At 40.4% G+C, this 115,343-nt stretch carries 92 protein-coding genes and 4 pseudogenes (2 of these 96 running past the window's edge); 38 read left to right on the forward strand and 58 right to left on the reverse strand.

Annotation, left to right across the window (positions count from 1 at the left end; translation table 11 throughout):
* The 4 genes from hemN to DRF63_RS05335 form a co-directional block, all read right to left on the reverse strand.
* Window positions 1-1,038: the 5' portion of an oxygen-independent coproporphyrinogen III oxidase gene (gene hemN, locus DRF63_RS05320; protein WP_005597665.1), read on the reverse strand. It extends 330 nt beyond the left edge of the window; only the first 1,038 of its 1,368 coding nucleotides appear in the window; it begins with the start codon at window positions 1,036-1,038; the stop codon falls past the left edge of the window.
* Between the two features lie 29 nt (window positions 1,039-1,067).
* Window positions 1,068-1,535 carry a DUF2489 domain-containing protein gene (locus DRF63_RS05325; protein ID WP_005597667.1) on the reverse strand — a complete coding sequence of 156 codons (468 nt, stop codon included), beginning with the start codon at window positions 1,533-1,535 and terminating at the stop codon, window positions 1,068-1,070.
* A gap of 15 nt (window positions 1,536-1,550) precedes the next feature.
* Window positions 1,551-2,129, reverse strand: coding sequence for a Der GTPase-activating protein YihI (yihI, locus tag DRF63_RS05330; RefSeq protein WP_005597670.1), 579 nt, complete (start codon window positions 2,127-2,129; stop codon window positions 1,551-1,553).
* A gap of 148 nt (window positions 2,130-2,277) precedes the next feature.
* Window positions 2,278-3,936, reverse strand: a complete 1,659-nt coding sequence (locus tag DRF63_RS05335) for a putative transporter (protein WP_043991832.1) — start codon at window positions 3,934-3,936, stop codon at window positions 2,278-2,280.
* Between the two features lie 262 nt (window positions 3,937-4,198).
* Here DRF63_RS05335 and gltS point away from each other — a divergent pair, with 262 nt between their 5' ends.
* The gene (gene gltS, locus DRF63_RS05340; RefSeq protein WP_043991833.1) at window positions 4,199-5,416 is read left to right on the forward strand and encodes a sodium/glutamate symporter; all 1,218 of its coding nucleotides are present in this window, start codon (window positions 4,199-4,201) and stop codon (window positions 5,414-5,416) included.
* A gap of 67 nt (window positions 5,417-5,483) precedes the next feature.
* Here gltS and DRF63_RS05345 read toward each other — a convergent pair whose 3' ends face one another.
* The 6 genes from DRF63_RS05345 to DRF63_RS05370 form a co-directional block, all read right to left on the reverse strand.
* On the reverse strand, window positions 5,484-5,861 hold the full coding sequence (locus DRF63_RS05345) for a YacL family protein (protein ID WP_005597676.1): 378 nt from the start codon (window positions 5,859-5,861) through the stop codon (window positions 5,484-5,486).
* Between the two features lie 96 nt (window positions 5,862-5,957).
* Window positions 5,958-8,837, reverse strand: a complete 2,880-nt coding sequence (gene glnE, locus DRF63_RS05350) for a bifunctional [glutamate--ammonia ligase]-adenylyl-L-tyrosine phosphorylase/[glutamate--ammonia-ligase] adenylyltransferase (RefSeq protein ID WP_005597677.1) — start codon at window positions 8,835-8,837, stop codon at window positions 5,958-5,960.
* Window positions 8,838-8,911: 74 nt separating this feature from the next.
* Window positions 8,912-9,193: a YciI family protein gene (locus DRF63_RS05355; protein ID WP_005597678.1), complete on the reverse strand. Its 282-nt coding sequence runs from the start codon at window positions 9,191-9,193 to the stop codon at window positions 8,912-8,914.
* 10 nt (window positions 9,194-9,203) lie between these two features.
* Window positions 9,204-9,695 (reverse strand): acyl-CoA thioester hydrolase YciA, encoded by a 492-nt coding sequence (yciA, locus tag DRF63_RS05360; protein WP_005597679.1) that lies wholly within the window; start codon window positions 9,693-9,695, stop codon window positions 9,204-9,206.
* The gene (locus DRF63_RS05365; protein WP_005597680.1) at window positions 9,682-10,233 is read right to left on the reverse strand and encodes a septation protein A; all 552 of its coding nucleotides are present in this window, start codon (window positions 10,231-10,233) and stop codon (window positions 9,682-9,684) included. Before DRF63_RS05365 ends, yciA begins: the two co-directional genes overlap by 14 nt.
* Before the next feature lies 1 nt (window position 10,234).
* The gene (locus DRF63_RS05370) at window positions 10,235-10,972 is read right to left on the reverse strand and encodes a hypothetical protein (RefSeq protein ID WP_012263042.1); all 738 of its coding nucleotides are present in this window, start codon (window positions 10,970-10,972) and stop codon (window positions 10,235-10,237) included.
* Window positions 10,973-11,130: 158 nt separating this feature from the next.
* Between DRF63_RS05370 and yfbV the strand changes: the two genes are divergently transcribed.
* The 4 genes from yfbV (at window position 11,131) to xthA (ending at window position 15,166) form a co-directional block, all read left to right on the forward strand.
* Window positions 11,131-11,565 carry a terminus macrodomain insulation protein YfbV gene (gene yfbV / locus DRF63_RS05375; protein WP_005597682.1) on the forward strand — a complete coding sequence of 145 codons (435 nt, stop codon included), beginning with the start codon at window positions 11,131-11,133 and terminating at the stop codon, window positions 11,563-11,565.
* 167 nt (window positions 11,566-11,732) lie between these two features.
* On the forward strand, window positions 11,733-12,689 hold the full coding sequence (ttcA, locus tag DRF63_RS05380) for a tRNA 2-thiocytidine(32) synthetase TtcA (RefSeq protein WP_005597684.1): 957 nt from the start codon (window positions 11,733-11,735) through the stop codon (window positions 12,687-12,689).
* A 206-nt stretch (window positions 12,690-12,895) separates the two neighbouring features.
* The gene (locus DRF63_RS05385) at window positions 12,896-14,272 is read left to right on the forward strand and encodes a Na+/H+ antiporter family protein (RefSeq protein WP_005597685.1); all 1,377 of its coding nucleotides are present in this window, start codon (window positions 12,896-12,898) and stop codon (window positions 14,270-14,272) included.
* A gap of 90 nt (window positions 14,273-14,362) precedes the next feature.
* Window positions 14,363-15,166 carry an exodeoxyribonuclease III gene (xthA, locus tag DRF63_RS05390; RefSeq protein ID WP_005619715.1) on the forward strand — a complete coding sequence of 268 codons (804 nt, stop codon included), beginning with the start codon at window positions 14,363-14,365 and terminating at the stop codon, window positions 15,164-15,166.
* A gap of 63 nt (window positions 15,167-15,229) precedes the next feature.
* Here xthA and ilvY read toward each other — a convergent pair whose 3' ends face one another.
* The 6 genes from ilvY to rpmE are packed head-to-tail and all read right to left on the reverse strand — an operon-like array spanning window position 15,230 to window position 20,445.
* Complete coding sequence (gene ilvY, locus DRF63_RS05395) at window positions 15,230-16,114, reverse strand: HTH-type transcriptional activator IlvY (protein WP_005597688.1); 885 nt, start codon at window positions 16,112-16,114, stop codon at window positions 15,230-15,232.
* Complete coding sequence (locus tag DRF63_RS05400) at window positions 16,115-17,149, reverse strand: glycosyltransferase family 9 protein (RefSeq protein ID WP_005597690.1); 1,035 nt, start codon at window positions 17,147-17,149, stop codon at window positions 16,115-16,117.
* Complete coding sequence (locus DRF63_RS05405) at window positions 17,142-17,816, reverse strand: glycosyltransferase family 25 protein (protein ID WP_005597692.1); 675 nt, start codon at window positions 17,814-17,816, stop codon at window positions 17,142-17,144. The genes DRF63_RS05400 and DRF63_RS05405 overlap by 8 nt, the downstream gene beginning before the upstream one ends.
* Before the next feature lie 52 nt (window positions 17,817-17,868).
* Window positions 17,869-19,023 (reverse strand): glycosyltransferase family 4 protein, encoded by a 1,155-nt coding sequence (locus DRF63_RS05410; RefSeq protein ID WP_005597694.1) that lies wholly within the window; start codon window positions 19,021-19,023, stop codon window positions 17,869-17,871.
* Window positions 19,024-19,025: 2 nt separating this feature from the next.
* Entirely contained in the window at window positions 19,026-20,177 is a 1,152-nt protein-coding gene (locus DRF63_RS05415) for a glycosyltransferase (RefSeq protein ID WP_005597696.1), read from the reverse strand.
* Between the two features lie 55 nt (window positions 20,178-20,232).
* Window positions 20,233-20,445, reverse strand: coding sequence for a 50S ribosomal protein L31 (gene rpmE, locus DRF63_RS05420; protein ID WP_005597698.1), 213 nt, complete (start codon window positions 20,443-20,445; stop codon window positions 20,233-20,235).
* A gap of 379 nt (window positions 20,446-20,824) precedes the next feature.
* Between rpmE and tkt the strand changes: the two genes are divergently transcribed.
* On the forward strand, window positions 20,825-22,831 hold the full coding sequence (gene tkt, locus DRF63_RS05425; RefSeq protein ID WP_005597700.1) for a transketolase: 2,007 nt from the start codon (window positions 20,825-20,827) through the stop codon (window positions 22,829-22,831).
* A gap of 133 nt (window positions 22,832-22,964) precedes the next feature.
* Here the strand turns inward: tkt and htpG are convergent, their stop codons facing one another.
* Window positions 22,965-24,842 (reverse strand): molecular chaperone HtpG, encoded by a 1,878-nt coding sequence (gene htpG / locus DRF63_RS05430; protein WP_005597702.1) that lies wholly within the window; start codon window positions 24,840-24,842, stop codon window positions 22,965-22,967.
* A gap of 228 nt (window positions 24,843-25,070) precedes the next feature.
* Between htpG and DRF63_RS05435 the strand changes: the two genes are divergently transcribed.
* From DRF63_RS05435 to DRF63_RS05475, 10 genes and pseudogenes are all read left to right on the forward strand, one after another.
* On the forward strand, window positions 25,071-26,597 hold the full coding sequence (locus tag DRF63_RS05435; protein ID WP_043991834.1) for a catalase: 1,527 nt from the start codon (window positions 25,071-25,073) through the stop codon (window positions 26,595-26,597).
* A gap of 166 nt (window positions 26,598-26,763) precedes the next feature.
* A complete protein-coding gene (locus DRF63_RS11275) occupies window positions 26,764-26,943 on the forward strand; it encodes a helix-turn-helix domain-containing protein (RefSeq protein ID WP_005597706.1) in 180 nt (59 codons plus the stop codon).
* Window positions 26,933-27,301, forward strand: a pseudogene (locus DRF63_RS05440) (transposase); the annotation flags it as partial. The gene DRF63_RS11275 and the pseudogene DRF63_RS05440, both read left to right, overlap by 11 nt.
* Window positions 27,302-27,413: 112 nt before the next feature.
* Window positions 27,414-28,493 (forward strand): metallophosphoesterase, encoded by a 1,080-nt coding sequence (locus DRF63_RS05445; RefSeq protein ID WP_005608205.1) that lies wholly within the window; start codon window positions 27,414-27,416, stop codon window positions 28,491-28,493.
* 213 nt (window positions 28,494-28,706) lie between these two features.
* Entirely contained in the window at window positions 28,707-30,977 is a 2,271-nt protein-coding gene (gene nrdA / locus DRF63_RS05450; protein WP_005597712.1) for a class 1a ribonucleoside-diphosphate reductase subunit alpha, read from the forward strand.
* 296 nt (window positions 30,978-31,273) lie between these two features.
* Window positions 31,274-32,404 carry a class Ia ribonucleoside-diphosphate reductase subunit beta gene (nrdB, locus tag DRF63_RS05455; RefSeq protein ID WP_005597716.1) on the forward strand — a complete coding sequence of 377 codons (1,131 nt, stop codon included), beginning with the start codon at window positions 31,274-31,276 and terminating at the stop codon, window positions 32,402-32,404.
* 261 nt (window positions 32,405-32,665) lie between these two features.
* A complete protein-coding gene (gene galT, locus DRF63_RS05460; protein WP_005597718.1) occupies window positions 32,666-33,715 on the forward strand; it encodes a galactose-1-phosphate uridylyltransferase in 1,050 nt (349 codons plus the stop codon).
* A 27-nt stretch (window positions 33,716-33,742) separates the two neighbouring features.
* Complete coding sequence (gene galK / locus DRF63_RS05465) at window positions 33,743-34,897, forward strand: galactokinase (RefSeq protein ID WP_005597720.1); 1,155 nt, start codon at window positions 33,743-33,745, stop codon at window positions 34,895-34,897.
* 57 nt (window positions 34,898-34,954) lie between these two features.
* Window positions 34,955-35,923 (forward strand): galactose-1-epimerase, encoded by a 969-nt coding sequence (locus DRF63_RS05470; RefSeq protein WP_005597721.1) that lies wholly within the window; start codon window positions 34,955-34,957, stop codon window positions 35,921-35,923.
* 24 nt (window positions 35,924-35,947) lie between these two features.
* Window positions 35,948-38,968, forward strand: a complete 3,021-nt coding sequence (locus tag DRF63_RS05475) for a glycoside hydrolase family 2 TIM barrel-domain containing protein (RefSeq protein WP_005597722.1) — start codon at window positions 35,948-35,950, stop codon at window positions 38,966-38,968.
* Window positions 38,969-39,085: 117 nt separating this feature from the next.
* On the opposite strand, the gene DRF63_RS05480 is transcribed toward DRF63_RS05475, so the two are convergent.
* From DRF63_RS05480 to DRF63_RS05505, 6 genes are all read right to left on the reverse strand, one after another.
* A complete protein-coding gene (locus DRF63_RS05480; RefSeq protein ID WP_108744154.1) occupies window positions 39,086-44,503 on the reverse strand; it encodes a calcium-binding protein in 5,418 nt (1,805 codons plus the stop codon).
* Between the two features lie 19 nt (window positions 44,504-44,522).
* Entirely contained in the window at window positions 44,523-44,996 is a 474-nt protein-coding gene (locus DRF63_RS05485; RefSeq protein WP_005604711.1) for a hypothetical protein, read from the reverse strand.
* A gap of 185 nt (window positions 44,997-45,181) precedes the next feature.
* A complete protein-coding gene (gene apbC, locus DRF63_RS05490; RefSeq protein ID WP_005597746.1) occupies window positions 45,182-46,279 on the reverse strand; it encodes an iron-sulfur cluster carrier protein ApbC in 1,098 nt (365 codons plus the stop codon).
* Window positions 46,280-46,282: 3 nt separating this feature from the next.
* Entirely contained in the window at window positions 46,283-47,833 is a 1,551-nt protein-coding gene (locus DRF63_RS05495) for a peptide ABC transporter substrate-binding protein (protein WP_005597748.1), read from the reverse strand.
* Window positions 47,834-47,847: 14 nt separating this feature from the next.
* On the reverse strand, window positions 47,848-48,501 hold the full coding sequence (locus tag DRF63_RS05500) for a YchE family NAAT transporter (protein ID WP_005597750.1): 654 nt from the start codon (window positions 48,499-48,501) through the stop codon (window positions 47,848-47,850).
* Window positions 48,502-48,622: 121 nt separating this feature from the next.
* The gene (locus DRF63_RS05505) at window positions 48,623-50,500 is read right to left on the reverse strand and encodes a SurA N-terminal domain-containing protein (RefSeq protein ID WP_005597752.1); all 1,878 of its coding nucleotides are present in this window, start codon (window positions 50,498-50,500) and stop codon (window positions 48,623-48,625) included.
* A 228-nt stretch (window positions 50,501-50,728) separates the two neighbouring features.
* Here DRF63_RS05505 and DRF63_RS05510 point away from each other — a divergent pair, with 228 nt between their 5' ends.
* From DRF63_RS05510 to DRF63_RS05520, 3 genes are all read left to right on the forward strand, one after another.
* On the forward strand, window positions 50,729-52,042 hold the full coding sequence (locus tag DRF63_RS05510; RefSeq protein ID WP_005617492.1) for a cation:proton antiporter: 1,314 nt from the start codon (window positions 50,729-50,731) through the stop codon (window positions 52,040-52,042).
* 121 nt (window positions 52,043-52,163) lie between these two features.
* Window positions 52,164-52,433 carry a 30S ribosomal protein S15 gene (rpsO, locus tag DRF63_RS05515; RefSeq protein WP_005597777.1) on the forward strand — a complete coding sequence of 90 codons (270 nt, stop codon included), beginning with the start codon at window positions 52,164-52,166 and terminating at the stop codon, window positions 52,431-52,433.
* A 77-nt stretch (window positions 52,434-52,510) separates the two neighbouring features.
* On the forward strand, window positions 52,511-53,380 hold the full coding sequence (locus tag DRF63_RS05520; protein ID WP_005597779.1) for a DUF808 domain-containing protein: 870 nt from the start codon (window positions 52,511-52,513) through the stop codon (window positions 53,378-53,380).
* Between the two features lie 56 nt (window positions 53,381-53,436).
* Here DRF63_RS05520 and DRF63_RS05525 read toward each other — a convergent pair whose 3' ends face one another.
* From DRF63_RS05525 to hemC, 4 genes are read right to left on the reverse strand one after another with little or no spacing between them, the layout of a single operon-like run.
* On the reverse strand, window positions 53,437-54,687 hold the full coding sequence (locus DRF63_RS05525) for a heme biosynthesis protein HemY (protein ID WP_043991844.1): 1,251 nt from the start codon (window positions 54,685-54,687) through the stop codon (window positions 53,437-53,439).
* 11 nt (window positions 54,688-54,698) lie between these two features.
* A complete protein-coding gene (locus DRF63_RS05530) occupies window positions 54,699-56,039 on the reverse strand; it encodes a uroporphyrinogen-III C-methyltransferase (RefSeq protein WP_005597783.1) in 1,341 nt (446 codons plus the stop codon).
* Window positions 56,040-56,048: 9 nt separating this feature from the next.
* A complete protein-coding gene (locus DRF63_RS05535) occupies window positions 56,049-56,813 on the reverse strand; it encodes a uroporphyrinogen-III synthase (RefSeq protein ID WP_005597785.1) in 765 nt (254 codons plus the stop codon).
* Window positions 56,814-56,821: 8 nt separating this feature from the next.
* Window positions 56,822-57,751 carry a hydroxymethylbilane synthase gene (gene hemC, locus DRF63_RS05540; protein WP_043877980.1) on the reverse strand — a complete coding sequence of 310 codons (930 nt, stop codon included), beginning with the start codon at window positions 57,749-57,751 and terminating at the stop codon, window positions 56,822-56,824.
* Between the two features lie 268 nt (window positions 57,752-58,019).
* On the opposite strand from hemC, the gene adhE reads away from it, so the two are divergent.
* Window positions 58,020-60,635, forward strand: coding sequence for a bifunctional acetaldehyde-CoA/alcohol dehydrogenase (gene adhE, locus DRF63_RS05545; RefSeq protein WP_005597789.1), 2,616 nt, complete (start codon window positions 58,020-58,022; stop codon window positions 60,633-60,635).
* Window positions 60,636-60,808: 173 nt separating this feature from the next.
* Here adhE and groL read toward each other — a convergent pair whose 3' ends face one another.
* The 5 genes from groL to DRF63_RS05570 form a co-directional block, all read right to left on the reverse strand.
* Window positions 60,809-62,452 (reverse strand): chaperonin GroEL, encoded by a 1,644-nt coding sequence (groL, locus tag DRF63_RS05550; protein WP_005597791.1) that lies wholly within the window; start codon window positions 62,450-62,452, stop codon window positions 60,809-60,811.
* A 59-nt stretch (window positions 62,453-62,511) separates the two neighbouring features.
* Window positions 62,512-62,802, reverse strand: coding sequence for a co-chaperone GroES (locus DRF63_RS05555; RefSeq protein ID WP_005597793.1), 291 nt, complete (start codon window positions 62,800-62,802; stop codon window positions 62,512-62,514).
* Between the two features lie 211 nt (window positions 62,803-63,013).
* Entirely contained in the window at window positions 63,014-63,736 is a 723-nt protein-coding gene (gene deoD, locus DRF63_RS05560; RefSeq protein WP_005597795.1) for a purine-nucleoside phosphorylase, read from the reverse strand.
* Window positions 63,737-63,794: 58 nt separating this feature from the next.
* Window positions 63,795-64,571: a deoxyribose-phosphate aldolase gene (gene deoC / locus DRF63_RS05565; RefSeq protein WP_005597797.1), complete on the reverse strand. Its 777-nt coding sequence runs from the start codon at window positions 64,569-64,571 to the stop codon at window positions 63,795-63,797.
* A 136-nt stretch (window positions 64,572-64,707) separates the two neighbouring features.
* Window positions 64,708-65,976 carry a NupC/NupG family nucleoside CNT transporter gene (locus DRF63_RS05570; protein WP_005597798.1) on the reverse strand — a complete coding sequence of 423 codons (1,269 nt, stop codon included), beginning with the start codon at window positions 65,974-65,976 and terminating at the stop codon, window positions 64,708-64,710.
* 212 nt (window positions 65,977-66,188) lie between these two features.
* On the opposite strand from DRF63_RS05570, the gene yczE reads away from it, so the two are divergent.
* Entirely contained in the window at window positions 66,189-66,833 is a 645-nt protein-coding gene (yczE, locus tag DRF63_RS05575) for a membrane protein YczE (RefSeq protein WP_005597799.1), read from the forward strand.
* A gap of 51 nt (window positions 66,834-66,884) precedes the next feature.
* Here the strand turns inward: yczE and DRF63_RS05580 are convergent, their stop codons facing one another.
* The 3 genes and pseudogenes from DRF63_RS05580 to DRF63_RS05590 form a co-directional block, all read right to left on the reverse strand.
* Window positions 66,885-67,526 carry a bifunctional 4-hydroxy-2-oxoglutarate aldolase/2-dehydro-3-deoxy-phosphogluconate aldolase gene (locus DRF63_RS05580; protein ID WP_005619747.1) on the reverse strand — a complete coding sequence of 214 codons (642 nt, stop codon included), beginning with the start codon at window positions 67,524-67,526 and terminating at the stop codon, window positions 66,885-66,887.
* 14 nt (window positions 67,527-67,540) lie between these two features.
* Window positions 67,541-68,485, reverse strand: a complete 945-nt coding sequence (locus tag DRF63_RS05585; protein ID WP_080551178.1) for a sugar kinase — start codon at window positions 68,483-68,485, stop codon at window positions 67,541-67,543.
* Between the two features lie 12 nt (window positions 68,486-68,497).
* Window positions 68,498-69,073, reverse strand: a pseudogene (locus DRF63_RS05590) (glucuronate isomerase); the annotation flags it as partial.
* Window positions 69,074-69,084: 11 nt separating this feature from the next.
* Here DRF63_RS05590 and DRF63_RS05595 point away from each other — a divergent pair.
* The 4 genes and pseudogenes from DRF63_RS05595 to msrA all read left to right on the forward strand — a co-directional run.
* A pseudogene (locus DRF63_RS05595) lies at window positions 69,085-70,869 on the forward strand (glycoside hydrolase family 31 protein); the annotation flags it as partial.
* Between the two features lie 3 nt (window positions 70,870-70,872).
* Window positions 70,873-71,121, forward strand: coding sequence for a GntR family transcriptional regulator (locus DRF63_RS05600; RefSeq protein WP_005597804.1), 249 nt, complete (start codon window positions 70,873-70,875; stop codon window positions 71,119-71,121).
* Window positions 71,084-71,524: an EamA family transporter gene (locus tag DRF63_RS05605; protein WP_005597805.1), complete on the forward strand. Its 441-nt coding sequence runs from the start codon at window positions 71,084-71,086 to the stop codon at window positions 71,522-71,524. The genes DRF63_RS05600 and DRF63_RS05605 overlap by 38 nt, the downstream gene beginning before the upstream one ends.
* A 243-nt stretch (window positions 71,525-71,767) precedes the next feature.
* Window positions 71,768-72,274 (forward strand): peptide-methionine (S)-S-oxide reductase MsrA, encoded by a 507-nt coding sequence (gene msrA / locus DRF63_RS05610; protein ID WP_005619749.1) that lies wholly within the window; start codon window positions 71,768-71,770, stop codon window positions 72,272-72,274.
* A gap of 35 nt (window positions 72,275-72,309) precedes the next feature.
* Here the strand turns inward: msrA and DRF63_RS05615 are convergent, their stop codons facing one another.
* Genes DRF63_RS05615 through DRF63_RS05640 form a run of 6 tightly spaced genes read right to left on the reverse strand, consistent with a single transcriptional unit; the run spans window position 72,310 to window position 78,102 of the window.
* Window positions 72,310-73,110, reverse strand: coding sequence for a glycosyltransferase family 2 protein (locus DRF63_RS05615; RefSeq protein ID WP_005597807.1), 801 nt, complete (start codon window positions 73,108-73,110; stop codon window positions 72,310-72,312).
* Window positions 73,110-73,991 (reverse strand): glycosyltransferase family 2 protein, encoded by an 882-nt coding sequence (locus DRF63_RS05620; protein WP_005597809.1) that lies wholly within the window; start codon window positions 73,989-73,991, stop codon window positions 73,110-73,112. Before DRF63_RS05620 ends, DRF63_RS05615 begins: the two co-directional genes overlap by 1 nt.
* On the reverse strand, window positions 73,984-75,183 hold the full coding sequence (locus DRF63_RS05625; protein WP_043991846.1) for a hypothetical protein: 1,200 nt from the start codon (window positions 75,181-75,183) through the stop codon (window positions 73,984-73,986). Before DRF63_RS05625 ends, DRF63_RS05620 begins: the two co-directional genes overlap by 8 nt.
* Window positions 75,184-75,954: a glycosyltransferase family 25 protein gene (locus DRF63_RS05630; protein WP_005597814.1), complete on the reverse strand. Its 771-nt coding sequence runs from the start codon at window positions 75,952-75,954 to the stop codon at window positions 75,184-75,186.
* A complete protein-coding gene (locus DRF63_RS05635; protein ID WP_005597816.1) occupies window positions 75,951-77,159 on the reverse strand; it encodes a lipopolysaccharide biosynthesis protein in 1,209 nt (402 codons plus the stop codon). Before DRF63_RS05635 ends, DRF63_RS05630 begins: the two co-directional genes overlap by 4 nt.
* Window positions 77,137-78,102 carry a polysaccharide pyruvyl transferase family protein gene (locus tag DRF63_RS05640; RefSeq protein ID WP_005597818.1) on the reverse strand — a complete coding sequence of 322 codons (966 nt, stop codon included), beginning with the start codon at window positions 78,100-78,102 and terminating at the stop codon, window positions 77,137-77,139. The genes DRF63_RS05635 and DRF63_RS05640 overlap by 23 nt, the downstream gene beginning before the upstream one ends.
* Before the next feature lie 155 nt (window positions 78,103-78,257).
* On the opposite strand from DRF63_RS05640, the gene DRF63_RS05645 reads away from it, so the two are divergent.
* Complete coding sequence (locus DRF63_RS05645) at window positions 78,258-78,998, forward strand: YdcF family protein (RefSeq protein WP_005597819.1); 741 nt, start codon at window positions 78,258-78,260, stop codon at window positions 78,996-78,998.
* A 98-nt stretch (window positions 78,999-79,096) separates the two neighbouring features.
* On the opposite strand, the gene priA is transcribed toward DRF63_RS05645, so the two are convergent.
* The 6 genes from priA to focA form a co-directional block, all read right to left on the reverse strand.
* On the reverse strand, window positions 79,097-81,313 hold the full coding sequence (priA, locus tag DRF63_RS05650) for a primosomal protein N' (RefSeq protein ID WP_233432356.1): 2,217 nt from the start codon (window positions 81,311-81,313) through the stop codon (window positions 79,097-79,099).
* 84 nt (window positions 81,314-81,397) lie between these two features.
* Window positions 81,398-82,555, reverse strand: a complete 1,158-nt coding sequence (locus DRF63_RS05655; RefSeq protein WP_005597823.1) for a chorismate mutase — start codon at window positions 82,553-82,555, stop codon at window positions 81,398-81,400.
* Window positions 82,556-82,677: 122 nt separating this feature from the next.
* Window positions 82,678-84,711, reverse strand: a complete 2,034-nt coding sequence (prlC, locus tag DRF63_RS05660; protein WP_005597825.1) for an oligopeptidase A — start codon at window positions 84,709-84,711, stop codon at window positions 82,678-82,680.
* Between the two features lie 142 nt (window positions 84,712-84,853).
* Window positions 84,854-85,591, reverse strand: coding sequence for a pyruvate formate lyase 1-activating protein (gene pflA / locus DRF63_RS05665; RefSeq protein WP_005597829.1), 738 nt, complete (start codon window positions 85,589-85,591; stop codon window positions 84,854-84,856).
* A gap of 126 nt (window positions 85,592-85,717) precedes the next feature.
* The gene (gene pflB / locus DRF63_RS05670) at window positions 85,718-88,030 is read right to left on the reverse strand and encodes a formate C-acetyltransferase (protein WP_005597831.1); all 2,313 of its coding nucleotides are present in this window, start codon (window positions 88,028-88,030) and stop codon (window positions 85,718-85,720) included.
* Window positions 88,031-88,122: 92 nt separating this feature from the next.
* Window positions 88,123-88,947, reverse strand: a complete 825-nt coding sequence (gene focA / locus DRF63_RS05675; protein ID WP_005597832.1) for a formate transporter FocA — start codon at window positions 88,945-88,947, stop codon at window positions 88,123-88,125.
* A gap of 205 nt (window positions 88,948-89,152) precedes the next feature.
* On the opposite strand from focA, the gene DRF63_RS05680 reads away from it, so the two are divergent.
* Window positions 89,153-89,635, forward strand: coding sequence for a YqaA family protein (locus DRF63_RS05680; RefSeq protein WP_005597835.1), 483 nt, complete (start codon window positions 89,153-89,155; stop codon window positions 89,633-89,635).
* Window positions 89,636-89,694: 59 nt separating this feature from the next.
* Here the strand turns inward: DRF63_RS05680 and htpX are convergent, their stop codons facing one another.
* Window positions 89,695-90,564: a protease HtpX gene (htpX, locus tag DRF63_RS05685; RefSeq protein ID WP_005604779.1), complete on the reverse strand. Its 870-nt coding sequence runs from the start codon at window positions 90,562-90,564 to the stop codon at window positions 89,695-89,697.
* Window positions 90,565-90,650: 86 nt separating this feature from the next.
* Window positions 90,651-91,721 carry a DNA polymerase IV gene (gene dinB, locus DRF63_RS05690; protein ID WP_005597839.1) on the reverse strand — a complete coding sequence of 357 codons (1,071 nt, stop codon included), beginning with the start codon at window positions 91,719-91,721 and terminating at the stop codon, window positions 90,651-90,653.
* 107 nt (window positions 91,722-91,828) lie between these two features.
* Here dinB and DRF63_RS05695 point away from each other — a divergent pair, with 107 nt between their 5' ends.
* Window positions 91,829-92,737, forward strand: a complete 909-nt coding sequence (locus tag DRF63_RS05695; protein WP_005597841.1) for a LysO family transporter — start codon at window positions 91,829-91,831, stop codon at window positions 92,735-92,737.
* A gap of 38 nt (window positions 92,738-92,775) precedes the next feature.
* On the opposite strand, the gene DRF63_RS05700 is transcribed toward DRF63_RS05695, so the two are convergent.
* A complete protein-coding gene (locus tag DRF63_RS05700) occupies window positions 92,776-94,056 on the reverse strand; it encodes an isochorismate synthase (RefSeq protein ID WP_005597842.1) in 1,281 nt (426 codons plus the stop codon).
* A gap of 163 nt (window positions 94,057-94,219) precedes the next feature.
* On the opposite strand from DRF63_RS05700, the gene DRF63_RS05705 reads away from it, so the two are divergent.
* The 4 genes and pseudogenes from DRF63_RS05705 to DRF63_RS05720 all read left to right on the forward strand — a co-directional run bounded on the left by DRF63_RS05705 (window position 94,220) and on the right by DRF63_RS05720 (window position 97,854).
* A complete protein-coding gene (locus tag DRF63_RS05705) occupies window positions 94,220-95,437 on the forward strand; it encodes a pyridoxal phosphate-dependent aminotransferase (protein WP_005597844.1) in 1,218 nt (405 codons plus the stop codon).
* A 43-nt stretch (window positions 95,438-95,480) separates the two neighbouring features.
* Complete coding sequence (rarD, locus tag DRF63_RS05710) at window positions 95,481-96,374, forward strand: EamA family transporter RarD (RefSeq protein WP_005597846.1); 894 nt, start codon at window positions 95,481-95,483, stop codon at window positions 96,372-96,374.
* Window positions 96,375-97,241 carry an EamA family transporter RarD gene (rarD, locus tag DRF63_RS05715; protein ID WP_080551179.1) on the forward strand — a complete coding sequence of 289 codons (867 nt, stop codon included), beginning with the start codon at window positions 96,375-96,377 and terminating at the stop codon, window positions 97,239-97,241.
* Window positions 97,238-97,854 (forward strand): annotated as a pseudogene (locus DRF63_RS05720) (LysE family translocator). The gene rarD (DRF63_RS05715) and the pseudogene DRF63_RS05720 overlap by 4 nt, the downstream one beginning before the upstream one ends.
* Window positions 97,855-97,934: 80 nt before the next feature.
* Here DRF63_RS05720 and DRF63_RS05725 read toward each other — a convergent pair.
* The 8 genes from DRF63_RS05725 to DRF63_RS05760 all read right to left on the reverse strand — a co-directional run bounded on the left by DRF63_RS05725 (window position 97,935) and on the right by DRF63_RS05760 (window position 109,825).
* Window positions 97,935-100,781, reverse strand: coding sequence for a TonB-dependent hemoglobin/transferrin/lactoferrin family receptor (locus DRF63_RS05725; protein ID WP_005597854.1), 2,847 nt, complete (start codon window positions 100,779-100,781; stop codon window positions 97,935-97,937).
* Window positions 100,782-100,840: 59 nt separating this feature from the next.
* Window positions 100,841-101,362, reverse strand: coding sequence for a heme utilization protein HutZ (gene hutZ / locus DRF63_RS05730; protein WP_005597856.1), 522 nt, complete (start codon window positions 101,360-101,362; stop codon window positions 100,841-100,843).
* A 203-nt stretch (window positions 101,363-101,565) separates the two neighbouring features.
* Window positions 101,566-102,312 carry a TPR domain-containing protein gene (locus DRF63_RS05735; RefSeq protein WP_005597858.1) on the reverse strand — a complete coding sequence of 249 codons (747 nt, stop codon included), beginning with the start codon at window positions 102,310-102,312 and terminating at the stop codon, window positions 101,566-101,568.
* The gene (nrfF, locus tag DRF63_RS05740) at window positions 102,290-102,724 is read right to left on the reverse strand and encodes a heme lyase NrfEFG subunit NrfF (RefSeq protein WP_005597860.1); all 435 of its coding nucleotides are present in this window, start codon (window positions 102,722-102,724) and stop codon (window positions 102,290-102,292) included. The genes DRF63_RS05735 and nrfF overlap by 23 nt, the downstream gene beginning before the upstream one ends.
* Entirely contained in the window at window positions 102,724-103,257 is a 534-nt protein-coding gene (locus DRF63_RS05745; RefSeq protein ID WP_005597863.1) for a redoxin family protein, read from the reverse strand. Before DRF63_RS05745 ends, nrfF begins: the two co-directional genes overlap by 1 nt.
* A gap of 1 nt (window position 103,258) precedes the next feature.
* Window positions 103,259-105,175 (reverse strand): heme lyase NrfEFG subunit NrfE, encoded by a 1,917-nt coding sequence (gene nrfE / locus DRF63_RS05750; protein WP_005597865.1) that lies wholly within the window; start codon window positions 105,173-105,175, stop codon window positions 103,259-103,261.
* Window positions 105,176-105,345: 170 nt separating this feature from the next.
* Window positions 105,346-107,208 (reverse strand): monovalent cation:proton antiporter-2 (CPA2) family protein, encoded by a 1,863-nt coding sequence (locus tag DRF63_RS05755; RefSeq protein WP_005597867.1) that lies wholly within the window; start codon window positions 107,206-107,208, stop codon window positions 105,346-105,348.
* 88 nt (window positions 107,209-107,296) lie between these two features.
* The gene (locus DRF63_RS05760; RefSeq protein ID WP_005597870.1) at window positions 107,297-109,825 is read right to left on the reverse strand and encodes a class I adenylate cyclase; all 2,529 of its coding nucleotides are present in this window, start codon (window positions 109,823-109,825) and stop codon (window positions 107,297-107,299) included.
* 254 nt (window positions 109,826-110,079) lie between these two features.
* On the opposite strand from DRF63_RS05760, the gene fabB reads away from it, so the two are divergent.
* The 6 genes from fabB to DRF63_RS05790 form a co-directional block, all read left to right on the forward strand.
* A complete protein-coding gene (gene fabB / locus DRF63_RS05765) occupies window positions 110,080-111,297 on the forward strand; it encodes a beta-ketoacyl-ACP synthase I (protein ID WP_005597872.1) in 1,218 nt (405 codons plus the stop codon).
* Between the two features lie 191 nt (window positions 111,298-111,488).
* Window positions 111,489-112,822 (forward strand): IS3 family transposase gene (locus DRF63_RS05770; protein ID WP_108744155.1). Its coding sequence is split into 2 segments (ribosomal slippage): window positions 111,489-111,942 and window positions 111,942-112,822, totalling 1,335 coding nucleotides; the frame shifts between segments, so codons are not numbered across the junction.
* Between the two features lie 148 nt (window positions 112,823-112,970).
* A complete protein-coding gene (locus DRF63_RS05775; RefSeq protein ID WP_418910102.1) occupies window positions 112,971-113,864 on the forward strand; it encodes an IS256 family transposase, variant Zn-binding type in 894 nt (297 codons plus the stop codon).
* 179 nt (window positions 113,865-114,043) lie between these two features.
* Window positions 114,044-114,391 (forward strand): YgiW/YdeI family stress tolerance OB fold protein, encoded by a 348-nt coding sequence (locus DRF63_RS05780; protein WP_005597890.1) that lies wholly within the window; start codon window positions 114,044-114,046, stop codon window positions 114,389-114,391.
* Between the two features lie 55 nt (window positions 114,392-114,446).
* Window positions 114,447-115,043 (forward strand): NirD/YgiW/YdeI family stress tolerance protein, encoded by a 597-nt coding sequence (locus tag DRF63_RS05785; RefSeq protein ID WP_005597892.1) that lies wholly within the window; start codon window positions 114,447-114,449, stop codon window positions 115,041-115,043.
* Window positions 115,044-115,092: 49 nt separating this feature from the next.
* A protein-coding gene (locus DRF63_RS05790) for a YgiW/YdeI family stress tolerance OB fold protein (RefSeq protein ID WP_117374030.1) crosses the window boundary here: on the forward strand, window positions 115,093-115,343 show its 5' portion. Its footprint extends 115 nt past the window's final position; the window shows 251 of its 366 coding nt (coding positions 1-251); its start codon is at window positions 115,093-115,095; its stop codon lies off the right edge, out of view.

Genomic DNA, 115,343 nt, shown 5'->3' on the forward strand with positions numbered 1-115,343 from the left:
GGCATAATACTGTTGTAATTCTTTATGGTTTTGTGCGTAGGTATCGCCAAGTAGGCTGATTGCCGACACGCCCATACCTAATAAATCGCATTCTTCTTGAGTGGTATAACCTTGGAAGTTGCGATGTAATACGCCCTGTTGCTGAGCAATCGCCAATTCGTCATCCGGTTTGGCAAAGTGATCCATACCAATAAATTTATAGCCGTTACCGCCTAAAAACTCGATAGTCTTCTGCAGAATGGTTAATTTAGTTTCCGGAGCCGGTAACATATCGTCTTTAATTTTAATTTGTGCGGCAAAGCGGCTTGGTAAATGCGCATAGTTAAACACACTCATCCGATCCGGATTCAATTCGATCACTCGTTCAAGCGTGTACATAAAACTTTCGACATTTTGTTTCGGTAAGCCGTAAATCAAATCGATATTGGTTGAAGTGAAACCGAGTTCCTTCGCGCGTTTCATCAAAGCAAAAATAAATTCTTCGTCTTGCTCGCGATTAACTAATTTTTGTACTTCTTTATTGAAGTCCTGAATCCCCATACTGATACGGTTAAAACCGATGGATTTAAGGTGATCCAACATATTTAATTCGATTTCGCGCGGATCCATTTCAATACTGATTTCCGCTTCTGCACTGACGTTAAAATGCTGACGCAACATACTCATTAAGCGTGCCGATTGCGCTTCATCCAAATAAGTCGGCGTACCACCGCCCCAGTGAATTTGAGTAACGACACGATTAGTGAACAGCGGTGCGCGCGTTTTGATTTCTTTTTCAAGATAATCCAAATAAATATCCACTTTATGACGGTGACGGGTAATGATTTTATTACACGCACAGAAATAACATAGTTTATGGCAAAACGGGATATGTACGTAAAGCGATAACGGGCGATTCGGATAACGTGCCGCCGCCGCTTTAAAATCGTCATCGTTGTAATTTTCGTTAAATTCTAATGCGGTAGGATAAGAAGTATAACGAGGACCGGATTGGTTATATTTTTGGATAAGGGCTAAATCCCAAATAATTTCTGACATTGACTTTCCTTCAAAATAGGCATTACTTACTATAATGTAAGTTTTAACTGTGCTATATCAATCAGTAGCTGATGGCACTCCGCTTTAATCTGCTCTTCCAACTCGACTTCTTTCGACTGTCGATGCAGATCCTGCTTCATTCGCTCATTACGTTTCAATGCCTTACGTTCGTCTAAAATCGGCATATCTTCTACAACTTGATACAATTCCCACATTGCCGAATATTGACTTAACGGTTTAGCTAACACATCAAGTAACGGTTTTAAACGAAGTACGCCTTCCGAAAAATCACATTGTTCGGAAAGCATTGCTCTTGTAATGACATCAATACTGTCAATAATACGTTCGAAACGTGCTTTCTTTACCTGTTCAACTTGTTCCAATAATGCTTTATTTTGGGCATTTTGTTTGCGTAATTTCAACATTAAATAGACAGCGTAACCCGCCATCGAAAGCACGACTAAGATCGCAAGGATAAGGAGAAAAAATCGAATCATAGTTTTTTAATCGTCTTATCTAAATTGATTAATGTCCATGGTTTCAAATTGGCGAAGCAACGCATCCCCGTTATCTTCGTCTTCATCTTGAATACCTAATTCGGTCATTAACTCATCGATACGATCCAAACATTCGTCTACGAATTTTTGATCTTTTGCCGATAAGGTTTTACCCGCTTCGATTTCGTCTAATAATTGGTTTAAGATCTCATTATTTTCCAACTGTTCCAGTTCTAATTCCGGCGATAAATGCGGTTTATATTCTTCCATGGCAACCGGTTTAATAATTTGTCCTTTTTCCGGTTTATTGACAAACTCCACCATTAAAGGAATTTTTTTACGGCTACCGATACGCGGATCTTTCACTTCTTTTACCGCCGCTTTTTTCTGCTCCGCCGGATCAACATTACGCGAACCGGTCGGCAAGCCTTTGTGTTTACGTTTTTTCTTTTCTTCACGGGCTTTTGCATCCAGTTCGTAACGGGTAGGCTTACGATTTTTACCGCCGCTTAATTTAGGCTGTTCCGGTTTTTTATCTGCTTTTCGCGCAGGCATAATGTCGGTAATACGACGTGTTTTTTTAGTGCGACTCATACTATCTATTCTTTGCTATAAAAAATTAAACGATTATTCTACAAGGAATCTGATTTGCTGAACAGAGAAGAAATGAAAATAGCGGTCGGATTCATTGAGAATTTTACAAAAATCTCGTTAAATTCGACCGCTATCGATGATGGCGGATTTAGCTTGCCGTCCAAAGCAAAATGGCAAGTAATTGCGGTAAGATGATACGTAAGAACATCACAAGCGGATAGACCGTTGCATAGGAAAGTGCCGCCGCACCGTGTCCGTCTTTAATTTCATTGGCAAAAGCCAATGCCGGCGGATCGGTCATCGCACCGGATAACAAACCGCATAGCGATAAATAATTCATTTTTCCGTAAATACGAGCAACAAATCCGGTCACAATCAATGGAATAAAGGTGATGATCGCACCATATCCCATCCATGCAAGCCCTTCCGGACTGAGTAAAGTATCGAGGAAATTCGCCCCGGCTTTTAAACCGACTACGGAAAGGAATAATACGATACCGATTTCTCGCAATGCCAAGTTGGCACTCGGCGGCATAAACCAATAAAGTTTACCGATACTGCCGATTCTCGCAAGAATTAAAGCTACCACCAACGGACCGCCGGCTAAACCTAATTTTAAGGCGACCGGAAATCCCGGAAGATAAAGCGGTAGAGAACCGAGTAATACACCTAAACCGATACCTAAAAAAATCGGTAACATTTGCACCTGTTGTAATTTTTGGTGAGCATCGCCGATAATCGCTCGTACCGTTTCAATATCTTCCTGACGTCCGACTAAATTCAGTACGTCCCCGAATTGTAATGCCATTTCACCGTTCGGAATTAATTCGACCCCCGCACGGTTTAAACGAGAAATCACAACTTCATATTTCCCTTTCAGCATTAAATGACGAATTTTTTTACCAAATACGTTTTCATTGGTAACTACCGCCCGCTCGGAACGGAAAATCGTACCTCTGGTCGAAACGGATACGTCCGCTTCTTCTCCTAAAATAAGCTGCATTTTACGTAACGTCGCTTTTTCTCCGACTAAGTGAAGCACATCTCCGACATTTAAGACTGTATCGACATTCGGCACAATCAGTTCGTCATTACGTTTTAATCGTGAATAGATAACCGTATGCGATTCAAAATCAGGTACTTCCTTTAATTTTAAACCGCCTAAATTAGGGTTGGTTAAACGTACGTTAAGCGTATCCAATCCTTCTTTCTGCTGATTTTGATTGTTATCGAACTCTTGCGCTTCTTTATCGATATTCACCTTAAAAATGATACGAATCAACCACATAGAAAGTAAAATACCGATAATTCCGAACGGATAAGCTATCGCATAACTCATCCCCATTACGGCAGTAATATTTTCACCGCCAAGCTCGGTTAATACCTGCTGACCGGCACCTAAAGACGGCGTATTGGTTACCGCACCGGAGAAAATCCCTAAAATAACCGGTAAAGGAACGTCGAATAACTTATGAATGAGCGCAACAAGTATTCCGCTTAGCCCGACAATCATCACCGCAAAGCCGTTCAGTTTTAAACCCGATTGACGCAATGACGCAAAAAAGCCCGGACCGACCTGAATACCGATTGAGTAAACAAACAGAATTAATCCGAACTCTTGAATAAAATGTAACGTGTGCGCATCCAATTCGATACCGTACAAATGAGTACAATGAGAAATAATGATCCCACCGAACAATACTCCGCCGATACCGAGACCGACCCCTTTGATTTTTATATGACCAATCCATAAACCTAATACCGCAACTAATGATAATAGGCTTACAATAATGGCTATATCGCTCATTTTCGCCTCCAATAAAAAAATTACTTCTTAAATTTTAACAAATGCATATTTAAAAAAATGAGAACTGATTCAAGAAATTCGCAATTGCGAAGCGGATAATATGATCTCCCTCAAAAAATTTTTAACTTATATGATAAGTTTTTCTAATTCTAATGATAAATTTATTTATACATACCTTTGACAAATGTTTTTTATTGGTCTAGTATCGAACAATCCTTATTTTTAAACATTCATTTAACATTTTTATTTTAGAGGAGCACCTATGGAACCAATAATACTGAACGGTTACCACACATTAATTGCTGCGACACTCGTTCTTTTGATCGGACGCTTTTTTGTAAGCAAAATTAAATTCTTACAGGATTTTAATATTCCCGAAGCGGTTGCCGGCGGTTTAGTGGCTGCAATCGTGATTCTCTGCTTATACCATTGGATGGGACTTTCTTTCCAATTCGAGAAAAGCTTACAAAATGCCTTTATGTTAGCCTTCTTCTCATCCGTCGGTTTATCCGCCGATTTTTCTCGCTTAAAACAGGGCGGTATGCCTTTAGTGATCTTCCTTGCCGTTGTCGGTATATTCATTATTATCCAAAACGGCGTCGGTGTCGGACTTGCCACAGCATTAGGTTTAGATCCTTTAGTCGGTTTAGTAACTGGTTCAATTACCTTAACCGGCGGTCACGGTACCGGTGCGGCATGGGCGAAAATCTTCTCCGAGCAATACGGCATTACCGGTATTATGGAAATGGCAATGGCGTCCGCTACATTCGGTTTAGTTGCCGGCGGTTTAATCGGTGGTCCAGTTGCACGCCGTTTAGTCAATAAAATGAAAAAAGACCGTAAACAATATAGCAAAAAAATGGATACTTCTGCCGAACAGTATGACGACAGCACTTTTGAATCGGCTGACAGCATTCGTTTCATTACGGCGAGTTCCACAATCGAAACGATGGCGTTATTCGCAGCCTGTTTAGCTTTCTCATCGGTAATGGCTAACGCATTCCCGGATTTAGGTTTACCGCAATTCGTATGGGCATTAGGTTTCGGTGTAATTTTACGTAACGTATTAACCAAAGTATTCAAATTCGATATGTTTGACCGCGCGATCGACGTATTCGGTAACGCATCATTAAGCTTATTCTTAGCAATGGCGTTAATGAGCATTAAATTATGGGAATTAGCAGGCTTAGCCGGTCCGATGTTAATTATTTTAGTCGTTCAAACTATCGTTATGATCTTATACGGTTACTTCTTGACTTTCCGTGTAATGGGTAAAGACTATGATGCGGCGATTTTAACCGCCGGTCACTGCGGTTTCGGCTTGGGTGCGACACCGACTGCGGTTGCCAATATGCAATCGGTCACCGAAACGTTCGGTCCGTCACATAAAGCGTTCTTAATCGTACCGTTAGTCGGCGCATTCTTCGTAGATATTTTAAACTTAGGTGTTATCACTTGGTTTGTTGAGTTCTTACGTTAATCGTTTAAACAAACAAAGAAGGGGCAACCGTTACGGTTGCCCCTTCTTTGTTTTATTACTTAAATCATTAGTGATAGGTTTTACTAAATTTCTGATAGGCTTTTAAGAAATTTTCAAAATCCTCTAAGCCGCAAAATGCGATACTTTCTTGATCATAAAACTGAAAACCGTCTTCCATTTGCGATTCGTCAAACGCATCGTCCAGATTATTCGCTTTCACCATCACTTCATCGCAATCAAGAAATAAACTGTATTCTTTTCCCTCGAAGACACATTCATAATGATTAGGATACGCCGCCCGACATTTTTCAATTTCAGCAAAGATATTGATCAACTCTTTAGGATTTTCCGTTATCTCGGTATTTAACCAACGGGCAAAAGCTTCGTGATCCATTGAACATTTAGCGACTACGCCGTGAATTGAATGTGTAAATTGATATTCCATTGCAAACTCCTTGAATGGGTAAATTTGCCTTATTATAGCGGAAAACAAGCGGTTAAATTGACAAAATTTTTTGCAAATTTAACCGCTTCTCTGATCTTAGCCGAAAATTCGTTGCCAAATTTGCGCCACAAAAGCACGTTCTTCAACAAATTCGTCTGCGCTCACCACACTCGGGCTACGCAATAAATTTAAATGGTGAATACGGTTGCGAATCGCCGTATAGCAATGTTTCAACATTTCTCCGTCAGTAAGCGATAAAATACCGCATTCTACCGCCGAATCGAAAATACGAACGTTATCCGACCAAATCGCCATTTGAGGATACTGATGAGCGTACTCCAATACCAAACATTGTGCGATAAATTCTATATCGGTAATACCGCCTTTATCTTTTTTCAAATCAAAATGCGTATGATCGCTTGTGCTTAAATGTTGATACATTTTGTAACGCATTTCACAAATTTCTCGGCGTAATTGACCGCTTGTTCGAGGCATTGCCAAAGTTGCTCGACGAATTTGCTCAAAGGCTTGCGCCAGATCGGGCGAACCATAAACGCAACGAGTACGAACTAACGCTTGTGATTCCCATGTCCACGCCTCATTTTGTTGATAAGTTTCATAAGCACTTACCGTGCTGACTAATAAACCGGCTTCGCCTGACGGTCGCAAGCGCATATCCACTTCGTAAAGCACACCAGCACTGGTATTTAAATTAAAAATCGAATTAATTTTTTGCGCTAATTTTAAATAGAACTGATGGCTTGAAATCGATTTTCTCGCACCGGTCGTTTCACTATCCTGCGGTGCGTTATGCAGAAAAACCAAATCTAAATCCGAGTTATAACCCAGTTCAATACCGCCCAATTTTCCATAAGCAATTACCGCAAAACCTTGTTCCGCATCCGCTAAATGATCCGGCATGCCAAAACGCTGCGACAATGATTTCCATGCCATATTGACCACCGCACCGATAATCGCTTCCGCCAAATAAGTAAGATGATCGCTAATTTTCATCACCGGCAATACGCCTAAAATATCCGCCGCCGCAATATGCAAAATTTGGCTCTGCTTAAATTGGCGCAAGGCATCAATCAATGCCTCCTCATCTTCTTCCGGAATCCGAATTAAATAGTCATTTAATGCCGTTTTATACTGATTTAATTCAATCACTTGCGTAAGACTATTTTGAATAATCAGTTCGTCTAACAACATCGGGTAACGAGCAATCCGCTCGGCAATCATAATCGACTGACTACACAAGGTAATCAGTAGCGGTAGAATTTGCTCTCTTTCTTGCAAAAGCTCCAAATAAGTGGTTCGCAAGGTAATTTTATCTACGATGTTAAGCAAACGAGGCAACACAACTAAATAATCTTCTCTATTGCACACCATATCTAAAATTTTCGGCATTAATCGTTGTAAGACATTTCGCCCCCGCACACCAATCGGACGTTTACTCCAATCCTGTAACGTATTGGAGAGCTGGCGGAAAATCTCATGATAATCGTTGCTATCTATCGGATAATCATTTAAAACCGCCGCTAAATCTTCTTCGCTGATTTGATAATGTAAAATATCCTGCCAAACCGCTAATTTCTCATTAAGCGGCGATGCTTCATCGTCCTCTTCTTCACCGATAATTTGGTTAAATACCGCTCGTACGTTTTGCTGATGTTGTTCCAATACCTGTAAAAAGTCTTGCCAAGTGTGAATGTTATTTTCTATGACAAGCGGTTGATTTTGTGCATTTTTTTGCAAATAAGACTGGCAAGCAAACATTATTCTCACTCGGTCTTGCTCATCGGTCGGCAACGTTTGCGTTTGTTTATCATCAATCGCTTGCAGCACGTTTTCAACCTGACGATGGAAGATATACGCATCATATAATTGCTGAATCTGCTGTTCGGTAAGTAACTTCAATTCGGCAAGGCGAGGCAGAACACGCAATAAGCTGCGTTCTTGTAGGATTTTATCCCGCCCGCCTCGCACCATTTGGAAAGTTTGTACAATAAATTCAATCTCTCGAATACCGCCGGCGCCTAATTTAATATTATCGGTCAAATTACGACGTAGCACTTCTCGGCTGATTTTCTGTTTCATCTCTCGCAACGATTGAATCGCACTGAAATCCAAATAACGGCGATACATAAACGGGCGTAGCATTTGGCGCAAATAACGATGGTTAATATTCTGCGGATTTTCGCCTAAAATTTTGGCTTTGATCATCGCATAGCGTTCCCAATCTCGCCCTTGTTCCTGATAGTAATCTTCCATTGCGGCAAAACTCAGCACTAACGCTCCGCTGTCGCCGAACGGGCGCAAACGCATATCGGTACGATACACAAAACCGTCCAACGTAATTTCATCTAACGCTTTAATTAAACGTTGCCCTAAACGAGTAAAGAATTTGCTGTTTTCAATCGGTTTACGACCGCCTACCGTTTCGCCGGCATCGGGATAAGTAAAAATCAAATCAATATCCGAGGAAAAATTCAGTTCTCGTCCGCCTAATTTCCCCATGCCTAAAATCAGTAATTCTTGTTGTTCGCCTAACGAGTTCATCGGTGTGCCGTACTCTTCACAGCAACGCTGAAACAACCAATCTCTAGCACCGATAATCAGTGTTTCCGCCAAATCGGATAAATGCTCGAACACAAACTCTACGCAGGCAACTTTATTCGATTGTAGAAAATTGAGGGTTGCCATTTCACGGTGACGAAACAAACGTAATTCCCGAGCTAACTGGGCTTCGTCTTTCACCTGTTCTAAAACGGTGGCTAAACGCATTGCGTAATTGCCGGTATTTTCAACAGAAGGATATTCCGCCAACCAACTCTGTAAAAGTTGCGGTTGTTTTTGTAGCGTTTGTTTCACAAAATTCGACATCCCCACCGCAATAGCAAGCGGTCGAATTTTATCGGAGTTTTGCAAATCTGATTCCTTCAGCAGCTCGGAAAGATCGGTTTGAGCGAACATATATGCCTCTTTCAAAAATCGGACGAGAAAAAGGCACAAACGGAATCGCTTGTGCCTGTTTTAACAAAATAAGATTAGAACACCTTTCTAAATGGCTTGATAATCACATCACCGTAAACGCCGGCTTCTACATAAGGATCTTCCGAAGCCCAGATTTGAGCATCGGCTAACGAATCGAATTCGGCAATCACGGTAGAACCGGTGATACTTGTGCCGTCTTCCGTCGGATTAGGACCGGACGTTAATAAGCGACCTTCCGCCTGCAATTTTTCTAAACGAGCCAAATGAGCCGGGCGTACTTCCAAACGCTTCTCAAGCATATTCGAATTATCTTGTGCAAAAATAACGTAATACATTTTTTACCTCTTACGCAGTTTGTTGTTGATTTGCAAGCTCCGCTTCAAATGCTAAAGCCTGCTCCATTAATGATAACGCTTCATCAAGCTCAGGATTATTTTCACGAGGAATTTCTCTCGGCCTACCTTCATTGTTTACTGCAACATAAGTAAACAGTGCTTCTGTTACACGAAAACGCTCTCTTGACCCCTGATAAACTTGTTTAATAAATACTTCCACTTTGACTTGCATTGAAGAGCGGCCGACTCTCACTAAAGTGCCGTAGCAACATACCACATCCCCGACCGAAATCGGCATATGGAAAACCATTTTATCTACGGTAACCGTCACGACTCTGCCTTTTGCCAATTCTTTGGCAAGAATCGCACCGCCTAAATCCATTTGCGACATAATCCAACCACCGAAAATATCACCGTTTGCATTGGTATCCGACGGCATCGCGAGCGTTCTTAATAATAATTTACCGTTAGGATTTCTGTCATAAGGTTTATGCTTGCTCATTGGTATTCTCCACGTTTTTAAGATGCGGATAGAGATAAACGCCGGTTGCAATCGCGGCGATTAAACTCAATCCGGTAAATCCGAAGGTTTTAAATGTTGCCCATACGTCATCCGAAAAATAATAGCTGATCACGATATTGAGTAACATACAGATAATAAAAAAGCCCGCCCAACCTAAATTGAGACGATTCCAGACATTGGTCGGTAATTTTAATTCCTTGCCTAACAACATTTGAATAATCGGCTTTTTGAAAACAAATTGGCTGACTAATAATACGGCGGCGAATAAACCGTTAATGATAGTCACTTTCCATTTTAAGAAATTTAAATCGTTAAAATAAGCGGTCAAAATCCCGAAGAAAACCACAAAAATGCCCATAATCCATTGGGATTTTTCGATCTTCTTATACAACACTTTTAAGACGATTAATTGTATGACGGTAGCGATCACTAAAGTAATTGCCGCTTGCTGTACGCCGTATAATTTATATACCGTAAAAAATAGAATGAGCGGAATAAATTCAAGTAACTGCTTCATACTACCCTCTTATTACGCTATTTTGGCTGTATGCCTGATAAAAACGGAAACTGAATACGGTAATAAACAATGAGAAAAACGAGCTGACTAATACGCTCACGATCAGACCGACAGTATTGCCGCTTAAACCGCTTAAAAAAGACATTAAAATCTGCGGTACAAAATAAGAAATCACGCAGAATAATACTAAAGCGATACCTCGACCGTGGCTTAATTGCCAAGTAAAACGAATCGCATCGTTCACGCTATTCAGCTCTTCGATTAAATAAGCGTAAACGGATAAACATAATTTAATAAACAAAAATGCGCCGCCGATAATCAATGGAAAAGCGATCATCGATAAACCGCCACCGGCTTTCGCGCCGAATACTTGAGAAGCCATCCCGATAGACAGCGGCAGAACCATAATAATGTTAAGTAAAATCACCGGAAACAGTTTCGCCAAAGCGCCAGAAAGGTTTTGAAAAAAATGTTTAAAGCTACCGCGATTAATCTCTTTAATATTCAAAATTAATAAGGTCGTAATAAAAATATTGGCAACCCCCATAATTAATAACGGAAATAAGTCGGATAACGTCATCTCAACATTTTCGGCATCCATATTCGCGATGCGAGGCACTAGAAATAAATTCACGAACTGCAATGCACTTAGCAAAATAACCGCCAATAACGAAAATGTATGTTGATTACGAATAAAGTTCCAACTATCTTGTAACAAATCTGGAAATTTAATTGGCATTAATCTATCCTTCTATATCTAATCGTGTAACAAAATTGTTGCAAAGTATAGCAATTGTTGATCATTACTGCATTAAAATCTGCGCATTTTCGGCGGATAAAACTTATGTTATGCTATTTTTATTATTTTTCTTATAAATCTTATAAAACATTATCGTTATGAATGCGACTCTTCAAGCCGGACAACGTTATCTCGCCACCTACCCGAACCAAAAAAAGTTAGGGCTGTTTATGCCCGATTATCGATTAATTCGCTTAGTAAAATTAGCTTCCCGCTTTATGCCCGCTTTCGCTTGCTTTGCGATTTTATGGCAGTACTTCTTTGCCGACCCGAGCCAATCCATTTTAGCCAATGCGATTATCACTTCATTATTTGCATTAAGTTTGCCGTATCAAGGTTTATATTGGTTAGGTAAACGAGCCGCCTCGCCTTTACCGCTTTCGTTGTTAGGCTGGTATCAAGAATTAAAACAAAAACTGATTAATGAGAATAAAAAAGTAGAAGATCAGGCAATGCCTTCTTATCAGGATTTTGCCAACTTATTGCAACTTGCCGAACAAACTTGGGGTAATGAGTATTTTGATAAACTTTAAAATTGCAAAAAAATGCTAAAATTAGACCGCTTGTTTGCCGATAAACGCTTATCTAGCGACAAAACACCCAATGAAACGCTTGCAAAAAATCCGGAAGTCTTTAGTATGACGGACTTCATTTTTTATCTCATATACCGAACCGAACATTTATTTAAAAATTCACGATTATGAATCAAGATACTCAATCAGCGAATACTCAACAAGAAAAAAAGATTGCCTATAATTTCAACAAATTACAAAAACGTTTACGCCGTAATGTCGGTAATGCGATTGCCGATTTCAATATGATTGAAGACGGTGACAAAGTAATGGTGTGTTTATCCGGCGGTAAAGACAGCTATACATTATTAGATATTCTGCTCAACCTCAAACTGAGTGCACCGATTCACTTCGATATCGTGGCGGTAAATTTAGACCAAAAACAACCGGGCTTTCCGGAACACATTTTGCCTGAATATCTGGAATCTATCGGCGTTGAATACAAAATTGTCGAAGAAAATACCTACGGCATCGTAAAAGAGAAAATTCCGGAAGGGAAAACCACTTGCTCGCTTTGCTCGCGTTTACGTCGCGGCATTTTATACCGCACCGCTACCGAACTCGGTGCAACAAAAATTGCGCTTGGCCACCACCGTGACGATATGTTGGAAACGTTATTCTTAAATATGTTTTACGGCGGTAAATTAAAATCTATGCCGCCTAAATTGATTTCCGATGATGGCAAACAAATCGTGATTCGTCCGTTGGCTTATTGTAAAGAAAAAGATATCGAAAAATATTCGCAGGCAAAACAATTCCCGATTATTCCGTGTAACTTATGCGGTTCTCAGCCGAATCTACAGCGCCAAGTGGTTAAAGAAATGCTCCAGACATGGGATCGCCAATATCCGGGACGAATCGAAACGATGTTTAGCGCAATGCAAAACATTACGCTTTCACATCTTTGTGATCCGAGTCTGTTCGATTTTAAAGGATTAAAACTCGGTCAGGTATTGGACGGCGTGGAAGGCGATATTGCTTTCGATAAAGCGGAAATCCCAAATCAACCGTTAATTCAAGATGAAGACGAACAAACCACCGACTACGGCGAAAACGGTATGATTCAATTTAAACAGGTTCAATAATCCTAAAGAGCAAACTTTTAAGTTTGCTCTTTTTTCTATAACTTGTAGCTGAAACATAAAATCTTCAGTAAAAAAGCTAAAACGACAAGATTTATAGCGATGAGTTCCATTATTTTCTTTATTCTATAAAAAAATGCTCGACAACTCCGTTTTTTACGTTACATTAAACTCTTATTTAATTTGTTATTACAAAAAGGGAAAACACAATGTTATCTAACGAAGTTGTTATCTCAATTATCGTATTACTTGCCCTGAGTTTACTCAGAATTAATGTGGTAATTGCGCTAATTATTGCAGCATTGACCTGTGGCGTAATCGGCTTCTACGGGGTTGATGATATGAGCATGTTCGATGCTCTGACAAAAACGATCGAAAAATTTACCGGCGGTTTAGGCGGTGGTGCGGAAACCGCAATGAACTACGCCGTACTCGGCGCATTTGCCGTAGCCTTATCTAAATCGGGTGTTACCGATTTATTGGCATATAAAGTTATTTCTTCATTCGGGAAACGCCCTTCCGGTCGTTCGGTGTTTTGGTTTAAATATCTTGTACTCTTCGTATTAACCGCATTTGCGATTTCATCACAAAACCTTATTCCGATTCATATCGCCTTTATTCCGATTGTGGTTCCGCCGTTATTAAGCGTGATGAATCAGCTAAAAATCGACCGCCGAGCGGTAGCTTGTGCTTTAACATTCGGTTTAACCGCTACTTATATGTTAATCCCTGCCGGTTTCGGACAAATCTTTATTGAAAGTATCTTAGTTAAAAATATTAACCAAGCGGGACAGCCTTTTAATCTTGTCGCAACCACGGCGGAAATGACTAAAGCGATGGCGGTACCGGTTGCCGGTATGATTTTAGGTTTACTATTCGCTTTCTTCGTTTCCTATCGTAAACCGAGAACTTACGTAGAAAACGTAAAAGAAGCGACCGCCGATGAAATTGCCGCACGTGTCGCAAAAGTTAAACCGTTTCATATCGGTGTAAGCATTATCGCAATCCTTGCGACATGTTCCGTGCAATTGACAACCAATTCCACCGTTATCGGCGGTTTAGCCGGCTTAATTATTTTCGCTTTAGGCGGCGTATTCAAATTAAAACAAACTAACGATTTATTCCAAGACGGCTTACGTTTAATGGCGATGATTGGCTTCGTAATGATTGCCGCATCGGGTTTTGCCAGCGTAGTAAATGCAACCGGCGGCGTGCCGGAATTGGTTGAAGCCTTACGCGATTCGATTCAAACGAAAGAAATGGCTGCGTTATTGATGTTAATTGTCGGCTTATTTATTACAATGGGTATCGGTTCATCATTCTCAACCGTGCCGATTATTACCTCTATTTATGTACCGCTATGTGTATCATTCGGTTTCTCTCCGTTAGCAACGATGGCTATCGTGGGTGTAGCAGCCGCTTTAGGTGACGCGGGTTCTCCGGCATCCGACTCAACATTAGGTCCGACATCCGGTTTAAATGCCGACGGTAAACACGACCATATTTGGGATTCTGTCGTACCGACATTCTTACACTTTAATATTCCGTTATTAGTGTTCGGTTGGATTGCGGCAATGATGCTTTAGTCTTTTTGCTTATACCACGGATAATGCAAATTTTTTCGGAAATATAACCGCTTGTTTGCTTTATCCGTGGTTTCTATTTGGATTTTACGTATGAAATTTATTTCTTTTAATATTAACGGCTTACGCGCTCGCCCTCATCAATTGGAAGCGATTATTGAAAAACATCAACCGGATGTACTCGGCTTACAAGAAATCAAAGTCGCTGATGAAGATTTCCCTTGGGACTTAGTCAATCATTTAGGCTACCACGTGTTTCATCACGGTCAAAAAGGGCATTACGGCGTGGCGCTTTTAACCAAAAAAGAACCGCTTGCCGTGCGTAAGGGCTTTCCGACCGATAATGCCGATGCGCAAAAACGTATGATTATGGCGGATATTGAAACGGAATTCGGCGTGCTGACCGTGTTAAACGGTTATTTCCCACAAGGTGAAAATCGCTCGCACGAAACCAAATTTCCGGCAAAAGAAAAATTTTATGCGGATTTACAACATTACTTAGAAAGCGAACTGTCGCCGGAAAATCCGATTGTGATTATGGGCGATATGAATATCAGTCCGACCGATTTAGATATCGGTATCGGTGAGCCGAATCGCAAACGTTGGCTACGTGACGGTAAATGTTCATTCCTACCGGAAGAACGTGAATGGTTAGATCGTTTATATAGTTACGGTTTAATCGATACATTCCGTGCGATGAACCCGCAAGCTAATGATAAATTCTCGTGGTTTGATTACCGTTCGAAAGGATTTGATGATAATCGAGGACTACGTATTGATTTGGTACTCGCTTCAAAAGGATTAGCGGAACGTTGTGTAGAAACCGGCATTGATCTTGAAATTCGCGCAATGGAAAAACCGTCGGATCATTCTCCGGTTTGGGCGGTATTCAAATAGCAAACAAGCGGTCAAATTTAGCAAAAAATTTACAAAAAATTCTTTAAATTTGACCGCTTGTCTTTAATCTTTCGGCAACAATTCCCAAAATGCCTTAATAATCGGTTCTTGTAGCCTCTTTTCTTGTACACAAATCCCCAATTCAAACGGCGATATAGGATCCGCTAATTTCAAATAAGAAACTTGATTATTCATCGGACTATGCTTAATCACGACATCAGGTAACAATGCTACTCCGAATCCTAAAGCAACCATCGGTACAATCGCTTCGTGTCCGGCAACCGTAGCATAAATTTTAGGTTCTCTAATCTTCAGCTCTTTAAACCAGCGATCAATTCGCTTTCGTACCGGACCGTCCACCGGCAAAATAAAAGGAATATTCTGCCAATCAATCGGTTGTTGCTGTAAATATTGTGTTGCAACACAAGCTACTCGAGGTGCAATAATCGAAAGATGAATATCATCAATATAATGAAACACAATGCTATTCGGCAGATGTTCCGGTTTGCCGGTTAAAGAAATATCCGCTTCGAAAGAATGTACCGTATGCACCGCTTGCGCCGGATCGCCGGTGCTTAGTTTTATCTCCACTTTCGGGTGAGCCTGACGAAACTGTTCCAGAATTTGCGGTAAATGACTATACGCAGCCGTTACCGAACAGAAGACTTTCAATTCGCCTTCCAGCTGACCTTGCACCGGCGACAACTGCTGTTGTAATTGTTGCCAATCAGACCAACTTTGTTTTGCAAAAAGTAAAAATTTTTCGCCAGCTTCCGTTAAGCGAACTTGTCGGTTATCTCGGATAAACAACGGCTGCCCCAGCTCTTGTTCAATTCGCTGAATATGGCGTGTAAGTGTCGAAGCACTCATATAATTATTTTCAGCCGAACGAATAAAGCTGTGCGTTTGAGTAATATCTAAAAACAGTTTAAGGGATTGGAATTCCATTTAGTTTAACCATTCCGGTTGTATCCGATTAAAATCAAGATCATTCACACTCTGCTTAAAGCGTAGAATATGGGTTTCCGCCTTATTATTCGGATGCCAGTGAATAAAATTCTGTTCATCCGAGCTATAAAAACCAATAATTTTCTTAGATAAGCCGGAGGCAATATGCACTGTTGAAGTATCCGGCGAAATTAATACATCCGAATGACGAATAAGCTCAATCGTATCAAATACGGTTTGCGTATTTTCGTATACAAAGACATTCTCAAACCGACTAGCGATTTGCTTTAACTTTGGTGTAACCTCCGGAAATGTGAGTAATAGAATAGGCTTCACACTTATCTTATTTAAATATGTGAGTAACTCCGTTACTTTCTCGTCGCAAAAACGTCGCGCCGATCCTGCTCCAAATAAATTTAGGGCAATAAAGTGTCTAATCCGGTTTTCCGATAAATAGTTTTTTATCGCTCTCGCACTGTTTTCATCTTTCGGCACATCATATTGCGTATCAATATCTGTAAAACCGGCAAGCTCTAGTGCCTGTTTATATATTTGAGCGAAATGTTGTCGTTCATTCTGTACGCTCGCAGTAAAAATCTTATAGTCCAATTTGTCATATCCGATATAAGCTTTCGCATTAATCGTACGTAAGAAAAGTAAATCTCGATTACGTAGCGTTACAGTCGGGTCAATAACGACATCATATTGTTCTTTTGCCAGTTGCTTACCGCAAGCTAAATAATCACCAATATTTTTGGTGCGTACAAAATACAATTGGTCAATATAAGGGCTATGCTCAAATAAATAAGCATTATTACGAGAGCAAACCACCCCGATATGCGTTGTCGGAGATTGTTTTTTTATCTCCCGAAACACAAATGAACTGACGATGTAATCCCCTATTTTCCCATCTTGGCGAAGGAATAAGATTTTTTTGGGTAAACCGTTTAAAGCACTCTCTATTTTCTTTTTATCTAGAAAAAATTTCCCGAAAATTAACCTAAAGTATCTTAATTTATCTTTTAATTTACTCATAACGATTTTCAATTTGATCTATTTCTGATAATTCTCCACCAAAAACGCAAGGAGGTTCAATACCATAAGCATTAATACCTGTTAATTGAAGTAAGCCCGTTAAAAAATCAGAAGGCATTCTAATAGGATATGCGTATTTCAATAATTTTTTCGCTCCTGTTAGAGTAATAAAATATCCTGTAGTGCGAATAATACTACGTTTTGAGTTCTTAGATGGTATACGATATCTAGCCAATCGGTATCGTTCAGGTAAGTTTCGCATAAATGGCCATACTTTAGCTTTACCATGATCAAGAAATATAATTTCTTTTCTGCTAGGTACTTTCTTTAATGCCTCATTTATAATACTTTCAAAATAAAGTGAAACAATAGCATCATCTTCTAAAATAATAGCTTGTTCTATATTATTCTCAACCATGTACTCATAAACTTTAATATGACTTAAAGCGCAACCTATTTCACCTAATGTTAATGGTTTTCTTGCATCAAATTTTTTAGGATAAAATTCAAAGTCAATTTTTTGTAGTTCTTCATCTGTCAAATCTTTTCCATAAAAGGCATCAAAAAACTCAAATGATAAGCCTAAGCTAGTCAATCGTTGAGATATTATCGCTCTCCGACTTGAATTTTTTAAACTTATAATCAATATAGGAGGAAAAATTTTCATATAGGACTATCCATTTTTTATCATAAGACTACTAATTATATATTGCCTAATTTTATGAATGACAACATACATGTTCTAATATTTTCATAATATCTCGATCAAATCGTTCATAATTATGCACTTCTTTAACATATTCAATCGCTTTTTCCGCAAGCATTTGACGACGATTATCATCTTCAATTAAACTTTTTACTGCATCTACGTAAAGATCTACCTTGTCAAACCCATTACCTAAAACTTGACCAACATATATACCAAACTTTTCTGTCACATTTTCTGGATTTTGATTACTTACAAGAAGAGTACCATAAGAAAGAGCTTCCAAAAAAGAAATTGGTAGAGCTTCATGGATAGATGTATTAATTAATATTTTTGCATCTTTTAAATATTCTTCTTTTTCTTTTCCATCAACATGACCAGAAAAATATAAATTTGGAATATTATTATATTTTTCCATGATTTCAGAATTTCTTTCTGCATCAAAAAATGATTGACCTAACATATAAAATTCATATTCTGGACATTTTTTAGCAATCTCACAAAATAACCACCCTCTTTTTACTGATTCAATTCTACCGAGGAATATTATTTTATTTTTCTTAGGATAAGTTTTAATATCATATTTATAATCAATAGTTATTGGATTAGGTAAATACGTAATTTCCACATTATTATCCAAATTATAAAGACTTTTAGCTTTATCATTTAAAAAATAACCTTGACTAATAAATATTACTCTATTCTGTTTATATAAACTATGAATGTGGTCATATAAATTTTGATCATAATAATTAGGTTCAGGAAATAGCTCTACAGTTTCAATTTCTTCCCAATCACTTTTAGGTCTTGGATCTTGAATCCAAAAAATTAGCTTCTTAGAAAGATCGGGCTCATAAATTAAAGGAAGATCAAAGGTTACTTCAATACTTAAATAAACATCATAATTTTGCTGTTTTAACCAATATTTAGCAAAAAATGGTCTTTTCGGAATTTCATAAACATTTACGCCATCTACAATATGCTTTCTAGCTAATAAACCAAAATTTCTAGAAGTTGTTTTTAAAAGCACATCTATTTGAATATTCTCATTTTGCAAATGATTTGCGACTAAACGACGAGCTAGAAATCCATAACCACCATAACCAGTACCTACAGCACCAAAATATTCATTAACTAGTAGTGCAACTTTAATCTTTTTCTTCGACATATTCACTCCTTACTCACTTCAAATAACATATTTATTAATTGTTTTCTAATATTTTCTTCTGAAAATTTTAGTAAATGTTTAGCTATATTATTCTTATATTGTGAAATAACTTGATCGTTATTATGTATGCCAAATACACTATCAATAAATTTTTTATTATCATTTAATGGGATCAATACGCCACATTCTCCATCATTCAAAATTTCTCTTGGTCCTGTCGGACAATCCATAGATACTACGGGAACATTCAAAACCATACTTTCTAACAATACAGTTGGAAGTCCTTCTCTTTTTGAAGTATGTAAGAACAATTTAGCATTTTTCATATATGGATAAGGATTTTTAATCTCTCCTAATAAAAAACAACGTTCTTCAAGATGAAGAATTTCTATTTTTGCTTGTAATTTTTTTAAACATGACCCATTACCTATAATAATTAAATTCTGAGGTATTCCTTTTTTAACTAACTCATAAAATATATCAATCATGACTTCATGATTTTTAATCTCTTCTAATCTAGCAACTTGAATAAAATACTCTCCTTTAACTTTAGGTATTGAATCATTAGCTAATGATAATACATTATCAAAATTAATAGGATTATATAAAACAATAATTTTATTTCTTAATGATTCAATATGAGATATTTCTTCCTTCATATCTTCACATATTGAAATAATCCTATCATATCTTCTAAGGTAGGATATTTCTTTTTTTAGTTCTTTTTTATCCAAACATCTTAGAGACAAATGTTGCCATCTTATTTTTGGTTTATTATCTTTAAAATTAATATAAGGATCGAAATGATTACTAAAATTTATAATTACATCATACTCTTTTATTATACTATTTAGTTTATTTCTACATTCTATTTTCCATTTGAAATTTAATAGCTTATATTTCAATCTATTTAAAATATTGTTTTTTCTGGATAAATACAAACTATTTCTATATTCAGAATGTTTTTTATCAACTAAATAAGTTACCTTTATGCTTTCAGGAATATCTTTTCTGAAAATATTTTCTTCAGTTTCAAATGCTAGAACAACTTCAATTTCTAAATCACTTTCATTTTTTAATAAATTTAAGTAATTAATTAGAATACGTTCAACCCCACCCATTACTAAAGATTTATGTAAAAATACAATTTTCATATTTATAGTCTATAAAAAACCCCGCAAATGCGGGGTTTTAGCAATAATTCGGAAATTATTTTGTGCTTGGGATTGAGAAACGTTTGTTGAAACGTTCTACACGACCACCGGTATCAACAACACGTTGTTTACCAGTATAGAATGGGTGGCAGTTGCCGCACACATCAAGATTTAAGTTTTTACCCACTGTTGAGCGAGTTTTAATTACGTTACCGCATGAACATGTTGCAGTAATTTCTGTATATTCTGGGTGAATACCTTGTTTCATTGGAAAACCTCTAATGAAGCCATATCGCCACTTATCTTGTTATACTTTCGTATATCCGCTGATAAGTACCATATGTGAATAAATAATATGCCGAGCAGTTACTCGACGCCAAAAAAGAGTGCGTATTCTACGGCATTTGGCAACAAAGATCAATAATTAATCTATGCCGTTCATATTATTTTCCACAAAATATCCACACCACTTTTATTTAATCAAAAACAATCATTTAACATCAAAGTTTTCTCATCTTTTTTGTGAAGAAGATCACAATTTTTACTCGAGATTTTTTGAGTATTACTTCAAAAATAGTGTAGAATCCATTTATCAACTAATCTAGTTTATTAGAGTATTTGTCATTTTCTTGTCTAGGAGTAAACACATGGCAGAACGTAAAGTATTAGCGAATGCAATTCGCTTTCTAAGTATGGATGCGGTACAAAAAGCTAATTCCGGTCACCCGGGTGCCCCAATGGGTATGGCGGATATCGCAGAGGTATTATGGCGCGACTTTTTAAAACATAACCCAACCAATCCTAAGTGGGCTGATCGCGACCGTTTCGCACTTTCAAACGGCCATGGTTCAATGTTAATTTATAGCTTATTACACTTAACGGGCTATGATCTTTCAATTGAAGATTTAAAACAATTCCGTCAATTACATTCTAAAACACCGGGTCACCCTGAATACGGTTATGCTCCGGGTGTTGAAACTACGACCGGTCCGTTAGGTCAAGGTATCACTAATGCGGTCGGTATGGCGATTGCGGAAAAAACCTTAGCCGCACAGTTTAACCGTGAAGGTCATAAAATCGTTGATCACTATACCTATGCGTTTTTAGGTGACGGTTGTTTAATGGAAGGTATCTCACATGAAGCATGCTCATTAGCGGGTACTTTAGGCTTAGGCAAATTAATCGCTTTCTATGACGATAATAATATTTCAATCGACGGTCATGTGGACGGCTGGTTCTCTGATGATACCGCACAACGTTTTGAAGCATACGGTTGGCAAGTGATCCGTAATGTGGACGGTCATGATGCGGAACAAATCAAATTTGCGATTGAAAATGCAAAAGCGGAAACCGAACGTCCGACTTTAATTATCTGTAAAACCATCATCGGTTACGGTTCTCCGAACAAATCGGCATCGCACGACTGCCACGGTGCGCCGTTAGGTAACGATGAAATCGCATTAACTCGCCAAGCACTTAACTGGGAATATGCGCCGTTTGAAATTCCGGCTGAAATCTATGCGGATTGGGACGCAAAAGCCAAAGGCGCGGTAGTAGAGAAAGAATGGAACGCTAAATTTGCAGCTTATGAAGCGGCATACCCTGAATTAGCGACGGAATTCAAACGCCGTATGGCAGGCGATTTACCGGCAAACTGGGAAGCGGAAAGCAAAGCGTTTATCGAAAAATTACAAGCAAATCCGGCAGCAATCGCAAGCCGTAAAGCATCACAAAATGCGATTGAAGCCTATGCGCATATCTTACCGGAATTCTTAGGCGGTTCCGCAGACTTAGCAAGTTCTAACTTAACGTTATGGTCCGGTTCAAAACCAATCCGTGCGGATCACAATGTGGACGGTAACTACATCAACTACGGTGTTCGTGAATTCGGTATGTCTGCAATTATGAACGGTATTGCATTACACGGTGGCTTTATTCCTTACGGTGCGACATTCTTAATGTTCTATGAATACGCTCACAATGCGGTGCGCATGGCGGCATTAATGAAACAACGTTCATTATTCGTTTATACGCACGATTCTATCGGTTTAGGCGAAGACGGCCCGACTCACCAACCGGTAGAACAAACTGCCTCATTACGCTTTATTCCGAACTTAGAAACATGGCGTCCGGCAGACCAAGTGGAATCGGCTGTAGCGTGGAAAGCGGCGGTTGAACGTAAAGACGGCCCAAGTGCGTTAATCTTTACTCGCCAAAACCTTGCTCAACAAACTCGTACGCCTGAACAATTAGCGAACGTTGCTCGCGGCGGTTATATCTTACGTGAATGTTGCGAAAAAGGCGGTTGTCCGGATTTAATCCTCATCGCAACCGGTTCAGAAGTGGATTTAGCGATGAAAGCGGCTGAAGTCTTAGATGCGGAAGGTACGAAAGTACGCGTTGTTTCAATGCCAAGCACAAACGTGTTTGATAAACAAGACGAAGCGTATCGTGAATCTGTGTTACCACGTTCAGTAACCAAACGTGTCGCTATCGAAGCGCAATTATCCGATTTCTGGTACAAATACGTCGGCTTTGAAGGACGTATCGTCGGTATGAATAGCTTTGGTGAATCTGCACCTGCGGATCAATTATTCAAACTGTTCGGCTTTACGGTGGAAAACGTCGTAGCGAAAGCGAAAGAAATCTTATAATTTCAATGATTAACTAAAGATAAAGGCGAGAACATTTCTCGCCTTTTTAATCTTTTGCAAAGAAATCCGCAAATTTGACCGCTTAACAAAACAAAAAAGCTATCTTTCGATAGCTTTTTTCTTCTTTTATTTGTTAGCCAAGCAATTTATTCATACGTTTGATAAATGCCGCCGGATTTTCTAGTGAACCGCGTTCTGCAAGTAATGCTTGTTCAAATAATAATTCAATCCAATCATTGAATTCCGTTTCATCGGTAAGATCTGCAATTTTCTTAACCATACGATGATCCGGATTTAGCTCAAACGTATATTTCACTTCCGGTGCTTTTTGACCCATTGCGGCAAACAGTTTTGCCATCTGTGTCGTCATTTCATCATTGTCGGTAGAAACCACTGCCGGCGTGTCGGTTAAGCGATGCGTTAATACCACTTTTTTCACACGCTCACCAAAATAGCTTTGCGCACGCTCAAGGAAAGATCCGAATTCCGCTTGTTGCGCTTTTTGGCTTTCTTCTTGTTCCTTATCGGCAAGATCGCCTAAATCCAAATCCGATTTAGTGATACTTTGCAACGGTTTGCCGTCAAATTCGGTTAAATGCCCTACTACCCATTCGTCAATACGATCAGATAATAACAGCACTTCAATGCCTTTCTTATTGAACAGTTCAAGGTGCGGGCTATTTTTCGCCGCCACATAACTATCAGCGGTTAAGAAATAAATCGCTTTCTGACCTTCTTTCATTCTGCCGATATAATCCGCCAAACTTACCGTTTGTTCGCTAGAATCAGTTTGGGTCGAAGCAAAACGGAATAATGACGCAACTTGTTGTTTATTCGCAAAATCTTCACCAACGCCTTCTTTTAACACTAAACCGAATTCGTTCCAGAAGGTTTGGTATTTAGCTTGATCGTCCTTCGCTAATTTTTCCAATAATTGCAATGCACGTTTAGTTAATGCCGCACGTAGTGAAGCAGTAACTTTATTCTCTTGTAAAATCTCACGTGAAACGTTGAGCGGCAAGTCATTCGTGTCTAATAAACCCCGCATAAAACGTAGGTAATTCGGCATAAACACTTCGGCATCGTCCATAATAAATACACGCTGTACATAAAGTTTTAAGCCGTGTTTTTGATCACGATTGAACAGATCCCATGGTGCTTTCGCCGGTACATAAAGCAAGCTGGTATAGTCTTGTTTACCCTCTACTTTATTATGCGCCCAAATGAGCGAGTCATTATAATCGTGGCTTAAATGTTTATAAAACTCTTGGTATTCCTCGTCTGAAATTTCGGTTTTTGAACGAGTCCAAAGTGCTTGCGCTTTGTTAATTTTTTCCCATTTTTGACCGCTTGCTTTGCCTTCTTCATCATATTCGGTGGTTTGGATTTCAACCGGTAAGCCGATGTGATCCGAATATTTACCGATAATTTCACGTAAACGCCATTCGCTTAAAAATTCTTTTTCTGCTTCACGCAAATGTAAAATGACATCCGTACCGCGTGTCGATTTCTCAATATCCGCTACCGTGTAATCGCCTTCACCGGCAGATTCCCAAAGTACGGCTTGTGTTTCGCCTGCTGCACGAGTTTTCACTGTCACTTTGTCCGCAACAATAAATGCCGAATAAAAACCAACCCCGAATTGACCAATTAATTGACTGTCTTTCGCTTGATCCGTACCTAACGAATTTAGAAACTCTTTAGTGCCTGATTTAGCTATCGTGCCTAAGTGATCGATCACTTGCTCACGATTCATACCGATACCATTATCGCTGATCGTCAATGTGCCTAAAGTTTCATCAAAGCTCACTCGTACTCGTAATTCGCCGTCACCTTCATATAACGCAGGATTGGAAAGCGCTTTAAAACGCAGTTTATCCGCCGCATCAGACGCATTGGAGATTAATTCACGTAAGAAAATTTCTTTATTTGAATAAAGTGAATGGATCATTAACTGAAGTAATTGCTTAACTTCCGATTGAAAGCCTCTTGTTTCTTGATTGGTACTCATTTTATCCCTCTTTAATTTACAAAAAATAAGCGGAATTCCACCGCTTTTAAACGCCTTAGTAAATGGGGAAACCTTATTTACTTTTCAAGCCAAAAAATCAAAGTTATTTCCTATTAAAAAATCTAATTTAATCGCTATATTTTATCAAATTGATAGTTTTACAAAATAAAATCTATCAATAATAATATATCCATACACAAAACCTATTAACATTCCAAGGTAATTATTATGTCTAAATGTCCATTCCATCATACATCATTAACGATGAACAACGGTGCGCCTGTTGTTGATAACCAAAACAGTTTAACTGCCGGCCCTCGCGGTCCGTTGCTTGCACAGGATTTATGGTTAAACGAGAAATTAGCCAACTTCGTGCGTGAAGTTATTCCTGAGCGCCGTATGCATGCTAAAGGTTCCGGCGCATTCGGTAAATTCACCGTGACCCATGATATTACTCAATACACTAAAGCGGCAATCTTTAGCGAAGTGGGTAAAGAAACTGAATTATTCGCACGTTTTACCACTGTAGCCGGTGAACGTGGTGCGGCAGATGCAGAACGTGATATCCGTGGCTTTGCGGTTAAATTCTATACCGAACAAGGTAACTGGGACTTAGTCGGTAACAACACACCGGTATTCTTCTTACGTGATCCACGTAAATTCCCTGACTTAAATAAAGCGGTTAAACGTGACCCACGCACAAATATGCGTAGCGCGACAAACAACTGGGACTTCTGGACGTTATTACCGGAAGCATTCCACCAAGTAACGATCGTAATGTCTGAGCGTGGTATCCCGGCTTCATACCGCCATATGCACGGTTACGGTTCACACACATATAGCTTAATCAATGCAAATAACGAACGCTTCTGGGTGAAATTCCATTTCCGTACCGAACAAGGCATTAAAAACTTAACTAATGAAGAAGCGGCGGCAATTATCGCTAACGATCGTGAATCACACCAACGCGATTTATACGAATCAATCGAAAAAGGCGATTTCCCGAAATGGAAACTTTATATTCAAGTAATGCCCGAAGCAGAAGCGGAACAAGTGGATTTTCATCCGTTCGATTTAACTAAAGTTTGGTCTAAAAAAGACTATCCATTAATCGAAGTCGGCGTAATGGAATTAAACCGCAACCCGGCAAACTTCTTTGCTGATGTTGAACAATCTGCATTTGCTCCGAGTAACTTAGTGCCGGGTATCAGCGTATCACCGGACCGTATGTTACAGGCTCGCTTATTCAACTATGCAGATGCACAACGTTACCGTTTAGGTGTAAACCACCACCAAATTCCGGTAAACGCACCTCGTTGTCCGGTTCACAGTAATGCGCGTGACGGTCAAGGTCGAGTGGACGGTAACTACGGTTCAACCTTACATTATGAGCCGAATAGCTTCGGTCAATGGCAAGAACAAGCACAATTTGCAGAACCGCCACTCAAAATTAACGGTGATGCGGCACACTGGGATTTCCGCCAAGACGATGCGGATTATTTCAGCCAACCACGTGTGTTATTCAACAATATGACTGATTCAGAAAAAGAATCGCTATTCAAGAATACTGCGGCAGGTATGGGTGATGCATTAGACTTTATTAAATATCGCCATATCCGTAACTGCTACTTCTGTGACCCTGCATACGGTGAAGGTGTAGCGAAAGCATTAGGAATGACGGTTGCCGATGCAATGGAAGCCTATAATACTGATCCGGCAATGGGTCAGCCGGGTTTAATCAAACCTAACTTCTAATCGGAAGTCACTGAATTAGCAAATGCGGCTGTTTCAAAAACCAACACGAGAAATCGTAAAATAGTCCTCCTACATAATGGCATTTGCTCTATTAAAGCCCTATCTTACGTGATCTGCCCCCCAAAAGTTGGACTAAACCTCCAACGGATTAAGGTGCAGATTTTTTATGACTAAATATAACTCGCTATTCAAACAACAAGTCATCGAGTTTTATCTTCAAAATGACAAAAACCGTTTATTCACTCAACGACATTTTCAATTATCCAAGAAAACCTTAACTCGATGGATTGCTCAATTTAATCATAACGGAATCAATGGGCTAGCGGTGATGGGTAAGAAGCCCTAACTTTGAGCAAGTGATGCGGATGCTAAAGCAAGCGGTCGCAAAACTGCCTAAGGACGCTAAACCGATTTTACATTCCGACCAAGGCTGGCAATACCAGATGGCAGACTATCAAGAAATGCTGAGAAAACATCATATTAAACAAAGTATGTCGAGAAAAGCGAATTGCTTGGATAATGGGGCAATGGAAAGTTTCTTTGGGCGATTGAAAACGGAATGTTACTTTGGTAAGCGATTTGAAACTTTCGAACAACTTGAGAAAGTGATTCACGAGTACATTTATTATTACAACAATGAGCGTATTCAAGTGAAATTAAAAGGACTGAGCCCTGTACAATACAGAACTCAGTCCTTAAATTAAACAGTCCAACTTTTGGGGTGCAGATCACTTCACGATAGGGCTTTTCTTTTGTCTGAATAACCAATCTAAGCTACAATCACTTTTCATTTTATTGCTCACATAAGGAAAGCCGTTGGAATATCGTTATTACATTACTACAAGTATTGCCGTTCTTGTTTTACAATGCCTTGTTTTCAACTTTTCTCGTACTGTAGGTTGGTTATTCAACTTATCCGCCAAGTCACGCAAGATCGTGACATTTATTAGCTATTTAGCTGCAAACAGCTTAGCGATTCTTACCGTTACTCGCACGTTTAACGGCTTTAGAATCACCGCGCTAATGCTCGCTTTACTGCTGTTTGCATTATTCGTTAGCCTTGCTTGTGCGGCAATTTACCGCCTATTTAAAAGCAAACAAGCGGTCAATTTTGCCTTAAAAGTTGCCTATCCTTTTGCCTTTTTCGGCATTGTAGGGCTTGCCTTATATAACGCTTATACGCCGAAAGTGGTGCATTATTCCGTGCAATTGGATAAACCGCTAGCTCAACCGCTACGTATTGGGGTAGCAAGTGATCTGCACTTAGGACAATGGTTCGGTGCAAAACAATTAGATAGATTAGCGGAGATCTTTAATCAGCAAAACGTCGATCTGATTTTGTTACCCGGCGATATTATGGACGACAATACCGATGCTTATCTAGCCGAAAATATGCAACCGCATTTTGCTAAACTCAAAGCGCCTTTAGGGGTTTACGCCACATTGGGTAATCACGATTTCTTCGGCAAGCAGATGGCAATTGCCGGCGAAATTGAAAAAGCCGGCATTCAAGTATTATGGGATCAAGCGATCGAAATTAACGGAAAATTTACCGTTATCGGACGTAATGACGACTTAGTAAAAAATCGACCGAGCGCCGCCCAATTATTAACGGCGGTCAATTCGGATTTACCGGTGTTTTTACTTGACCATCGTCCGACACAAATCGAACAACATTCGCAATTACCGATTGATTTACAGGTGTCCGGACACACGCATAAAGGGCAAATTTTTCCGGCAAATTTAATGACTAACGTGATTTATCGACTGCACTACGGCTATGAAAAAATCGGCTTAGGACATTATTTTGTTACCTCCGGTTATGGCTTCTGGGGCATACCGATGCGACTTGGTACCCAATCGGAAGTCTTGATTATCGACGTGAAAGGAAAATAATCTTAATTTTTAATCTAACCCTTGAATCTATTTTCAGGGGTTTATTTTTTACATTTCTCGAATCTCCCTATCTTCAATCACTTACCTTTTGTCAATATCCCTTTACAAAACTTTCCGCTTGCACCTATTTCTACAAAACAATATCTTGTATATAAACATTTAAAAACCACAAGATATAGTGGTCAAATAATAAGATAAAAGGAGACATATTTTATGCAAAAAACATTGATGGTAACCAAACGCAATGGTAAGCAAGAGCCGTTTGATTTGGATAAAATTCATCGCGTCATCACTTGGGCGGCCGAAGGTTTACATAATGTATCGGTATCACAAGTGGAACTGAGCGCACATATTCAGTTTTATCAAGGTATTCGTACCGCCGATATTCACGAAACCATTATCAAAGCCGCCGCCGATTTAATCAGTACCGAAACGCCGGATTATCAATATCTTGCCGCACGTTTAGCCGTGTTCCATCTGCGTAAAAAAGCCTATGGAGACTTCACCCCACCTCATTTATTCACTCATATTAAAAAGCTAGTGGCACTCGGTAAATACGATAAAGCGCTTTTAACCGACTATAATGAACAAGAATGGCAACTCATGAATGAATTTCTTGTACACAGCCGAGATATGGATTTCTCTTATGCGGCGGTCAAACAGCTCGAAGGAAAATATTTAGTCCAAAACCGAGTGACCGGAGAGATCTATGAGTCGGCACAATTCTTATATCTTTTAGTATCGGCCTGTTTATTTTCTCAATATCCGAAAGCCACTCGTTTAGATTATGTAAAACGCTTTTACGATGCGACTTCAACCTTCAAAATTTCATTGCCGACCCCGATTATGGCGGGGGTAAGAACACCGACTCGTCAGTTTAGTTCTTGCGTATTGATCGAATGCGGCGATAGTTTGGATTCAATCAATGCCACTTCCGCTGCAATTATTAAATACGTGTCGCAACGAGCGGGAATCGGCATTAACGCCGGTGCAATCCGAGCCTTGGGTAGCCCGATTCGTCAAGGCGAAGCCTTCCACACCGGTTGCATTCCGTTCTATAAACATTTCCAAACGGCAGTGAAATCTTGCTCGCAAGGCGGTGTACGTGGCGGTGCCGCAACGGTTTTCTACCCGCTATGGCACTTGGAAGCGGAAAGTTTATTGGTATTAAAAAACAATCGAGGTGTAGAAGACAACCGCTGCCGTCATATGGACTACGGTGTACAGCTTAATAAGCTGATGTATCAACGCTTAATTAAGGGTGGAGAGATCACTTTATTCAGCCCGTCTGATGTGCCCGGTCTGTATGAAGACTTTTTTGCCGATCAGGAAAAATTTGAACAGCTTTATCTGCAATATGAACAAGACCCGAGCATTCGTAAACGTAGTGTGAAAGCAGTTGAATTGTTTTCATTGCTCATGCAAGAACGTGCCTCAACCGGTCGTATTTATATTCAGAATGTCGATCACTGCAATACGCACTCGCCGTTTAATCCGCAAGTCGCACCGATTAAACAATCCAATTTATGTTTAGAAATCGCATTGCCGACCAAACCGCTAAACGATATTAATGATGAAAACGGAGAAATTGCCCTCTGCACGCTTTCTGCGTTTAACTTAGGCACTTTGCAAAATTTAGATGAATTTGAACCGCTTGCCGACTTAGTCGTACGCGCGCTAGATGCCTTATTAGATTATCAAGATTATCCGGTGAAAGCGGCAAAACACGCCGCATTAGCTCGCCGTTCGCTTGGCATCGGGGTAATCAACTACGCTTATTACTTAGCGAAAAACGGCGTGCGTTATTCGGACGGTTCCGCCAATGCGCTTACGCACAGAACTTTTGAAGCGATGCAATATTATTTACTGAAAGCCTCGCTCAATTTAGCCAAAGAACAAGGTGCGTGTAAGTTATTCGATGAGACGAGCTATGCTCAAGGTATTCTGCCGATTGATAGCTATAAAAAAGAATTGGATAACCTGACAACAGAACCGCTACATTATGATTGGGAAAATTTGCGTGCGGAGATTAAACAATTCGGCTTACGTAACTCAACGTTAAGCTCATTAATGCCGTCAGAAACTTCCTCGCAAATTTCTAATGCAACCAACGGGATTGAGCCGCCTCGTGGCTACGTGAGTATCAAAGCCTCAAAAGACGGTATCTTAAAACAAGTTGTGCCGGAATATGAAAAGCTCCGTTCACAATACGAGTTATTGTGGGATATCCCGGATATGAGCGGTTACTTACAGCTGGTCGGTATTATGCAGAAATTCATTGATCAGGCGATTTCGGCAAATACCAATTATGACCCGCAAAAATTTGAAGACGGAAAAGTACCGATGAAACGCTTACTTGCCGATTTATTGACCGCTTATAAATACGGACTAAAAACGCTCTATTACCAAAATACCAGAGACGGAGCGGAAGACGCCCAAGAGGACTTAAATGACGGTTGTGCCGGCGGTGCTTGCAAAATTTAGTGTCTAGACCGAATGTAAATAACCACGGAATACACTAAAAACACAGAAATAATCGGAGAATTTTAACAGCCACAGCGTGGCTCACTCAATCGAAGGCTGATGATCATAACCACGTACGGCTTGTCGTGCGTGGGCTACAAGCGGTTGAATTTGTGAAAAATTTTGCAAAACTGTAGCAAATTTAGACAATGCAGGCTTTAACATTTTTTCCCCACTCCCTCATTTTTCTTCTGTACGAAGAAAAATCTGTCCCTCTCCCACAAGGGGCGAGGGTAATTATTTAAAAAGGAGATAACATGGCATACACCACTTTCTCACAAAATAAAAATGATCAATTAAAAGAACCGATGTTTTTCGGGCAAAACGTGAATGTTGCTCGTTATGACCAACAAAAATATGAATTATTTGAAAAGTTAATCGAAAAACAGCTTTCATTTTTCTGGCGTCCGGAAGAAGTTGATGTCTCGCAAGATCGCATCGACTACCAATCATTGCCGGAACACGAAAAACATATTTTTATCAGTAACTTAAAATATCAAACACTACTTGATTCCATTCAAGGACGTAGCCCGAACGTGGCATTTTTGCCGTTAGTATCGATTCCGGAGTTGGAAACTTGGATCGAAACTTGGACGTTTTCCGAAACGATCCATTCACGTTCTTATACGCACATTATCCGTAATATCGTGAATGATCCGTCGATTGTGTTTGACGATATCGTGACTAACGAAGAAATTATTAAACGCGCGAAAGATATTTCTTGCTACTACGATGATTTAATTCGAGATTCGCAACTTTATACACTCTACGGAGAAGGTTGCTATACGGTGGACGGCAAGCAATACCAAGTGACGTTACGCAACTTAAAACGCCAACTTTATTTATGCTTAATGAGTGTGAACGTACTGGAGGCGATTCGTTTTTACGTATCGTTCGCTTGTTCTTTTGCGTTTGCCGAGCGTCAGTTAATGGAAGGTAACGCTAAAATTATTAAATTCATTGCACGTGATGAATATCTACATTTAACCGGCACACAAAATATGTTGAACATTATCGCATCCGGACAAGACGATCCGGAAATGGCGGAAATTGCCGAAGAATGTAAGCAAGAAGCTTATGATCTGTTTGTAGCGGCGGCGGAACAAGAAAAAGAATGGGCGGCGTATTTATTTAAAGACGGCTCAATGATTGGTTTGAATGAAGATATTTTGGTGAAATATGTCGAATATATTACCAATATTCGGATGCAAGCGGTCGGATTACCCCGCCCTTTTGCCGCCTCTTCCAATCCGATTCCTTGGATTAACGCTTGGTTGGTGTCTGATAACGTACAAGTTGCACCGCAAGAAGTTGAAGTCAGTTCCTATTTAGTCGGGCAAATTAATGCCAAAGTCGATAGCAACGATTTCGACAGCTTTGAACTTTAAAGAAAAACAAGCGGTCGCTTTTCCATTATCTTTTGCAAAAAAGAGGGAAAATTCGACCGCTTACTTAAATCGAAATCCATAAAAATTCTATTGATTTCTATCACTTATTTTCTTTCTTCTACAAACTGTTTATATCGTTCAATTAGCTAAAATTACAGCAAAACCATCGGACTGCGCTCACTTCTGTGATCATTATCACACACAAAAAAATCAATGTCGGCTATACTCCAATTCTAAAAACTCAAATGGAGAAGTTCTACAATGAGCCAACAATTTATCCTAAACGATCACCCTCATCGTCGTTTTAATCCGTTAAAAAATCAATGGATTTTAGTTTCTCCGCATCGTGCGAAACGTCCGTGGCAAGGCCATCGGGAAGAAACGGTTGCGGATAATAAACCGAGCTATGATCCGACTTGTTATCTCTGTCCGGGAAATAAACGCATTACCGGCGAACAAAATCCCGTTTATAGCAAACCTTTCGTCTTTAAAAACGATTTCTCCGCACTACTGCCGGATACACCGGCGCCGGAAGCCGGTTCCGATCCGCTTTTCCAAATTTCACATACCCAAGGCGAAAGCCGTGTGATTTGTTTCTCGCCCGATCACAGTAAAACCTTACCGCAACTGTCAGTGGCTGAAATAGAGCAAGTCGTACAAGTTTGGCAAGAACAAGCTAACGAATTAAAAACGCGTTATCAATGGGTTCAAATTTTTGAAAACAAAGGCGCCATGATGGGCTGTTCTAATCCACATCCACACGGTCAAATTTGGGCAAGCAATTTCTTACCGAACGAAATTGCGATTGAAGACGAATGTCAGGCAAATTACTTTGCTCAATACGGTCGTCCATTGCTTCTTGATTATGCCGAGCGTGAATTAACTAAAAAAGAACGTATCGTCGTCGAAACCGAAGACTGGATTGCAGTGGTGCCTTACTGGGCCGGCTGGCCGTTTGAAACCTTGCTGTTACCTAAACGTAAACACTTTAAACGCATTACCGATTTAAACGAAGCCGAACGAGCGGATTTAGCACTCGCACTTAAAAAGCTAACCACTCGCTACGATAACTTATTTAATATCAGTTTCCCGTATTCGATGGGCTTCCATTTCGCCCCGTTTAACGAAAGTGACAATCAACATTGGCAGCTACACGCCCATTTCTATCCGCCGTTGTTACGTTCGGCAACCGTGCGTAAATTTATGGTCGGCTACGAGATGATGGCGGAAAGTCAGCGAGATCTGACACCGGAACAAGCGGCGGAAAGACTCAATGCGGTGAGCGACAGCATTCACTATAAAGATCAATAGAAAGAAATAGCGAGAGAGAAAGATAGAATGAAACCACAACAGCTTGCGACACAGAAATTTAGCGAACATTACGGCTACTCGGCAGCTCAAACCGTATTTGCTCCGGGGCGGGTCAATATTATCGGCGAACATACCGATTATAACGACGGCTTCGTAATGCCGTGTGCGATTAACTACGGAATGGCGGTCAGCTTTAGTAAACGTGACGATTCGGTTTGGCGAGTGTATGCGATTGATATTGATGAACAAGATGAGTTTGACCTTAGCCGACCGATTGAACCGTCCGAACACAAATGGGCGAATTACGTACGCGGCGTGGTGAAATATATTCAAGAAAAATGTCCGGAGTTTAAACAAGGTGCGGATTTAGCGATGACCAGCGACGTGCCGATGTCTTCCGGTTTAAGTTCGTCCGCCGCATTAGAAATTTCAATCGGTAAAACTGCGCAAGTGCTAGGCGATTTACCACTCAGTTTGGCGGAAATCGCCTTGATCGGACAACAAGCCGAGAATAAATTCGTCGGCGCAAATTGCGGCAATATGGATCAACTTACCTCGGCGCTCGGACAAAAAGATCAAGTGATTATGATTGATTGCCGTTCGTTAGACATTACCCCGACACCGGTACCGCACGGCTATTCGATTGCGATTATCAACTCTAACGTGAAACACGATTTAGTCACCGGTGAATACAACAGTCGCCGTCAAGAGTGTGAATTTGCCGCACGATTCTTCGGTGTGAAAGCATTACGTGATGTTACATCGGAACGATTTATCGAGCGAGCGGCTGAATTACAAGCCCAAAATGAGTTAGCTTATAAACGTGCAAAACATATCATCAGCGAAAATCAACGCGTATTGGAAGCGGTTGAAGCCTTAAAAGCGAATGATATGGTCAAACTCGGTCAATTAATGGCGGGGTCGCATGATTCTATGCGTGACGATTTTGAAATTACTATTCCGGAAATCGACTACTTGGTCGAACTGGCACAAGTGGCAATCGGTAAAAATGGCGGCGCACGTATGACCGGCGGCGGTTTCGGCGGCTGTATCGTTTGCTTGGTACCGGATGAGAAAGTGGAACATTTACGCCGAATCATTGCGGATAACTATGAAAAACAGACCGGTATCAAAGAAACTTTCCACCTTTGTACCGCTTGTGATGGCGTTCATCTTATTTAATCGTTCATCTGCAGAAATCACGGAAATTTCCGTGATTTCTTGCTTTCGGAGCAAGTTATGAAAACCTTTACCCTAGAAAACTCATTTCTTAAAATTACGTTATCCGACTTCGGTGCCGCTTGGCTTTCTTGTGTGGTGAAACACCCGAAAGGCGAACGTGAAGTGTTAGTTACGACTTCTGCAGAAAATTGGCAAAATCAGACCGCTTACTTTGGAGCAACTTGCGGACGTTATGCCAACCGTATCGCTAATGCCGAATATCAGCTTAACGGCAAAACCTATACTTTGGTTAAAAATGACGGTAAAAACACTTTACACGGCGGTGCTAACGGGGCGGATAAACAAATTTGGCAAGCGGAGCAGCTTGATCCGCAAGCGGTCAAATTCAGCCGAATTTTTGCAGACGGCGAACAAGGTTTCGGCGGTGAAGTTTATGCCGTTGTGACTTATCGTTTGAATGGAAAAGAAGTCGAAATTGCATTTGAAGCAACCGCCAATCAAGATACCCCGCTCTGCTTTACCAATCACGCTTATTTCAATTTACTCGGCGCAGGTGATGTGCTTTCGCATCAATTGATGATTAACGCAGACGAATATTTACCGGTCGGTGCAGACGGTATCCCGATTTTACCGTTTAAAGCGGTTGCTCACACCGGTTTTGATTTTTCAACGCCTAAACTTATCGGGCAAGACTTGCTGAAAGATACCGATCAACAGCTGGTAAAAGGCTACGATCACGCTTTCAAATTGGTAAAAAACTCTGCAAAACCGACCGCTTGTTTAACGGTTGAAGATCTTGCACTTGAACTCAATACCTCAATGCCGGCACTACAATGCTATTCGGGAAATTGGCTTGGCGGGCAACCAAATCTGAGCGGTTCAACTTATCAAGATTACGCCGGTGTTGCTTTAGAACCGGAGTTTTTCCCCGATTCGCCAAACCAAGCCGAACTGGCAAAATTTGGTGGCATTACCAAAGCAGGCGAACGCTATAAACACGATATTCGTTACACCTTTCACTTTTAATTTGTAAACATCGAGGAAATTATCATGATACTGCCGAATTACTTCCAAGATCCCAATACGCTCCACGTAAATACCGTTGAGCATCACGCTTATTTTATTCCGCATCAACAGAATGAAACCGCTTTAAGCGGTAAGCGCGAACAATCCGATTACTTTACTTTGCTTAACGGACAATGGGATTTTAATTACTTCCAAAGCTATCATGACTTGCCGGATAATTTCCTTGATATTGCGTTTGAACATAAAATTCCGGTGCCGGCAAATTGGCAAAATCACGGTTTTGATCATCATCACTATACGAATATTAACTACCCGTTTCCGTTTGAACCACCGTTTGTACCGCATCAAAATCCATGCGGCGTGTATCACCGTACTCTTCAACTTACTCCGAAAAGCAATAAGCGTTATTTGCTCAATTTTGAAGGCGTGGATTCCTGTTTATTTGTTTATGTGAATAAACAGTTTGTCGGTTATAGTCAAATTAGCCACAACACCTCAGAATTTGATGTTAGCGATTATTTACAAGCCGGCACCAACCATTTAACCGTCGTGGTACTGAAATGGTGTGACGGCAGCTATTTAGAAGACCAAGACAAATTCAGAATGTCGGGCATTTTCCGTGATGTCTATTTGCTTGAGCGTGAACAAAATTATCTGCAAGATTTCTTTATTCAATATGAATTGGATGATGAATTACGTCACGCAAATCTGAAAGTGGAAACGCTGTTTAGCCGTCAGCCGCAAGCGATTGAATATCAATTACTCAACCCGAACGGCTTTACCGTTTTCAATCAAACCGATACGCATCTCAATATTGAGGTAGAAGATATTCAGTTATGGAATGCAGAAAAGCCGCAACTTTACACCTTAATTTTGCATACTGCGGAAGAAGTGATTGTGCAAAAAATCGGGTTTAGAAAAGTGGAAATCAAAGACGGCATTTTATTATTTAATCAGCAACCGATTAAATTTAAAGGAGTAAACCGCCACGATAGCGATCCGAAAACCGGTTATGCGATTAGCTACGCACAAGCGCATAAAGATTTACAGCTGATGAAGCAACATAATATCAATGCAATCCGCACCGCCCATTATCCGAATGCGCCTTGGTTTAGCGAGCTATGCGATCAATACGGTTTTTATTTGATTGGCGAAAGCGATGTCGAGTCACACGGTGCGTCAATGCTCACCGTCAAAATGCCTGAGCCGAGTATTCTCTTAAATCACCAAAATGATTTGCAAACTGAGCGTATCCGTCAAGATATGATAGATAATTACTGTTACTTTGCCCGTGATCCGCTGTTCAAAAAAGCGATTTTAGACCGCCAACAAGCCAATGTGGAACGAGATAAAAATCGTACTTCGATTATTATTTGGTCGTTGGGGAATGAAGCCGGCTATGGTGCCAATTTTGAAGCGGCGGCAGCGTGGATTAAGCAACGTGATAAATCTCGTTTAGTGCATTACGAAAGCTCGATTTATCAACATTCCGCCGATAATAATGATCTATCGAATTTGGATTTTTATAGTGAAATGTACGGCTCAACCGAAGATATCGACCGCTATTGTGCCACTGCGCAAGCCAAACCTTTCGTGTTGTGTGAATACAGCCATGCAATGGGTAACTCAAACGGCGATGCGGAAGATTATTGGCAAGCGTTCCATCGTCATCCGCAATCATGCGGCGGTTTTGTGTGGGAATGGTGCGATCACGCCCCTTACCGTGCTAACGGACAATTCGGTTACGGCGGTGATTTCGGCGAAAGTCCGCACGATGGAAATTTCTGTATGGACGGTTTGGTTTCACCGGATCGTATTCCGCACAGTAACTTATTAGAGCTTAAAAATGTGAATCGCCCTGCACGTGCCGAATTAATCGATAACCAAATTGTGATCCACAACTACTTGGATTTCACTGATCTTGCCGATTATTTAACGATTGATTACGAATTTGTCGAAAACGGCGTAGTTACAAGCGGTGGAAATTTATCCGTTTCTTGCAAACCACACAGCAGTGTAATATTGCCGATTGAGTTACCAAAAAATAACGGGCATTTATGGCTATTAAATTTAGATTATCGTTTAAATACTGCGACAGAATTATTGGAAGCAGAACATTCACTTGGCTTCGAGCAGCTCAATTTATTTAGCGAAAATAAATTAGTGTTACCAAAATTTACGATTGAAAAAAGTACATTTGAAGTACAGGAAGATCACTTCCGCATTAACGTACACAACGGTCAATTTAGTTACCAACTAGACAAACAGAAAGGGATTTTCAGCCGTATTGAAAAAGCCGGTAAAGCGATTATTCAGCAACCGTTAGATTTTAATATCTGGCGTGCACCAACCGATAATGATCGTCTCATTCGTGAGGCGTGGCAAAATGCCGGCTACGATAAAGCCTATACCAGAGCGTATGAAATTCAGTGGCAGCAAAGCGAACAAGCGGTCGAATTTTCAGTAAAATCTGCAATTGTGTCAATTTCTCGCGGTCGCATTTTAACACTGGATATTCGTTATCGTATCTTCAATGACGGGCAAATTTCGGTGGAAATCAACGCAATCCGTCCAACCGAATTACCGTATTTACCTCGTTTCGGTTTACGCTTCTGGCTTGCTAAAGCGGAAAATACGGTCGAATATTTCGGTTACGGCGAGCAAGAAAGCTATGTGGATAAGCACCATTTAGCAAATTTAGGCATCTATCATACTACGGCAAAACAAAATCATACCGATTATGTTAAACCGCAGGAGAACGGCAGCCATTACGGTTGCGAATATCTCAAATCGGAAAATCTGTTTGTGAGTGCAAGCCAACCGTTTAGCTTTAATCTCTCGCCCTATACGCAAGAGGAATTAACGGAGAAAAAGCATTATTATGAACTGCAAGAGTCCGATTACAGCGTATTGTGTATTGATTACAAAATGAGTGGTATCGGTTCAAACTCATGCGGCCCAAACTTAAAAGATCAATATCGCTTAATGGAAAGCGAATTTAAAATAAGATTTGATCTCATATTTGATAAAACCATCCGTCAATAACTTATAAAATGGGAAATAGTTATTAGCCAAGAGTAAATTTCTTAAAATCAGGCTATATTCTTACACTAAAATCAAATCGGCACAGTTCAAAAAAACTGTGCCGATTTCTTTCGTATGTTATAAAGCAGCTGTTAAGCTATTGATATATTGTTTTACCTCTTCAAGCGACACAAGAGATATCTCTCCTCCGTGCTTCTGAGCAAAGCCGGCCATCGACTCAACCATCTTCTCCACCTGAGTGCTCACCAACGTTTGCTCATTCGATAAACGAATATTTTCTATTTTATGATCTTGGTGTGAATACCAATTTTGAACCGTGACTTTATCCTCACTTAATAATGATTTAATAATCAAATCGTTATTTTCTCGGCTAAACCAAAGTTCGGATAAATTAATATCAGTAAATTTTAAGGTGTCGATATCTCTTGCGCGGTTATCATTATTGGTATCTTCATAAACGATATCCTGTCCGTGTCCTTTGCTAAAGATATAGGTGTCCGCACCGTAGCCACCTCTTAGAATATCATTACCTTTGCCGCCGATGAGGGTGTCATCGCCATTACCGCCATTAACCGTATCATTACCCGCACCGGCATCAATCACCGAGTTACGTCCCCAGTCGTTGATATTATCATCACCGTCAGTGCCAAATAATGCCATACCTTGTTTACCTAGTTCATCACGAGTTATACTGCGGTCAGCAAATTCCAATTTGTCAAATTGATAATCTACATGGTTGTAGAAGGATTTTATCGTGACCGAATCCGTATCATGATAACCGAATAACATTAAGTCATTATCTACTCGTCGGAATTTCACTTCCGCATAATTCACATCAGTAAATTTTAAGGTGTCGATATCTCTTGCTCGGTTATCATTATTGGTATCTTCATAAACGATATCCTGTCCGTGTCCTTTGCTAAAGATATAGGTGTCCGCACCGTAGCCACCTCTTAGAATATCGTTGCCTTTGCCGCCTTCCAAAATGCTGTCCCAATCCGCATGATCCTTTATATCATCATTGCCATCGGTGCCGTATAGATGAAGCCCTGCTTTAATCAGTTCATCGCGAGTTATACTGCGGTCAGCAAACTCCAATTTGTCAAATTGATAATCTACATGGCTGTAGAAGGATTTTACCGTGACCGAATCCGTATCATGATAACCGAATAACATTAAGTCATTATCTACTCGTCGGAATTTCACTTCCGCATAATTCACATCGGTAAATTTTAAGGTGTCGATATCTCTTGCGCGGTTATCATTATTGGTATCTTCATAAACGATATCCTGTCCGTGTCCTTTGCTAAAGATATAGGTGTCCGCACCGTAGCCACCTCTTAGAATATCATTACCTTTGCCGCCGATGAGGGTGTCATCGCCATTACCGCCATTAACCGTATCATTACCCGCACCGGCATCAATCACCGAGTTACGTCCCCAGTCGTTGATATTATCATCACCGTCAGTGCCAAATAATGCCATACCTTGTTTACCTAGTTCATCACGAGTTATACTGCGGTCAGCAAATTCCAATTTGTCAAATTGATAATCTACATGGTTGTAGAAGGATTTTATCGTGACCGAATCCGTATCATGATAACCGAATAACATTAAGTCATTATCTACTCGTCGGAATTTCACTTCCGCATAATTCACATCAGTAAATTTTAAGGTGTCGATATCTCTTGCGCGGTTATCATTATTGGTATCTTCATAAACGATATCCTGTCCGTGTCCTTTGCTAAAGATATAGGTGTCCGCACCGTAGCCACCTCTTAGAATATCGTTGCCTTTGCCGCCTTCCAAAATGCTGTCCCAATCCGCATGATCCTTTATATCATCATTGCCATCGGTGCCGTATAGATGAAGCCCTGCTTTAATCAGTTCATCGCGAGTTATACTGCGGTCAGCAAACTCCAATTTGTCAAATTGATAATCTACATGGCTGTAGAAGGATTTTACCGTGACCGAATCCGTATCATGATAACCGAATAACATTAAGTCATTATCTACTCGTCGAAACTTCACTTCCGCATAATTCACATCGGTAAATTTTAAGGTGTCGATATCTCTTGCGCGGTTATCATTATTGGTATCTTCATAAACGATATCCTGTCCGTGTCCTTTGCTAAAGATATAGGTGTCTGCACCGTAGCTGCCTTTTAACGTATCATTACCCTCTCCGCCGATAAGTAGATCATCACCTGCACTACCCGATAAGTTATTATCTTTTTGGCTACCTAACAAAATATTATTTTTTTCATCGCCTTTTAAATCCGTCGATTCTGCAAAAATTACTCCAGCCTCTCTTAAACGGGCAATAGTTAAGTTAGAAGTAGCCGCCCAGTTTTCATAAAATCCTTGTGCTTTAGCATAATCTATATAACGGCTTAACAGTAATAGCCCTTCTTTCCATTCCGTAGGATCGTTAAAGAAAGAAAGGTATTCGCTTAAATCATATAATGCATTTTCAGGCGATTGTTTAAAAGTAGAGTTAAATAAGGCTTCAGTACGAGAATAATCGGTTACCCATTTCCCTTCGAATTGTTTCGCATTAACGCTATAAACATATTTCTTCAAACGCGTTTGTAAAAGTAAAGAACGGTAGGCAAGTTCTACGGTTGTTTGATACATATTATTCACTTTATCAGTAATATAGCGAATGTCTTTATCCGTCGTGTAATAAAGTTGATCGATATTTAACCCGTAGAGCGAATTTAAAGTCGCAATTTTTGCCTTACTCTGTTCAAAGTTTTGCATAACGGTAGGATCATGCTTTGCATTGCGTATACTACTTAATTGAGAAGGCGTGACTCTAACGACAGAAGCACTACTATCGGTACTTTCTACCGTTTTAAGTAATGTTTTATCATAATGTTGATACTGTAAATCCGTTGCCGCCCATTTATCTAAAATGGCAGGCAATAATTCTCGTTGTGCCTGAAAATCGGAGGCCTTAGTGTACTGTTGTAATAAAGCAGCCAACTCCTCAGAAAGTGCGGCGGCTTCACGCAAATCCCGAACCCGACCGGTGCCGGTTAGATTAATTGTGCGACGTTGTTGCTCGGTTAAATTTAACGCTTCGGTAAATCGGCTATAAAACGGGTTAAAACTGAAATTTAAATCGCCCATTTGTGCAAAAGTACCGTCCGTTTTTTCATACTTCCCAAGCTGAGCAAGGATATTATTGCCCGCTAGAAAATCATTACGCTCTTCATAGGCGGTATGTAAAGATTTAATATTCAAACTTTCTAAGCTAAACAGCTCATTCGCTTCACTAAAACCGTTTTGATTTAAATCCCGCCAAATTTGGAGTTTAGAAAACAGCTTATCATTTTGGTCGATACGCTGATCTTGGTTTGTATCCAAATCGGCTAATGTCGCAAAACCGTGTGCAGAAATACTGCCGTCGGAAAGTTGATTTTTATTACTAAATAACTCGCTTATATCATTAATAATGCCGTCTTGGTTACGATCTAACACTAAAAAACCGTCATCCGCAGCGAGCCAGCCCGTTGCGGTACGAATACCTTTTCCTTCATGATCGAATAACGCGCCTTGTCGCCCGTTCATCGACACGGTTTCAAGCCCATCTCCATCTAAATCTAAAGCTAAAGGATCGTAAATATCATAGTTACGTCCCGGGTTATTTGGCGCATTCACATCGCTATGATTATCTTGATTGCTTCCGTTATTTTGGTTATTCCCATTATTTCCGTCCGGTTTATTCAGGTCGGAGGCATTATTTCGGTGATTTCCATGCCCGTTCCCGCCCCAATCTTTGCTATTTCCTGCTCCCGACGAGTTATTTTTAGCGCCGCCACCGTTTTTTCGTTCAATATAAAAAGCAGGACCATAAAAACCCGTATCTTGGCCTTCAAGGAAATAATAATAGCTATTAGGATCCAACAACCTTATTCCTAAATCACCATTTTTAAAATTTTTAACCGTAATACTTTTTTCGCTAAGTGCTTTTCCGTTTTCGTCAATAGGCGTAACAGTTAATAAATCAGCTGTAAACTCCACCAACGGACTTTTTAACTTTTTAACGGCGGGCAATTTTAGTCCTTTAACTTCATAACGATAATTAGTATAATCAGTAAAAAGCTCATTAAGCATAGTCGCATGAGCGAAAGTCGCCGTTTTCTCTTCCCAATTATAATTTTCTAAAACTGCGTAAGTTAATAACCCCTTTTCAACCTCTTTTATTTCTTCTTTCGTTATGTACTCGCTAAACTCTACCCGCTTAGGATCCGCCTTAGGTACCCCTTTTTCTCTCACAAAATAGACTTTACCTTTGCCGTCGGCGTCTTCAATTGTATCGCCTACTCTCGCATAATAAGTATCATTCCCCTCACCACCGAGAAACAAATCCTCATGTTCAGTTCCTTTAAGCACATCATTCCCTTTGCCGGTGACATAAACCACGCCATTTTTAGTGTAAGGGGCTAAGGGATTATCAAGTTTAGCCAAGCTATCGGAAAAAGACTGGATAAGTTGTGATAGCAACATTCTATTTAAAGTTGGAGTCAATGCTCCAAACAACAATTTAATGATATCCGAACCACTAACAGACAGCCCCAATTTCTCTAACACGCCTTTTTCAATTTTCTGATTGGCAATATCAAGCGTAACTTCTTTACCCGCAATCCTACGGGTGATTTTAGTGCCTTCAATCTTACTGTCGTTGCCGGCCGTGCCGTAAATAATCGGTTTTAATTTGCCCGTATCTTTATCTTGATATAAATGCTTAATTGAGCCACTGTCCCATAGTTTTTTAATAATTTGGTCTAAACCGCCGTATACTTTCGCCGCATTCACTAAACTCCAATGGCTTTTCTTCGCCGCTTCCGCTTTAAACCTTGTTTCGTCTAACGTGTAGGTTTCCACCTCGCCGGTAAAGTTAAGGTTTACCGTTCCACCGATACCGGATGGGTCGATAATACTTTCCAAACCACGATTCACTAAGTTAGACCAAAAGCCGCCGACAAAATCAAAATCTTCTTGCTTACCAAGAGGTTCAATACCAAAGTTTTCAATATAGCGTTTGCCTGATTCTTCTATAACAAAAAAGGCATTGTCGCTCATTTTAAATCCTGTGGTATTCCAGATATAGGCGCGTTCGAGTAAATCCCCTTTGCCATCGTCATAAAAGCCTAATGTCTGGACTTCACCGGCAAACATGCCATTTACCACTTCTCCGCCTTTCGTATAACCCAGCATTTCCAATATCTGCGCTTTGGAATATTTGCCCGGTTTTAAACCGACCAAGATTTTTTCCTGCTGTGAACGAATAGGCGGGACTTGCGGCGCAATAATGCGTGATTTCCCAGCATTAAAAAAATCTCTTACAACGCTAAAGTTATCAGCGGTCACAAAACGTCCCGGCCCCACCATAAATTCTTTTCTATCAATATCATCATCTCCTTTTCCTATTTCAGAAATAAGTGAATCATCCAATCTATCTTTAGGTAGAGTTTTCGTTTTATATAAATATAAATTGGTCACATCTTGCATAGTTAATTTTGTCATAATAAATTTCTCTCTTTAATTAATATAAGTAGCTTGCTCTTTTAGGATTGCCGCAATTATCAAAAACAATACTAGTTTCCCATCGTTCAGGTTCTCTATTCGCTAAGGTTCTTAAATATTTTACGATTACATACCTATATGCCTTACCTTCCACACGAACATCCCAATCTTGTGGAACTGCATCTGCTGGCCATGAGGTAATTTCACAACAATTTGGATTGAGTTTTTTAAATTCCTCTATTGTTAAATATGGTTTTATTTCTAAAGGTTCATCAGTATAAGCATCGTATGTTTTTTTAGATTGATGCTCCAGCATATAGTTAATTGCCCTATCAATCAGTTCTTGCTTCGTATGCCTATCATCAAAATAACTTCCGTCCTTTTCACAATAACCGCTTAACATCAGCTGTTCCCATTGATAATTTTGATACCAGGCATAGCTGATAACGACACCTAAGACCAACAGCGCAATGTAACGTTTTTTTATTTTCATTTTGTTTCCTTTCAAATTAATAAAAATAATTCACTAACATTTCATTACAATAACATAATATCCTGACAAACCAAATCAAATAGCAGTCCAACAGCGAATCGTACTAATAAAAAAGCGGTAGGATTTGCAAATTTTTCTGCAAATTCTACCGCTTGTGTTCTTTGTGTTTTCGTGGTTATTAAAACTTATTTTACTTCACGAATCATAATTTCAGACGGGATAACCGAACCTTGCCAGTATAATTCCGAAGCGACTTTTGCCGCTAATTCAATATAGGCTCGGCTGGTTTCGTGTTCCGGTGCCGCAACGACGGTCGGTGTGCCGGCATCCAAATCTTGACGTAAGCGAATATGCAACGGCATTTGTCCTAATACTTTAGTACCGTATTTCTTCGCCACTTTCTCCGCACCGCCGGTGCCGAAAATATCTTCGTGGTGACCGCAATTTTGGCAGATATGTACGCTCATATTTTCAATGATACCTAAGACCGGTACCGACACTTTTTGGAACATTGAAATACCTTTCACCGCATCTAATAACGCAATATCTTGCGGAGTGGTTACCACCACCGCACCGGTAACCGGAATTTGTTGCGAAAGAGTAAGTTGGATATCGCCCGTACCCGGCGGCATATCGATTACAAGGTAATCCAATTCCGTCCACCATGTTTCATTCAATAACTGGCTTAATGCCGAACTCGCCATCGGGCCACGCCAAATGGTCGCATTATCATCCGCCATTAAATAGCCGATTGAGTTCGATTGAAGACCATAGACTTCGATCGGTGTGATATGTTTGTTATCCGGAGACGTCGGACGCTGATCTTGCGCACCTAACATATGCGGAATAGACGGACCGTAAATATCCGCATCCAAGATCCCGACTTTTGCGCCTTGCGCTTTTAACGCTAACGCTAAGTTTACCGAAGTGGTCGATTTACCCACTCCGCCTTTACCTGATGTAACCGCAATAATATTTTTTACACCGTTTACTGCCGGATGGTTATTGGCACGTTTTAAGGTTGCAATTTGGTAATTTAAGATCCATTTTACCTCGTTTGCGCCGGTAACTTGTTTGAGTTTTACTTCCGTGTCCGCTTTCAATGCTTCAAAGCCGCTGTTCCAAGCAAACGGCATGGTAAATTCCAAACGCAAAATGCCTGCGCCTAATTCCGCTTTTTTAAACGCATTCAATGCGATTAAGTCTTTTTGCAAGGTAGGGTGAGTGAAATTTTGTAAGATAAATTTAATTTCACTTAATTGCTGTTCGTTAAGTTGATTCATCGATTAATCCTTGGGCTTCATTCGATATAAATGTTTACTATAAATTACTTCGCTATCGTTATTTAAATCAATACCTAAAATGGTGGGATCTAATGCAACACGGCGATAGTATTGGAACATCGGAAGTACGGCGACATCGTCATCAAGGTGTTTAACGACACTCTGAATCAATTGTGTTCTTACTTCTTCCGTTAAATTTTGATTTTGTAACCTTTCCAACTTTTCATCTACTTGCGGATTATGATAATTGCTTTTGTTATCAACGCTTTTAGAATGAAAATGTAATAGAAACGGTAACGGATCGGCATATTCGGCACACCATCCGGCTCTGCTTAACTGATAATTTTTTTGTTCTCTTACCGCTAACAGTTGCGACCAATCGAGTGCTTGAGGGGTAACTTTAATTAAATCCGATTGCCCTAACGTTCTAATCATTTGCTGAGCGATTTCCGCATGTTTGCCCTGTTCGTCATAACTCAGCGTAATCTGTAACGGGTTATTTGAATTGATTCCCGCTTGTGTCAATAAAGTTTCAATAATAATCGGGTTCCACTGATGCTCAGTCGAATTTAACATACTCTTCGGTAACACCGAAAAATTCGCAATACCGTATTGATGCGGAATACGGGCGGACAAAATCATCGTTTTTATTGCCTGGCGAATTTCTTTATGCTTTAACTGAGGATCGGCAAAATTAAACTCATAATAATAATTACATAACCGAGGGAATTCCCAAATATTATGCTGTTGTCCTTCTAACGGATTCTCCACTATATCGAACGGTTTAATCGATTGTAAAACCGAGATACGATGATATTCCACTTTGGCAAAAGAAGGATTATTTTTAACCGCTTGCAGTAATAAACTTTTGTCCGTTTGAGCGGCTAATGCATAATCGCCATTCGTAATCAGCATATTAGGATTCGGTATCTCTCCCTGATAACTCGGCAATAAAGCAACGTGTGCCAACATTTTGGGTAAAACCAAATTCGGTTTTTCCAAGCGAATTTGTAATGTGGTCGCATTCAACGCTTTAACGCCCAATTCACCGACCGCTTTCTCTTCGTTCAGTATTTCTTTAGCGTGTTTTAACTGCATATAAACTAAATACGGCGCTAACGGTGAGGCATTCTTTGGATTAGCTAAACGTTGCCAGCTTAACACGATATCTTGTGCGGTAACCGCTTTACCGTTAGACCATTTTGCATTTTCATCTAAAATAAACAACCAGTCTTTATTATTTTCGGTAAACCATGTTTTCGCCAATGCCGGTTGAGCGATACCTTTTTCATTATAAGCCAATAAGCCGCTAAATAGATCTCGTAACGGAGCCGATTCCGCCGACGAATAAACAAAATGCGGATCCAATTGAAATTTATTCGTGTAAATCGCTCGTTTTAAAATATTATGGTCTATGATCGGAAGTGTTTCGGGTTTAGCCGGCTCAACATGCTTGACCGGCAAATCCCGCTCACAGGCGGATAATATAAGCAAACAAGCTAATAAACCGACAAGATTTTGGAAAAATTTGACCGCTTGTTTCGCAGAGTGCATCTCATTCTATCCTTCTAATGAACGGAAGTTAATCCCGGAAATAAATTACTAAGCCCAGCTACAATAATTTCTATACCTAAAGCCATGAGGATCAGTCCCATAATACGAGTAACCACATTCGATCCCGTTTTACCTAATTTTTTCACTAACGGTGCGGAAAAACGGAATAAGATATAACATACCGCCGCAAATAAAATAATCGCCGCACTGAATCCGATATAATCCGTAACTTGATGATAACGAGTTCCCCATACGATCGTCGAACCGATTGCGCCCGGCCCCGCCATAATCGGCATTGCAAGCGGGACTACGCCGATATTTTCGTATTCGCTGACATCCGCATTCTTTTCTTCTTTATTTTGTTTATGTTCTCCGAGTTTACCGCTAATCATCGTCATGGCGATGCTGACAATCAGAAAACCGCCGGCAACTCGGAAAGAATCCAGCGAAATGCTGAAAGCGTCTAAGATAAACTTACCGAAAAATAAACTAACCAATAGAATCACACCGATAGATACCGAAGTAACTAAGCTCGTATGATTTCTTTCCGCCTCATATTGATGAGCGGTCATACCGAAAAAAATGGGAAGTGAACCGAACGGATTCACAATCGCGAATAATCCAATAAAAAATTGAAGATAAATAGCAAGATTAAGATCGATTTCCACAGCTCACCAGCCTTCTAAGAGGGAATTATGCGTTATTATATAGAGTAAGAAAAATAAGACAAAACAAAAACGCCTAGAACATATCAGTTTTAGGCGTTTTTAAATATCAATCAAAACCGAATTAATGGGCTTGAGATTCCGCTTGTCCCATAAAATCTTGATTCACTTCAATCGAAGCTCTGGCACGTAAGTCTTTGAGTAAATCATTACGTAACAGTGTCTGTTCCGCCTGAGCAAATTGTACCGAAAGCGGTTTAAATTCCTCTAAGCTTCCGTCGATCACTTTATCTAAAGCAACAATAATCACATCGCCTTGTTGGTTACGCGCTACCTGATAAACAGCTTTGTCCGCCGGCTTCGGCATAGAAAAAACCGTTTGAGCTAATAACGGATTCTCACTTTCCGCCTGTGCGAATACTAACGTCTGAGCATTACCGAAAGAAACTTTCTCATCTTTACCTTCGTTAAGCGCTTTAACTTGTTCTTCCGCTTTCGCTAATAGGATTTGTTCCGCTTTTTGCTGTTTTATCGCCTCTGTGACCTCAGCTTTAGCTTCTTCTAAGGTTTTTACACGTTCGGCTTGATAATCGCTTACACGTACAAACATTGTTTTCGGGTTATGTTCGTCTCCGATATCCATCGCATCCGAATTCTGACCGCTTTGGCGTAACTCTCCGTTAAATAATGCTTTTAATACTTTTTCATTATTCAGTTCCGCCGGCACGTTTTGTTGGGTAAATTGTGCGGATTTTTGCACTTTTACACCGCCTGCTTGTGCAACCGATTCCAAACTGCCGCTATTCTCAAATGCTCTATTCGCCATTTCGCGCGCAATATTGGAATATTCGGTTAGAAGCAATTCTTGGCGAATCGTTTTAGTAATTTGATCTTTTACCTGCTCAAGCGGAATAACCGTTTCAGCCTTACGTTCCAACACTTTGATGATGTGATAAGCACCATCTACATTAACTACCGCACTTACTTGACCGTCTTGTAATGACGCAGCGGCAGCTTCAAACGCTTTCGGGAAAGTACCTGCTTTCGCCCAACCTAAATCCCCGCCTTGCGCAGCGGATAATTTATCGGTTGATTTAGTTTTGGCCAATTCGGCAAAATCAGCTCCGTTTTTCACTTGTTCCGCAACAGCCTTAGCATCAGTTTCATTCGCTAACTGAATATGGGCGAAACGAGTTTCGCCTTTAGTCGCGTAATCCGCTTTATTTTTTTCATAATAAGTTTTGACTTGCTCGTCATTAACTTGCACATTATTAGCTACGTCCGTCGGTGTTAATGTTACATATTCCACCGTTAATTTTTCCGGTTCGATTAATTCGGATTTATGCGCATCATAATATTTTTGTAATTCTTCCGCCGAAGCCGCTTGATTCGTCGCTTCCTTAGCAATCGAATAATTCGCTAAACGAACTTGACGTTTTTGAAGTAACAGTTTTGCTAATAACGCTTCTTGTTCCGGTACGTTAAAGTCACTGCCGATAACTCCTTCTTGGATTTGAGAGAAAAGCATACCTTCATTAACGATTGCCGCGTAGCCGTCCGCACTTAATCCGTTACTTCTTAAGGTTTGTTGATACAAATCGTTGCTAAACTTACCGTCTTGCTGGAATACCGGGCTATTTACAATTTCCGATTTAATTTGTTCCGCACTAATACCTAATTTCAATTCTTTAGCGTATTGACGTAATAACTCTTCATCAACTAAGCCGTTTAACACGGACTGATTAAACTGTTTTGCATATTCCGGCGTATCAAGCAAATCCCAAAAACGTTCTCCCATCTGTGCGTTTAACACACTTTGCTGACGGTTTTTAGCCGCATTAAACGCTTGTTGAGTAATTTCCGTACCATTGACTTTTACCGCCGCCGTGTCACCGCCGACTAACCCCGTACCGATACCGGTAATTACGAAAGATAAAGATACCAAGGCAAAAATAATTTTAAAAACGGGACCTTTCGTCCGTTCATGCATATTCTCAATCATGGATAAATTCCTAGAAGTTCATTACAAAAAATTGTCGTGATTATACTGTAAACCAAGTAATTCTCAAATGTGTAATTTTCAGAAAACGTTATCCGGCAACAAATCGCCAGTTTAAGGAAATCCAGTAACTATTCTTTACATTAATTCGGAAACTTGTTTTAATCTATGCTTTAGACCTATATGCAAGCGGTCTGTTTTCACTTTTTATTTACTTCGACAGGATTACCCATGGGAATTTATGCCTATATTTGTTTCCTCTCCGCTCTGTCTATTTTACTCGGCTTCATTACAAGTAAAATTAGTGCCAAAGTACAATCCACTATTGCAATTAGTGCCGCTGCAATGGTCTGTTCCCTACTCGTTTGGATTTTAGGTTCTTTAGGTTTATTTAACATCGATACGATGGCTAAAGAAGTAATGGAACAAATTGATTTCAAAAGTTTCTTACTTAACGGCATTTTAGGGTTCTTACTGTTTGCCGGTTCTTTAGGTGTCAAACTGCCGATTCTTAAAGATCAAAAATGGGAAATCACCGTTTTTGCGCTCTTCTCAACGCTTGCCTCTACTTTCTTTATCGCCGGTTTAATTTATGCCGTCAGCCATCTTATCGGTTTACCGATTGACTTTATTTACTGCATAGTATTCGGTGCGTTAATCTCTCCGACCGACCCTATCGCCGTATTAGCGATTATCAAAAACTTACGTGCGCCAAAACGCTTATCGATGCAGGTGGAAGGCGAGTCTTTATTTAATGACGGCGTCGGTTTGGTTATTTTTATTACGGTATTTACCATTGCGTTCGGTGGTAAAGAAACCGGTTTCTCCGACATTATGGGGCTTTTTCTACATGAAGCAATCGGCGGTATCCTATTCGGTTTCGTACAGGGTTTCATCGCACATATCTTAATTTCCTCCACCGATGACGGTTCGATGGAAATGTTGATTACGCTAACCATTCCGACCGCCGGTTTTATGTTCGCAAGTAATGTATTGCATGTATCCGGCGCACTAGCAATGGTAGTGGCAGGCATTATGATGGGAAACTGGACGCGTCATTCGGGGTTCTCCGAACAGAGCCAACGTTATCTGGACCATTTCTGGGAAATGATCGATCATTTCTTAAATTCTTTATTGTTTTTCCTTATCGGCTTTGCATTATTACTGGTAGATTTCAATATTTATGGGGTCATTTTAATGATTGCCGCTATCCCGATTTGCCTGATCTCTCGCTATTTTAGCTTATGGATTCCGTTTAAATTGATGCAACAATTCCGCACCTATAATCCTTACACGTTAAAAATTATGAGTTGGGGCGGATTACGCGGCGGATTGGCTTTAGCTATGGCTCTTTCTATTCCGAGTAAAGTCGCATTTGTTGAAGATATTGATGTTAAAGATCTTATTTTAGTTATGACCTATGCTGTCGTGATGTTTTCCATCTTAGTACAAGGCTCCACAATTGAACCGATGATTCGTAAAGCGAAAACCGTCGATCCGAATAGAGAGGAATATTTAAAACCGAGCGGTCATTCTTTGCATTAATTTTGCAAATTTTAGTTGAAATTTAACCGCTTTATCTTTAGAATTCGCAGTTCCTGTCCTAGCTGAGTTAGAGATCGGCTACGGATGTATTATCAACCCTTAACGAAAAAAGGATATTAAAATGTCTCTAAGCGTAGAAGCAAAAGCAAAAATCGTTGCTGAATTTGGTCGTGATGCAAAAGACACTGGTTCATCAGAAGTTCAAATCGCATTATTAACAGCTCAAATCAACCACTTACAAGCACACTTTGCCGAGCACAAAAAAGATCACCACGGTCGTCGCGGTTTATTACGTATGGTTTCACGTCGTCGTAAATTATTAGACTACTTAAAACGTACTGATCTTGCTAAATATTCAGAAACTATCGCACGTTTAGGTTTACGTCGCTAATTTCGAATTGAAATCAGAAGAGCCGAGCTATTTAGCTCGGTTTTTTTATAAATTCTATTTTTAAGGAAAGTGTCTCAATGGCATTCAGCTCATTATTTACATTATTAGATGATATTGCATCCGTACTTGACGATGTATCGGTTATGACAAAAGTGGCGGCAAAAAAGACCGCCGGTGTCATCGGTGACGACTTAGCGTTAAATGCGAATCAAGTCAGCGATAAACATATTTCACCGGATCGAGAATTACCTATCGTCTGGAGCGTAGCAAAAGGTTCGCTTATTAATAAAGTCATTTTGATTCCGCTCGCACTGTTGCTTTCAATTTACTTACCGCAGGCAATTCTTCCATTGTTAATGATTGGCGGTGCCTATTTATGTTTTGAAGGCGTAGAGAAATTATTACATAAATTCCTTCACAAAAAAGGCGAATATAATGCGGTTTCTGCGGAGGAACAAGTTTCAGAAAAAGATAAAATTAAAGGTGCGATTCGTACCGATTTTATTTTGTCGGCGGAAATTATTATTATCGCTTTAGGCGTATTACAAGAATCATCCACGATGATCAAAATCCTTTCTCTTTCAAGTATCGGGATCGGGATTACCGTGTTTGTTTACGGCTTGGTCGGATTAATCGTAAAACTGGACGATATCGGTCTATGGTTAATGCAAAAGAAAAGCGGGCTATCGCAATCTATCGGTAAAACGTTGCTGGTAGTAATGCCATGGTTTATGAAATCGCTTTCGGTAATCGGTACAATCGCTATGTTCTTAGTGGGCGGCGGTATTTTCTCGCATAATATTGCCGAAATTCATCACTTTGTCGAACATTTGGCTATTCCTGCACAGTTCGCCAGCCTTGTTGATTTAGTGGTCGGTATTATCGTCGGTTCAACTTGCTGCCTAATTATTTTACCGTTAATGAAACTATTCGGTAAAAAGCACTAATTCATCCCGCAAAAAAGCCGCTTATCTTTCGATAAGTGGCTTTTTTATCGTCCGAATTATACGGATTTTTCAATTAATGCAACATTCGGCTCAGGTTCGCTTTTCTTATCCATACTTACTTGTTTCAAATTAAGCTCGCGGATTTTATTCGCCAACTCCACATCACCGATTTGCTCCGCAACGTGAAGCGCCATAATTCTATCGTTTGCAACACACTCACGGTGTTCAATCAATTGAGCGAAATAATTTTTCGCTTTCTCAAATAATCCTTCTCGGGTATAGATATAACCTAACGCTCTTGCATAATCGTCAGTATATTGCGCATCGGCTTTATCCGCTCGCTTAACCAACAGTTTTACCAATTTACTTTCTTCGGCAACTTGTAAACGAGTAAGTTGTTCAAGTAGCGGTACCAACTGATCATCTTCATATTTTTTCACGGTTTCCAATGCAATCTCTTGAGCGGACTCATGATCATCGGTATCAATTAAGCGTTTGACTAAACCGGTACGAACATAAATGGATTTACGGCGACGGCTCGGTTGATTTTCCCACCATGCCAATAAACCGTCTTGTCCTTCCTCATTCATTTTTTCATCAAGTAAACCGTCATCAACAAAGTGCGTTAATGCATCGTATTCTTCTGCAGAAAGGAAACTACGTTGTCCAATATCTTCTAAAATACCGTCTAAAGCGTTATATGCTTTCGAGTCTTTATAAATGTTAATCGCTAAGCGCAGTACTTCCGTATTACGAGGAGCTAATTCAATTAAACTGTCAATCGCACTACGAGCCGCCGGCAGTTTATTTTGTTGAACTAAAATACGGGTTCGGGCTAATTCCACCGCAACATTATTCGGTCCGGCTAATTCCGCCGCTTCAATTAAATATTTATTCGCATTGAATTCATCACCGCCTTGTTGTGCTGCTTCGGCCGCTTTAATCAGATTTAAAACGGGCTCGTCCGCGTGTTTTGCATTCTTACTAAATAATTTTTCCGCTTTAGAATAATCGCCTTCGCTCATTCGCATTAACCCTTCTAAGGTTTCTTGCTGGGCTTTTTTATGTTTACGGTTAAAGAACCAGTTATACGAGCCTTTGCTTAAGCGACAAAAACGACTAATAATGACTTCAATCGAATAAACCACCGCCATTGCAATCACAAAGAAGACTACTAACATTACCAAGCTCATTTCGATTACCTTCGTATCGGTTTCAATACGAACGTAACCTTGATTACCAGAAAGATAAGGGCCGACAATTAAACTCGCCAGTAATAAAAGCATTAAAAAAAGCACTCTAAACATCGCTATCCTCCTTACTGTGCAACTGAAGACGGTTGTTCAGTTTGGGGCTGAACGGGTTGTTGCGGTACCGGCTCCTCTTTTGTTTCAGTAGCCGGTTGAGCTAATTCTTTTTCCGCTTTAATTTCAATTTTTTCTACCGTTTGAGGCGCTTTATTTAAGAGATGTTCCAATAATTCAATACTTTTAAGACGATCAGGCGCATCAATATAAATAGATTGTTCGCTTAAATCATCCAATTCTTTCAAGAAACTTTTCACACTTTCGTTTTGCGTTTCAAAATAACTTCTAATCCAAGTACCGACCGCATCTAACGATTGCTTATACAATTCATTTTGCTGACGCGGGATAGCAAGAATAGCAATCTGTAAACGTAAACGAATATTCTCACGTAAATAAACTTCCTGATTCGGTGCGACAAACGCTTTTTCATCCGCTTTATTACGATCGCTTACACGAATAAAATGATCTAAGAAAGAACTTGCGCTTTTTTCAATATTTTTTTGCCAATCTTCAATCGAATCGCTTACTTCTCCGCTTTCCATTACGGTATCTTCAATAGCTTCATTAGCGATCATCGGTAAATCATCCAAACGATTTGCCAGTGCGGTTAAACGTTGCATCAAACTATTCTGATCTACGTTATTCACATTTGCCAACTGGCTCAAATCACTTTTGATCGCACTGCGTACATTTGCAACGTCCGTATTGGAAACTTGTGATAATACGCTATCAGCTTCCGATAATAAGCTCTTAGCCGTATCGATATCGTTATCCAAAACCAATTTGCGTAATGCGTTATTGAGTAAAAAATCCGCATCGGATAATTTCCAAACAACCGATTCCGACTGAGGCACGCCGCTTACTTTTTGCAATTGTGTTTTCAAGCCGTTAATTTGACTCAGGTAATTCGATTGCTCTTGTTCTAATTGGCCGATACGTTCCAACGCTTTCTGATATGAAGAACCCAGTTCTGCAATTTGCGCTTTTTCCGCATCAAAATTCGGGATTTCTATTTGAGGAGAAGAAACAGGTTGTTGCCCTGCCAGTTTTGCGATTTGTTGCTCTACATCGGTAAATTTCTGATTTGCCAAATAATGACCCGCACCGCCGACTGCAATCGCAACTAATAATGCCAACAGAGCAATGCCTTTGCCGCCGGATTTTTGAACGACGACCGTTTTTCCTTCAGCCTTTTGTTCCACTTTCGTATCCTCTTTATCTGCTTGAGAAGCGGTCTCTTTTTCTGAATTTTCTACAAATTCCTGTTTAGATGAATTAGTTTCTTGCTCAACGGCTGTAACCGCTTCAACAACATCTTCCGTTTGTTCAATGTTCTGTTTATCTTTTGACATATTTCCACCTTAGTTAGATTTGTCGATAAATTTCAATACGCTTTCCAGCAGACTATTATTATCCGCTTTTTCGGACAGTAGAACCTTATTTCTACCCCAACCCAATTTATACGCCAGTTGAGCGATACGAGAGCTAACGACGATTAAACGACATTCAATCAACCACTGACGATCGAGTTCCGCCGTTTGTTCGTATAAAGCGGTTAAAATATCCGAACTTGTCACGATAATACTATCAATGCCGGCTCGTTTACACAAACTCATTTTTTCAGTAATGTTATCTTCCGCATATTTACGACGATAACACTCTAAATATTGGACATTTGCTCCTCGTAAACTCGCTTGTTCCGCAAAAAAATCCCGCCCTTTCTCCGCTCGTAAAACGAGAATATTTTTTCCTTCTAAGCACTGCATTTCAGGTAATTCCAGTAATCCCTCACTATTCTCGGAAGAGATCGGATAATACGTAGGATACGCTGTTTTTGTCGAAAAATAGGCTGCGGATTGTCTTCCCACCGCAAAATATTTTAAATCGGAACGATACTGAAAACCTGTCTGTACGAGCGTTTCCGAAGCAAAATCAATGGCATGTTTAGAAACGGCAAATACATAATCATCCGTATTCAGACGAGACATAACCGACGGAAGCTGAGGTAATTCCGTCCCGGCTTCAATCGTAAATAACGGCTGATGAATCGCAAAAATCTGATACTGATTCAACATTTCAACTAATTCCTGCCCACGATAATCAGGGCGAGTAATTAACACATTCATTTTATTTCTTATTCGTCTTTATATACTTCCGCAAGGATTTTATCCGCACCTTGTGCAAGAAGTTGTTCGGCCACGGAAATACCTAATTGCTCGGCATTTTCTCTATCCGCTACTCCTGATGCTCGAATAATGTTCGAACCGTCCAGCGCACCGACCAAGGCGTTTAACGTTATTTCATTTCCGTTTAAGGTTGCAAAACCACCAATCGGCACTTGGCATCCGCCTTGCAAACGGGTATTCATCGCACGCTCTGCGATGACACAACAAGCGGTCGGATTATGATTTAATGTTGCAAGATAATTTAACACTCGCTCGTCATCTACTCGAGTTTCAATTCCTACCGCACCTTGCCCTGCCGCCGGCAAAGATTGTTCGACCGAAATAAAGCTACGAATACGCTCAGGCATTCCTAAACGAATTAATCCGGCAGACGCTAAAATAATCGCATCATATTCGCCGTTATCCAATTTTGATAAACGAGTGCCAACGTTACCACGCAAAGATTTCACTTCCAAATGCGGATATTTTGCCATCAATTGACACTGACGACGTAAGCTGGATGTCCCCACAACGGCTCCGGCAGGTAATTCGTCTAAATTTTGATATTTATTTGAAACGAACGCATCACGCGGATCTTCTCGCTCGCAAATTACCGCCAAACCTAAACCTTCCGGAAAGGTCATCGGCACGTCTTTCATTGAATGCACAGCAATATCCGCACGGTTTTCTAAAAGCGCCAATTCCAATTCTTTTACAAACAACCCTTTTCCGCCGATTTTAGCTAACGGGGTATCTAAAATCACATCGCCTTTAGTAACCATCGTCACTAATTCGACAGAAAGTTCCGGAAAACGTTTTTCTAATTCGTCTTTTACAAAATTTGCTTGCCACAATGCAAGAGGACTTTGGCGAGTCGCAATACGTAAGGTATCTTTCATAGGTAAATTCATCATTTTGTTGTACTTATATAAATGTTCTTATCCTACCATTAATTACCTGTAACTGCCAAAATTTCTGTGTAAAGTTAATACATTATGCATTGGATAGCCGCCTACTTATTTATGATAATTATTATACGAAATAAAATTTGACATAAATCAAAAACACCTCTAAAGAGTTATGAATTTAATGCAATCTACAAATATTTAGGTAATAATTTTATCAGTTAAAAAAATTTGAAATTTGAAACTTTAGAGGAACCAAACTATGGCTAACAATGCAAAAAATGCACAACCATATGATGCTCAAACCGAAGTAAATCAGCTAGTTGAAAACGGTTTAAAAGCTCTCGAAGAATTTCGTCAGCTTAACCAAGAACAAGTGGATTACATCGTTGCAAAAGCCTCCGTGGCGGCACTGGATAAACATGGCGTTCTAGCAATGCACGCTTATGAAGAAACGGGGCGGGGCGTATTTGAAGACAAAGCGACTAAAAATCTATTTGCTTGTGAATATGTCGTAAATAATATGCGACATTTAAAAACGGCGGGGATAATTAGTGAAGATAACGTAACCGGTATTACCGAAATCGCCGACCCTGTCGGTGTCGTATGCGGCATAACTCCGACAACCAACCCAACCTCAACCACTATCTTCAAAGCGTTAATCGCCCTCAAAACTCGTAACCCAATCGTTTTTGCTTTCCACCCTTCCGCACAACAATCTTCCGCTCATGCCGCTCAAGTTGTATATGATGCCGCCGTTGCTGCCGGCGCACCGAAAAATTGTGTGCAATGGATTAAAACCCCGTCAATGGAAGGTACTTCCGCATTAATGAAACATCCGGGTATTGCAACCATTCTTGCTACCGGCGGTAATGCCATGGTTGAAGCGGCATATTCTTGCGGTAAACCGGCATTAGGCGTAGGGGCGGGTAACGTACCGGCTTATGTGGAAAAAACTGCTAAACTAGAACAAGCTGTTTACGACATTGTGATGTCAAAATCTTTTGACAACGGTATGATTTGTGCATCCGAACAAGCGGCGATTGTCGATAAAGAAATCTATGCCGATTTCGTGAAAGAAATGCAATCTTACGGCGTATATCTGGTAAATAAAAAAGAAAAAGTACTGTTAGAAAAATTCATTTTCGGTGTGGATAAAGCCAAAGATGAAAACTGTGCCGGAGCAAAATTAAATGCGGCGGTCGTAGGTAAACCGGCGGCATGGATTGCCGAACAAGCGGGTTTTAGCGTGCCACCAAAAACAAACATCCTACTTGCAGAATGTGCGTTTGTCGGTGAAGGCGAACCGCTTACTCGTGAGAAATTATCACCGGTACTTGCATTATTAAAATCGAATTCAACCGAACACGGTTTAGAACTTTCCGAAGCGATGGTAAATTTCTACGGTTTAGGTCACTCGGCGGCAATCCATACGCAAAATGTCGAATTAGCAAAAACATTCGGCGAGCGCGTTAAAGCGATTCGTGTAATTTGGAACTCGCCATCAACATTCGGTGGTATCGGTGACGTGTATAATTCATTCCTTCCGTCCCTCACATTAGGTTGTGGTTCTTACGGTAAAAACTCCGTAAGTAACAACGTAAGTGCGGTGAACTTAATTAATATTAAACGTGTGGGCAGACGGAGAAACAATATGCAATGGTTTAAAGTTCCATCAAAAATCTACTTTGAGCGTGATTCAATTCAATATCTCAAATCAATGAAAGATGCGGAAAAAGTGATGATCGTGACCGACCGCTCAATGGTAGATCTCGGTTTTGTCGATAGAATTACCGACCAATTACGCCAACGTCGTAATAAAGTGATGATTCAGTTATTTACCGATGTTGAACCGAATCCAAGTTTACAAACCGTACAACGCGGGACGGAACTTATGCGTAGCTTCCAACCGGATACCATTATTGCCTTAGGTGGCGGCTCGCCTATGGATGCGGCAAAAGTAATGTGGTTATTCTATGAACAACCGGAAGTGGATTTCCGTGATTTAGTTCAGAAATTTATGGATATTCGTAAACGTGCGTTCAAATTCCCGCAATTAGGTCGTAAAGCGAAATTTGTCGGTATCCCGACCACATCCGGTACCGGTTCCGAAGTCACGCCGTTTGCGGTCATTACTGACGGCGATATTAAATATCCGTTGGCCGACTACTCTCTCACGCCGACAATTGCGATTGTAGATCCTGCATTAGTGATGTCAGTGCCGGCTCATGTTGCAGCGGATACCGGTTTAGACGTATTAACTCACGCAACTGAGGCTTATACTTCAATACTTGCCAACGACTACACCGACGGTTTAGCGTTACAGGCAATTAAACTGGTATTTGAAAATTTAGAAAAATCCGTGAAAGAATTTGATGAAGTCGCTCGCGAGAAAATGCACAATGCTTCAACTATGGCAGGTATAGCGTTTGCAAACGCATTCTTAGGTATTTGTCACTCAATGGCGCATAAAATCGGCGGTAAATTCCATACGATTCACGGTCGTACCAATGCGATTTTATTACCGCACGTAATTCGTTATAACGGTACTCGCCCGACTAAAGTGGCAACTTGGCCGAAATACACAAACTATGTTGCGGATAAACGCTTCCAAGACATCGCACGTATTTTAGGTTTACCGGCGACAACGCCTGAAGAAGCGGTGGAATCTTACGCTAAAGCGGTACATGATTTAGCAGTACGTTGTGGTGTTAAAATGTCTTTACGTGAACAAGGTATTGACGAACAAGAGTTCTTAGACGCACGTCGTGAACTTGCATTAAATGCCTTTGAAGACCAATGTACTCCGGCAAATCCACGTCTTGCAATGGTAGAAGATATGGAAGAGATAATGACAAAAGCTTACTATGGCAAATAATTGACAAATAATCTTTTTCTCCCTTAATATGATTGAATGATGAAATGTACCAAGGGCTAACAAAAGTTAGCCCTTTTTTTCATATTTTGCCTAATATGTGATGCAGATATAATATAAAAAAACCTCCGAGAAATTTCTCGGAGGTCTTAATGAACAAACTAATGGAGGATGAATTACATCATTCCGCCCATACCACCCATGCCGCCCATTGCTGCAGCCGGATCTAATTTTTCCTCTTTCGGTAAATCTGTGATCATACATTCTGTCGTGATCATTAAACCTGCAATTGATGCTGCGAATTGTAATGCCGAACGAGTTACTTTTGTCGGATCTAAGATACCCATCTCAAGCATATCACCGTATTGTTCCGTACCGGCATTATAACCGTAGTTACCGTTACCGTCTTTCACATTACGAGCCACAACGGACGCTTCTTCGCCTGCGTTAGTCACGATTTGGCGAAGCGGTGCTTCCATCGCACGAAGCGCAAGTTTGATACCGACATTTTGCTCTTCATTATCGCCTGTTAAAGTTGTAGCTACTTTAGAAGCCGCACGCACTAACGCAACACCGCCTCCCGGTACAATACCTTCTTCAACTGCCGCACGAGTTGCGTGTAACGCATCATCCACACGGTCTTTTTTCTCTTTCATCGCCACTTCGGTTGCCGCACCTACTTTGATTACCGCAACACCACCGGCTAATTTTGCAACACGCTCTTGAAGTTTTTCTTTATCGTAATCTGATGTCGAATCTTCAATTTGTTGGCGAATTTGCGCTACTCGTGCTTTGATTTGCGCTTCGTCACCGATACCGTCAATAATGGTTGTGTTATCTTTTGTGATCACAACACGTTTTGCTTGACCTAATTCTTCGAGAGTCGCTTTCTCAAGTTCCATACCGATTTCTTCCGAAATCACAGTACCTGCGGTTAAAATTGCAATATCTTGTAACATTGCTTTACGACGATCGCCAAAGCCCGGTGCTTTTACCGCAGCCACTTTCACGATACCGCGCATAGTATTTACCACTAATGTTGCTAACGCTTCGCCTTCGATATCTTCCGCTACGATTAATAACGGTTTACCCGCTTTCGCTACCGCTTCTAATACCGGTAAGATTTCACGAATGTTGCTGATTTTTTTATCGACTAAAATAATGTATGGATTTTCTAATTCAACCGTACCGGCTTCCGGTTTGTTGATGAAGTATGGAGAAAGGTAACCACGGTCAAATTGCATACCTTCTACCACATCTAACGCATCATCTAAACCTGTACCGTCTTCAACGGTGATAACGCCTTCTTTACCGACTTTTTCCATTGCTTGCGCAATTAGTTTACCTACGGTTTCATCAGAGTTTGCTGAAATCGTACCTACTTGCTCAATTTCTTTTGAAGTTTCGCACGGCTTAGAAATCGCTTTTAATTCTTCCACTACAGCAACAACCGCTTTATCGATACCGCGTTTTAAATCCATCGGATTCATACCTGCCGCTACTGCTTTTAAGCCTTCGTTTACGATTGCTTGAGCAAGAACAGTTGCGGTTGTCGTACCGTCACCTGCCGCATCGTTCGCTTTTGACGCCACTTCTTTTACCATTTGTGCGCCCATATTTTCGAATTTATCTTCCAATTCGATTTCACGTGCAACCGACACGCCGTCTTTAGTGATGGTTGGTGCGCCGTATGCTTTATCTAATACGACATTACGACCTTTCGGGCCTAAAGTTACTTTTACCGCATCCGCTAAAACATTCACGCCTTTTAACATTTTTACACGTGCGTCATTACCGAATTTAACGTCTTTTGCTGCCATTTTTTCTTCCTATAAATTATTTATTCAATTTGCAAAAAATTAGTGATGACCGCTTATCACTACTCTACGATAGCTAAAATATCGTTTTCAGAAAGAATTAACACTTCTTCGCCGTCAATTTTTTCTGATTTAACCCCATAACCTTCGTTGAAGATAACGACATCACCAACTTTTACCGCTAATGCTTGTACGGAACCGTTTTCTAATAAACGACCTGTACCAACCGCAATTACTTTACCGCGCGTAGATTTCGTCGCTGCCGAACCGGTTAAAACAATACCGCCTGCAGAACGTGTTTCCACTTCTTCACGTTTTAAAATTACTTTATCGTGTAATGGACGAAGAGTCATTGTCTGTTTCCTTCTATTATTTATTTGTAAAAAAATTTCGCACGCCGAATTGCGTGCAACGATAACCAACATTGGGGCAGATTATCAGCTTTCAAGTGAGTTTTACAAAATTTTGTGCAAAAGCAATCGCTTTCGTCTGATTTTTAGACAAAAAAATCCTCCGAGCTTTTCAGCCCAGAGGATTTGTAAAGTAATACGGAAAATCGACCGCTTATTCCGCTTTATCGCCGATTAACACGGACTCTAATGCAATCGTAATCATATCATTAAAGGTTAATTGGCGTTCTTCCGATGAAGTTTGCTCACCGGTACGGATATGGTCTGAAACGGTACAAATCGCTAACGCTTTTGCACCGTATTCCGCCGCTACCGCATAAATACCCGCCGCTTCCATTTCCACGCCTAAAATGCCGTATTTTTCCATTACGTCAAACATTTCCACATCCGGCGTATAGAATAAGTCCGCAGAGAATAAGTTACCGACACGTGCCGCAATACCTTTTTGTTTTGCCGCTTGTACCGCCGCTAAGGTCATATCAAAGTCGGAAATTGCCGCAAAATCGTTGTCACGGAAACGGATACGGTTTACTTTTGAATCGGTGCAAGCACCCGAACCGATAATTACATCACGCACTTTTACATCTTGACGTACCGCACCGCAAGAACCGACGCGAATGATCTTTTTCACACCGTATTCGGTAATCAATTCTTTTGCATAAATTGAGCAAGAAGGAATCCCCATACCGTGTCCCATGACCGAAATACGGCGACCTTTATAAGTACCGGTGTAGCCGAACATATTACGCACGTCCGTTACTTGTACCGCATCTTCTAAAAATGTTTCCGCAATATATTTTGCACGAAGCGGATCGCCCGGCATTAATACAACGTCAGCAAATGCACCTTCCGGTGCGTTAATGTGTGGAGTAGCCATTTTGTTTTCCTCTATTACGATATAGTTTGTAAAAAATTAATAAATTTAGACCGCTTGCTTAGTAGCCGCTGACTTTTTGGTTTGCTTGTCCGTTTAATGCCGCCAGTAAATTCGTCAGTAAACTTGAAGCGCCGAAACGGAAATGATCCGAATTCACCCAATCATGACCTAAAATTTCTTGCGCAAGCGCTAAATATTGCGCCGCTTCTTCCGCTGTTTTCACGCCGCCCGCCGCTTTAAAGCCGACTCTATCCGCTACGTTTAAATCACGAATGGTTTCTAACATAATACGAGCATATTCAAGCGTTGCATTTACCGGCACTTTACCTGTTGAAGTTTTAATAAAATCCGCGCCGGCTTTAATGGAAATTTCGCTCGCTTTACGAATTAATTCGGCAGTTTTCAGTTCGCCGGTTTCAATAATGACTTTTAGTAATACGTTTGACGCTTGGCAAACCGCCTTACATTGTTGTACCAATTCAAAGCCGATTTGTTCGTTACCCGCCATTAATGCTTTGTAAGGGAAGACCACATCCACTTCATCGGCACCGTAAGCCACCGCCGCTTTGGTTTCTGCGACTGCAATGTCAATATCATCGTTACCATGCGGGAAATTGGTTACCGTGGCAATTTTAACTTGCTCGGTTCCCTGTGCTTTTAACGCTTTACGTGCGATAGGCACAAAACGCGGGTAAACACATACCGCTGCCGGCGTACCGAATTCCGTCTTACCTTGTTGGCAAAGCGCAATAACTTTCTCATCCGTATCGTTGTCATTTAATGTGGTTAAATCCATTAAGGATAAAGCGATTTTCGCCGAATCTTTTAAACTCATACGAGCCCCCTTCTTACTTTTGTAAAAATATAGAAAAATTAGACCGCTTGCACGATATACATACGCGCAAACGTTTACTTAGCTCTAAAACGACAACACCACTGTTTCCAGTGGTGTTTCTATAAATCAATTGCGATTACATTACCGCGCCGCCGATACCGATAAATAAACCGGCAATCGCCGCACTCATTAAGTTGGAGAGCGTACCTGCAGCAACAGCTTTCACCCCCATACGCGCTACGTCGCTACGACGACTTGGCGCCATACCGCCTAAACCGCCGATTAAGATTGCGATTGAGCTTAAGTTTGCAAAACCACATAGTGAGAAAGTGATGATAGCGATTGTTTTCGGACTTAACGCAACCGCCGCTTCCGGTTTTAAGTAATTCACGAAATCGGCATAAGCAACGAATTCATTTAAAATTAATTTCTGACCGATTAACGAACCGGCTACTTGCGATTCGGCTCCCCAAGGCACACCGATTAGCCATGCTAAAGGTTGGAATACATAACCGAATAATGATTGTAACGTTACGTTTTCATAACCAATAAATGAAGATACGCCGCCGATAAAGCCGTTAAGCATTGCGATCAATGCGATAAACGCTAATAACATTGCACCGACGTTCATTGCCAATTGCATACCGGAGAAGGCACCGACTGCCGCCGCTTCAATGACATTCGAAGGTTTTTCTTCAATGTCGTCATCGCTTAATTCGTCTTTAAATTGTTCCGATTGCGGATGAAGAATTTTAGCGAATAACAAACCGCCCGGCGCCGCCATAAACGATGCGGCAATTAAATACGGAAGCGGTACGCCCATACCTGCATAACCAATCATTACCGCACCGGCAACAGAGGCTAAACCGCCGCACATTACCGCGAATAACTCGGAGTTAGTCATTGATTTAATGTAAGGTTTAACTAAAAGAGGCGCTTCTGTTTGACCGACGAAAATATTCGCCGCCGCAGACATCGATTCTGATTTTGACGTGCCTAATACTTTTTGTAACGCACCGCCGAGGATTCGAATCACAATCTGCATGATACCTAAATAGTAAAGAACGGAAATAAGCGCAGAGAAGAAGATAATCGGAGGAAGCACTTTTAATGCGAAAACGAAACCGCCGCCGCCGAACACTTCAAACATTTTGTCGCTGACCAAGCCGCCGAATAAGAAGCTGATACCGTCGTTACCGTAGCTGATAACTTTACTCACACCTTCCGCTGCCGCTAATAAACCTTTACGACCCGTTTCCCAATAAAGGATGATCGCACCGATACCGACTTGTAGAACTAACGCTCCGATTACCGTACGGAAACTGATTGCTTTACGATTATTTGATAATACAAAGGCAATCAGTAGCAGTACGACAATACCTAAGATACTATTTAACGCACTCATTTGAAAAAACCTCAAAAAGAAAAGGAATAATACGTCGTTTTCCTAAAAAAACGCCATCTAAAAAAGTTTCATAACTATACCTTTTTTTACACAAAAAATCTCTAAAATTTTACCTTATGAATATTCGAAATTGAGAAGTTGATCACATTATTACTATTTAAAATCATATAAATAGATATAATGATTACTTGTTTTTTCTTAATTGAGCATTTATGTCAAAAAAATCACCGATTCCGCTCATGCGTTGGTCTGCCCGGCACCAATGGGAACTGCGCTTTGATACCATTTTAATTATTTCATTGACGATGATTTTTATCGGCATCGCAGAAGGATTACTGATCTTAGCGAATTTGGGCGCAACACCTTGGACGGTATTATCGCAAGGCTTAGCCTTACAGCTAGGTATCTCTATCGGCACCTCTATCGCGCTGATCAGTTTTGTCGTGTTATTACTTTGGATTCCGTTTAAATTACGTTTCGGTTTAGGCACATTACTGAATATCGCTTTAATCGCATTATTTACCGATCTTACCGTACGTTTTCTCGAACAGCCCGAAACGCTCTTTCATAGAGTAAGCTATATGTTAGTCGCAATTCTCATATACGGTATCGGTACGGCGGTTTATCTTTCCTGCCGATTGGGGGCTGGTCCTAGGGACGGGTTAATGGTAGGAATCTGTTTACGTTACGGTTGGAAAATCAGTATAGTGAGGACATTAATAGAAGTTTCAGCCTGTGCGGTCGGTATTCTGCTCGGCGGTACTTTCGGGATCAGCACTATTCTTTTTGCGATAAGTATCGGCTGGCTGATTCAAATTACTTTTTCTTTTTTAGTACGCTATTTTCAAGCGGTCTGATTTTGCACGTTTTTTGCAAAAAGCAGAGAAAATCAAACCGCTTGCTTGTAATTAAGCATGGGTTAGTGCTACGGCTTCTCGTACCAATCTACCGATTTCATCCCAATTCTTCGCTTGAATCAAAGATTTCTCGACAAACCAAGATCCGCCGCAAGCCACAATATTCGGAATGGCGAGGTAGTCCTTGATATTGCTCGGGCTGATACCGCCGGTCGGCATAATTTGCAGATTACTATAAGGACCGAGTAAGGCTTTAATCATTTTCACACCGCCGCTGGCTTCCGCCGGGAAAAATTTGACCGCTTCAATGCCTAACGATAATGCCGCTTCAATCGACATCGGATTGTTTACCCCCGGCGTAATCGGAAAATCTAAATCTTGGCACAGTTTCACGATAGTCGGGTTAAAGCCCGGTGTCACGACAAAATCCGCACCGGCATTTTTCGCTTTGACCACTTGCTCGGCGGTTAATACCGTACCGGCGGCAATCAATACGTCCGGATAATGCTGGCATACTAAGCGAATCGCCTCTTCCGCCGCAGCCGAGCGGAAAGTAATCTCCGCCACCGGTAAACCGTTTTCCGCTAACGTCTTAACTAACGGTAAAATATCTTCCGCTTGTTCTACCGCAATTACCGGCACGACTTTTAACTGGCGAAGTTTTTCAATAATTTGTTCTGTTGTATATTTCATCATTTTTTTCCTTACTACATAGCATTAAATTGAGCGAATAAATGTGCGGTCGCCGATTTATCTATAATTGCGCCTTTGTGCTGAATCACTATACCGGCTAATTGATTACCTTGACGGCAACACACCGCTAAAGGCTTGCCTTGTAAATAACCGGCTAAAAATCCGGCATTGAAAGAATCCCCTGCCGAAGTGGTATCCACAACGTGTTCCACCGGAATAGTAGGTACAAAGGTTTGTTGCAGATGCTCACATACGACTGCACCGCGACTGCCTTGTTTAACAATGATTTTAGCGATCCCATAAGCAGATAAACGAGCAATAGTCTGCTGTTCGTCTTCATCTTGCCATAACATCGCCTCATCATCGAATGTGACTAAAGCGACATCGACTAAAGGCAATAACTCACGATAACAGGCTTGCGCTTGCTCAAGACTTTCCCATAATTTCGGACGGAAATTACTGTCAAAGGCAATTTCTACACCGGCTTGTTTTAACTTCGCTAAAGAGGTAATCAACAACTTTCGATCATTTTCAGGCAGGATTGCTAAAGAAATGCCGCTTAAATAAATCATATCCACCGAATCCAGCTCACTTAATACTTGAGGGAAATTCGAATGTTGCAATAAATAACGAGCGGCCGATTGATTGCGCCAATATAAGAAAGTCCGTTCGCCTTGCTTATCCAATTGAATTAAATATAACCCCGGCGAACGCTGCTCGTCTTTTAAAACCCATTGGGTATCAATGCCGTCTGCCTGCCAATAAGCTAACATACCTTGACTCAGCTTATCCGTTCCTAAGGCAGACACGTAGCATACTTGAATCTGCTCGGGAGTGGATACACGAGCTAAATAGGTTGCCGTATTAAGCGTATCGCCGCCATAAGTCTGGCGCATTTGCCCAAACGGCTCTCCGTTCAGCTCTATCATACACTCCCCTAAAAGGGCTAGTTTTTTCATTTTTTCTACCGATTATTTGAAATAACTTTTTGCATTATGGTAACAAATATTTTTTACCATATTACCCAATAACTCGATATCATTCGGTGCTTCACCTTTCACCACCCAGCCACCGATCATTTCACATAAAATACGACGGAAATATTCATGACGAGTATAAGATAAGAAACTTCTTGAATCCGTAAGCATTCCGACAAATTGGCTTAACAAGCCTAATTGAGAAAGCTGCTGTAATTGTCTTTCCATACCGTCTTTTTGGTCGTTAAACCACCAACCTGAACCGAATTGGATTTTTCCTGCAATACCTCCTGTTTGGAAATTTCCAATCATCGAAGCAATCATCTCGTTATCACGAGGATTTAAACAATATAAAATTGTTTTTGGTAGCTGATTGGTTTGATCCATTGCATCAAGTAGCTGAGAAATTTGTGATGCATAGGTCAGATCAGCAATTGAATCAAAACCGGCATCCGTACCAAGTAATTTAAACATTCTCGTATTATTGTTGCGTAAAGCCCCGATATGCATTTGCATTACCCAATTACGTTTGCAATATTCCGAAGCCAGCCATACTAATACCGCTGTAGTAATTAGACAGAACATGGGCGATTACGCCGAATCAGGAAGATATTGATTGGTCAGGAAGAAACCGCTTTTCAACGGATGGATTCTCATTACCCGACTATCAATTAGAAATAAATGACGATGTTATTGAAGTATCTACCAATTTACTGAAACTTCGTGTCCATAAACCATTATATTTAGAATGGCAATATCAAGTTAATAATAGTTGGCAACCTTTAAGTCAGGATAGAAAAACCGGCGCCTATTTATTTGGTACCGACGACAGTAAAAATTCGTAGATCTATGTGCTGAATATGATATTCCATGTGATTCATTCCAATTGTTATTGGGTTATACTTCTATCGGTAATAAGCGATATGTGTTTAATTGGAACTACGATAAAGTTCCTGCTCCTAATGCGATGTCAGCTCATTTTCATCAGGCTGGTATGCATTTAGCTGCCAATATTAAACCTTGTTTATTACAAGATCACCCTCGTTATGAAGAAGTAAAAAACTTAGGTCTATTTATCCAAGATTCTGAATTTAATCAACCGGAACGCTCGGTATTTTGGGATGATGAAGGTTCTCATTTAGATTTTTCCAATCCGAAAACTATCGAATGGTGGAAACAAAATGTAACTAAGCAACTTCTGGAATATGGTATTGATTCAACTTGGAACGATAATAATGAATATGAAGTTTGGGACGGTAATGCAAAATGTGTCGGTTTCGGTAAAGAAATTCCGATAAAACTTATTCGTCCGTTACAACCATTATTAATGATGAAATCTTCCTATGAAGCACAACGTGAATTTGCTCCTAATTTACGTCCTTATCTAATTTCTCGCTCAGGAAGTCCGGGTATGAATCGTTATGTACAAACTTGGTCGGGAGATAATAGAACCAGCTGGAATACCTTACGTTACAACATTCGTATGGGACTTGGTATGAGCTTATCCGGTTTATATAACTTAGGTCATGATGTCGGCGGCTTCTCTGGAAATAAGCCTGAACCGGAATTATTTGTTCGCTGGGTTCAAAATGGTGTCATGCACCCTCGTTTTACCATTCATTCTTGGAATGATGACAAAACCGTTAACGAGCCTTGGATGTATCCTGAAGTGACTCATATCATTAGAGATACGATTAAACTTCGTTATCGTTTAATGCCGTATCTCTATAATACTTTCTGGAAAGCTCATCATGCATTAGAGTCGATGTTACGTCCGACTTTCTTGGATCATGAACACGATATCAATACTTTTGAAGAAAACGACGATTATCTTTTAGGTAAAGATTTACTTGTTGCTTCTGTGGTAGAGCAAGATCAACGTAAACGTGAGGTTTATTTACCGAAAAATAATGCGGGCTGGTATGATTTTTATGATCACACCTATCACCTCGACGGACAAACGATTACGGCGGATGCGCCGCTTGAGAAAATCCCACTCTTTGTAAAAGCAGGTGCAATCATTCCGATGTCTGCAAGAGAAGCTTATGTAGATCCCCAAAAAGATACCTATAGAGAGCTTATGGTTTTCCCATTTATAAAAGCGGGGGGAAGCGATAAATACTATTTACGATGATGACGGAGAAAGCTTCCAATATCAAAATAATGAGTATTTACAATTAATGGTAAAATTACGTTGTTCAGAAACAAATATCTATATTGATATTCATAAACAAGGTAATTGGATACCGGCTTATAAAGAATTGAGAATAACGCTACCTGATAATGAAACAAGACAACTGGTCATAAACGGTAATGTCTTCACAAAAGGAGAGTTATTTTCATTAAATAATCCTAAAGAGAGTTAAAAAATGACAAGCAATGCAGATTTACGTTCATATAAAAAAATTAGTTCGATTTTAAAACAAGAATTAATTGACGGTATTTACCAAGTTGGCGAACGACTGCTACCTGAACGAGATCTTGCAGAAAAATTAAATGTAAGCCGCACGGTCATTCGTGAAGCAATCATTATGTTGGAATTAGAAAATTTAGTGTCTGTTCGAAAAGGATCCGGCGTTTATGTTATTCGCTCCGTTATTCGCTTGGTTATTCTTTAAAGATCCGTCAAAAACTATTTTTTGGTTATCTCTACCAATAGCGACATTAGGTCTTTACTTACTTTCATCCAGCCAAAACGGAATCCGGCTTTCTTTAGGAAATCTGATTTTTCTTTCCTCGTCATTATTAGCCGCTATTTATTTTGTTTTAAATAACCGATTTGCTCTCAGCATCTCGGTCTTATCATTAACGACACTTCAAGTCGGCACTGTCGGAATATGTTGCGGAACTTATTCTCTGCTATTTGAAAATTTTCCTGAAACGATTTCTATAGAAGTGTGGTTATGGTTCACCGCCAGTTTACTCATTGCAACAAATCTTAGAATGCTTATACAAACTATCGGACAAAAATATTGTCACGTCACTAACGCTGCAATTATTATGATTCTTGAGCCAGTATAGACATTATTACTCAGCGTCTTAATCTTAAAAGAACAACTCGACTGGACAAAAGCAATAGGTTGTTTTTGTATTCTATGTGCATTAATTATTTATCGTTTTCCTTTTTCTCAGCTCAAAAATGCTAAAAAAATCTATAAGATTAAGAGAAATTAGTACCTTGTACTCCGTAATAAATCGCTATATGCTATGACCACTTACAACAAGCGGTCTAATTCCGTGAAAATTTTACAAACAGGAGAAAATATGGCGAACATTCGAGAAATTTATTTGGCGGGCGGGTGCTTTTGGGGTACGGAAGCCTTTATGCAACGTATTAACGGAGTGCTTGATGCACAATCGGGATATGCGAACGGCAATACTGAAAACCCGAGTTATCAAGAAGTGTGTGCCGGCAGCGGTCATGCGGAAGTGGTGAAAGTGACTTACGATGCGGATAAAATCAGCCTAGCAAAATTATTAGATTACTATTTTAAAGTGATTGATCCGATAAGTGTAAACCAACAAGGTGCGGATAAAGGCATTCAATATCGTACCGGGATTTATTATGTTGATCCGCAAGACGTACCGGTTATCAATCAAGCGCTTGCCGATTTACAAGCACAATATGCAGAGCCGCTTGCGGTAGAAAATATGATGCTAGAACATTATTTCCCGGCGGAAGAATATCATCAAGATTATTTAGACAAGAATCCGAACGGTTATTGCCATATTGATTTGCAATTAATGAATGAGATTCTACGTAATCAATAAGAAAGTTAAGGCGTACCAAATGATACGCCTTTTTATTATTTACGCATTAAACCGTAAATCGCTTTGAGGGCGGCAAGCGGTAAAATTCTCGGCAAACCTCGCATTAAGAAAATGACGAATCCGGTTAAAGGATCATGAATTTTACATTCGTTTTTCAGCTTCATTAAACGCCATTCGCTTTTGAAATAATTCCAACCGTGACGACGGCTTACCATGCCGTTGCCTACTCGAGCATAGACTAATAAATCGGCTAAATTCGCCACGTTATTGCCGTTAGCTACCATTTTTACCCAAAGATTATAGTCTTCTTGTAAATCTTGATAACCGCCGCATGCTTGCACTGCGGATTTTTTATAAGCAACCGTCATATGGTTAAACGGACAACGCAAGCGGGTAAATTTTACAATATCTTCCGCTTTAGTCGGTACATTTCGATAAGCAACAATATCTTGAATATTCTCTCCGAATTCGGCAATTTGTCCGCCAAAGATTATAGTATCCGGATTTTGCTCGATAAACGCCACTTGTTTTTCAAAACGTTCCGGTAAACAAATATCATCGGTATCCATACGGAACACCCATTCGTGCGAACAATAATTTAAGCCGTCGTTCAGGGTTTTACCTAAACCGCGATTTTGCTCAAAACGCACCGCTTTAATCGGAAGCTGTTGTTCGTATTCCACTACAATCGCATCTAATTCCGGTGTGACTTTACCGTCAAACAACACGACAATTTCATCGGCAGGTCGAGTTTGTGCTTTTAAGCTTTCAAAACATTCTCTTAAAAACTGAGGATTTTCTTTGATATACAAAGACATTAAAACAGAGAATTTCATTAAATAAACCTTTTCATATTAATTGCCAATTTTGGCGAGATAAATGTAACCATTGCGATAATTAAATGTTTTAAGCTATGGCTACGTTTGAACATTTGCAAATAATAACTTGCCGCTTGGCGAGAAAGATTCATCGCATAAGGGTAAGATAAAATATACAGCGAGTTCATTGCAAAATTTGCCGCTTGCGTTTCCGTTTTCACATATTTTTGGCGAATTGCCGCCAATGCCAATTCGGTATTAGTCGTATTGGTCGAAACGCTGGAGCGTTTAGTATGGAAGCCACAAATACTAAGCGGTTGATCCACAAATAACGGTGCAAAATTCGGGCTGGATACTGCTTTCAGTACAAACTCATAATCTTCCAAAGATTTTAAATCGGTCGCTAAACCGCCTAATTCAAAAAAGAACGATTTTTTAATGCCTAACATCGGCATACCACCGATTTTATTAGCAAGTAATATCGCATCTAAATTCAATTTTTCACTTGGAAGCGGCTTCGTCACATAGCTGAATCCTTCGTTTACCATCACACATTCTGCCGGATGATAGATAAAATTTGCCTGTGGATGTTGTGCGATCTCTTGTGCTAAGACTTCACATTTTTGATCGGCAAAACGGTCGTCGTCATCAAGGAATAATAGCCATTCATAACTTGCGTGTTCCGCCCCAACATTACGGCTACCTGCCGCCCCTTTATTCGGATTATTACGGATCACTTTGACTGTAAAAGGATACGCTTGCGTTACCGTAACCGGTTGTTGAGAAAAATCATCGACGACAATCACTTCAAAATTTTGTAGCGTTTGTTTAGTCAAGCTTTCTAATAATGCCGGGATTTCTTGGTTACGATTGTAAGAAGGCACAATAATACTAAACATTCTTTGCCTCGTTATTTTTGTTAAAAAATGTCTTAATTCGACCGCTTGTTCCGAACAGAGATAAGAACATTAACAAGACGAACATAATCCCCGGATAAGCATAAGTATCCGCTTTAATATTTAATACGCTCAATAATGCTAAAGTGGAAAGCGTAAATTTCCAACTGCCGTTTAGCCAGTTATCCGCTACGCGTTTAACAAAATAGGCGGTAAAGATAAAGCACACGAAAATATAACCGATGCCGCCGTATAATGCTTGGCGAATAAAACCGGAATCCGATCCGCCGTAATAACTGCCGCCGTTCACATAATATTGCCCGTCACCCATAATTAACTGCTTCACTTCCGGCATAAATAAATGCTTATTCATCAAGGTATCGGTCGAAGAACTCAAACGATCGCCGCCGTTAATTAAATTAATCACCGGTTCAAGTGCGTGTTCTACATAAGGGTGAGTCGGATAGTTATAGGCTAAAAACAACACCACCGCAGCAAAAGCAATAATTGCCGTTAAATAATGACGGCGGAAATACAATACTAAACTGACGATTGAGAAAGTGAGGAACGTACGTCCGGCAATCAGCCCGATAAATAGCAATAAGAATACGTAAACCGCATTTAATTTTTCCGTTTTATGATGATATGCCAATAAAAAATGCAGTAACAGCATATAGAAAATACTTAATGGGAAAAATGCCGAAGAGGTTAAATTATATAAACGATATTCTTGTTCCGAACCGATAAAACGGCTTAAATGCCCGCGCATCTCGGCATTGGTATTTAATGCCAACTCAATAAATAAGGTTATGCCTAATAATGCCAAGAAACCGATGGTTGCCTGTACACCGATTCCAATTTTCAGATCTCGAATTAAATTGGCTTTGCCTTGTTCGGTTTGATAGAACAGGTTGTAAATCACAATACCGAAAATAAAGGCAATCAATAATTTAACGTACATACTGATTACGCCGAACTCTCGCGTGCCGTTAATTAGCAGAGGAATAACCGATAAACCGATTAATGCGATACATACGATTAAGCTATCGATAGGTAAGACGAAACTTTTTTGGGTTTTGTTATACCATTTATAGCCTAACCATAATAACGCTAAAAAGCCGGTTAATAAGCTCATTCGGACTATATGGAAAAACCACGGATCATAAATATAAAAAAGGTTAATCAATGCCGTCATTTATAAGTTTCTCTTAATCGCTAACAATTTTTTAAGCGGAAATTTTAATACTTTCTTGAACATATTGTTTGACAAAGAACCGCGTAAGTTTTCCAAATTACTGACTAAATTCGGGTTCTCAATCGCCATCAGCGGACGAACGACTAAAGTATTAATCGCAAATTGCTGACCGAATAAAATGTAATCGTCCGCTAACCAAAACGGTAATTCCGTTGCTTTTTGTGCTAAAAACTTACGAGCGGTCGATTTTTTAATTAAATAAGCCACCGTGCCGGCAAAATAGTTTTTATACGGATAGGCATAACGATATTCGGTCTCGCCGATTTTCTTTTGCAGAAAACGGAAAGTAGTCGGATAGTTAATCGCTAATTCCGTATCATTAAAACTGAGAATTTTTGATTGACCGACTAATACGATATCCGCATTGAGCTTTTCATTGAGTAAAGCGGTCAAATTTTGCTGAAAATTTGCCGCAAATAAACAGTCATCTTCACATACCAGTGCATAATCGTCTTCATTAATCGACTCATCATTGACAATTAATTCGTACACACCTAAATGGCTCATCGTACAACCGATTTCACCTTTAGTGACTTTACGCCCGTAACGTTGTTCAAATTTAGCAAAGTCAAAACGCTGTTCAAGTTCGCTTTGCTCGACATTCATCGTATTAATTGCACTAAATACCGTAAAGTCGGCCGTATCCGCTTGGGAAAAGAAAAGCTCTCTGCGTTGTGCGTCTTTATCGAGAGAGATAAGAAATTTTTTCATTTTGGTTCTACCGTAGTTTGTATTACAGGGTATTTAAAGTAGTAAATAATTGAAATTATCAGACGTGTTAAGCTACCGCCGATAAAGGCATACGCCACACCATATAACTGCTCATCACGCAGTAAATAGAATAATCCGACAAAGACCGCAATCGACAGAATTTGGCGGGTAAACAACAAGACCTGTTTGCCTAACAGCAACATATTTTGCGAGAGAATCCAAGAAAGCCCGGCTAAGATAGAATTGATAATAAACCAAATCAATACGTCCGCCACTTCAACATATTTACTACTAAAGAAAAAGCTAATTACCGGCTCGGCAAGTAACGGTACTAACACAATTGCGCCGACACTCATTAAGGCAACAACCGCCAATACCGCTTTAATGCGGTTTAAATTATTCAATAATCCCGAATAATAGTAATCCGCCAACATATTGATAAATTTAGTCATCAGCGAATCGAAAGCGATACATACCGTATAAAGCCCGAGTACGTAATTACCCATAAACGCCATAATCAAAAATTTATCCAAGCTTGAAGTGGTAGCGCCGAAAATTTGTAATAAATTTTGTTTTCCCCAAGTTTTTAGGAAAAACTTACGATCAATTTCACTGACTTCATTCTTATTTTTAAAGGATTTATCGATTTTTGCCAGATAAAACAAACAAGCGATCGCTTGAATGGAACTGAATAAGGTTAAAAGATAAAGTACGACCTTAAATTCCTGCTCGCCGAACAACCAATAAGCCGAGCCGTAAATCGCAACTAATAAAATCGGTTGCTGCAAAGTTAAGATACGATAAACTTTCATCTTCGGATCAATTTTACTTTTCTCCAAGGTCATTGTCAGAATTGCCGTCAGCACGACATTAATGATAAAAAGTCCATCGTAAGCGGTAAAATCAAATAGTAGCATTGCAACATTCGCCACAATCACGGCAAAAGCAAGAAAGGCAATAAAATAACGTTTCCAATGCAAATATTGTTTATTACGCATGGAAAGTGCTAATGCAAACCCAACCCCGCCGGTTGCAATCGTAACGACATAAGAAACGGCGGTAATAAACAACTGATGAGTACCGCGATCTTGTACCGAGAGCATATGCGCCAAAATAAAAGAACTTACCATGGTAAGCCCCATACTCAAGACGGTTACCGCAATCAGTTTAACCAGATTACCGCTAATGTTGATAGGTTTTGGCATAATCAATATCTTTTGTCCATTGGTTGTAATAACCGGTGTTTTTTCCGTAGGAGTTATCGCAAACTTCGTTCGGCAACCCTAATAAGCAGGAAAAAATATGCCCGTGTAAACGACTGGTCACAATGCGATCATAACCGAGGAACACGTCTTGACAGCGACGAATCACATCCAATGCGTGTCGATACCACAAATCGTTAATTTTATTCTTCACAAAACCTAAATTGAATTTAGTTGCCAATTTTGATAAACGACTGCACCATAATTCAAATTTAATATCGCTTGGTAACAGAATATCGTCCCAATCTTTTACGTGATCCAAGTTTGGTAATGTTGCTTGAACTTCCGCTTCAATATGGCTTTTTTCCACATCTTTACGCAAGAAATACAGCGTCTTACCCGAATGAGCGATTTCTTTCTGCGGCAAATGCCCGTAAAGCTGATGTGCCATATCCGGAGAAAGCTGCACTTTATCGGAGAAATGAGACTTCATCATTTCAAAGGTTTTAATATCACGTGCAAATAAATGGCAATCTTTGTGTGCGGCAAAAATCGAAGCCGATTTTTGCATTGCTTCTTGACTTGAAAAATGTGCCGTTTGCGGTAATAAAATAATGCGATTATTCGGAAAAGCTTTAACCAAATCTTCTCGCATTTTTTGAATAGAAGGATAAATATCGCCGAAATTACCGCCGCCGTGGCAAAGAATCGTTGAATTCGGCGTGACGAATTTTTTCGCTTCTTTCACATCAAAGCCTTGTAGGCTACGGCGAAGACGAATATTAAGATTATAGTCCTTAAAAAACTGTTCCGTACCGGCATAGATCAATAAATCCCCTACATTTAAATGCAGAGGATAGTCAAAATACAGTACATCATTTTTATCTAAAATGAGGGTTTCAATTTTTTGTAATTGTTGTTTTAGAGCTAAAAGTGTTTCGTTCATAAATAAAGCCTATTGAGTAAGACCGAGTTACTGGCAAATGTGGCATTTGGACAGAGTAAAATGCGGCAAGTTCCACTCAAAAACTTAAGAAAAATAAAGTGTGCATTCTATCAATAAATCAAGCAAAATACGCAAAAATTTTTAGAGGCTTTCTTATGTTTTATCTCGGCAAAATTCTGACCGCTATCGCACTTCCGCCCTTTAATATTGCGGTTATTTGGCTTTTTTCATTAATTTGCTATTGGTTGAATTTAAAAAAAATCAGCTACAGTTTAGCTTTTTTAGGTATCGGTTCGCTTTATCTGTTCAGTACCCCTTATGTCGCAACCAAATTAACCGATTCGCTTGTCACTGAAGACAATCTGACTTTAGAAGATTATAAAAAAGCGCAAGCGATTGTAGTATTAGGCGGCGGTGTGCGAGATAGCAAAGAAATCTATAACCCAATCGCCGTCGGCAATCAGGCATTAGAGCGAATGCGTTACGCCGCTTATTTGCAAAAAGAAACGCAGCTACCGCTACTGATTACCGGTAGTAGCCCGAACGGTACGTCCGAAGCTAAAACCATGGCGAACGAATTTCAATATTTCTTCAGCGTACCGACCCAATGGCTGGAAGAAAAAGCCAAAACCACCAAAGAAAACGCTCAATTTTCACGTGAGCTATTAGCGAAAGAGGGTATTAATAAGATTATTTTAGTCACCAATCAATGGCATATGAAACGTGCCAAAATGTTATTTGAAAAACAAGGATTTGAAGTGCTTCCGGCGAGTATCGGACACGGCGTAACACCGGCAGAATACATTAATTTCGCCTATTTTATCCCTCAATCCGGTGCAATGGACAGCATTATGCTCTCGCTAAAAGAATGGCTGGGCTATTGGAAAGAAAAATAGCCTAAATAAAGAAAAATAGCCTAAATGAAGCGGTCTGATTTTCGTTATTTTTTGTAAAAAATATGGAAAATCAGACCACTTGTCGTATGAATCCGCTGTTAGCCGATTTCTTGCGGATCAATATCTAAGGTTAAACGAATATTATTTTGTAAGCCTAAATTGGCTTTATCCAAATCAAATTGATCGATCAACTGTTGTAATACGCCTCTTGAGCGATGTTGAATTAATAAAAGCCAGCGGTAATGCCCCGCTTTTTTAGCCATCGGTGCGGAAAAAGGCGGTAGAAGCTGGATATCCTGCAAACCGAGTTCCGTACATTTTTGCTGAAAATAAGCGGTCAAATTTTGCAAAAGATTTACCACTTGCTGATTATCTTTGCCGGTTGCCCGTAACAACACTTGCGCAGCAAACGGCGGCAAGCCCATCACTTTACGCATTTTTAACGCTTCTTGTGCAAACGCCAAATAACCTTGTTCTAACAAAGTCTTGAGCAACGGATGTTCCGGATAATGAGTTTGTAATACCACTTCGCCCTGCTTTTCCGCCCGTCCGGCACGTCCCGCCACTTGCACATAAAGCTGTGCCAAACGTTCTTCCGCACGGAAGTCGGTCGAAAACAGTGCCGAATCTACATTCACAATCGCCACTAAAGTTACATTCGGAAAATGGTGTCCTTTCGCTAGCATTTGCGTGCCAATCAAAATTTGGCTTTTGCCTTCTCGGATATCGTTTAAGTGATTTTCCAATGCCCCTTTACGAGCGGTGGAATCTCGGTCGATACGGCTAATTTGGTAAGTTGGGAATTGCTCACTTAACACTTGCTCCAACTGCTCCGTCCCCACTCCGGTGGTAATCAGATTGGTTGAGCCGCAATGCCCGCACTGGCGAGGGATCACTCGCTGTGAAGCACAATGATGACAACGCAAGATTTTCTGTTTCTGATGATAAGTGTAAGGCTTTTCACAAGCGTCACATTCACACATCCAGCCACACTCGTGACAAAGTAAAACCGGTGCAAAGCCGCGGCGATTTAAAAACAACATTACCTGATTGCCTTGCTCTAAATGCTGCTTCATCATCGCTAATAAGCGGTCGGAAAGTCCGGCGGTAATACGCTGTGTTTTTAAATCAATCAATTGCTGTTTCGCCTGTTGAGCATTACCGGCACGAGCGGTTAAAGATAGCTCAATAAACTTACCGTTTTGAACGTTTTGTACGCTTTCCAAACTTGGCGTTGCAGAACCCAAAATAATCGGGATATGTAAATTTTTTGCCCGTAAAATTGCCAAATCTCTTGCGTGATAACGCCAGCCGTCTTGTTGTTTGAAAGAACTATCGTGTTCTTCATCAATAATGATTAAGCCCAATTTCTCAAACTGGCTGAACAATGCCGAACGCGTGCCGATCACAATCGCACTTTCGCCGTTTTTTGCTCGCAACCAAGCATTTAATCGCTCTGTTTCATTCATATTCGAATGAAGAACATCAATTTCAACATTAAAACGGGCTTTAAAACGTTGCACCGTTTGCGGAGTCAGCCCGATTTCCGGCACTAACACCAATACTTGCTCGCCTCGCTTTAACACCTCTTCGATCACTTGCAAATACACTTCGGTTTTGCCTGAACCGGTTACGCCATTTAATAAAAAAGCTTCGAAACCGTTTTGTACTGCTAAGCGGCTCACCACTAGGGTTTGCTGTTTATTTAATACCAGTCGATTATGCAAGTTTACAAGCGGTCGATTTTGCAATTTTTTTTGCCAATGTTGCAGCTCAAACGGCACATTAACCGGTTCGATATAGTTTTTTTCCAATAGCCCTTTCCAAGCCGATTGACTACAAGCGGTTGGTTTTTCAAAAAAATTTGCAATTTCTGCCAGTTTCGCCAGTAAATCTTGCTGTTTTTTGGCCCGCTTGTTCTCACCCGAGAGCAATGCTGCTCGCCCTGCCTCAGTAACCGCAAAGTAATCCGGTTGCGATCTTTCGGTACTATCGCCGTTACGCAATTTCACCGGCAAGGCATTGATCGCCACTTCGCCGATAGGCGCATGATAATAACGAGCCGCCCAACGAAGCAGTGTCCAAATTTCCTTGTCAAAGATCGGTTCTAAATCTAATACCGCTTTAATCGGTTTGAGCTTATCTTCAGGCACATCGCTCGTTTCGGGAAAATCCACTACAATCCCGATTTTCGTTTGATTACCGAAAGGCACTTCAACACGCACACCTTTGACTGCCGACAAAAACGACGGCAGTAAATAATCAAAATAACGATGTAACGGCACGGGCAATGCCACTCTAACTAGCTTCGACATAATCAATAAAAAACGAAAGGACAATAGCTTATTATCTATTGCCCTTTGGGGTTTTGCAAAAAAATCTTAAAATTTAACCGCTTGTTACAGCTTTACCGGCTCAATAATTTCACTCGGGTAACAGCCTAATACTTTGATATAGCTGGTTACGTTTTCCAATGCTTTTAACGCTTGTTGCGTATTTTCGGAATGAATATTCGCTTGTAATTCTATATAGAACATCTCTTCCCAAGGCTTACCGTAAATCGGACGAGATTCCAATTTAGTCATGCGGATTTGATGCTGTTTAAAGACCATCAACGCATCCGCTAATGCACCGGCTTGTTGAGATGTGGTCATCAGTAATAACGTTTTTGTTTGTAGCTGCGGCGAAACGTTAATCGCTTGTTTTGCTACTACGATAAAGCGCGTGATATTATTCTGTTGGTTGGCAATATCGGTTTTGATATTAGTTAAACCGTAGAGCTTTCCGCCGTCCTCATTGCCTAATGCGACAATATTCGGCTTATTCAAACGAGCGACCATCTGCATGGCGTGCGAGCTGCTTTCACAATATTTGATATGGACTTTATTCAGACTTTGAATAAACTGGCTGCATTGTTGGATGACTTGCGGGTGGCTGTACAAAGTATCAATTTCAGCAAGCTCAATATTACCGTTTGCCAATACGCAATGTTTAATCGGATAAGCCAATTCGCCGACCACCGCCAAATCGGTATGTTGCAGTAAATCATATACGTCATTGATTGAACCAGAAGTGGTGTTTTCAAGCGGAAGTACACCGAATTCGGCTTCACCCCCACTCACCTTATCAAACACTTGTTGGAACGAATCACAGCTCAATTCAATTAAAGAACCTTGATATTTTTTCGCAAATTGACGAGACGCCATATTGGAATAAGAACCGCGCATACCTAGGAAGGCAATCGATACATTTTGTTCTTTTTGCGCATTTAATTTATTTTGCAGATAATTTTGCTGAGTCAGCACCGAATCTTCGATAATACGCTGGAATATTTGTGTGACATATTGCGGATCTAATTGATAATTTTCCGCTTCGGCATGGCTCACCAATGCTTGTAATAACGCTTTTTCCCGTTCGATATCACGTAACGGCTTTTGTGTGATTTCTTTGCTACGCACCACATCAAAAGCGAGACGATGACGCTCGGCAAGTAATTTGAGTAAATGGCGGTCAAGTTGGGTAATTTGTTGGCGGATATCGGATAAATCTAAAGACATTGTGTTTTCTCTTAATTATTTGATTTATCAAGATTATAGCGATTTAGTCGATAAAAAAAAGATAAGCGGTCGAATTTGCAAGATTTTTTGCAAATTTGACCGCTTGTAAGAATAGAAAGGGGTTAGCTCGCAATACCTTTATGGCGTAATAAAGCGTCTAAGGTTGGCTTGCGACCGCGGAAGCGTTCAAACAATACCATCGGTTCTTCCGAACCGCCGCGAGTCAGAATATTATCTAAATAAGATTGACCGGTCGCTCGGTTGAAAATGCCATCTTCTTCAAATTTAGCAAAGGCATCCGCCGATAATACTTCCGCCCATAAGTAGCTGTAATAACCTGCTGCATAACCGCCGGCAAAAATATGGCTAAAGCTATGTGGCGTGCGTACCCATTCAGGTGTGCGTACCACCGCAACATCCGCTTTTACCGCTTTTAACGTATCTAATACCAAACCTTCACGAGGCTGTGCCAAATGCAAACGGAAATCGAATAAACCGAATTCTAATTGTCTTAGTACAAACATGGCGGCTTGGAAGTTTTTCGCCTTGAGTAACTGAGTTAATTTATCCTTCGGTAACGATTCACCGGTTTGATAATGTCCCGAGATAAATTCAAGCGCTTCCGCTTCCCAACACCAGTTTTCTAAGAATTGGCTCGGTAATTCCACTGCATCCCACGGTACACCGTTGATACCCGCAACATCACCGACATCAATTTGAGTGAGCATATGGTGGATACCGTGACCAAACTCATGGAATAAGGTAGTGACTTCGTCATGCGTAAAGAGTGCCGGCTTATCACCAATCGGTTTATTAAAGTTACAAGTTAAGTATGCTACCGGTTTTTGTAACGAACCGTCCGCTAAACGTTTTTGGTTGATACAATCGTCCATCCATGCACCGCCACGTTTATTTTCACGTGCGTATAAATCTAAATAAAATGAACCACGTTCTTCGTTTTGCTCATCGTAAATTTGGAAGAAACGCACGTCTTCGTGCCAAGTATCAATACCGAATTTTTCTTCGATACGTAAGCCGAAAATACGTTTCATTAATTCAAATAAGCCTGAAAGTACACGATCTTCCGGGAAATAAGGGCGAAGTTCTTCATCATTGATCGCATATAACGCTTGTTTTTGCTTTTCGCTATAGAATGCAATATCCCACGGTTGAAGTTCGGTTACGCCGTATTCTTGTTCCACAAAAGCGTGTAATTCCGCTAATTCTTTTTCGCCTTGTGCTTTTGATCGTTTGGCTAAATCTTCTAAGAAATCCACCACTTGCTGCGGGTTTTCCGCCATTTTCGTAGCAAGAGAAAGATCAGCGTAAGTTTCAAACCCTAATAACTGCGCCATTTCTAAGCGTAATTTGAGTTTTTCATCAATATTTGCCGAGTTGTCCCATTTACCCGCATTTGAACCTTGATCGGAAGCACGAGTTGCATATTCTTTATAAATTGCCGAACGTAATTCACGGTTTTCACAGTAAGTGAGTACCGGATAGTAACTTGGGAACTCCAAAGTAAAACGATAGCCTTTTTGACCTTTGCTTTCAGCAGAAAGTTTTGCCGCTTCTAAAGCGGATTCAGGTAAGCCTTTGAGCTGTGCTTCGTCTGTGATAACGATATCCCAACCCATGGTCGCATCCAATACATTGTTACTGAATTGCGAGCTGAGTTCCGATAAACGAGCGGACACTTCGCCATAACGTTTTTGTTTATCCGCCGGTAATGAAATCCCCGAAAGCTCAAAATCACGTAGGCTGTTTTCAATCGCTTTTTTCTGTGCAAGCGAATAGCTCTCGAATTCCGGTGAGTTTTTCAGTTTTACATAACCTTGATACAAACCTTGGTGTTGTCCCGCCCAAGTGCTGTATTCAGAAAGTAGCGGCAAGCAGGCTTGGTATGCTTCACGCAATTCCGGTGAGTTTTTCACGCCGTTTAAATGACCGACAGGCGACCACGCACGCGCAAATTTATCGCCGGCAATCGCTTGCGGCATATAGAAATTTTCCCAAGTCGGGTTTTCAATTCGGGCAACTTGTTCAATGGTATCACGACATTCTTTGATTACTGCTTCTACCGCAGGCTGGATATGTTCCGGCTTAATTTGTGAAAATGCAGGTAAACCGGTGTAATTTAAAAGAGGATTAGACATTGTTTATTAATTCCTTTTGTTTAGTCAAAAAGTTCTCTTATGATTGGGTTAAGGAAGGAAAAGATCAAGTCTTTCAAGTAAAAAGCGGTCGAATTCAGCCTATTTTTTACAAAAAACAGATTAAATTCGACCGCTTGTACGATTAGTATTTTACGGTATGACCGTAACTTTCAATAATCGCTTTTAAACGATCCATTGTTTCTTTCGGCGGCGGTAATACGCCTTCCAATTCATATTTATAACCGAGCGTTTCCCATTTATGCGCGCCTAAACGGTGATATGGCAGTAACTCGACTTTCTCAATATTTTGCATACCTTGGATAAATTGTCCTAAGCGGTGTGCGGAATCATCGTCATCGGTATAGCCCGGCACAACAACATAACGAATCCAAGTGCGTTTATTTAATTTTTGTAGGTAACGAGCAAAATCAAGCGTACGTTTATTGGATACGCCGATTAAATCTTGGTGGATTTCATCATTTAGCTGTTTTAAGTCGAGCATCACTAAATCCGTCACTTCGAGCATTTCATCAACGACCGGGCTATAATGGCGTACGAATCCGTTGGTATCTAAACAAGTATCAATGCCTTCCGCTTTACAGGCTCTAAACCAATCTCTTACAAATTCCATCTGCAATACGGCTTCGCCGCCGGATGCAGTTACACCGCCGCCGGTCGCTTTCATAAAATGCTTGTAGGTTACCACTTCTTTCATCAGATCTTCGACACTGATTTCTTTACCGCCGTCAAGATCCCACGTATCACGGTTATGGCAGTATTTGCAACGCATCAAACAGCCTTGTAAAAACAGAATAAAGCGGATTCCCGGACCATCAACCGTGCCGCAAGATTCGTATGAGTGGTAACGAGCAATAGACATATATGATTCCTTTGATAGTAAGTATAAATTCGTTGTTATTATTTTAGCAGAATATCAATAAAGAAGCGGTCGGATTCCGCAAAATTTTTGCAAAATCCGACCGCTTTAAAAGGTCAATGTGAGGGATTACATTGATTCGGTAAATGTACGAGTAATTACGTCCATTTGTTGCTCTTTAGTTAAAGAGTTGAAACGTACCGCATATCCGGATACACGAATGGTTAATTGCGGATATTTTTCCGGATGCTCAACCGCATCTAATAATGTTTCACGGTTTAATACGTTTACGTTTAAGTGCTGACCGCCTTCAACAGTTGCTTCGTGGTGGAAGTAACCGTCCATTAGACCTGCAAGGTTACGTTTTTGTGCTTCGTAATCTTTACCTAATGCGTTTGGTACGATTGAGAAGGTATATGAAATACCGTCTTTCGCATACGCAAACGGAAGTTTTGCAACAGAAGTTAATGACGCAACCGCACCTTTTTGGTCACGACCGTGCATTGGGTTTGCACCCGGGCCGAACGGCGCACCAGCACGACGACCATCAGGCGTATTACCGGTTTTTTTACCGTAAACCACGTTAGAAGTGATAGTAAGTACTGACTGTGTTGGTGTCGCATTGCGGTAAGTTTTGTGCGTTTGGATTTTTTTCATGAAACGTTCAACTAAGTCACAAGCGATTTCATCTACACGGTTGTCATTGTTACCGAATTGCGGATATTCGCCTTCGATTTCGAAGTCTAACGCGACGTTTGTAGCGACTACGTTACCGTCTTTATCTTTGATGTCACCACGAACAGGTTTCACTTTTGCGTATTTAATTGCAGATAATGAGTCAGCCGCAACGGAAAGACCTGCGATACCGCACGCCATTGTACGGAATACATCACGATCGTGGAATGCCATTAATGCTGCTTCATAGCTGTATTTATCGTGCATGAAGTGGATGATATTTAATGCGGTCACATATTGTGTCGCTAACCAATCCATGAAGTGATCCATACGAGCCATTACATCGTCGAAGTTTAAGTATTCGTCTGTAATCGGTGCTGTTTTCGGACCGACTTGTGCGCCGGATTTTTCATCGATACCGCCGTTGATTGCGTATAACATTGTTTTCGCTAAGTTTGCACGTGCACCGAAGAATTGCATTTGTTTACCGACAACCATCGGAGATACGCAACATGCGATTGCATAGTCATCGTTATCGAAGTCAGGACGCATTAAGTCATCGTTTTCGTATTGTACTGATGAAGTATCGATAGATACTTTCGCACAATAACGTTTGAAGCCGTCCGGTAATTGTTCAGACCAAAGAATAGTTAAGTTCGGTTCCGGTGACGGACCCATTGTGTAAAGGGTATTTAAGATACGGAAGCTGTTTTTGGTTACTAATGTACGACCGTCTAACCCCATACCTGCTAAAGTCTCGGTTGCCCACATTGGGTCGCCTGAGAATAATTGATCGTATTCAGGTGTACGTAAGAAACGAACCATACGTAATTTCATTACTAAATGGTCGATTAACTCTTGTGCTTCTTCTTCTGTGATTTTACCTGCTTTTAAGTCACGTTCGATATAGATATCTAAGAATGAAGATACACGACCGAATGACATTGCCGCACCGTTTTGTGATTTAACCGCAGCAAGGTATGCGAAGTAAGTCCATTGAACCGCTTCTTGTGCGGTTTCCGCCGGACGAGAAACGTCAAAACCGTATGATGCGGCCATTTGTTTGATTTGACCTAATGCACGGTGTTGTTCTGCGATTTCTTCACGTAATTGAATTGTTGCTTGGATATCTTCACCCGCTTCTAAACGAGGTTGTAATGAAGCAAATTGTTTTTGCTTGTCTTTCATTAAGAAATCCGCACCGTAAACGGCTAAACGACGGTAGTCACCGATAATACGACCACGACCGTAAGCATCCGGAAGACCGGTAATTACACCTGATTTACGGCAACGTAAAATATCCGGCGTATAAACATCGAACACACCTTGGTTGTGTGTTTTACGATATTCGGTAAAGATTTTTTCTACTTCAGGGTTTAAGGTACGGCGATAAACATCGCAAGAACCTTTAACCATTTTGATACCGCCAAACGGGATAATCGCACGTTTTAACGGCGCATCAGTTTGAAGACCTACGATTTTCTCTAAAGCTTGATCGATATAACCCGCTTTGTGAGAAGTAATCGTTGATGGAATGTCGCAATCAATATCGTACGGTTCGTGAGTTTTGTTCTCAACTTTGATTTTTTCCATTACTTCTTCCCATAACTTAGTTGTCGCAGCTGTTGCGCCAGCTAAGAAAGACTCGTCGCCTTCATATGGAGTATAGTTTTTTTGGATAAAATCACGTACGTTTACTTCAGTTTGCCAGTCGCCACCAGTAAACCCTGCCCATGCTTTTTGTTGAGCTTCAGTTAATTGAGTCATTTTAAGTCCTCTATTTGTTAGTAAATTAAGCTGTACAAGCGGTCATTTTTGCAAAAAACTCCCCAAATAAAACCGCTTAAATTGAAATTATGTTAGTGCTTACGGATATATAAGAACCACTGCACTAAGCCGATGAAAAATACCCCGCCGACAATATTACCGAATGTCACCGGAATTAAATTTTTCACAATAAAATGATATAAATCTAAATCTGCAAATTGTGCCGAATCAACGTTAATTGCCATCCAAAATTCAGGTGAGGCAAAATGTGCAATCATCATCCCCATCGGGATCATAAACATATTTGCCACGCAGTGTTCGAAACCTGATGAAACGAATAATGCAATCGGCATAATCATAATAAACGCTTTGTCCGTTAGGCTTTTTCCTGCATTTGCCATCCATACCGCAAGACACACCATCATGTTACATAAAATGCCGAGGGTAAAAGCCTCCATCCAAGTATGATGGATTTTATGTTGTGCCGTTTTAAGAATGGTTAAGCCCCATTGACCGTTCGCCGCCATAATTTGACCGGAAAGCCAAATCAAAACCACTACGCTTAAACCGCCGATAAAATTACCGCCGTACACAATGCACCAGTTTTTAAACATTTGAAACCAAGTAATACGATGCGTCGCTTTCGCTACTGCGGTTAAGGTTGATGAGGTAAAAAGTTCGGCACCGAATACCACGCATAGGATAATGCCTAATGAGAAAACCGTACCGCCGACCAATTTCGCCATCCCCCACGGCATATCCGCCGAACCGGTTTGCGTTGTAGTGTAAAATACGAATGCAAGTCCGATAAAACCACCTGCTAAAATTGCGGAGATGAAAGAATATAATTGATGTTTAGTCGCTTTATAAACTGCGCCGTCTTCAGCGATTTTTGCCATTTCAGCAGGAGAAAACATTTATAACCCTTAAATATAAATTTGAAAAATTACAGAAATTGTTGAGAATTATAGACCTGTTACCTCAATCCCTCAAAACAAAATTGTCATTATATTGAGGTAAATCAAAAGCACTTTTTGATACAGATCAAATTGAAACTAAACCTCAAACTTTTGTTAAAATAATTAGTTCGGATATTTAACAAAAAAGTTACAAAAAACCAGTATGACGGATTACATAACTTCTTTATTGAGTTTATTCTTTTCGGAAGAAAATCAACTGTTCACAATGTTTCTAAGCGCATTTTTAAGTGCGACGGTGTTACCGGGTAATTCCGAAATTATTTTTACCACTTTGGCAACGCAAATCAGTCTAACAAACAGCGATTTATTTTCCGCTCAGATGCTTTGGCTACTGAGTGTCGCCACGCTCGGTAACAGCCTTGGCAGTTCCGTTACTTATGCGATGGGCTTACTGATTCCGAAACCGCTGGATTTAAAACATAAAACGGCTCAATGGGCATTACGTTTATGTGAAAAATACGGGGCATTTGCATTATTGTTAAGTAGCTTACCGATTATCGGCGATCTGCTATGCGGTATTGCCGGTTGGTTACGCTTTAACTTATGGCAATCCTTAATTTTTATCTGTTTGGGAAAATTTATACGTTATTTAATTTTACTTTTTGCTCTCTCGCCTTGGTTTTAAGGCCAGTAAAAAAGCGGTCTGTTCTTGCAAGTTTTTTGCAAAATCAGACCGCTTGTCGATTATAAGTTTCTTAACGCTTCGATACGTTTTTCAAGTGGCGGGTGGCTCATAAATAATTCTTTAGAACGTGCGCCGTTAATCATAAATGCCGCAAGAGAACCTTGCATTTCTTGCGGTTCGTGTACGTGCTGTAAACGTTGTAGCGCCGCAATCATTTTCTCTTTACCGACTAATTGTGCCGAACCGGCATCCGCACGGTATTCACGATAACGTGAGAACCACATTGCGATCATAGTTGCGATGACACCGAAGATCATTTGTAACGCAATATCGACGATCCAGAAAACTAAGGTGTTTTGAGTAGCGTTACCGTTTTCGTCTTTACCGCTTGAAGCCGCTGTCGAAATAATACGAGATAAGAAGATAACAAAGGTATTCAATACGCCTTGTAGTAAAGTCATTGTCACCATATCGCCGTTCGCAATATGTGCGATTTCATGCGCAACCACCGCTTCGGCTTCATCTTCGGTCATGTTATCCAATAAACCGGTACTTACCGCCACTAACGAATTATTTTTCGTCGCACCGGTTGCAAACGCATTGACATCGGCAGAATGATAAATCGCAATATCCGGCATCGGAATATTCGCTTGTTGCGATTGACGTTGTACGGTATCGAATAACCATTGTTCCGCATGATTACGCGGTTGTTGAATCACTTCCGCACCGACGGAACGTAACGCCATACTTTTTGACATAAATAAAGAAATTAAAGAACCGGCAAAACCGAATACGAGCGACATCACTAAAATACCGCCGGTACTACCGCCTTGAATACCGGTCACTTGGAAAATGATATTTAATACAATACCGAGTACGAAGGTAATCGCTAAGTTAGTTAATAAAAATAAGACAATTCTTTTTGCCATAGGTAAATAAATCTCCAAAAAAGAGTGAGGAAAAACTAGTCACTAAATAGGGGTAATTCTATAAGAATTCAAGCGTTTGACAATAATTATTCCCACAAATTTAACTGTTTTTTAACTTTTTCCGTCGGGTAATGCACCGAAAGCCCGATTAAACGCACCGAACGCCGATTTGTCCGCTGCCACACCTGTTGAAGCAACTCGATAAAACGCTCTCGCGAAAGCCCGTCGGTAGTTCGTTCCAAGGTGGTTTGCGTGAAATCGCCGAACTTTAGTTTAATCGCTAATTTTTTAAATTCTTGTAATGAACGTTCGCCCCAATTTCGTTGTAGCCGAAAAACCAGTTTTTTAAACAGCTCATCAACGATTTGCTCCGCTTCCGCTAAATGCCAAATATCAGTCGGTAACGTATTTTCGACCGCTAAAGATTTACGAGGTCGATTCGCTTCGATTTTTCGATTATCAATTGCGTGACTGAACTCCCAAAGTCGTTGCCCGAATTTGCCAAACGTCTTGTAAATAAAAGCTTTATCGCTATGCTGAATATCGCCGCAAGTATGTAATCCCAGCTGTGCTAATTTTTCATTGGTTACCTTACCGACTCCCGGGATCTTTTTGAGCGGCAAATCATAAATAAAAGCGGTCATATTTTCCGGCGAAATGACAAATTGCCCGTTAGGCTTATTTTGATCCGAAACGATTTTTGCCAAAAATTTGAGCGGGGCAATGCCGGCGGAAGCGGTTAAATGCAGCTCGTTCCAAATTGCGTCTCGAATTTCTTGGGCAATCCAAGTGGCTGAACCGGAACATTGCCGGCAATCCGTCACATCTAAATAAGCCTCATCTAATGAAAGCGGTTCGACGATATCGGTATAACGGCGGAATATTTGATGAATCTGCTCGGAAACCGCTTTGTATAACGGCATATTTACCGGTACTAGAATCAGATTCGGACAGCGTTTTAACGCCTGCGCAGTCGGCATTGCACTGTGTAAACCGAATTTTCTGGCTTCGTAATTGCAAGTGGTCAGCACGCCTCGACCTTCAACAGAACCGCCGACTGCGACCGGCTTGCCTATTAACGCCGGATTTTCTCGCATTTCAATCGCAGCATAAAAGCAGTCCATATCAATGTGAATTATTTTGCGTTGCGTTGCCATTTTTGATTGCTTATAAATAAAATTAACTGTATATAAAAACAGTTTCATTTTATGTGGTTACCGTTAAAATTTCAACTTAAAAAATAAATAACGATAAGGAAGATGAAATGTTATACGGTTTGGCAATTGTGCTAATCCCCCTGTTTTTGGGTTATTTGTTTAAAGTCGGCAAAGGCAAATTACAGATTGTTAATCAGGTCGTAAATATTTGCTTATATTTGATTTTATTTGTGATGGGGATCTCGCTCGGGCAATTAGACGATATTGGCAGCAAGTTGCCGCAAATCGGTGGGATTGCGCTCGGTTTGAGCTTAATTATTCAATTGTCGAATATTATCGGTTTAGCGATTTACGATAAATGGCAACCGATGGTTCGTGAACAAGTGAATCCGCAAGAAATCCCATCTCGTTGGGCGATGCTATTCGATTCGTTTAAATTAATCGGTACCACTATCACCGGCGGATTAATCGGTTTTATCACAAAAGGTACGTTGGATTTCCCGCTACACGCCAGTACCTATGTGTTGGAAGTAATGATTTTCGGCGTAGGGATTCAGTTGCGTAATAGTGGGATTCCGTTACGAGAAGTCTTTTTTAACAAACGAGGCATTTATACTTCTTTAGTGATGATTGTTAGTAGCCTTGTCGGTGGGGTTATTGCCGCTTTGGCACTGGATTTAAGCATTATACAAGGACTTACTTTTGCTTCGGCATTCGGTTGGTATTCGTTATCCAGCGTATTAGTCAATGACGCTTGGGGGCCGATATACGGTAGTATCGCTTTCTTTAACGATCTTTCTCGTGAAATTTTCTGCTTATTTACCATTCCGTTTTTTATGCGAGCGTTTCCCTCTACCGCAGTCGGACTAGGCGGGGCGACATCATTAGATTGTATGTTGCCGGTAATTCAAAAATCGGGTGGGACGCAAGTTGTGCCGCTGGCAATCAGTTTCGGCTTTATTGTGAATTTGGTTGCACCGTTATTATTAGCATTATTTATCGGCTTAGCCGGATAAAACAAAATGGCAGGGTTATACCTGCCATTTTTTGTTTCTTAATCCACTTTTAGTAATTTGGCTAATGCCAACGACTTCCGTTCAATTTCCTGCCATTCCGATTGCAGTTCCGACTCTTCAACAATACCTGCACCGGCATAGAGCGTAATACGGTTTCGTTCGATTTGCGCGGAACGCAAAGCAACGCAAAATTCCGCTTCATCCGGTTGTAAATAGCCTAATGTACCGGCATACCAACAACGAGTGAACTGCTCATATTCGGCAATAAATTGTTTTGCAGCTTGGCGAGGCAAGCCAGCAACCGCTGCGGTCGGATGCATACGGGCAAGGCAATCCGCATCACTCATCTCCGGTTTTAATACCGCGGAAATTTTACGGCGTAAATGTTGCACGTTATGCAAACGTTTAATTTCCGCTTGGCTGATTTGCAATTCGGTTACGCAATCGGTTAATTGTGCTTGAATATCATCTACAACCAACTGATTTTCATAGATATTTTTCGGATCGGTAAGTAACCACTGCGCATTTAGCTCCGTCTGCACCATACTTTCCGTTACCGGTGCGGTACCCGCTAATGCTTCCGTATGAAATTGATTGCCTTTTCGGTGATATAAACGTTCCGGGCTTGAGCCGACAAATGCCGATTCGACATTTTCCGCCCAAATAAAATGGTAACAACCTAAATTAGTGGTTTGGCTGGCGGCAAGTAAATCATAAGCGGATAGCTCATTTTCAAATTGTAACGTTTTGGCGTTAGCCAGTACCACTTTATTAAAGTCTTTTTGCTGAATATGACTAATCGCTCGCTCAATATTTTGTTGCCAGCCATCAAAATCGTAAACGGAAGTCTGAGCAAGCAGATTATTTTCCGTTAATTCAAGCGGTAGGGTTTGGCAGAAATTTGCAAAAAATCGTTCAAAAATGACCGCTTGTTGGGCTAATTCAGCTTCATTCAAGTAGAAATAAGCGGTTAAATTTTGCTGATTTTTTACCAATAGCAAACGAGGCAGAATGAATTGACAACCGCCCTCAAACCGTACGCCGCCGACTAAGCCGAATTGCGTTTGTTTTACAAATTGCTGCGCTTCATCAACACTGAAAAACGAGCGAACTGCACCGATACTTGCAATGGTCTGATCAGTCTCTCTCGCCTGCCAAAAAAAATGCGGATAATGATTTTGTGCCTTTAACCAACTTAATAACGCAATATTTTCTTCAGACAAAGCAACCTCGGCTTGATACTCCATCAAACCGAAATGAGTTCCAGATTCTATTAATTGCTTGCTAAGTTGTTGTTTTAATTGATTAAAAATAGACATTTGCAAAATTTCTGAAGAATTCGACCGCTAAGTTTTAGCTATTGTGAAAAAAGGTCATTATTTTAGCTCATTTCCTCTTTAAATTCCTACTAAATCAGAGTAAAGTTTAACAATTTTCTCACTCTAATAACGATTTTCTTTCAAACCAAACAGGACAAACATCATGGAACGTTTCCCTAAATCAGACAAGCTCGCAAACGTTCGTTACGATATTCGTGGCGCAATACATAAAGAAGCTCTTCGTTTAGAAGAAGAGGGTAATAAAATTTTAAAATTGAATATCGGTAATCCCGCCCCGTTTGGTTTTGAAGCCCCGGACGAAATAGTTGTCGATGTCATTCGCAATTTACCGAAATCGCAGGGTTATTGCGACTCCAAAGGCTTATATTCGGCACGTAAAGCGGTCGTACAATATTATCAATCGAAAGGTATTCGTAACGTCGATGTCAATGACGTCTATATCGGTAACGGCGTATCGGAATTAATTACAATGTCAATGCAAGCCTTGCTGAATGACGGCGACGAAATGTTAATTCCGATGCCGGATTACCCGCTTTGGACTGCGGCGGCAACCCTTGCCGGCGGTAAGGCGGTGCATTATTTATGTGATGAAAACAATGAATGGATGCCGGATATTGAGGATATTAAAGCGAAAATTACCCCTCGCACCAAAGGGATTTTAGTCATTAACCCGAATAATCCGACCGGTGCGGTTTACAGCCGCTCGATGTTGCTCGAGATTGCGGAAATCGCTCGCCAGCACAATTTAATGATTTTTGCGGACGAAATTTACGAGAAAATTATTTATGACGGAGCGGTACATCATCATATTGCCGCACTTGCACCGGATTTATTATGCGTAACCTATAACGGCTTATCGAAAGCCTACCGTGTCGCCGGTTTCCGTCAAGGTTGGATGGTATTAAGCGGTCCGAAAAACCAAGCGAAAGGTTTTATTGAAGGTTTGGATATGCTCGCTTCCATGCGTTTATGTGCGGCAACCCCGATGCAGCACGCGATTCAAACGGCATTAGGCGGTTATCAAAGTATCAACGAATTCGTATTGCCGGGCGGTCGTTTGCTCGAACAACGTAATAAAATGTATGAGTTGTTGGTACAAATTCCGGGAATTTCTTGCGTGAAAGCGAAAGGTGCGCTGTATATGTTCCCGAAAATTGACACGGAAATGTACGGTATCAAAGACGATGCCAAATTTATTTATGACTTATTACAGGCGGAAAGAGTGCTGTTAGTACAAGGTTCCGGCTTTAACTGGCACAAACCAGATCACTTCCGTGTCGTAACCTTGCCTTATGCGCACCAAATTGAAGAAGCATTAGGGCGTCTTGCCAACTTCTTAAAAACCTATAAACAATCTTAATCTTTTCTCCGCCCCTATTGGGGCGGACTACGTCTTACCTATTATGCAACTCGGTATTATTTATTCGCTTTCCGCTTCCGCACTATTCGGCGGAATGTATTATCTTGCGACATTATTGCGCCCGCTTTCCGGCGAGAGCTTATTCGGCATTCGTATGGTCGTCACTCTGCCCTTCCTATTTTTTGCGATTTTCGTGTTAAAGAAACAACACGAATTTTTTGCGTTTGCCAAACGTTTAAAACAACAGCCGCATTTAATTTTGGTCATATTGATTACTTCCACCATTATCGGTTCGCAAATGTGGCTTTTCCTTTGGGCGCCGAACAGCGGTAAGGCGTTGGAAGTTTCAATGGGTTATTTACTGATGCCGATTGTGATGGTGACGTTCGGGCGTTTAGTTTATAAAGAAAGCTTATCTCGTGTTAAATGGCTAGCAATTATTTTTGCAACATTGGGCGTGTTAAATAGTGTGATTTTTGCCGGCGGAATTTCATGGGAAGGTGTATTTGTTTTTGTCGGTTATCCGGTTTATTTCCATATTCGCAGAACCTTTCAACTAAGCAATATTTATAGTTTTATTTTTGAAATTATTTTTCTGATTCCGATTTCGCTTTATTTTATATGGAATACGGATATGGACTTTATTTATGCGCAAAATCCGAATATTTCTTACTTTATTGCGATTTTAAGCGTAGTAAGCGGCACTGCGCTGCTCTCTTACACATTAGCCAGCACCATATTGCCGTTTAATATGCTTGGCTTATTAGGTTATTTAGAGCCGACATTTATGATGATAATTTCATTTTTAATCGGCGAGCGATTGGATCCTAATTCCTATTTTCTGATGATGTGTCTAGTGATAGCTGTATTTTTCTTAATTCTGGACGGTATTTTTAGTATTCGAAAACAACGTAAAAAGATGATAACGGAGAACTAAATGTTAAAGGGCATAATATGCTGTATGAGTGCGAATTTCTTATTCGGGCTAGGATACTACTTTGCAATTTTATTGCGACCACTAAACGGCGAAAGTATGTTCGGCTATCGTATCGTAGTATTAGCACCGTTTATCCTATTAGCGATTTTACTGTTTAAGCAAACAAATAAATTCCAACAACTTTGGCAAAAAATCAAACAAAATCCACTGCTTGTTTTAGTGTTGTTATTGCTCGCTTTGAATACCGGCATTCAGCTTTGGTTGTTTTTATGGGCGCCGAATAACGGACAAGCGATTGAAGTTTCGATCGGTTATTTGTTACTACCGATTGTTGCGGTAGCGTTAGGTAAAATCGTGTTTAAAGAGCATTTTACTCTATTAAAATGGTTATCCCTCTGCTGTGCGGTAATCGGAGTAGCTTCGAATATTTGGCTGACCGGTTCGTTTTCGTGGGCGACCATTGTCGCCGGTGTCGGTTATCCGCTTTACATTACGCTGCGCCGCTATTTTGAAATTAACACGCTTGCCACCTTTTTTGTTGAGTTACTGTTGGTTATGCCGTTTGCCGGTTATTTTATTGCTCAAACCGATATGCAGCCGATCTTGGCTGACAATCAGTATATCTATTATTTCTTGGCACTGTTCGGCTTAGTAAACGGTGCGGCGTTTATTTTATATATCGCTTCCAGTAATTTATTACCGGTCAATGTGCTTGGTTTACTCGGTTATGTCGAACCACTGGTGATGCTGTGCGTTTCGTTTATGATTGGCGAAGTATTGGATTCCAAATCCTATCTGCTGATGATTTGCTTGGCACTCGCGATCATATTATTAACCGTTGATAATTTTAGGCTAACTCGTAGATGAATGACATTGTAAATTATTGGGGATTTTTGGCCGCTTGTATTTTACTGAACCTAACTCCGGGTTCCGATACGATTTATATTCTTACCCGTACGATTGCGGAGGGGAAAAAAGCCGGTTTAATGTCTTCATTCGGCATTTTAACCGGATTTTTTGTACATATTTTAGCGGTATCGGTCGGCTTAGCACAGATTATCGCCCATTCGCCGACTCTATTTGCCGTACTAAAATATGCCGGCGCCGGATATTTAGGTTGGCTCGGGATTAAAATGTGGAAACAACCGTTTTTAGTCCATCAAGTCAATTTGGATAAATTACCGTTATGGCAAATTTATCACCAAGGTCTAATCACTAATTTATTGAATCCGAAAGTAATTTTATTCTTTTTAGCCTTATTACCTCAGTTTGTTGCGACGAATGTAGAAAATACTTTTTACCTTTTTTCTTACTTGGACTGACTTCACTTTCTACCACAACGATTTGGGTTATCATATTGGTTTTGGCGGCTTATCCGCTTGGTAATCTACTACGAAGCAATCCGAAAATAGGCGCATTGATGAATAAAATCTGCGGAGCGATCTTCATTGCTTTGGCAATTAAAATAGGCTTGGAATAGCGATATATGCAAGCGGTTAAATTTTCCGGTTTTTTTGTAAAAAATCCCCGAGAGTTTGTCCACTTTCGGGGATTTTTTTATTAGAAAGTAACCTCTGCGGTTAACTTAAAGTTTCTTCCCGGAGCAGTGAAACGATTTAAGCCTTTACCTGTTGCTTGGTTAATCAAGTTACTCGTGCCAAACGGACGAATTGAACGAACTGATTCCCAAGTCAGATATTTTCGATTCTGTAAATTATAAACACCTGCTTGCAAGGTGACATTTTTCCACGGTTTAACATAAGCAATCATATCTAACAACGTATAAGCATCGCTACGCCATTTTAAGTAGCTGTCTTTTGCTTTTTCTTCGCTGTGATACATATTGTAAGTATCTTCCGCTTTCTTCGCACTTACACGGGTAACATATACATCTACACCGAATTTATCTTCCGGATGTGCATAACCTAAACCAAACACAGAAGTTCTCGGCTGAATCGCATTAAGCGGTAAATTCCCCTCCATCTTACCTTTTTGATAAGTGTATTTATAACTTGCGTTGAACCCTTCTAAAGCTTGCCATAATTGCCCGAAATTCAATTTAGAACTAATTTCTAAGCCGTTAACTCTAGCCTCTTGACGGTTTACATTTTGATAAATTTGATAAGGTCTTGCCGTTGCACTGCCGCCGAAAGCATTCATTAGATTTTTAGGACCAAGATACTTCAAATCAATAAAATTATCATAATCCGTTTTAAAGTAACTGGTTGTAATAAAGCCTAAATCACCATGTAAAGTTAATGCGGCTTCTTTCGTCTCTGCACGCTCAGATTTAAGATCCACATTAGGCAATACGGTAAAATCTGGGTGCTTAAAGGTAAAATAAAGCTCATCAGAAGTCGGTGCTCTAAATCCATTTGCGTATTTAACTTGTACGCGCAAGAAGCTAAACGGATCCGCAGTTGCCGCTAATGAATAAGAATGTTTTTGATATTTAACATTACGTGATAAATATTTAATATTTTCTTCCGCATTTTGGCGAATTTGCTCTTTTGTTGGTCGATCTGGTAACGGTACAAATAACCCTTGCAGCATATCATCCGGAATCTTCGCCGTTTGTCCCGCAACATATTTAGGCTTATAGCTAATATCATCATAGCGGTAGCCGATATCAAAACTTAAATAGTCATTCGCTTTCAAATTATCCGCAAAATATAATGAACCATTTTTCGCTTCAACCGGAATTAAGAACGAAAACGTATCTTCATTCGGGCAAATTAAGCCATTCCATTGATCGCTACCGGTCGCATTTTTACAAGTAATGACTTCTTCCGTTCCTTTAAAGAAGTTATTCCGCATACCAAGGAAACGCTTTGTCCACCATTGAGTATTACTCGTTGCACCGAAACCGCCACGGTTAACCATTTTTTTCTCTGTACGGCTATAGCTACCACCATATTCCAATGAATGTTCTTGACCGAGTAAAGAGAAGGATTTAGTTAAATCAAGATTCAGTTGCTTTGTATCCGTATCTAAATCTCGTTCAGTATAAATATTTTCCGTATAGCCTTTACTTCCTGGTAATAGGATGCTTTTAAATTTACTCTTTGGATCTAAAGTTGCAAACTTACGTCCTTTTTCGTCCGTATACGTTTTTGTAAGTGCAACCTCTTCCGAGGTTATATTATTTGAATAATCTTTATAATATGCTGTGACAGATTTATTACAATCAAAAACACTACAATCAAACCAATAAGCTCTAACGAGATTTACTCCCTCAGTATAAGTGCCTTTTGAATCGGTAATTGTGGTTAAACCTAATTCATCCACGCCTAAGTTCGGTTGATTACCGTCTCTATCAACCACTTTACCATCTTTTAGCTGTAAACCGGCTAAATTCTCGGTTTCCTTACAATGCGAACCATCACAATAATCATCTGTCCTAGCACGATTTTTAATTTTTTGTGTTGAATAGGTAAGCTTTAATGTATCCCATAATGGATTCGCACTAAAATTCTCATACACAAAAGCATAATTCTGGCGTTTACTTTTATCATTCGTATGACGTAACTCATATTCGTCAACGTTAATATAAGTTGTCGGTTTTAAGTTGTAAGAAAAGTCATGGCCTCTATTTTTCTTCTCATACAAATCCGCAACAACACTAAAACGGTGATTATCCGAAGGTGAATAACCGAATTTAATTAAAGTACTGTCTTTCTTAATTGAATAAGGGTCGGCTTTTTCTCGTTCTTTCCCTTGTACACTACCGTCAGCCGTCTTGTAATCATAGTTTTCCAATTCATGACCGTCACGCCAAGTTTTTAACGCTAAAATATCAAAATTTTTATAACGACCGGCAAAGGTCAGTGAGTTGGCTTTTTGATTATCTGCACTTGAATAACCGGTTTTATAACCAAAGTGGTAATCTTTTTCCGTTAAAAAATCACGAGCATCTTTGGTTTCAAACATTACTGCGCCGCCTAAAGCACCGCTACCGACACGAACGGAATCCGCACCTTTACGAATCGTCGCTTGTTTCAGTGTTTCAATTTCTACCGAGTTACGGGTATTATTAAAATTGCCATACCCTTCAAATAATTCTTTAAAACCCTGAGATGAAAGTGTTTCCGCTTGATGTAAACCATCTACTGTAATTGCAACACGGTTCTCATCTACCCCTCGCACCGCATAACCGCTACTCCCCATACGTCCGGTTTCAACTACCGTCACACCGGTTTCATAACGTACGAGATCTCGTGAGTCTTGTACTTGCTGTTTTGCCAGTTGTTTTGCAGATTTTTTGATTTCAGAAATTTTTTGTTGCTGAATACCGTCCTTTACAATCACGGTGTCGAGTTGCATTTGCTCTTGTGCCAATGCACTGTTGTATTGCAAAACACAAAGTGCTGCAATAGATAGATTAAAACGAAGCTTAATCACAATCATTCTCCTTTAGACAAGATAAAAAAACTGTGCTAGCCAAAACTAGCACAGTAAATGTTTAATTATTCTGTTTTATGACCTTCATCTAGGTGAACGATATTCACTAGATCATCCGAGCTTACTTCGAAAGCTTTACCAAAGCCTTTTACGAAAAGGCCTTGTGTCGGTTTAAAACTGAATAAGTTGAAATCTTTCATTTTTGAAAGCTCATCAATAAGATCACCATGGCGTGCTTTTAATGCTTTTAAACCACTTTCCCACTCTTCACCTTCACGTTCAATTAAACGTGAAGTCGCATCAAACGTTAAACGGCGGCGAGCAAAAATTTGACGGCTTTTCGTTTCATCGTCAATCAGCATTAACGATACTTTCGGTACTTCCGTTAAATTACGGGCGTGACGTGCAATGGTTGAAATAAGTACTTGATATTCGCCGTTATTAATCACAAAGGGGGCGTAGCTTACGTTCGGATTACCGTCTTTATCTACCGTCGAAAGTACAATAGTTTGAATATTTTTTTTTAATTCTTGAATTTCCGGTCCTAAACGATTTTGTAATACTTCTTGGCGATTTTTCGCTGTCATAAGATCTCCTTAATTTTTCATTCAAATTTCTATCAAAATTATTGATAATAAAAACGATTATTAATTATATTAACCCCATTAATTTGCGCAATCCTAAAAATGTAAATTTTGACGTTTATTTAAGAAATCGAGGAGTTACTCGTTATTTGGAGCATAAAAAAGGAGCAATCCGTTAAGATTGCCCCTCTCTCATCACTTGAAAATTATTGATTTATCATTTCTCGTGCCGCTTGCATACTCTGAATAATTGCACGACGGTTTATCGATTCGTTATCACTATCCAATACTTTACGCCATAAATCTATCGCTTGTTGGTAATTCTTTTTCGCATAAGCGTCCGAAGCCAATAACAATAAACTTGAACTTTCTTTCTGATCTAAACGTAATGCTATGTCAATCCATTGCTGTGCTCTCGCCGAAATCTTATTCTGATTGGCGTAGTATTCGGCGGCCGCCATTGCTCCGAGGATTGCCGCCTTTTCACCGAGAACTTTTAACGCATTGTCGTAACAAACCAATGCGGACTCGAATTCGTTACTCAAGGTATAAGCTTGCCCTAATTCATACCAGAGATCGCCGTCATTCGGTGTTGCTCGCAAACGATCCTGCAGATTCGTAATATAACGATAATTTTTCTGCTCTTTGTCTTCCAATTGCGTTTGTACTTGAAAGGCTTGGTGCATTTGATTTCCGGTTTGTACGATTTGATAACGTCCCGTCTGCCAATACGTCACACCGGAAACCGATAAGATAACCAATAATAAAAGAGATAAAACAAGCGGTCGTTTTTGTTTAACATTTTGCAAATGTTCGGAAATTTGTTGCCGCTCGAATTGATAACGTTCTTGCGCTTCGGCGAGATATTCCGCTTTCAGATCCTCGCTAAAATTATCGGCAAATTTAACCGCTTGTTGATAATTCTCTTGGTTAAGTTGTTGTCTTGTTTTCATCTTTATTTACATTGCTATTTACGTTTTTGGTACGCCACACAATTGCGCCGAACAGTATGAGAAATAACCCTACCGGCATTCCCCATAATAACCAGGTTTGCGCATTAAACGGCGGTTTATAATTAACGAAGTGTCCGAAACGCTCGGTCATGATCTTAATAATTTCCTCGTCCGTTTTACCTTGATTCACCATTTCATACACTTCTAAACGCAGTTTATACGCCGTGGTTGCGTTCGATTCGACTAAATTTTGGTTTTGGCACTGCGGACAACGCAAAGATTTTGCCAAAGCGACCGCTCGCACACGATCGGTTTCGTTCTGAAACTGAAAAGTATCCACCATTTCCGCTTTAGCAACCAAACTGAAGACAAGCGGTAAAATAAACGCGATTTTTTGCAATAGTTTCGTCATTATTTTTCCTCTTGTAACGCTTTTAAACGAGGGAGAAAATCCTGCTCGAAATCCGGGTTATATCCTTTTTGTTGGTAACGTACCACACCGTGTTTATCAATTAAATAACTGGAAGGTGCGGACGAAACTTTCAGCGTCTGAATTAGAAACCCTTTTTCATAATCATCAATAACCAAATCGAACGGATTACCCCAACGAGCCAAGGCTTCGCGCGCATCCTTCGGTTGATCGGAATAGGTAAGCCCGACAATCGGCACGCCTTGTTCTTTCAATTTGAGTAAAATCGGAAATTCTTTAATACACCAAGTACACCAACTTGCCCACACGTTTAAAATATAAGGCTCTTTCGGCAAACTGTTATTATTAATATGCGCATTATGATCGAGTAAATTTTTACCGACAAATTCCGGAAAAGGTTTATCTCGCCAATCTTCGGTCGGCGAAAGGGCATCCTTATTCATTAACGGCACGGTTAAAAACGCTACCAGTGCAATCAACAATAATAAAGGTAAAAATAAAAAGGTTTTTTTCATATTATTTATCCGCTGTAAGATCCGATTTTCGACGATAACCGAATAAGGCAAGTATGGAAGCTATCACCATAATAATACCGCCAAGCCATAATGCGCCGACATAAGGCTTATAATGCAAACGGAAAGCATATTCCAAATTGCCGAATTTATCGCCCATCACAATATAAATATCGTCCAAGCCGTGATGATAAAGCCCGACTTCCGACATCGTCATGGTACGAATATCGTAATAGCGGCGCTCCGCCACTACCGTCGCAAGCATTTTTCCCGCTTTGCTTATGCTAAATAACGCATTTTCGGACGTATAGTTCGCACCGATCCCATCCTGATAATCTTCATATTTAAAGGTAAATCCGGCAAGATCCGCCTGTTGCTGCGGTTTTAAACGTACGCCGATTTCATCGCCGTAATAACTGTTCATCATGGCACCGATAACACAAATCGCAAAACCGATATGCGCCAAACGCATAGCAAGCGGTCGGATTTTCAGAAATTTCGCCGAATAAGGCAAATGCGTCAGAATAATCCAAACGGCAAGGCTGACGAATACCGTCGGCAAGACGCCAAATTGATACAACTTTGTTTGCGAAATCGTTTGTTGAATCAATAGGAAACTCAATCCTACCGCTACCGGTAACAGCCATAATTTCATCAGAATTTGTTTTGACGGAATTTGCTTCCAACGCAATACGACGGCAAATCCCATTACCGTCATTAATAATAATGCCAACGGTGCAAAAACATTATTGAAATAAGGTGCGCCGACCGAAATCGAGCCCCAATTCATCGCCGTAAAAATCATCGGGTAAAAAGTCCCGAGTAGGACAACCGAAGTCGCTACGCTCAATAAGCCGTTTACTAATAATAAAGCGGTTTCTTTGGATAGCGGTTGGAAACGCACTTCGCCCTGCCACAAATTCACTCTAAAAGCGAACAAGGCTAACGCAATAAAACTTAAACTGAAAAACAGAATAAGCAGTGCCATTCCTCTATCCGGATCAACTGCAAACGCATGTACCGAAGTGAGTACGCCGGAACGCACGATAAAAGTCCCGAGTAAGCTCAATGCAAAAGCAAAAATCGCCAGTAAAATCGTCCAATAGTTAAAAATACCGCGCTGCTCGCTCACAACCAAGCTATGCACTAATGCGGTTCCCAATAGCCACGGCATTAACGAAGCGTTTTCAACCGGATCCCAGAACCACCAGCCGCCCCAGCCCAGTTCATAATACGCCCACCATGCACCGAGAATAATCCCTGCGGTAAGAAAGCCCCAAGAGATCATTGTCCAAGGTCGAATCCAACGCACTACTGCGGCATCCAGCATACCTTCCATTAATGCCGCCACGACCATTGCAAAGCTTACCGCAAAACCGACATAACCTAAATAAAGTAAAGGCGGATGGAAGATAAGCCCTACGTCTTGCAACATCGGGTTAAGATCTCTGCCCTCCGGCGGAGGCGGAAAACTACGCTCAAACGGATTGGAAACCAATAAAATAAAGAGCATAAATCCAAGGCTGATTAAACCTAATACCGCCAAGGTTCGCTGATTAAACAAGCGGTCAGATTTATCCGAAAAAATGCAAAAAACGCTGGTCCATAGTGTCAGAGCGGTCAGCCAAAACAGCATTGAGCCTTCGTGTCCGCCCCAAGTCGCCGCAAATTTAAAGAAATCCGGTAATTGGCTGTTGGAATGTTGGGCGACATAAATCACCGAAAAATCATCACTCAAAAAAGCGTAAGCCAATATCCCGAACGACGACAAACAACCTACCGTTTGCAGGCTGCTCAACAACGCATTGTATCGAAGAAAATCCGTTTTCTTAGTGATCTCTCCCCACAATGTCAGCCCCACTTGGCAAACAGCGGCAACCGCTGCAAAAATTAACGTAAAATAACCCAACTCAGGAAGCATAAGAACCCACTTCAATAAATAACATCTGATTTTACAAAGAAAATCTTAAAAATAACCGCTTGTTTTACTAAGGCTAATCATAAAGATTTGTTACCTTTATGTAAACGAAAAGGGCGATAACTCGCCCTTTGTTGTTAAGATATTTGATCAAATACGAATTTTTCAGACGTTTATTTCTCTTTGCTTTCCGCATTTGACTCGACCGCTTCTTCCGCTAAGATTTCCGCCGCATCTTCATTTAAGGCTTCCGCTTCTTGTTGCGGCTTAAAAAACGGCTTCGGCGTAAAATATTTACGAATCAATTCCGCCGAAGTGCCGTAAATCAGTTCTTCTTTAAAACGCTCTCTATCCAGCAAACGTACATTCTCCACAATTTCGGTTGCTTCCACTTCGTCCACCCCTAATTTCATCATTGCCGCTTTACTCAATACCAATGCGGATTCCAAGGTTTCACGAATTTGGAAATCTACATGTAATTTCGTTAATTCAATCGCACTATGGCGGTCATAAGTTCGTGCAAAGATCGGCGTGAGCGGATATTCGTTTTTGATTTGTTCTACGATTAATGCGCTACGCGCCGGATTATTGATGCCCAATACGACACAATCGGCTTTTTCCAATCCGCTTGCTCGCAACACGTCAAGTCGAGTACCGTCCCCATAATACACTTTAAACCCGAAAGTAGCCGCTGCTCGAATACGATCGGTACTTGAATCAATCACGGTAACCGTAATACCTCTCGCTAACAATGCCTGACAGACAATCTGACTAAAACGCCCGAATCCGATAACAATTACGCTGTTCTCCAAATCTTCGGCAATCTCAATCCCCATCATATTCGGCGCTTCGACACTCGCTTTACGCGCAACCATACGCTGCATCAGCAACATCACTAACGGCGAGATTAACATCGACACAATCACCGCTGCGGTAAAAGTCGCCTGTTGATCTTGATCCAACAAGCCTGCCGCCGCTGCGGAAAACAGGACGAATGCAAATTCGCCGCCATGGCTCATAATCGAAGTACGCATCAAGGCTTCGCGATGAGGCAATCGTGTAATTAAAGCGATGATATAAACGCCGAACGCTTTCCCTAACACACAGACCGCTACGATACTTAATAACCAAATTAAATCGTTAAATACGAAATTCAGATCAAGCGACATCCCGACGCCCATAAAAAACAGCCCGAGCAATAAGCCCCTGAACGGCTCGATATCCGCTTCCAATTGGTGACGGAAAGAAGATTCGGACAGAACAACTCCGGCAACGAACGCTCCCATTGCCATCGAAAGCCCGCTCATTTCCATCAATAACGCCGCACCGAGAACCACTAATAACGCTGCGGCCGTCATCATTTCACGTACTTTCGCTTTCGAGATCATTCTAAATAGCGGATTCATTACCCATTTACTGCCGACAACTAAAATAATAATGCCGACAATCGCAATACCGATAGAAGTTAAGCTGAATGTTTTTTCTTCATTCGCTTGTTCCGGCGCCAAAAAGGCAATCGTCGCCAACAAAGGCACGATAGCCAAATCTTCAAATAATAAAGTCGAAACGATGCGCTGTCCTTTTTGCGTGCTGGCAATCCCTTTATCTTCAAGCACTTGCATCACAATCGCGGTGGAAGACAGGGTAAAACCCGCACCGGCGATAAACGCCACTTCTTTAGTTAAACCCAGAATATAGATACCGGCTAAAGTCAATAAAACGCCGCAAGTCGCCACTTGTAAGAAGCCTCTTCCGAAAATAGCTTTACGCATACTCCACAATAGCTCCGGGTGCATTTCCAAACCGATAATGAATAGGAACATCACGACACCGAGTTCCGCCAAATGGACGACCGCTTGCGGATCTTGAATCAGCCCCAACACGGACGGACCGATCAGACATCCCGCCACTAAATAACCCAGTACGCTACCCAGCCCGATACGTTTAAATAACGGCACAATCGTAATACTGGTAGCGAGTAACGCTACGATTTTTGCTAATTCCGGATTATCCAAATGAGAGATATCTATCGCCATAAAATTGAGGTTCCAAATATAAAATAACTAAATCCATGCTTGTTTACTTCGATACGCACATCAATTTAGCAGTTGAGTAATAAGCATATTATCCTTGTTGAACTTGCCGCAAATATTGTCGATGTTGTTTGCTTTGGAAAGGAACTATCCGCGTTTTACCATTTAGGCTAATTAATTGATAAAACTGAGGGAAGTTAAAACTTTCCAACGACGCATTTTCTTTACTGTTTTCAGCGGCATGAATCCGATTGATTTCTTTGACTTTTTCTTCTTTAGAACAAAAACAATCGTGACAAACTTCCAAAGTATTTTTCTCATCTAAAATATAAACGTTAAAGCTCTCGTCCGCATTATCCTCAAAGAAAAATTGTAAAAAGCCTTCACTGGCAAATTCATCGATTTCTTTCGGGAAAACACAGTTCGATTTGGCACGCATACCGGCTTCATCTTGCAAATTGGCAATTTCTTGGTTAAATTCGACCGCTTGTTCATTCAGCGGTTGAATCTCTACTTTCTGCTTGCCGAATACGAATTGCCACATTTTGCCGGCGACTTTTAACGTACTTAACGGTTGTTTTTGTGAAATGGTTCCCGTTTGAATCGTAATGCACTTATGAACCAACTCCGCAATAAAATCACGTAGCTCGCTACGCAAATGACGGCTATAACAAAAAACATTAACCGATTGCGGCGAAGCCGAGCTGCGATAAATCTTATTTGAAATCAGCTTCAAGGCTTTTAAAATCGCATCGTCGCCTTCAAAGTGCTGCGTTCTAATTTCATTCCATAAATTACGATAAATAATACTCACGCTACCGACCAAACTTTGTTGAGCGGATCCGAAGTTAAAGAGATCGCTCGGTTGAACCGCCCGTCTGGTCGGCTCTAATTTCTGGGTCGGGTCCTTCACTAAATTTATCGCTAAAATCAAACTACGGATTTCATTCGGGTGTAACAAATCGTCATCGATCATTTCCGGTGCCTTAACCGGAAACGACAAACGCAAATCGGTAATAAATTGACGCAGCCGAGATAAATCCAAACTACGACTAACCAAATGTAATTGGGTATTAGACGTAATCACACCGTTAAAGTATCCCCAAGCAACCAGTTTAGTTAAATTTTTCGCCTGTCTTACATAACGCAATGTCGGATCATAAGGACTTCTCGGTGCTTGATTGATCATATACCAGCCCGCTTGCATCGCAGATCCTTCCCGTACTTCAATAAAAGTCACCGCACTTTCCGCCAAATTCTCGGAAATTTGAGGATTAATTAACGGAACTTTACCCGGCGCCATTTCAAACACCGAATATAATTTTCGCATTAAAATATCAATATCACTGGCTAAAATGCTCGGATCGATATGAAATTTTCGGGCGAATTGAATTAAATTTCGATAACTCTGCAACAGCTGCTCGACAATAATTTGCTGATGAGTGACCGCTTGCTTAATTTTCCAATTCTGACGATTATCCAATAAATTAAGCTCTTGCAGATTCCAATTCCACCCTTCAATGAGTTCTCTCAGAGCTTGAGTGCGCCAAGTTTCGCGAGATTCCCCCTCGCTTGCCTTAACGTAAAAGCACATTCTTAAACGGGATAACCGCAACATTTCTTTACGCTTGCTTAAATAATCCGTGACCTGCTCTAACATCGCCAAATAAGGATCAAAATGATATTCGACCGTTTGCACGGCTAACAATTTTTGCTTGAACTGTTTTGAGATCAAATTCGTATTCGGATAAGTGTCCGCATAACTTTCCAGTAATAAAATCTTAATTGCAGATTTATACGGATATCCGATCCCTTTATACAACTGCCAAAGGCTTGCACCGAAAAATTCACCGGTCGAAAGCGATGAAAAATCACCGAAATCAATCCATTCCGCCGGATTAAATTCGGCTGAAGACAGATATTGTTGATATAGCCCGTCGGGCAAATGCAACCAAAGCAATCGCTTACCGGCTAAACGAATCGCCGAACGATAAAATTCGTCCAATAAGAAATAATGTTGTGCCGAGCCGCTATGCTCTTCGTTTACATCGCTATGATATAAATGCGCCTTAAAATGCGCCGGATTCATTAAATAGAAGCTGACGTCCACCCCGAGACGTTTCGCCCATTGTTTGATTTTGTCCAACTTCTGCTCTACTAATTGATACTCCAAAGCGTTTAAACGGTCGGAATAACAAAGCCATAAATCGATATCGGACAAACTGGTTTGCGTAATCGTACCGGTGCTTCCCATCGAATAAAGCCCGTCAAACGCAACAAGATCGGCGGAATTCCGAATCGCTAAATGCGACAACGATAATTCGGAAAGATAATTTGCCTGATATTCGGAAAGTTCAAAAGCGGCGATACCGCTCGGTGCGTTTTTTATATATGCCGGCAATTCGGGCAAATTGGTATGAATTAAAAGCGGTAATAATGAGAAAACCTGCTCGAATTGCGGACTGTTCGCCGCTAAAGCACGTTGAGTTCTGAAATGATCCAACGCATCAACACGAGAAATTCCCCATGTAATATGCGATGTCCAATCAATATTTTTTGAAAAGGAAGCCTCGGATAAATGATGATTTATCGTATTTGTTGATAACTGTAACGTTTTCACATTTACTCCCTTACAACATAAAAGTGTGATCAATGTAACATTTTGATAAAAAAAGTAAAGACAGCCGCCAAATAACTTTTGACATCTCGCAAAAATTCTAAAAAACAGCTCGGATCAGACTTGAAACAATGACGAAAAGAGTTCAGACCAGTCCTAAAATCATGTAAAATAAACAAGTTTTAGTAGCTTACTTTAGCGAACAAGTGTAAGCTGAATCTAATATCTTACGAAATCAATCTGATGAAGGAAACAAAATGAAAAGAGTCGTTATCACTGGTTTAGGCGTTATTTCTAGTATCGGTAACAATAAAGAAGAAGTTTTAGCTTCATTAAAAGAAGGTAAATCAGGTATTGAATTCGTTCCTGAATTTGCTGAAGTCGGTATGCGCAGCCAAGTTGCCGGCACAATTAAGTTAAATCCGGCGGAATTAATTGACCGTAAAGTCTATCGTTTTATGGGGGATGCCGCCGCTTACGCTTATCTTTCAATGAAAGAAGCTATCGAAGATTCGGGTTTAACCGAAGATCAAGTATCAAACGATCGTACCGGTTTGGTTATCGGTGCGGGTACCGGTTCGGCACACAGCCAATTAGTAGCTTGTGATGCGGTACGCGGCCCGCGCGGCGTGAAAGCGGTCGGCCCTTATGCGGTAACTAAAACGATGGCGTCAAGCGTATCGGCATGTTTAGCGACTCCGTATAAAATCCGCGGCGTAAACTACTCAATCAGCTCGGCATGTGCGACTTCCGCTCACTGTATCGGCCATGCAATGGAATTAATCCAATTAGGTAAACAAGACGTAGTATTTGCCGGCGGTGCGGAAGAACTTTCCTGGGAATGCGCAACCGAATTCGATGCGATGGGTGCGGTTTCAACCAAATATAACGATAACCCGACTAAAGCAAGCCGTGCTTACGACGCAAACCGTGACGGTTTCGTTATCGCAGGCGGCGGTGCGGTGGTTGTCGTTGAAGAATTAGAACACGCTCTTGCGCGCGGTGCGAAAATCTATGCTGAAATCGTAGGTTACGGTGCAACCTCTGACGGTTATGATATGGTTGCGCCAAGCGGTGAAGGTGCGGAACGTTGTATGAAACAAGCGTTAGCAACGGTAAACGGCGAAGTGGAATACATTAACGTACACGGTACTTCTACACCGGTCGGCGATGTAAAAGAATTAGGTGCAATTAAAAACGTATTCGGTGATAAAAAACCTGCGATTTCATCGACCAAATCAATGACAGGTCACTCTTTAGGGGCTGCAGGCGCACACGAAGCAATCTACTCGTTATTAATGTTAGAGAACGGCTTTATCGCTCCAAGCATTAACATCGAGACATTAGACGAACAAGCGGAAGGCTTAAATATCGTGACCGAGCGTCAAGACAAAGCACTTACAACTGTAATGTCAAACAGCTTCGGCTTCGGCGGTACGAACGCTTGCTTAGTATTCCAAAAATACAACGGCTAATAGACAACCATATAAAGTAAAAAAAGTGCGTTTAATACGCACTTTTTTAATATCCTAAGCGGTCGGATTTTTCTCCTTTTTTGCAAGAAATATAAAAAATTAAACCGCTTGTGTTATAAAAAAGCTCATCTTGATTGATCTGCCCCCCAAAAGTTGGACTAAACCTCCAACGGATTAAGGTGCAGATTTTTATGACTAAATATAACTCGCTATTCAAACAACAAGTCATCGAGTTTTATCTTCAAAATGACAAAAACCGTTTATTCACTCAACGACATTTTCAATTATCCAAGAAAACCTTAATTCGATGGATTGCTCAATTTAATCATAACGGAATCAATGGGCTAGCGGTGATAGGTAAGAAGCAAAAATATTCCCCCGAATTCAAATTAACCGTCATACAAGCGGTCAAAAAGGGGCAATTTTCTGCGGAAAGCGCCTCCCTTCATTTTGGCATTGCTAATTCAGGTTCGATTAGCCAATGGTTGCACATCTTTGAAGAACAAGGTATAAACGGCTTATTACCCAAGCCCAAAGGTCGCCCGACAATGAAACCGAAATACCCGAAAATGCCTCCTCCACCTAAAACTGAAGAAGAACGCCTACGTTATCGTATTTTAGAGCTGGAAGCGGAGGTAGCTTACCTAAAAAAGTTGCGGGAGCTCAGCCAACAAAAAATGCGGCAAAAGCAGCCATCGTAAAAACGTTGCGAGTGGATTTTCCCTTAGAAATCCTCCTCCCTTTGACTGGTTTAAAACGTAGTACGTTCTTTTATCACTTACCGCCTAAAATCGATAAAAATGCAGTGATTAGGCAGAAAGTGATTGAGATTTATCAAGATAATGATGGCAATTACGGCTATCGTCGTATTACGTTAAAGTTACGTGATTTTTTGGGTGCGATTAACCATAAGCGTATTCAAAGGATAATGCAACAGCTTGATTTAAAAGGGAAATGTAAGCAGAGGAAATATCGTTCTTATCAAGGTGAAGTGGGTAAAATTGCCGAGAATGTATTGCAACAGGATTTTCACGCAACGGCGCCAAATGAAAAGCTCGTAACGGATATCACCGAGTTTAAATGTGCGGAAGGCAAGCTCTATTTATCGCCTATTAAGGACTTGTTTAATAGTGAAATTCTTGCTTATGATTTAGCAAGAAGCCCTAACTTTGAGCAAGTGATGCGGATGCTAAAGCAAGCAGTCGCAAAACTGCCTAAGGGCGCTAAACCGATTTTACATTCCGACCAAGGCTGGCAATACCAGATGGCAGACTATCAAGAAATGCTGAGAAAACATCATATTAAACAAAGTATGTCGAGAAAAGCGAATTGCTTGGATAATGGGGCAATGGAAAGTTTTTTTGGGCGATTGAAAACGGAATGTTACTTTGGTAAGCGATTTGAAACTTTCGAACAACTTGAGAAAGTGATTCACGAGTACATTCATTATTACAACAATGAGCGTATTCAAGTGAAATTAAAAGGACTGAGCCCTGTACAATACAGAACTCAGTCCTTAAATTAAACAGTCTAACTTTTTGGGGTCAGATCATAATCGGGGCTTTTTTATAAAAAAATTCGGGATAGTGGACAAAATTGAGCCTACAAAATGGGTTAAAACCTTGTACTATAAGGCTTTAACCCACTTTTTATAAAAATGACTAAAAAATTGTATTTTCTGCTCATCTTTTAACCTCAAAAAATATGGCAAAATTAATGGTGTTCAACGCTATAAATGTCTCGATTGCCATCGTAATTTTGTTGCATCCAAACGACTTAATTCACAAGAAATTTGGTTTAAGTATACCTCGCTAAAACAAACCATTCGGCAGCTTACTATTGAATATCAATGTTCTGAAAGAACCATCAGAAGACATCTTCAAAAATCCATCAAAGCTGAGCAACAACCTTTACCCGAAACCATTAACATCGTGATGGATACCACACATTTTAAACAGCGTTTTGCCGTATTGGTTTTAGTGGATTCACTCTCTTCCAAACCGGTCTACTTTCGTTTTATTCCCGCTGAGAAAAATCAGTATTATTTCGAAGCTATATCAGAATTAATGGAAAAAGGCATTAAGATTCAATCGATTACCTGCGATGGTAGGAGAGGATTACTCAATGCATATCCTGATATTCCAACTCAGATGTGTCATTTTCATCAAGTTGGGAGAGGGATATTTTATTTAACGAAATCCCCCAAATCTCCGGCTGGGAAAGCGTTATTGGAGCTATACTATTCACTTAAATCTTATACAAAAGAGACACTTAATCAAGCATTACTGCAATGGCTGAATGAGTATAAAACTTACTTTAACGAACGCTCGGAGCATAATGCAAAACGGTTTAAACACAAACGATTAAGAAGTGCCTATTGGAGTCTAAAACGTAGCATAAATTATTTATTTACCTATCAAGATTATCCTGAACTGCATATTGCACATACGACGAATTTAGTCGAGTCATTTTTTAAGCTGATGAAAGCAAAATTAGCTCCTCACCAAGGATTGACTGATGAACATAAGATGTTGTTTATAAAGGATTTTATTTGCCAGCGAAGTTAAAAATAAAGCCATAACAGACTCAAAAATGTTCATTATGGCTATATCATGGGGAAATTAGACTCAATTTTGTCCACTATCCTAAAAATTCTTTTCTTAAGATTTCTTTAAGATTTGTTTGTTTTAATGCACACGTCAATAAAGCAACGCACTTTTTATTTCATATTTATTCGGAGCAAACTATGAAGAAATTTTTAACTTTAACCACTCTATTAGCAATCTCAACTTCAGCTTTAGCAGGTTTTAACGGCGGTAACAATGAACCGGCAAAAGCGGTGAATACCATCGCTCAAGCGAAAAAAGCGGCTGAAAATACGCCGGTTACGCTTACGGGCAATATTACTCGTCAAATAGACAGTGATGAATTCTTGTTTAAAGACGCAACCGACGAAATTAAAATTGATGTTGAAGATCACGCTTGGCAGAATCAAAACATTACACCGAAAGATAAAATCACGATTTACGGTAAAGTTGATCAGGATTCGCAAGGTCCGGCAAGCATTGATGTAGATCGCATTCAAAAACGTTAAGTTTTATCGCGCCGATATAAGGCAAACAATCACTCATTTAATTCGGGAGCTTAATATGAAAAAATTTATGACAATGACTTCTATTCTTGCACTTTCTTCTATGGCTTTAACTTCCTTCGCTAATGCGGAAGAAACGACCGCACAAGCGCAAAATAACGTACAAACCGAAATGCCGGCACCTGCGGAAAAAGCGGCACCGGTTATCGGGCAACAAGAGGTTGAATTTACGCGTAAAGCGGCGGATCAAATGATGCAAGGACAAGGTCGCGGACAGAACTTCCATTCGTTTCATCACAACGGCAAACATCCGTACGATATGATGAGAATGATGGCGTATCATCACCCGCATCAGTTCGGCGGCTATAAACCGCAAGGTTTTATTGATCAAAATGCGGTGGCGAAAGATGCGAAAGCAGCGTTAGAAGCGAAAGATCGTTCGTTCGTTCAATTAGAAGGTTCGATTTCAAAACAAGTAAACGATACCGAATACACTTTTGTCGATAGTACCGGTCAAATCAAAATTGAAGTGCCGCCAAGCTTATGGCGCGGTTTATCGATAGGTCCACAGGATAAAGTTCGTATTGACGGTATTTTAGATAAACAATGGGAACAACCTGAAATTAAAGTGAAAAACATCACGAGATTGAAATAGTTAAATCATATTATCTCTTTTAAAATCAGCATATTAAGGAATGCAATTTATGAAAAAAATCTTAGTATTAACCACCCTTGCTACGGCAACTTTATTAGCGGCTTGCTCAACGAAAAACGAAACGGTTCAGAATCAAACTTTCGGCGCGAACACGGCTAATACGGTTACTATCGCACAAGCGAAATCATTGCACGATGACAGCCGTGCGGTATTACAAGGTAAAATCCAACGCCAAGTGGACGGTGACGAATACATTTTTGCCGATAGCACCGGCAATATTAAAATCGAAATCGACGACCA

The sequence above is a fragment of the Actinobacillus pleuropneumoniae genome (genome assembly GCF_003290385.1).
Lineage (GTDB): Bacteria > Pseudomonadota > Gammaproteobacteria > Enterobacterales > Pasteurellaceae > Actinobacillus > Actinobacillus lignieresii.

Coding starts and splice junctions, on each gene's coding strand:
- DRF63_RS05325 (WP_005597667.1), bottom strand. CDS start 1,535: ATGATTCGATTTTTTCTCCTTATCCTTGCGATCTTAGTCGTGCTTTCG.
- yihI (WP_005597670.1), bottom strand. CDS start 2,129: ATGAGTCGCACTAAAAAAACACGTCGTATTACCGACATTATGCCTGCG.
- DRF63_RS05335 (WP_043991832.1), bottom strand. CDS start 3,936: ATGAGCGATATAGCCATTATTGTAAGCCTATTATCATTAGTTGCGGTA.
- gltS (WP_043991833.1), top strand. CDS start 4,199: ATGGAACCAATAATACTGAACGGTTACCACACATTAATTGCTGCGACA.
- DRF63_RS05345 (WP_005597676.1), bottom strand. CDS start 5,861: ATGGAATATCAATTTACACATTCAATTCACGGCGTAGTCGCTAAATGT.
- glnE (WP_005597677.1), bottom strand. CDS start 8,837: ATGTTCGCTCAAACCGATCTTTCCGAGCTGCTGAAGGAATCAGATTTG.
- DRF63_RS05355 (WP_005597678.1), bottom strand. CDS start 9,193: ATGTATTACGTTATTTTTGCACAAGATAATTCGAATATGCTTGAGAAG.
- yciA (WP_005597679.1), bottom strand. CDS start 9,695: ATGAGCAAGCATAAACCTTATGACAGAAATCCTAACGGTAAATTATTA.
- DRF63_RS05365 (WP_005597680.1), bottom strand. CDS start 10,233: ATGAAGCAGTTACTTGAATTTATTCCGCTCATTCTATTTTTTACGGTA.
- DRF63_RS05370 (WP_012263042.1), bottom strand. CDS start 10,972: ATGCCAATTAAATTTCCAGATTTGTTACAAGATAGTTGGAACTTTATT.
- yfbV (WP_005597682.1), top strand. CDS start 11,131: ATGAATGCGACTCTTCAAGCCGGACAACGTTATCTCGCCACCTACCCG.
- ttcA (WP_005597684.1), top strand. CDS start 11,733: ATGAATCAAGATACTCAATCAGCGAATACTCAACAAGAAAAAAAGATT.
- DRF63_RS05385 (WP_005597685.1), top strand. CDS start 12,896: ATGTTATCTAACGAAGTTGTTATCTCAATTATCGTATTACTTGCCCTG.
- xthA (WP_005619715.1), top strand. CDS start 14,363: ATGAAATTTATTTCTTTTAATATTAACGGCTTACGCGCTCGCCCTCAT.
- ilvY (WP_005597688.1), bottom strand. CDS start 16,114: ATGGAATTCCAATCCCTTAAACTGTTTTTAGATATTACTCAAACGCAC.
- DRF63_RS05400 (WP_005597690.1), bottom strand. CDS start 17,149: ATGAGTAAATTAAAAGATAAATTAAGATACTTTAGGTTAATTTTCGGG.
- DRF63_RS05405 (WP_005597692.1), bottom strand. CDS start 17,816: ATGAAAATTTTTCCTCCTATATTGATTATAAGTTTAAAAAATTCAAGT.
- DRF63_RS05410 (WP_005597694.1), bottom strand. CDS start 19,023: ATGTCGAAGAAAAAGATTAAAGTTGCACTACTAGTTAATGAATATTTT.
- DRF63_RS05415 (WP_005597696.1), bottom strand. CDS start 20,177: ATGAAAATTGTATTTTTACATAAATCTTTAGTAATGGGTGGGGTTGAA.
- rpmE (WP_005597698.1), bottom strand. CDS start 20,445: ATGAAACAAGGTATTCACCCAGAATATACAGAAATTACTGCAACATGT.
- tkt (WP_005597700.1), top strand. CDS start 20,825: ATGGCAGAACGTAAAGTATTAGCGAATGCAATTCGCTTTCTAAGTATG.
- htpG (WP_005597702.1), bottom strand. CDS start 24,842: ATGAGTACCAATCAAGAAACAAGAGGCTTTCAATCGGAAGTTAAGCAA.
- DRF63_RS05435 (WP_043991834.1), top strand. CDS start 25,071: ATGTCTAAATGTCCATTCCATCATACATCATTAACGATGAACAACGGT.
- DRF63_RS11275 (WP_005597706.1), top strand. CDS start 26,764: ATGACTAAATATAACTCGCTATTCAAACAACAAGTCATCGAGTTTTAT.
- nrdA (WP_005597712.1), top strand. CDS start 28,707: ATGCAAAAAACATTGATGGTAACCAAACGCAATGGTAAGCAAGAGCCG.
- nrdB (WP_005597716.1), top strand. CDS start 31,274: ATGGCATACACCACTTTCTCACAAAATAAAAATGATCAATTAAAAGAA.
- galT (WP_005597718.1), top strand. CDS start 32,666: ATGAGCCAACAATTTATCCTAAACGATCACCCTCATCGTCGTTTTAAT.
- galK (WP_005597720.1), top strand. CDS start 33,743: ATGAAACCACAACAGCTTGCGACACAGAAATTTAGCGAACATTACGGC.
- DRF63_RS05470 (WP_005597721.1), top strand. CDS start 34,955: ATGAAAACCTTTACCCTAGAAAACTCATTTCTTAAAATTACGTTATCC.
- DRF63_RS05475 (WP_005597722.1), top strand. CDS start 35,948: ATGATACTGCCGAATTACTTCCAAGATCCCAATACGCTCCACGTAAAT.
- DRF63_RS05480 (WP_108744154.1), bottom strand. CDS start 44,503: ATGACAAAATTAACTATGCAAGATGTGACCAATTTATATTTATATAAA.
- DRF63_RS05485 (WP_005604711.1), bottom strand. CDS start 44,996: ATGAAAATAAAAAAACGTTACATTGCGCTGTTGGTCTTAGGTGTCGTT.
- apbC (WP_005597746.1), bottom strand. CDS start 46,279: ATGAATCAACTTAACGAACAGCAATTAAGTGAAATTAAATTTATCTTA.
- DRF63_RS05495 (WP_005597748.1), bottom strand. CDS start 47,833: ATGCACTCTGCGAAACAAGCGGTCAAATTTTTCCAAAATCTTGTCGGT.
- DRF63_RS05505 (WP_005597752.1), bottom strand. CDS start 50,500: ATGATTGAGAATATGCATGAACGGACGAAAGGTCCCGTTTTTAAAATT.
- DRF63_RS05510 (WP_005617492.1), top strand. CDS start 50,729: ATGGGAATTTATGCCTATATTTGTTTCCTCTCCGCTCTGTCTATTTTA.
- rpsO (WP_005597777.1), top strand. CDS start 52,164: ATGTCTCTAAGCGTAGAAGCAAAAGCAAAAATCGTTGCTGAATTTGGT.
- DRF63_RS05520 (WP_005597779.1), top strand. CDS start 52,511: ATGGCATTCAGCTCATTATTTACATTATTAGATGATATTGCATCCGTA.
- DRF63_RS05525 (WP_043991844.1), bottom strand. CDS start 54,687: ATGTTTAGAGTGCTTTTTTTAATGCTTTTATTACTGGCGAGTTTAATT.
- DRF63_RS05530 (WP_005597783.1), bottom strand. CDS start 56,039: ATGTCAAAAGATAAACAGAACATTGAACAAACGGAAGATGTTGTTGAA.
- DRF63_RS05535 (WP_005597785.1), bottom strand. CDS start 56,813: ATGAATGTGTTAATTACTCGCCCTGATTATCGTGGGCAGGAATTAGTT.
- hemC (WP_043877980.1), bottom strand. CDS start 57,751: ATGAAAGATACCTTACGTATTGCGACTCGCCAAAGTCCTCTTGCATTG.
- adhE (WP_005597789.1), top strand. CDS start 58,020: ATGGCTAACAATGCAAAAAATGCACAACCATATGATGCTCAAACCGAA.
- groL (WP_005597791.1), bottom strand. CDS start 62,452: ATGGCAGCAAAAGACGTTAAATTCGGTAATGACGCACGTGTAAAAATG.
- DRF63_RS05555 (WP_005597793.1), bottom strand. CDS start 62,802: ATGACTCTTCGTCCATTACACGATAAAGTAATTTTAAAACGTGAAGAA.
- deoD (WP_005597795.1), bottom strand. CDS start 63,736: ATGGCTACTCCACACATTAACGCACCGGAAGGTGCATTTGCTGACGTT.
- deoC (WP_005597797.1), bottom strand. CDS start 64,571: ATGAGTTTAAAAGATTCGGCGAAAATCGCTTTATCCTTAATGGATTTA.
- DRF63_RS05570 (WP_005597798.1), bottom strand. CDS start 65,976: ATGAGTGCGTTAAATAGTATCTTAGGTATTGTCGTACTGCTACTGATT.
- yczE (WP_005597799.1), top strand. CDS start 66,189: ATGTCAAAAAAATCACCGATTCCGCTCATGCGTTGGTCTGCCCGGCAC.
- DRF63_RS05580 (WP_005619747.1), bottom strand. CDS start 67,526: ATGAAATATACAACAGAACAAATTATTGAAAAACTTCGCCAGTTAAAA.
- DRF63_RS05585 (WP_080551178.1), bottom strand. CDS start 68,485: ATGAAAAAACTAGCCCTTTTAGGGGAGTGTATGATAGAGCTGAACGGA.
- DRF63_RS05600 (WP_005597804.1), top strand. CDS start 70,873: ATGACAAGCAATGCAGATTTACGTTCATATAAAAAAATTAGTTCGATT.
- DRF63_RS05605 (WP_005597805.1), top strand. CDS start 71,084: ATGTTATTCGCTCCGTTATTCGCTTGGTTATTCTTTAAAGATCCGTCA.
- msrA (WP_005619749.1), top strand. CDS start 71,768: ATGGCGAACATTCGAGAAATTTATTTGGCGGGCGGGTGCTTTTGGGGT.
- DRF63_RS05615 (WP_005597807.1), bottom strand. CDS start 73,110: ATGAAATTCTCTGTTTTAATGTCTTTGTATATCAAAGAAAATCCTCAG.
- DRF63_RS05620 (WP_005597809.1), bottom strand. CDS start 73,991: ATGTTTAGTATTATTGTGCCTTCTTACAATCGTAACCAAGAAATCCCG.
- DRF63_RS05625 (WP_043991846.1), bottom strand. CDS start 75,183: ATGACGGCATTGATTAACCTTTTTTATATTTATGATCCGTGGTTTTTC.
- DRF63_RS05630 (WP_005597814.1), bottom strand. CDS start 75,954: ATGAAAAAATTTCTTATCTCTCTCGATAAAGACGCACAACGCAGAGAG.
- DRF63_RS05635 (WP_005597816.1), bottom strand. CDS start 77,159: ATGCCAAAACCTATCAACATTAGCGGTAATCTGGTTAAACTGATTGCG.
- DRF63_RS05640 (WP_005597818.1), bottom strand. CDS start 78,102: ATGAACGAAACACTTTTAGCTCTAAAACAACAATTACAAAAAATTGAA.
- DRF63_RS05645 (WP_005597819.1), top strand. CDS start 78,258: ATGTTTTATCTCGGCAAAATTCTGACCGCTATCGCACTTCCGCCCTTT.
- priA (WP_233432356.1), bottom strand. CDS start 81,313: ATGTCGAAGCTAGTTAGAGTGGCATTGCCCGTGCCGTTACATCGTTAT.
- DRF63_RS05655 (WP_005597823.1), bottom strand. CDS start 82,555: ATGTCTTTAGATTTATCCGATATCCGCCAACAAATTACCCAACTTGAC.
- prlC (WP_005597825.1), bottom strand. CDS start 84,711: ATGTCTAATCCTCTTTTAAATTACACCGGTTTACCTGCATTTTCACAA.
- pflA (WP_005597829.1), bottom strand. CDS start 85,591: ATGTCTATTGCTCGTTACCACTCATACGAATCTTGCGGCACGGTTGAT.
- pflB (WP_005597831.1), bottom strand. CDS start 88,030: ATGACTCAATTAACTGAAGCTCAACAAAAAGCATGGGCAGGGTTTACT.
- focA (WP_005597832.1), bottom strand. CDS start 88,947: ATGTTTTCTCCTGCTGAAATGGCAAAAATCGCTGAAGACGGCGCAGTT.
- DRF63_RS05680 (WP_005597835.1), top strand. CDS start 89,153: ATGACGGATTACATAACTTCTTTATTGAGTTTATTCTTTTCGGAAGAA.
- htpX (WP_005604779.1), bottom strand. CDS start 90,564: ATGGCAAAAAGAATTGTCTTATTTTTATTAACTAACTTAGCGATTACC.
- dinB (WP_005597839.1), bottom strand. CDS start 91,721: ATGGCAACGCAACGCAAAATAATTCACATTGATATGGACTGCTTTTAT.
- DRF63_RS05695 (WP_005597841.1), top strand. CDS start 91,829: ATGTTATACGGTTTGGCAATTGTGCTAATCCCCCTGTTTTTGGGTTAT.
- DRF63_RS05700 (WP_005597842.1), bottom strand. CDS start 94,056: ATGTCTATTTTTAATCAATTAAAACAACAACTTAGCAAGCAATTAATA.
- DRF63_RS05705 (WP_005597844.1), top strand. CDS start 94,220: ATGGAACGTTTCCCTAAATCAGACAAGCTCGCAAACGTTCGTTACGAT.
- rarD (WP_005597846.1), top strand. CDS start 95,481: ATGCAACTCGGTATTATTTATTCGCTTTCCGCTTCCGCACTATTCGGC.
- rarD (WP_080551179.1), top strand. CDS start 96,375: ATGTTAAAGGGCATAATATGCTGTATGAGTGCGAATTTCTTATTCGGG.
- DRF63_RS05725 (WP_005597854.1), bottom strand. CDS start 100,781: ATGATTGTGATTAAGCTTCGTTTTAATCTATCTATTGCAGCACTTTGT.
- hutZ (WP_005597856.1), bottom strand. CDS start 101,362: ATGACAGCGAAAAATCGCCAAGAAGTATTACAAAATCGTTTAGGACCG.
- DRF63_RS05735 (WP_005597858.1), bottom strand. CDS start 102,312: ATGAAAACAAGACAACAACTTAACCAAGAGAATTATCAACAAGCGGTT.
- nrfF (WP_005597860.1), bottom strand. CDS start 102,724: ATGACGAAACTATTGCAAAAAATCGCGTTTATTTTACCGCTTGTCTTC.
- DRF63_RS05745 (WP_005597863.1), bottom strand. CDS start 103,257: ATGAAAAAAACCTTTTTATTTTTACCTTTATTATTGTTGATTGCACTG.
- nrfE (WP_005597865.1), bottom strand. CDS start 105,175: ATGCTTCCTGAGTTGGGTTATTTTACGTTAATTTTTGCAGCGGTTGCC.
- DRF63_RS05755 (WP_005597867.1), bottom strand. CDS start 107,208: ATGGCGATAGATATCTCTCATTTGGATAATCCGGAATTAGCAAAAATC.
- fabB (WP_005597872.1), top strand. CDS start 110,080: ATGAAAAGAGTCGTTATCACTGGTTTAGGCGTTATTTCTAGTATCGGT.
- DRF63_RS05780 (WP_005597890.1), top strand. CDS start 114,044: ATGAAGAAATTTTTAACTTTAACCACTCTATTAGCAATCTCAACTTCA.
- DRF63_RS05785 (WP_005597892.1), top strand. CDS start 114,447: ATGAAAAAATTTATGACAATGACTTCTATTCTTGCACTTTCTTCTATG.